Source organism: Colwellia polaris (genome assembly GCF_002104515.1).
Taxonomy (GTDB): Bacteria; Pseudomonadota; Gammaproteobacteria; order Enterobacterales; family Alteromonadaceae; genus Cognaticolwellia; species Cognaticolwellia polaris.
In genome coordinates, this window is the sequence record NZ_NBOE01000015.1 from 1 (window position 1) to 88,958 (window position 88,958).

The 88,958-nt window shown below is 37.3% G+C and carries 74 protein-coding genes, 4 tRNA genes, 1 rRNA gene and 4 pseudogenes; 58 read left to right on the forward strand and 25 right to left on the reverse strand.

From position 1 onward, the window contains the following. Nucleotides 1-103 (forward strand): 5S ribosomal RNA (gene rrf / locus B6A32_RS19670); the annotation flags it as partial. 364 nt (nt 104-467) lie between these two features. After that, entirely contained in the window at nt 468-1,334 is an 867-nt protein-coding gene (gene folD, locus B6A32_RS17455; protein ID WP_085306208.1) for a bifunctional methylenetetrahydrofolate dehydrogenase/methenyltetrahydrofolate cyclohydrolase FolD, read from the forward strand. Between the two features lie 4 nt (nt 1,335-1,338). Here the strand turns inward: folD and B6A32_RS17460 are convergent, their stop codons facing one another. Then, nucleotides 1,339-1,833, reverse strand: coding sequence for a GNAT family N-acetyltransferase (locus B6A32_RS17460; protein WP_085306209.1), 495 nt, complete (start codon nt 1,831-1,833; stop codon nt 1,339-1,341). Nucleotides 1,834-2,053: 220 nt separating this feature from the next. On the opposite strand from B6A32_RS17460, the gene B6A32_RS17465 reads away from it, so the two are divergent. Continuing rightward, nucleotides 2,054-3,403 carry a DEAD/DEAH box helicase gene (locus tag B6A32_RS17465; RefSeq protein ID WP_085306210.1) on the forward strand — a complete coding sequence of 450 codons (1,350 nt, stop codon included), beginning with the start codon at nt 2,054-2,056 and terminating at the stop codon, nt 3,401-3,403. Between the two features lie 186 nt (nt 3,404-3,589). Here the strand turns inward: B6A32_RS17465 and B6A32_RS17470 are convergent, their stop codons facing one another. The 5 genes from B6A32_RS17470 to B6A32_RS17490 form a co-directional block, all read right to left on the reverse strand. Beyond that, nucleotides 3,590-4,432 carry a 23S rRNA (adenine(2030)-N(6))-methyltransferase RlmJ gene (locus B6A32_RS17470; RefSeq protein ID WP_085306211.1) on the reverse strand — a complete coding sequence of 281 codons (843 nt, stop codon included), beginning with the start codon at nt 4,430-4,432 and terminating at the stop codon, nt 3,590-3,592. 120 nt (nt 4,433-4,552) lie between these two features. Beyond that, nucleotides 4,553-6,145: an ABC-F family ATPase gene (locus tag B6A32_RS17475; protein WP_085306212.1), complete on the reverse strand. Its 1,593-nt coding sequence runs from the start codon at nt 6,143-6,145 to the stop codon at nt 4,553-4,555. A 331-nt stretch (nt 6,146-6,476) separates the two neighbouring features. Continuing rightward, nucleotides 6,477-7,085 (reverse strand): thiamine biosynthesis protein ThiC, encoded by a 609-nt coding sequence (locus tag B6A32_RS17480; protein ID WP_085306213.1) that lies wholly within the window; start codon nt 7,083-7,085, stop codon nt 6,477-6,479. Between the two features lie 795 nt (nt 7,086-7,880). Continuing rightward, on the reverse strand, nt 7,881-8,129 hold the full coding sequence (locus B6A32_RS17485; RefSeq protein ID WP_085306214.1) for a hypothetical protein: 249 nt from the start codon (nt 8,127-8,129) through the stop codon (nt 7,881-7,883). A 305-nt stretch (nt 8,130-8,434) separates the two neighbouring features. Then, nucleotides 8,435-10,801, reverse strand: a complete 2,367-nt coding sequence (locus tag B6A32_RS17490) for a YgiQ family radical SAM protein (protein ID WP_085306215.1) — start codon at nt 10,799-10,801, stop codon at nt 8,435-8,437. Nucleotides 10,802-11,199: 398 nt separating this feature from the next. Between B6A32_RS17490 and B6A32_RS17495 the strand changes: the two genes are divergently transcribed. After that, nucleotides 11,200-13,680 (forward strand): S9 family peptidase, encoded by a 2,481-nt coding sequence (locus B6A32_RS17495; protein WP_085306216.1) that lies wholly within the window; start codon nt 11,200-11,202, stop codon nt 13,678-13,680. A 196-nt stretch (nt 13,681-13,876) separates the two neighbouring features. Then, nucleotides 13,877-15,364, forward strand: a complete 1,488-nt coding sequence (locus tag B6A32_RS17500) for an FMN-binding glutamate synthase family protein (protein WP_085306217.1) — start codon at nt 13,877-13,879, stop codon at nt 15,362-15,364. On the opposite strand, the gene rrtA is transcribed toward B6A32_RS17500, so the two are convergent. Continuing rightward, the gene (gene rrtA, locus B6A32_RS17505; RefSeq protein ID WP_085306218.1) at nt 15,354-15,953 is read right to left on the reverse strand and encodes a rhombosortase; all 600 of its coding nucleotides are present in this window, start codon (nt 15,951-15,953) and stop codon (nt 15,354-15,356) included. The genes B6A32_RS17500 and rrtA overlap by 11 nt on opposite strands. 310 nt (nt 15,954-16,263) lie before the next feature. Here rrtA and B6A32_RS17510 point away from each other — a divergent pair, with 310 nt between their 5' ends. After that, a complete protein-coding gene (locus B6A32_RS17510; RefSeq protein WP_085306219.1) occupies nt 16,264-16,905 on the forward strand; it encodes a tRNA-uridine aminocarboxypropyltransferase in 642 nt (213 codons plus the stop codon). Between the two features lie 128 nt (nt 16,906-17,033). Then, nucleotides 17,034-18,791 (forward strand): gamma-glutamyltransferase, encoded by a 1,758-nt coding sequence (ggt, locus tag B6A32_RS17515; RefSeq protein ID WP_085306220.1) that lies wholly within the window; start codon nt 17,034-17,036, stop codon nt 18,789-18,791. A 156-nt stretch (nt 18,792-18,947) separates the two neighbouring features. On the opposite strand, the gene B6A32_RS17520 is transcribed toward ggt, so the two are convergent. Both B6A32_RS17520 and cysK read right to left on the reverse strand, forming a co-directional pair. Beyond that, nucleotides 18,948-19,382 (reverse strand): hypothetical protein, encoded by a 435-nt coding sequence (locus B6A32_RS17520; RefSeq protein ID WP_233131462.1) that lies wholly within the window; start codon nt 19,380-19,382, stop codon nt 18,948-18,950. 169 nt (nt 19,383-19,551) lie between these two features. After that, complete coding sequence (gene cysK / locus B6A32_RS17525) at nt 19,552-20,529, reverse strand: cysteine synthase A (RefSeq protein ID WP_085306221.1); 978 nt, start codon at nt 20,527-20,529, stop codon at nt 19,552-19,554. Between the two features lie 330 nt (nt 20,530-20,859). Between cysK and B6A32_RS19495 the strand changes: the two genes are divergently transcribed. Then, nucleotides 20,860-22,233 carry an RDD family protein gene (locus B6A32_RS19495; protein ID WP_233131463.1) on the forward strand — a complete coding sequence of 458 codons (1,374 nt, stop codon included), beginning with the start codon at nt 20,860-20,862 and terminating at the stop codon, nt 22,231-22,233. Between the two features lie 230 nt (nt 22,234-22,463). Here B6A32_RS19495 and B6A32_RS17535 read toward each other — a convergent pair whose 3' ends face one another. Further along, a complete protein-coding gene (locus B6A32_RS17535) occupies nt 22,464-24,752 on the reverse strand; it encodes a carbohydrate binding family 9 domain-containing protein (RefSeq protein WP_158088516.1) in 2,289 nt (762 codons plus the stop codon). 196 nt (nt 24,753-24,948) lie between these two features. Further along, on the reverse strand, nt 24,949-25,185 hold the full coding sequence (locus B6A32_RS17540; RefSeq protein WP_085306223.1) for a hypothetical protein: 237 nt from the start codon (nt 25,183-25,185) through the stop codon (nt 24,949-24,951). A 262-nt stretch (nt 25,186-25,447) separates the two neighbouring features. Between B6A32_RS17540 and B6A32_RS17545 the strand changes: the two genes are divergently transcribed. From B6A32_RS17545 to B6A32_RS17580, 8 genes are all read left to right on the forward strand, one after another. Beyond that, nucleotides 25,448-26,212 carry a DUF599 domain-containing protein gene (locus tag B6A32_RS17545; protein ID WP_085306224.1) on the forward strand — a complete coding sequence of 255 codons (765 nt, stop codon included), beginning with the start codon at nt 25,448-25,450 and terminating at the stop codon, nt 26,210-26,212. A gap of 6 nt (nt 26,213-26,218) precedes the next feature. After that, complete coding sequence (locus B6A32_RS17550; protein WP_085306225.1) at nt 26,219-26,764, forward strand: DUF2919 family protein; 546 nt, start codon at nt 26,219-26,221, stop codon at nt 26,762-26,764. Then, on the forward strand, nt 26,757-27,491 hold the full coding sequence (gene dnaQ, locus B6A32_RS17555) for a DNA polymerase III subunit epsilon (protein WP_233131464.1): 735 nt from the start codon (nt 26,757-26,759) through the stop codon (nt 27,489-27,491). The genes B6A32_RS17550 and dnaQ overlap by 8 nt, the downstream gene beginning before the upstream one ends. A gap of 215 nt (nt 27,492-27,706) precedes the next feature. Then, nucleotides 27,707-28,903 (forward strand): TIGR03503 family protein, encoded by a 1,197-nt coding sequence (locus B6A32_RS17560; protein ID WP_158088517.1) that lies wholly within the window; start codon nt 27,707-27,709, stop codon nt 28,901-28,903. A gap of 170 nt (nt 28,904-29,073) precedes the next feature. Further along, nucleotides 29,074-29,150: transfer RNA gene (locus B6A32_RS17565), tRNA-Asp, on the forward strand. A gap of 65 nt (nt 29,151-29,215) precedes the next feature. After that, a tRNA-Asp gene (locus B6A32_RS17570) sits at nt 29,216-29,292 on the forward strand. Between the two features lie 65 nt (nt 29,293-29,357). Next, a tRNA-Asp gene (locus B6A32_RS17575) sits at nt 29,358-29,434 on the forward strand. 50 nt (nt 29,435-29,484) lie between these two features. Continuing rightward, a tRNA-Asp gene (locus tag B6A32_RS17580) sits at nt 29,485-29,561 on the forward strand. Between the two features lie 287 nt (nt 29,562-29,848). Here B6A32_RS17580 and B6A32_RS17585 read toward each other — a convergent pair. Beyond that, nucleotides 29,849-30,220: pseudogene (locus B6A32_RS17585) on the reverse strand (tyrosine-type recombinase/integrase); the annotation flags it as partial. A 90-nt stretch (nt 30,221-30,310) separates the two neighbouring features. Between B6A32_RS17585 and B6A32_RS17590 the strand changes: the two are divergent. The 3 genes from B6A32_RS17590 to B6A32_RS17600 all read left to right on the forward strand — a co-directional run bounded on the left by B6A32_RS17590 (nt 30,311) and on the right by B6A32_RS17600 (nt 32,902). Continuing rightward, nucleotides 30,311-31,285: a transposase gene (locus B6A32_RS17590; RefSeq protein ID WP_085306228.1), complete on the forward strand. Its 975-nt coding sequence runs from the start codon at nt 30,311-30,313 to the stop codon at nt 31,283-31,285. A gap of 542 nt (nt 31,286-31,827) precedes the next feature. After that, entirely contained in the window at nt 31,828-32,130 is a 303-nt protein-coding gene (locus B6A32_RS17595) for a hypothetical protein (protein WP_085306229.1), read from the forward strand. A gap of 136 nt (nt 32,131-32,266) precedes the next feature. Beyond that, nucleotides 32,267-32,902 (forward strand): hypothetical protein, encoded by a 636-nt coding sequence (locus B6A32_RS17600; RefSeq protein WP_085306230.1) that lies wholly within the window; start codon nt 32,267-32,269, stop codon nt 32,900-32,902. Nucleotides 32,903-32,943: 41 nt separating this feature from the next. Here the strand turns inward: B6A32_RS17600 and B6A32_RS19500 are convergent. After that, nucleotides 32,944-33,194, reverse strand: a pseudogene (locus B6A32_RS19500) (IS110 family transposase); the annotation flags it as partial. On the opposite strand from B6A32_RS19500, the gene B6A32_RS19175 reads away from it, so the two are divergent. Continuing rightward, nucleotides 33,146-33,316: a hypothetical protein gene (locus B6A32_RS19175; RefSeq protein WP_233131467.1), complete on the forward strand. Its 171-nt coding sequence runs from the start codon at nt 33,146-33,148 to the stop codon at nt 33,314-33,316. The pseudogene B6A32_RS19500 and the gene B6A32_RS19175 sit on opposite strands and share 49 nt — an antisense overlap. A 159-nt stretch (nt 33,317-33,475) precedes the next feature. On the opposite strand, the gene B6A32_RS17610 is transcribed toward B6A32_RS19175, so the two are convergent. The 6 genes from B6A32_RS17610 to B6A32_RS17635 all read right to left on the reverse strand — a co-directional run bounded on the left by B6A32_RS17610 (nt 33,476) and on the right by B6A32_RS17635 (nt 39,619). Continuing rightward, nucleotides 33,476-34,204: a substrate-binding periplasmic protein gene (locus B6A32_RS17610; protein WP_085306231.1), complete on the reverse strand. Its 729-nt coding sequence runs from the start codon at nt 34,202-34,204 to the stop codon at nt 33,476-33,478. 38 nt (nt 34,205-34,242) lie between these two features. Continuing rightward, nucleotides 34,243-34,713: a Cys-tRNA(Pro) deacylase gene (ybaK, locus tag B6A32_RS17615; protein ID WP_085306232.1), complete on the reverse strand. Its 471-nt coding sequence runs from the start codon at nt 34,711-34,713 to the stop codon at nt 34,243-34,245. A 31-nt stretch (nt 34,714-34,744) separates the two neighbouring features. Beyond that, the gene (locus tag B6A32_RS17620) at nt 34,745-35,338 is read right to left on the reverse strand and encodes a PqiC family protein (protein WP_085306233.1); all 594 of its coding nucleotides are present in this window, start codon (nt 35,336-35,338) and stop codon (nt 34,745-34,747) included. After that, a complete protein-coding gene (gene pqiB / locus B6A32_RS17625) occupies nt 35,335-36,993 on the reverse strand; it encodes an intermembrane transport protein PqiB (RefSeq protein ID WP_085306277.1) in 1,659 nt (552 codons plus the stop codon). The genes B6A32_RS17620 and pqiB overlap by 4 nt, the downstream gene beginning before the upstream one ends. Next, complete coding sequence (locus tag B6A32_RS17630; RefSeq protein ID WP_085306234.1) at nt 36,986-38,176, reverse strand: paraquat-inducible protein A; 1,191 nt, start codon at nt 38,174-38,176, stop codon at nt 36,986-36,988. Before B6A32_RS17630 ends, pqiB begins: the two co-directional genes overlap by 8 nt. Before the next feature lie 363 nt (nt 38,177-38,539). After that, entirely contained in the window at nt 38,540-39,619 is a 1,080-nt protein-coding gene (locus tag B6A32_RS17635) for an OmpA family protein (RefSeq protein WP_085306235.1), read from the reverse strand. 346 nt (nt 39,620-39,965) lie between these two features. Between B6A32_RS17635 and B6A32_RS17640 the strand changes: the two genes are divergently transcribed. Continuing rightward, nucleotides 39,966-40,883, forward strand: a complete 918-nt coding sequence (locus tag B6A32_RS17640) for a M14 family metallopeptidase (RefSeq protein ID WP_085306236.1) — start codon at nt 39,966-39,968, stop codon at nt 40,881-40,883. An 82-nt stretch (nt 40,884-40,965) separates the two neighbouring features. Further along, nucleotides 40,966-41,538, forward strand: coding sequence for an elongation factor P-like protein EfpL (gene efpL, locus B6A32_RS17645; protein ID WP_085306237.1), 573 nt, complete (start codon nt 40,966-40,968; stop codon nt 41,536-41,538). A gap of 386 nt (nt 41,539-41,924) precedes the next feature. Here efpL and B6A32_RS17650 read toward each other — a convergent pair whose 3' ends face one another. Beyond that, nucleotides 41,925-42,440 carry an NUDIX hydrolase gene (locus tag B6A32_RS17650; protein ID WP_085306238.1) on the reverse strand — a complete coding sequence of 172 codons (516 nt, stop codon included), beginning with the start codon at nt 42,438-42,440 and terminating at the stop codon, nt 41,925-41,927. A 399-nt stretch (nt 42,441-42,839) separates the two neighbouring features. Here B6A32_RS17650 and B6A32_RS19370 point away from each other — a divergent pair, with 399 nt between their 5' ends. The 9 genes from B6A32_RS19370 to B6A32_RS17690 all read left to right on the forward strand — a co-directional run bounded on the left by B6A32_RS19370 (nt 42,840) and on the right by B6A32_RS17690 (nt 55,233). Beyond that, the gene (locus tag B6A32_RS19370) at nt 42,840-42,989 is read left to right on the forward strand and encodes a hypothetical protein (RefSeq protein ID WP_198946950.1); all 150 of its coding nucleotides are present in this window, start codon (nt 42,840-42,842) and stop codon (nt 42,987-42,989) included. A 280-nt stretch (nt 42,990-43,269) separates the two neighbouring features. Then, nucleotides 43,270-45,225: an alpha-amylase family glycosyl hydrolase gene (locus B6A32_RS17655; protein ID WP_085306239.1), complete on the forward strand. Its 1,956-nt coding sequence runs from the start codon at nt 43,270-43,272 to the stop codon at nt 45,223-45,225. After that, nucleotides 45,225-47,873 (forward strand): glycoside hydrolase family 31 protein, encoded by a 2,649-nt coding sequence (locus B6A32_RS17660; protein ID WP_233131465.1) that lies wholly within the window; start codon nt 45,225-45,227, stop codon nt 47,871-47,873. The genes B6A32_RS17655 and B6A32_RS17660 overlap by 1 nt, the downstream gene beginning before the upstream one ends. A 251-nt stretch (nt 47,874-48,124) precedes the next feature. After that, on the forward strand, nt 48,125-49,564 hold the full coding sequence (locus tag B6A32_RS17665; protein WP_085306240.1) for an alanine/glycine:cation symporter family protein: 1,440 nt from the start codon (nt 48,125-48,127) through the stop codon (nt 49,562-49,564). A 187-nt stretch (nt 49,565-49,751) separates the two neighbouring features. Beyond that, nucleotides 49,752-49,982 carry a hypothetical protein gene (locus B6A32_RS17670; RefSeq protein WP_085306241.1) on the forward strand — a complete coding sequence of 77 codons (231 nt, stop codon included), beginning with the start codon at nt 49,752-49,754 and terminating at the stop codon, nt 49,980-49,982. Beyond that, on the forward strand, nt 49,979-50,650 hold the full coding sequence (locus B6A32_RS17675) for a DUF2959 domain-containing protein (protein ID WP_085306242.1): 672 nt from the start codon (nt 49,979-49,981) through the stop codon (nt 50,648-50,650). Before B6A32_RS17670 ends, B6A32_RS17675 begins: the two co-directional genes overlap by 4 nt. A gap of 144 nt (nt 50,651-50,794) precedes the next feature. Further along, on the forward strand, nt 50,795-53,401 hold the full coding sequence (locus B6A32_RS17680; protein ID WP_085306243.1) for a DUF748 domain-containing protein: 2,607 nt from the start codon (nt 50,795-50,797) through the stop codon (nt 53,399-53,401). A gap of 120 nt (nt 53,402-53,521) precedes the next feature. Further along, nucleotides 53,522-54,337 (forward strand): hypothetical protein, encoded by an 816-nt coding sequence (locus tag B6A32_RS17685; protein ID WP_085306244.1) that lies wholly within the window; start codon nt 53,522-53,524, stop codon nt 54,335-54,337. Beyond that, complete coding sequence (locus tag B6A32_RS17690; protein WP_085306245.1) at nt 54,334-55,233, forward strand: ABC transporter ATP-binding protein; 900 nt, start codon at nt 54,334-54,336, stop codon at nt 55,231-55,233. Before B6A32_RS17685 ends, B6A32_RS17690 begins: the two co-directional genes overlap by 4 nt. A 22-nt stretch (nt 55,234-55,255) precedes the next feature. On the opposite strand, the gene B6A32_RS17695 is transcribed toward B6A32_RS17690, so the two are convergent. Beyond that, nucleotides 55,256-57,865: an EAL domain-containing protein gene (locus tag B6A32_RS17695; protein ID WP_143327929.1), complete on the reverse strand. Its 2,610-nt coding sequence runs from the start codon at nt 57,863-57,865 to the stop codon at nt 55,256-55,258. A 409-nt stretch (nt 57,866-58,274) separates the two neighbouring features. On the opposite strand from B6A32_RS17695, the gene B6A32_RS17700 reads away from it, so the two are divergent. Together B6A32_RS17700 and B6A32_RS17705 are read left to right on the forward strand one after the other, a co-directional pair. Next, complete coding sequence (locus B6A32_RS17700) at nt 58,275-58,925, forward strand: cupin domain-containing protein (protein WP_085306247.1); 651 nt, start codon at nt 58,275-58,277, stop codon at nt 58,923-58,925. Between the two features lie 298 nt (nt 58,926-59,223). Beyond that, on the forward strand, nt 59,224-59,706 hold the full coding sequence (locus B6A32_RS17705; protein ID WP_408607681.1) for a low molecular weight protein-tyrosine-phosphatase: 483 nt from the start codon (nt 59,224-59,226) through the stop codon (nt 59,704-59,706). A gap of 215 nt (nt 59,707-59,921) precedes the next feature. On the opposite strand, the gene rne is transcribed toward B6A32_RS17705, so the two are convergent. Next, a complete protein-coding gene (rne, locus tag B6A32_RS17710) occupies nt 59,922-62,996 on the reverse strand; it encodes a ribonuclease E (RefSeq protein WP_085306248.1) in 3,075 nt (1,024 codons plus the stop codon). 635 nt (nt 62,997-63,631) lie between these two features. Between rne and rluC the strand changes: the two genes are divergently transcribed. Further along, the gene (gene rluC / locus B6A32_RS17715) at nt 63,632-64,600 is read left to right on the forward strand and encodes a 23S rRNA pseudouridine(955/2504/2580) synthase RluC (protein WP_085306280.1); all 969 of its coding nucleotides are present in this window, start codon (nt 63,632-63,634) and stop codon (nt 64,598-64,600) included. A 154-nt stretch (nt 64,601-64,754) separates the two neighbouring features. Here the strand turns inward: rluC and B6A32_RS17720 are convergent, their stop codons facing one another. The 3 genes from B6A32_RS17720 to B6A32_RS17730 all read right to left on the reverse strand — a co-directional run bounded on the left by B6A32_RS17720 (nt 64,755) and on the right by B6A32_RS17730 (nt 66,654). Beyond that, nucleotides 64,755-65,330, reverse strand: coding sequence for a CBS domain-containing protein (locus tag B6A32_RS17720; protein WP_085306249.1), 576 nt, complete (start codon nt 65,328-65,330; stop codon nt 64,755-64,757). Nucleotides 65,331-65,585: 255 nt separating this feature from the next. Next, nucleotides 65,586-65,867, reverse strand: a complete 282-nt coding sequence (locus tag B6A32_RS17725; RefSeq protein ID WP_085306250.1) for a hypothetical protein — start codon at nt 65,865-65,867, stop codon at nt 65,586-65,588. A 196-nt stretch (nt 65,868-66,063) separates the two neighbouring features. Beyond that, on the reverse strand, nt 66,064-66,654 hold the full coding sequence (locus tag B6A32_RS17730; protein WP_085306251.1) for a Maf family protein: 591 nt from the start codon (nt 66,652-66,654) through the stop codon (nt 66,064-66,066). Nucleotides 66,655-66,773: 119 nt separating this feature from the next. Between B6A32_RS17730 and yceD the strand changes: the two genes are divergently transcribed. From yceD to B6A32_RS19505, 24 genes and pseudogenes are all read left to right on the forward strand, one after another. Then, on the forward strand, nt 66,774-67,286 hold the full coding sequence (yceD, locus tag B6A32_RS17735; RefSeq protein WP_085306252.1) for a 23S rRNA accumulation protein YceD: 513 nt from the start codon (nt 66,774-66,776) through the stop codon (nt 67,284-67,286). Between the two features lie 36 nt (nt 67,287-67,322). Next, the gene (rpmF, locus tag B6A32_RS17740) at nt 67,323-67,493 is read left to right on the forward strand and encodes a 50S ribosomal protein L32 (protein ID WP_081153814.1); all 171 of its coding nucleotides are present in this window, start codon (nt 67,323-67,325) and stop codon (nt 67,491-67,493) included. Between the two features lie 15 nt (nt 67,494-67,508). Beyond that, nucleotides 67,509-68,534, forward strand: coding sequence for a phosphate acyltransferase PlsX (gene plsX, locus B6A32_RS17745; protein WP_408607682.1), 1,026 nt, complete (start codon nt 67,509-67,511; stop codon nt 68,532-68,534). A 123-nt stretch (nt 68,535-68,657) separates the two neighbouring features. Further along, nucleotides 68,658-69,593, forward strand: a complete 936-nt coding sequence (gene fabD, locus B6A32_RS17750; RefSeq protein WP_085306254.1) for an ACP S-malonyltransferase — start codon at nt 68,658-68,660, stop codon at nt 69,591-69,593. Between the two features lie 6 nt (nt 69,594-69,599). After that, complete coding sequence (gene fabG, locus B6A32_RS17755; RefSeq protein ID WP_085306255.1) at nt 69,600-70,334, forward strand: 3-oxoacyl-ACP reductase FabG; 735 nt, start codon at nt 69,600-69,602, stop codon at nt 70,332-70,334. A gap of 164 nt (nt 70,335-70,498) precedes the next feature. Further along, a complete protein-coding gene (gene acpP, locus B6A32_RS17760) occupies nt 70,499-70,732 on the forward strand; it encodes an acyl carrier protein (RefSeq protein WP_077286054.1) in 234 nt (77 codons plus the stop codon). A gap of 159 nt (nt 70,733-70,891) precedes the next feature. Then, nucleotides 70,892-72,124: a beta-ketoacyl-ACP synthase II gene (gene fabF, locus B6A32_RS17765; RefSeq protein WP_085306256.1), complete on the forward strand. Its 1,233-nt coding sequence runs from the start codon at nt 70,892-70,894 to the stop codon at nt 72,122-72,124. Between the two features lie 119 nt (nt 72,125-72,243). Then, the gene (gene pabC, locus B6A32_RS17770) at nt 72,244-73,059 is read left to right on the forward strand and encodes an aminodeoxychorismate lyase (protein ID WP_158088518.1); all 816 of its coding nucleotides are present in this window, start codon (nt 72,244-72,246) and stop codon (nt 73,057-73,059) included. Between the two features lie 13 nt (nt 73,060-73,072). Then, on the forward strand, nt 73,073-74,071 hold the full coding sequence (mltG, locus tag B6A32_RS17775; RefSeq protein WP_085306258.1) for an endolytic transglycosylase MltG: 999 nt from the start codon (nt 73,073-73,075) through the stop codon (nt 74,069-74,071). Between the two features lie 57 nt (nt 74,072-74,128). Continuing rightward, nucleotides 74,129-74,764, forward strand: a complete 636-nt coding sequence (gene tmk, locus B6A32_RS17780; protein ID WP_085306259.1) for a dTMP kinase — start codon at nt 74,129-74,131, stop codon at nt 74,762-74,764. A 145-nt stretch (nt 74,765-74,909) separates the two neighbouring features. Then, complete coding sequence (locus tag B6A32_RS17785) at nt 74,910-75,920, forward strand: hypothetical protein (protein ID WP_085306260.1); 1,011 nt, start codon at nt 74,910-74,912, stop codon at nt 75,918-75,920. A 2-nt stretch (nt 75,921-75,922) separates the two neighbouring features. Beyond that, on the forward strand, nt 75,923-76,249 hold the full coding sequence (locus tag B6A32_RS17790; protein ID WP_085306261.1) for a PilZ domain-containing protein: 327 nt from the start codon (nt 75,923-75,925) through the stop codon (nt 76,247-76,249). 104 nt (nt 76,250-76,353) lie between these two features. Beyond that, nucleotides 76,354-77,133 (forward strand): TatD family hydrolase, encoded by a 780-nt coding sequence (locus B6A32_RS17795; protein WP_085306262.1) that lies wholly within the window; start codon nt 76,354-76,356, stop codon nt 77,131-77,133. Nucleotides 77,134-77,525: 392 nt separating this feature from the next. Continuing rightward, complete coding sequence (locus tag B6A32_RS17800) at nt 77,526-78,755, forward strand: nucleoside recognition domain-containing protein (RefSeq protein ID WP_085306263.1); 1,230 nt, start codon at nt 77,526-77,528, stop codon at nt 78,753-78,755. A gap of 281 nt (nt 78,756-79,036) precedes the next feature. Then, nucleotides 79,037-79,717 (forward strand): GntR family transcriptional regulator, encoded by a 681-nt coding sequence (locus B6A32_RS17805; protein ID WP_085306264.1) that lies wholly within the window; start codon nt 79,037-79,039, stop codon nt 79,715-79,717. A gap of 50 nt (nt 79,718-79,767) precedes the next feature. Then, nucleotides 79,768-80,667, forward strand: coding sequence for a methylisocitrate lyase (prpB, locus tag B6A32_RS17810; RefSeq protein WP_085306265.1), 900 nt, complete (start codon nt 79,768-79,770; stop codon nt 80,665-80,667). A gap of 111 nt (nt 80,668-80,778) precedes the next feature. Then, nucleotides 80,779-81,903, forward strand: coding sequence for a bifunctional 2-methylcitrate synthase/citrate synthase (gene prpC, locus B6A32_RS17815; protein WP_085306266.1), 1,125 nt, complete (start codon nt 80,779-80,781; stop codon nt 81,901-81,903). Between the two features lie 114 nt (nt 81,904-82,017). Continuing rightward, a complete protein-coding gene (gene acnD / locus B6A32_RS17820; RefSeq protein WP_085306267.1) occupies nt 82,018-84,648 on the forward strand; it encodes a Fe/S-dependent 2-methylisocitrate dehydratase AcnD in 2,631 nt (876 codons plus the stop codon). Nucleotides 84,649-84,908: 260 nt separating this feature from the next. Beyond that, nucleotides 84,909-86,102, forward strand: a complete 1,194-nt coding sequence (gene prpF, locus B6A32_RS17825) for a 2-methylaconitate cis-trans isomerase PrpF (protein ID WP_085306268.1) — start codon at nt 84,909-84,911, stop codon at nt 86,100-86,102. A 421-nt stretch (nt 86,103-86,523) separates the two neighbouring features. Then, nucleotides 86,524-86,904, forward strand: coding sequence for a DUF2513 domain-containing protein (locus B6A32_RS17830; RefSeq protein WP_085306269.1), 381 nt, complete (start codon nt 86,524-86,526; stop codon nt 86,902-86,904). A 163-nt stretch (nt 86,905-87,067) separates the two neighbouring features. After that, nucleotides 87,068-87,355 carry a hypothetical protein gene (locus B6A32_RS17835; RefSeq protein WP_085306270.1) on the forward strand — a complete coding sequence of 96 codons (288 nt, stop codon included), beginning with the start codon at nt 87,068-87,070 and terminating at the stop codon, nt 87,353-87,355. A gap of 396 nt (nt 87,356-87,751) precedes the next feature. After that, on the forward strand, nt 87,752-87,961 hold the full coding sequence (locus tag B6A32_RS17840; protein ID WP_085306271.1) for a hypothetical protein: 210 nt from the start codon (nt 87,752-87,754) through the stop codon (nt 87,959-87,961). A gap of 459 nt (nt 87,962-88,420) precedes the next feature. Beyond that, nucleotides 88,421-88,777, forward strand: a pseudogene (locus B6A32_RS17850) (transposase); the annotation flags it as partial. Between the two features lie 80 nt (nt 88,778-88,857). Further along, nucleotides 88,858-88,958 (forward strand): annotated as a pseudogene (locus B6A32_RS19505) (Type I secretion system protein TolC); the annotation flags it as partial.

The window sequence follows — 88,958 nt, forward strand, 5'->3', positions numbered from 1 at the left end:
CATCTGATCCCATTCCGAACTTAGAAGTGAAACGTGTTAGCGCCGGTGGTAAAGAGCGTGTGGGTGTTCTTCTCTTTTATGTGAGAGTAGGACATTGCTAGGCTTCTATTGAGAAGAGCCCGTTACGAAAGTGACGGGCTTTTTGCTATCTAAAATCCGCCAAAGATAGCTATCAGTTTTGAGCTCTCAGCTGTCAGTTTAAAGACTAAAGTTACTAAAAGATTTTTACTGAAAGCTGACAGCTTAGAACTTACAGCTTTGACTAAAGTCACTAACAGATCTTTACTGACAGCTCAAAGCTTACAGCTTTTACTAAACGAACTTACAGCTCAATTCTTAAAGTTATTTCCTACATCTTTTCCTCAAAACTATTCCCTAACTCAGGTTTTTTTCATAGGATAGGATACTCCTACTGAAACCTTTCAGTGTTGTGATGTCTTTGTTTCTAATTAAGAATGTGAGTAATAATGAATATTGATGGAAAGCTAATAGCGAAAAATTTAAGAGATCATTTAGCTGTTGAAGTAGCTGAATTAAAAGTGAGCCACGGTGTACAACCGTCATTAACTGTTATTATTGTTGGTGACGATCCAGCTAGCCATGTTTATGTAAAAAATAAAATTAAACAAACTCAGGAGATAGGTATGATCTCCAATGAAATTGTTTTACCTATTGATACCACAGAAGAGCATTTACTTAATGAACTAGAAAAGCTTAATAGTGATAACAATGTTCATGGCATTCTTGTTCAGTTACCTTTGCCTAAGCACCTAAATGAAAATGCAGTTATCTCTGCTATTAATCCAGAAAAAGATGTTGATGGTTTTCATGCTGTTAATTCTGGCAAACTATTTAATGGTGAGGAAGGTGGGTTAGTTCCTTGTACGCCGCAAGGTTGTATTTTATTAGCGAAAGAACATTTAGGCACAGATCTATCCGGCTTACATGCAGTTGTTATTGGCCGCTCTAATATTGTGGGTAAACCGGTTGCTATGTTACTGCTTCAAGAGAACTGTACGATTACTATTGCACACTCTAAAACTAAAAACTTGGCGGAGGTGTGTAAGCAAGCCGATATTTTAGTCGCAGCGGTAGGCATTGCTAATTTCGTCAAAGCTGATTGGGTTAAAGACGGGGCAACTATTATTGATGTTGGTATAAATCGTATCACTAGCGAAACAGGAGTAACCAAGTTAGTGGGGGATGTTGATTACGATGAAGTAGTGAGTAAGTGTTCTGCAATTACGCCAGTGCCTGGTGGCGTAGGACCTATGACCATAGCTTGTCTATTAAGTAATACACTTATAGCGGCTAAGAAGGTAGCTTACAACTAGGTTGTTATTTGTCTAATAAAGTGGGGTTATCGTTACTGAAAAAGTAACAACACAGATTTTTGTTTTTCATTTGGTAACGTTTTAAGCGCTGTTGGAATTCATCAGGCAGAGTAGCTATCTGTTTAGTTTCATTGTATTTAATGAAATTATTTTTTATATAAAGCTGTTGGAGTTTTTCATCAGCAAAACATATTACTTTAACTAAAGCTTGGTTATGAAAACGGTTATTAATAATTGCTCGAATAAGCAAACTAGCGAGTTTATTACCGCGCATTGATTTGTCGATTACTAAAGCATGTAATAGCCAAGAATTACTATTTTCTTGGCCTGCAGATATAAGTGCACTTGCTATAATCTTATTATCAACTTTTATGATGTAACAATGATCTTGCCCGATAAATCTTGCGCTATATTGTTGTGATTTATAGAACCTAAGAACATCTTTTTTATCCGATTTTATCGCCTTTACAACGGTATATGATGATTCTAGTTTTTTCATTGAGTAAATCGTTTTTATTAAGAGTTAATTTTGCTATGAGGCGTTATTTTCAGCAGGTCAAAATTTAGTTAATTTATTTCTAACGCCGAGTTTTAAAATATTTTTATTTTTGATTAAATAGTTTGGCTTAATGTTGAAGGATACAGGGTATAATAAGCTAATAAATATTTATATATGTGTATGTAGTAAAAATACCGATTAATTAGAGTGGAGAATAAGCTTGCAGTTTAGTGATTTTGGATTAGATAGTAAAATAATGTCAACCGTGGAACATTTAGGTTTTAAAGAGCCTACAGAAATCCAACAGCAAGCGATTCCTGCTGCTATGACGGGTCATGACCTGATCGCTTCATCTAAAACTGGCTCAGGTAAAACCTTAGCGTTTATTATTCCTGCAATGCAGCGACTATTAAAAAATAGAGCATTGAGTAAGCGTGATCCTCGTGTTGTTATTTTAACGCCTACTCGTGAACTTGCTAAGCAAGTATTTACTCAGTTACGAATGTTTACTTCTGGCTCTCAGTTTAAAGCCGTACTTATTCTTGGTGGTGAAAACTTTAATGACCAAGTTAAAACATTAGAGAAAGACCCACACTTTATTGTCGCAACGCCTGGTCGTTTAGCCGATCACCTAACACAAGGGCACTTCTATTTAAGTGGTTTAGAATTACTTATTCTAGACGAAGCTGACCGTATGTTAGATCTTGGTTTTGCAGATCAATTAGCACAAATAAATAAAGCCGCTGATCACAGAAAGCGTCAAACCTTAATGTTTTCAGCAACTTTAGACCATGCACAAGTTAATGATTTTGCTTTAGCGTTATTGAAAAAACCAAAACGTATTGCTATTGGTAGTGCCCATACCGAGCATAAAGATATTACTAAGCGTTTCTACCTTTGTGATAACTTAACGCAAAAAGAGAAGCTTCTGCAGCACTTTATTGCCACTGAACAGCACCAACAAATGATTATCTTTACCGCTACGCGCGCTGATACTGATAGGCTGTCAACTTTATTAACCGAGCAGGGCTTAAGCACTGTTGCGTTAAGTGGTGAGTTAAACCAAAGCCAACGCAACCAAATTATGGACGGCTTTAGTAAAGGTCAGCAGAAAATATTGATCACGACTGACCTTGCTTCTCGTGGCTTAGATTTAATCAATGTATCGCATGTTATTAATTTTGATATGCCAAAACATACTGAAGAATTTGTTCATCGCATTGGCCGTACTGGTCGTGCTGGTAGCACAGGTGATGCTATCTCTTTTGTTGGTCCAAAAGATTGGATAAGTTTTAAAAACGTTGAAGGTTTTTTACAGCAAAAGCTAACATTTGACAAAGTAGAAGGGTTTAAAGTTAAGTTTAATGGCATAAAACCTAAGAAAGTCAAAGTAGTTACTAAAACCAAAGACAGTAATAAATCAGCACCACAGACTAAAAAGCCTAAAGCAAAGAAAATTGTTAAGAGAAGCTTTTTGGCAGCTGATGCTGGTGAGTTACCGGTATTAAAGCGTAAAAAGCCTGTGGCGCCACAAGATATAGATCAAAATGATATCGAAGAAGTTGATTAAGTATCGCTAATTAAAGCTTGTAGTTAAATACGCTAAATAAAGTAAGTGCATTGATTCTATTTGAGTCAGTGCACTTTTTTATCTTAGTTTATCTATTGTTTGAAAGCAGAGCGTCAACTAAATGAAAGTTAGTTAATCAGCAGCTTGTACCCGTATCTCGACGTTACACAGAACAAGTGAAAACGCTTATTCAGCAATTAGTTGTTTAAGCGTGTAACTTGTTTCGTTCTCGCCTAGCTTCGCTTTTAAGTAAGGTAATATTTCTTCTAGCTGTTGCGAAAGCTGCCATGGCGGGTTAACGATAAATAAGCCTGTGCCTGTCATGCCGTATTCTGTGGTATCGGCTTTTTGGCAATACTCAACTTGCACAACATTGCGTACATCGCTTTTAGTGAAAGCACTTTGCATTTGCTCAACTAACTCACGCTTTACTACTGGATACCATAAAATATACGTGCCGGTAGCAAACTTTTTATAAGCATTAACAATAGTGCGCACGGCTTTTAAGTAATCTTCTTTTAACTCATAAGGAGGATCAATTAATACCACACCTCTGCGGTTAGGCGGCGGCACTAACCCTAAAACACCTTGATAACCGTCAGATTGTTTAACGTGTGATTTGTTCCAACGTTGGCTGTATTCTTTTAAGTGCTCAATATCGGTTGGGTGTAATTCAAATAAATGCGCACTGTCTTGACGACGCGTAAACTGTCGAGCAATACCAGGGGAGCCGGGGTACAAAGACAATTCATCTTCTTCACGATTTAAGTCTTTAACTAAATCAATGTAGGGCTCAAGTGCTTCAGGCAAATCTTGTTGCTCGATTAACTTGGCAATGCCATCTTTATACTCACCAGTTTTTTGTGCGTATTCATCAGCCGGTTGATACATGCCTGCACCCGAATGGCTATCTATATAATAAAAGCCTTTCTCTTTTCGGGTCATATATTCGAGAACTAGGGTGAGCACTGAATGTTTTAAAACATCAGCAAAATTTCCGGCGTGAAAAGCATGACGATAACTGAGCACAATCGCTCCTTTTAAAAGCGTTAACTAAAAATAAAGGTATCATAATAAGATCATGATACCTTGGTAAGCGGGATTAAAGGTAAGTTACAGCTATAGTTAGCATTAAACTTAAGCCTAAAACTAAACTTGTGACGCTAAATATTCGTCGTAGTTACCCGCAAAGTCAGTATAACCACCTTCAGTTAATTCGATAATGCGTGTTGCTAAGCTTGATACAAATTCACGGTCATGGCTGACAAATAAAATGGTACCTTCAAACTGCTCCATTGCCATGTTTAACGACTCAATAGATTCCATATCCATGTGGTTAGTTGGTTCATCCATTATTAGGATATTAGGCTTTTGCATCATGATTTTACCGAACAACATACGACCTTGTTCACCACCAGAAAGCACTTTAACAGACTTTTTAATATCATCAGCTGAAAATAATAAACGACCTAAATAACCACGAACTGCTTGCTCGTCGTCGGTTGGTTGACGCCATTGACTCATCCACTCAAATAAAGTCATATCATTTTCAAATTCATGGCTGTGATCTTGCGCGTAATAACCAATGTTAACGTTTTCAGACCAAGTGTATAAACCTGATGTTGGTTGATACTCAGCTTCGCCCATTAACGTACGTAAAAATGTCGTTTTACCTATACCGTTTTGACCGATAATTGCCACACGTTCGCCAACTTCAATCATCATGTTAAGGTTATTTAATACCTTGTTATCATCAAAACTTTTACTCATGTTTTCGAGTACAAGGGCGTTACGAAATAGTTTCTTTTCTTGTTCAAAACGAATGAACGGATTCACACGGCTAGAGGCTTTAACATCAGCCAGTTGAATTTTGTCAATTTGTTTAGCACGTGAAGTTGCTTGTTTTGCTTTTGAAGCGTTAGCAGAGAATCGTGCGACGAAGGCTTGTAACTCACCGATTTGTGCTTTTTTCTTCGCGTTGTCAGCCATTAACTGTGCTCTAGCTTGTGTAGACGCTAGCATGTACTCATCGTAGTTACCTGGGAATACACGTAACTCACCGTAATCCAAATCAGCCATATGTGTACAAACACTGTTTAAGAAATGACGGTCATGCGAGATGATGATCATGGTTGAGTCTCGCTCGTTCAAGGTTTCTTCTAACCATTGAATAGTATGAATATCCAAGTTGTTGGTTGGCTCATCAAGCAGTAAAATATCTGGGTTAGAGAATAGTGCTTGGGCCAATAACACACGTAATTTCCAACCTGGAGCAACATCACTCATCAAACCGTAGTGTTGATCAACAGGAATACCTACACCCATTAACAATTCACCGGCACGACTTTCTGCACTGTAACCGTCCATTTCAGCATATTCAGCTTCTAGATCGCCGGCGCGCATGCCATCTTCTTCACTCATCTCTGGTAAAGCATAAATAGCATCACGTTCTTCTTTAATCGCCCATAACTTGGTATGACCCATAATCACGGTATCAACAACCGAAACTGTTTCAAAACCAAATTGGTCTTGACGAAGTTTACCTATACGCTCGTTTGGGTCTAAGGCAACGTTACCTGATGTTTGCTCTAAATCACCACCTAAAATTTTCATAAAGGTTGATTTACCACAGCCATTAGCGCCGATTAAACCATAGCGATTTCCGCCACCAAATTTTTGTGAAATGTTTTCAAATAACGGCTTAGCACCGAACTGTTGGGTTATATTGTTTGCAGCTAACATAAAGGTTCCGTCGCGAGTGTTTAGGTGAGTTAAGTTAAGTTAACGCGTTAACTCATCACTATAACAACTAATAAAAATGTAAAATAATGCGCGCGATTATACAGGTGTTTAAAGATTTGCGAAAGTGGAGCACTTGCTTATGTTTACTCGTTTGGCGAATTAACGCCATAATTGGAGGGAAACCATCTGACCATCGATTTAAACTTTAATGAGATAATTTATTTAAGGGGGGGCTGTAATTATGTTTAGTCAATAAAACATCGGTACATTCGCTATGCACCGATGCTTATATTTTATTTAAAAAGATTATCTCACTCGTAAAATATAAAGATTAAGCTTCAGTCTTCTTGCGATAAAGAGTTATCAAGCATATCGCTAAAAGTAATGTCGCAATTACACCTGAACCACCAGCAACACCTGATGGAAGAAAACCATCACGGCCAAAGGTAATTAAAATGCCATTGGCAAACATAGCAACCACACCCGCTAATGCTGTTAGCCCACCTATCATTTTGCCACCTTGAGCTATACTTGCCATACCAAAAACAAGTGCTGCTAATCCCAGTAATACTTTCGCTGCATAGTAAATCATAAAAGACAAAGAAACCACACCACCAATTAATGGTTGTGCCCCTTCAACGGCACCTGCAACTTTCCCAAATGACGAAAACAAGGTCAGGCCTATACTCACCTGTATAATGTTAATAGCCGCACTAAACGCTATAGCTGACCATCCTAGTTGACAGTTTTTCGCCTGCACCATAGATGCACCGGCAAAAGCAACAAGAACAGTAAATATTAATGCTTCTAGTCCCCATAAAACTTGCCTAGAAAAGCTAACTTCAGCAACATAAAGAGCAGTATAAATAATCTGTGTTATCGCCACCAACAATACTAAAGATGCTGTAATTAGCATGGTGCGTTTATTCGTAAATTCCATTGTGTACCTCTTATAATTGATATTTAACGCTTTCTCATAGCTTTCACTAGATTAGCTTTAGTTTAATCTGGTTTACTACCGATAAGTAGAAATCACCGTAATTTGTTACCCTGCCTAATACATAAAGAATCAAAGCTAATCTGCATGCGAATTATTTATATTGTAAAGGGGTTTAGACGGGCAGCTATTTTTAAACAGCATGCTCCATTTAGTACTTAAACCTACTAAATAAAAGTTATAAACAGAGCGACTTCCTTGATTTGGCAATCTAACAGGGGCAGTAGCTTTGAATAGAACAAATAGATGAAACTTTTTATAAAGTAGCTTTATTACTCGAAAGCATAAGACAGGGGAAGTTATTAAATTCTTTCATGTAAACCAAGAAAAATTATAAATATTAATGTCGTGGGTGTTTATTTAAAAAGAAGCCTGTAATTATTATCAAGTACATAAACAGGCAAGTGGCATGGAAGCGCCGGAGAATAATGATATGTATTTGCTAACAAACGTACATTTATTGATAAACGCTATAGTTGATACCATATCGCAAAATGTTAAATTAACCTGAACTCTGGATAAGCAGCACTTGCTCAATGTTCCCTTTTAATCCATTTTCTGCGTTAAAACGTCGATAAATAGCCCGCTATTCATAAACGTTTTGCCTTGGAAATGGCATAAAATGAAGCATTGATGATATCTATTCGTGATGTTCACCTAGCTATAGCATTTACTTTATTACCTAAGCTTTTGGTTCACTTGAGTTTCAAGCACTCATTATCCAGAGTTCAGGTTAAATTAACTGAAAGATAGGCGATAACTTTTTGGTAAATAATCTGCTAATTGTTGTTTTAAACGACTTTTAACTTGTTTATTCAATCCGAGTGTAAAAAGTATGCTTGATAGTATCGCTACTATAAGTACGGTTTTATATAGTTTTATGCCAGTGAATAATATTAAAAGCATTAATAAAAGTGCATAAGTTAAGCCCATCATAGCAAGGCATAAACAAAGTCCTTGTACTTCTTTATTTTGAAAAAACTTCATGTTTTTCTCTTTATTTTTCAGATTGCGATATTACTCAGCTTAGCAAAGTTATTTAATTCACTCTATAAAGAAATTTAGTCTAAATGTTACATGAGGTTTCAAAATTATCATGCGACCACATTAAGCTTTTTTAAAATAATGTTCATACAGCCGATTTAAATAGTGATTTATATGTCGCCACTGATCAACGCTTAGGACATTATCTAACATTTAAGGACGAGACAGCCCAATAAATTAATAGGCACCAACAAAAAAGCCTAGCGAAACTACTAGGCTTAGTCATTTAAATCTACTGGTTAATCACCTTAACGCGGATTATTACCACGCTTTTTCTTCACAGGGCTTTTGGGTTTTCTGTCGTTAAACTGATTATCAGAGAAACGTGTTAAACCTTGCTTCGCTTTATCTCCAGGCTTAGCTTTTTTCGCGCTTACAGGCTTTTTGCCGTAGCGTTTTTCTTGCCCTGGTGAGGTTTTATTGCCTTGGGCGTTATTTTTACCTTTACCATTTTTTTTGTAATGCACTTGCGCGGTTTCATTTCTGGTTTCATGTGGCACTAAACAGCCTGGCTGGCTACCAATAAGTTTTCTCGCTAAGCCCATTTTTGTTAATGCTTGACGAATAATCGCCCAGTTTGCCGGATCGTGGTAACGCAATATTGCTTTATGTAATCGACGCTGAATGGTGCCTTTAGGCACAGGCACAGTGGCACTGTCTTTTTTAACATTACGCAATGAATCAATTTCTGTGTGATACAAGGTAGTCGCATTGGCTAACGGCGACGGATAAAAGTTTTGTACTTGATCAAGCTTAAAGTCGTGTTCTTTTAACCAAAGTGCCAAGTTAACCATGTCTAAATCAGTAGTGCCCGGGTGCGCCGAGATGAAGTAGGGGATTAAGTACTGCTGTTTACCGGCGAGTTTAGAGTAATGATCGAACATTTCTTTAAAGCGGTCATAGCTGCCCATACCCGGCTTCATCATTTTATTTAATGGGCCTTCTTCGGTATGTTCTGGTGCTATTTTTAAGTAGCCACCTACGTGATGCGTTGCTAACTCTTTAACATATTCAGGGTCTTGTATGGCTAGGTCGTATCTTACGCCTGAGGCAATCAGTATTTTCTTAATGCCTGGGATTTTTCGGGCTCTGCGATATAAATTAATTGTCGGCGTATGGTCAGTATCTAAATGACCACAAATAGTTGGCCAAACACACGACGGTTTACGACATGTTGCTTCTGCTTTCTCACTTTTACAGTTTAATTTATACATGTTGGCCGTTGGGCCTCCAAGATCAGATATCACACCGGTAAAACCAGGTACTTTTAACTTAATATCTTCAATTTCAGCAATAATAGAGTCTTCACTTCGGCTTTGAATAATGCGACCTTCATGTTCTGTGATAGAGCAGAACGTACAACCACCAAAACAGCCACGCATAATATTGACCGAGGTTTTGATCATGTCGTAAGCAGGAATTTTGGCATCACCATAGCTAGGATGCGGTACACGTTGATACGGCAAGCCAAATACGCCATCCATTTCAGCTTCTGATAATGGCGTTGCTGGCGGGTTTAACCAAATCAAACGGCTGCCATGTTTTTGTACTAATGGTTTGGCAGATGTTGGATTTACTTCTTGATGAAAAATACGCGAAGCATGGGCATAAAGGGTTTTGTTGTCTCTGACTTGCTCAAAGGTTGGCAAGTTAATATAAGTGGTTTCCCAAGGCTTTTTCTTGTCTGCCCATGACACATTTTTATGCGCTGCAGCTCTAAACTCACTTAACTGAATAGGTTGCGCGGTTTTCGTAATGTCTTTCTCTGCCGCATTTGTAGTCATTTCTTCGGCGGCTTTAGCGGCGGCATCGGCTGATGTTGTGGCACAATCAGGCGAGGTCATATCTTGATATGGACTATAAATTGGGTCGATTTTACCTGGTTTATCAATAGTTCTAGAGTCTATGCCTTTCCAACCGGGTAATACTTGGTTCGCTAAAAATGCACTACCACGAACATCGGTAATACTTTTAACGTCGTCACCATTGGCAATACGATGGGCAATTTCAATCAGTGGGCGTTCGGCATTACCGTAAATTAATAGATCCGCTTTTGAATCAAACAATACTGATTGGCGCACTTTATCAGACCAATAATCATAATGCGCTACGCGGCGTAAACTTGCTTCGATACCACCAATAATAATAGGCACGCCTTTGTAGGCTTCTTTACATTTTTGAGTGTAAGCCGTTACCGCACGGTCTGGGCGCTTGCCACCTTCATCATTCGGTGTGTAGGCATCATCGTGGCGCATACGGCGTTCGGCGGTGTAACGATTGATCATCGAGTCCATATTGCCGGCGGTTACACCAAAAAATAAATTAGGTTTACCTAGTTGCATGAAAGCGTCTTTGGTTTTCCAATCTGGCTGCGCAATAATACCAACGCGAAAGCCTTGCGACTCCAGCATGCGGCCAATAACCGCCATACCAAAACTAGGGTGGTCAACGTATGCGTCGCCTGTTACCAGAATAATATCGCAACTGTCCCAGCCAAGCACATCCATTTCTTGTCGAGACATAGGTAAAAATGGTGCGGTGCCATAACATTCAGCCCAATACTTAGGGTAGTCGAATAGTTTGGGTGTAATTTTCTGGGTTGGCGCTAAGTTCATACATTACCTAAATTATTTTTTACTATAAAGACTCGCGTGAGTGCGTTCACGTTTAAAGCCTATCAATGCTGAGTTTCTAAATATTAATCTTATTAATATTCATCATTCACATTGCTGAGGCGCGCGATTATAACAGAGATAAAAGCTTAAGCCCAATAACCTTAACCTGGTTACTTATATTGACAGGCTTTCATCGTATAAAATTCGTTATTGGTCGTGTTAAGGCCTAGTTTTATTGAATATTTCGTCATAGCTTAGTATAACTAGGCATAATTATTTTGATGAATAAATTTATAACTTTCACCGTATTAAACTGTTTATTAATTACGCTGTTTACCATTAAATAAATATTGTTAATACAAGCCTTTATCCTTAACCAAAGATAAGTAAAAATCATTATGAAAATACAGTTAATTGCTGCCGCTATTAGTTTCTCGCTGGCCGCTTGTGCATCAACCGCGCAGAAAAAGGTTACGCTAGACAATAATAGTACGACCACCAATGACAGTGTAGCGAGTGAAGTACAATCAACACCCGCTGCAGGCGAAGCAAGTGCAACTATAATTACCCTTGAAAAAATAATGTCTGATCCTGACTGGTTCGGTCGCTCTCCAGAGTCATGGTATTGGGGTGACGACAGCGAAACTGTTTTTTATCAACAAAAGCGTGTTGGCAATCCGTTACGTGATTTAATACAAAAAAATATTACAACACAGGGCAATGGTGATTTAGTTAAATTAGCGCAAATGCATGTAGTAGCTGATAGTGATGCGGTGTTAAATAGCGAAGGAACCCAAGAAGTATATACCTTTGAAGGTAATGTTTTTGTTAAAACGCTCGCCACACAATCTGTGCAACAACTAACTTATACATCAGCCGTTGAACATTCAGCCATGTTTTTAACTAATGGTAATGTTGCTTATCGGGTGGGTAATGTTTTTTATGCTCATGACATGAATAGCCAAAAAATTATTGAATTAGCTAATTTAAAAATGTCTGACGGCGAAACACCTGCCAAAGGTACACCGAGTTATATCGCTAATGAGCAGCAAGAGCTTATAGAGTACGTAGCCTTACAGCAGCGAAATAAAAAATTATTTGCTGAGCAAAACCGTCAGTTAAGAGTAAAAAACTCTACGGTGACGCAAACCAACTTTTATTTTGGCAAAGACAATCAAATTGTTCATGCCAGCCTTTCTCCTGCCGGCGATAAACTAATTGTTAGCATTGCCTCTGATAAATCAACGCGTAAAGACAGCGATATAATGCCGAATTATATTTCTGACGATGGCAATATTAAAGCTCAATCGGCAAGACACCGAGTAGCAGACAATCGCCAATACGCTGAGCAACTTTATATTTTAGATTTAAACCAAGGCACCAAAGCCTTATTAAGTTATGAAAATTTACCTGGCTTTGATGAAGATGTACTGGCGAGTGTGCGCAAAGAAAATTATGCCCGTGAAGGTAAAAAATACAGCGCTGAAAAATCACCACGTAACATTCATGTAATGCAAGCTTGGGATCCTATTCAGTGGCAGGACAATGGTAAACAAGTCGCGGTAATGCTTGAAGCTTGGGATAATAAAGACCGCTGGATTGCCACCGTTAATTTCAATGATAAAACGCTAGTTTCTCAGCACCGTTTGCATGACGATGCATGGGTTAACTATGCCTTTAATGAAATGGGCTGGCTAAGTAATGCCGACGCAATCTATTACCTTTCTGAAGAAAGTGGATATGCACATTTATACGTTAAGCCATTAAACGGCAAAGCCAAAGCGCTAACTTCAGGTAATTTTGAAGTTGATGATTTAACTGTTTCGGCTGATGAAACAAAAATATATTTTAAAGCGAATAAGAAACATCCGGGCATTTATGAAATTTATAATGTTGATTTAGCTTCAGGTAAAGTTAACGCATTAACCGATCTTGGTGGTATGAATGATTACGCACTAAGCCCTGATGAATCTAAATTGTTAGTACAACATTCTGAAATTACCATGCCGCCTGAGCTTTATGTTAAAGAGCTAACTAATAATGTTGAAGCGATAAGATTAACGCATACGGTTACAGAAGCGTTTAGGGCCATGCCATGGTCAGCACCTAATGTGGTAGCAATTGAGTCATCGCATCAAGAAGAGCCTATTTATTCCAAAGTTTATTTACCTAAAGGCTATGACCAAACGACCACTAAAAATAAAGCAGTAATGTTTAGTCATGGCGCAGGTTACTTGCAAAATTCTCATTTAGGTTGGTCGGGTTACTTCCGTGAATACATGTTCCATAGCATGTTAGTGCAACAAGGCTATGTTGTTATCGATATGGATTACCGAGCATCGAAAGGCTATGGCCGTGACTGGCGCACCGCTATTTATCGTCATATGGGTAAGCCTGAAGTACAAGATATGCGCGATGGGGTAAATTGGTTAATCGAAAATGCTCATGTAGATGCCGAAAGAGTAGGTACATATGGTGGCTCTTATGGCGGTTTCTTAACCCTAATGTCGATGTTTACCGACCCTGACTTATTTCAATCAGGCTCGGCATTACGTTTAGTGTCTGACTGGGCATATTATAATCACGGTTATACCGCTAATATTTTAAATACCCCAGCAGACGACGCTATTGCTTATGAGCGTAGCTCACCAATTTACTTTGCAGAAGGCCTAGAGAAGCCCTTACTGATTAATGCGCCAATGGTAGACGATAATGTATTCTTTCAAGATACGGTCCGCTTAGTTCAGCGCTTAATTGAATTGGAAAAACAAGACTTTGAAACGGCAATTTACCCCGTAGAGCCGCATGGTTTTGTGCAACCAAGCTCTTGGTTAAATGAATATCGTAGAATTTATAAGTTATTTGAAAATACCCTTTAATGGGGTAATAGCTCCTTTAATATTATAGGCCTCATTTGAGGCCTTTTTATTTTGAGAAATAGCATATTAATCTGAAATTGTTCAGCTACATACAGTATTGATGTTAGCTCAGCTGCAAAACGTAACAAAATTTTAGACGTAAGTTACTTTAAGTTAATATAAACTAACAAAAACTAGTTAAAAAAAAGAGTGAAATATGGATAACATGCTTGGCTATTTAGAAACACTTTCAGCCTTTTTTATATTGTTGCTGGGCTTAGGTGTTTTCGCAATAATTTATATGTACATCGTAGATAAGTCACAAAATAAGCAGGCAATACGCCGTAATTACCCCGTTATAGGTCGCTTTAGATATTTTTTTGAAAAACAAGGCGAGTTTTTTCGCCAATACTTTTTTGCCATGGACCGAGAAGAACTACCTTTTAATCGCGCGGAAAGAAGCTGGGTTTATCGTGCAGCAAAAAATGTTGATCGCACCATAGCTTTTGGTTCAACCAGAAACCTAGAACCGACCGGCACTATTATGTTTATGAATTGTGCTTTCCCTACCTTGGAAGAAGATGCCGTTCCGCCAAGTAGCATAACCTTTGGTGCTGAATGTCGACAACCTTATATTACTGACTCAATTTTTAACATTTCAGCGATGAGCTTTGGCGCATTGTCAGCCCCGGCAGTTAAAGCATTGTCAGAGGGGGCTGCAAAAGCAGGGTGTTGGTTTAATACTGGTGAAGGCGGAGTTAGTGAATACCATTTAAGCAGTGGAGCTGATTTAATTTTTCAAATTGGTACCGCAAAATATGGTGTCAGAGATGAACATGGCCAGTTATGTGATAAAAAACTCGCTGAATTAGCTGCTAAGCCTCAAATAAAAATGTTTGAAATAAAAATGAGTCAAGGTGCTAAGCCCGGTAAAGGCGGCATATTGCCAGGTAAAAAAGTTACGCCAGAAATTGCTGCCATTAGAGGAATTAAAGTTGGCGTAGACTCAATTAGCCCAAACGCTCACCCAGATATTACATCTGTAAAAGATATTTTAACCATGGTTAATCGTATTCGCAATGTCACCGGTAAGCCTGTTGGGTTTAAAGCGGTAATTGGCGAATCATTATGGTTAAGAGCATTGCTTGAAGAAATTAATCTGCAAGGGGCTGAATTTGCTCCAGATTTTATCACTATTGATAGTGCTGACGGCGGCACAGGCGCAGCACCTCAACCGTTAATGGATTATGTCGGTTTACCTTTAAAAGAAAGCTTACCACTTGTGGTTAATTTATTAGTTGAACATGGCTTGCGTGACCGTATTAGAGTCATTTGTTCAGGCAAATTGATCACACCATCTAAAGTTGCTTGGGCTTTGGCCGTAGGTGCTGATGCGGTTAACTCTGCTAGAGGATTTATGTTGTCTTTAGGTTGTATTCAGTCAATGCAGTGTAATAAAGATACTTGCCCTACAGGTATAACTACACATAACCCTAGGCTTCAAGAAGGTTTAGACCCAATAAGTAAGGCTGAAAGGGTAGCAAATTACCATAAGTATATTCAATATGGTGTAGGTTTATTGGCGCATTCGTGTGGTGTTAAACATGCGAGAAAATTAGACCGTAATCATATTCGCGTAATACAAGAAAATGGCTTATCTGTTGCCTTAGATAAGCTACATCCTTACAGTAAACCTAAGCACTAGTTTTTTTGAATATTACATAGCCTGAAATAAAAACCACTAAGCCACCGACAGCGCCATATAAATGAGCGTCGGTGGCAACAGTTGCCCCGATAAGTCGCTCTACATCAGCACTGGCACCATAAAATTGTTCATGCAAAATTTTTGCTATCACACCTATTAACAGTAAATAGCCTGTTTTTTCATGATGTTTAATATCCATTAAGGCGCCCCAAACAAAAAAGCCATGTAATACGCCAGACAGCCCAACATAAAAAGCAATATTCTCTGCAAACCATAAAATACCTAGGCTGCAAATTAAACCGCTGACAAAAAATATAACCAGATAATTTTTAAAATAATAATACTGGCCATGTAAAGCCCAAAGCAAAGCTACAGCTGCAATATTAAGCATAAAGTGATTACCATTTGAATGGAAAAAATGGCCTGTTAATAAGCGCCAATATTCACCCGCAATAATCAACTTACGATCATAAATTAATAAATCTGAGATCTGTTGATCAAACACAAAGGCTAATAAAGCGAATATAAACACCAACAAAGGGCCTGAAAATTGTGTTGGTTTTGTTGGCAGGGATTTCAGTTGCAGCATGAATTATTATAAATGTTTAAGGCTAATAGAGTGTTACCGACTTTAACAGGTGCTTTTAGTTATATAAACACAAGAATGAAACCCCATGCATTTTGAACATATGATTTATAAGTCGAGCCTGATGAAAACAGCTTTTTTGCACAATAATTTAATGAAGCTTGTACCTAAAGTTAACCATATAGAGCCTACTATTCAATACCAGTTTCGTACAAATGAATATCTAAGTTAAAAGAAGTTTAATAAAGAACTTAAACTTGAGCATAAAGTCTCGTAAACTTAGCTATTACTTATTTTTTGTTATTTTAATTAAATGTCTAGAGCTTTGTGTCAGCACTGTCAGCGCCCTAAAAATGCGTGTATATGTGCATTTGCCGTCAATATTACCAATGATATCCCGGTTGTTGTATTACAACATCCTAATGAAGTGTCGCAAAGTAAAGGTACGGTTAGCTTATTAACACAGTCGTTAACGCAATGCGAAGTAATTGTGGGTGAAAACTTTAGTGATTGTGCTACTTTATTACATCGCTTGAAACAGTACGAAGGTAACATTGCATTGTTGTACCCAAGCGAGCATGCAACAACCCTTGAATATTCTTCACAAGCTCAGCAAGATTATGATACTGACTTTAATACTGAAATTACGAGTGAAAAAGCGAATAACCACGATATTCAGTGCATTATTATACTTGATGGTACATGGAAAAAAGCCTATCGAATATTTATGCTGAATGCTTGTTTACATAAAATAAAACATATCGTTTTACCTACGGGTATCGCTAGCCTTTATCAAATCAGAAAAACTAAAAAAGATAACGCACTTTCTTCATTGGAAGCGTGTTGTCATGCACTTGCACGTATAGAAAATAATGCCGAAAAGTATCAAGTTTTATTAAGTAGCTTTGTAAAGTTCAATCAATTTCAGCAATCATTTAATCAAAATAAGCTTTAAGATAAGAAAGGATTAAAGCAGGCGTTTAAATATTTATTTTTTGCTGATAATGTACTTATACCAACTGGCGCATTTATATCTCCATTTGGTTTCATTTAGTTTCTCACAACGCACTATTAAGGAAAATCATGTCAAATACAGCCACTAAAGGGCTTTTGTCTTTATTGTTTATTTCTACCAGTTTTTGGGCGTCAGCCACGCCAGATATAAAAAGACAAGACCGCGAGCCAGAAGCCGCAACCGGTTTAATCGCCAAAGAAACCGTAGTAACAGATCATGCTATGGTTGCTAGTGCAAATCCGTATGCGAGCAAAGCAGGGCTTAATATTCTTAAGCAAGGCGGAAGTGCTGTTGATGCGGCAATAGCTGTGCAATTAGTTTTAACCTTAGTTGAACCGCAATCTTCAGGGATTGGCGGTGGCGCTTTCATGTTGCATTGGGACAAGTCTGCACAAAAATTAACTACCTTTGACGGCCGAGAAACGGCACCTGCTGGCGCAACAACTGATATGTTTTTAGATAAAAGTGGCAAAGCAATGCCATGGATAAAGGCGGTTGTTGGTGGTCATTCTGTTGGCGTTCCAGGTGTATTAGCGGGGTTGAAAAAAGCCCATGAACAATACGGCAAGTTACCCTGGAATGTTTTATTCAAAGACGCAATTAAGTTGGCAGAAACCGGCTTTATCGTTTCTCCAAGGTTAGAAAAGCTCGTTGCAATGGAGTTTAACCCGGGTATTACCAAGTTAGACACCATAAAAAATTACTTTTTCCCTAATGGTAAGGCGGTAAAAGCAGGGCAAGTATTAAAGAACCCAGAGCTGGCCGCTGTGTATCGCAGTATTGCTAAGCAAGGTATTAAGGTGTTTTATCAAGGCTGGCTAGCAGAGAAAATTGTCGCTGCGGTTCAGCAGTCTCCCATTGCGCCGGGCCGTTTAACATTGGCCGATATGAAAAACTATCGTGCAAAAGAGTTACCAGCCGTTTGTGGTGCGTATAGACAATATCAAGTTTGTGGCATGGCACCGCCAAGCTCCGGTGGCGTAGCTATTATTCAAATGCTTGGGCAACTTGAGCATTTTGATATCGCGAAATACACAATCAATGATCCACAATTTGCTCATCTGTTTACCCAAAGCTCTCGTTTAGCTTTTGCTGATCGAAATCGATATATTGCCGATAGCAGCTTTGTTAATGTACCAACACAAGGCTTAATTGATAAACAGTATTTGGCACAACGTGCTAGCTTAATAAAAACAAACAAAGATATGGGTAATGCTACTGCTGGCGTACCTAAAGGTGCACTTGCACAAGCTGATGATAATGCCTATGAATTACCATCTACAAGCCATATTTCAATTGTTGATCAATACGGTAATGCTATTTCGATGACCACCAGTGTTGAAATGGGCTTTGGCTCTGCGGTAATGGTTGAAGGTTTTATATTAAATAATCAATTAACAGACTTTTCATTAGATCCTAAACAAAACGGACAATGGGTAGCTAACCGATTAGAGCCTGGCAAACGTCCACGCAGTTCTATGGCCCCTATGATGGTTTTTAATGAAGATGAAACCTTGAAACTTGTTGTGGGTTCGCCAGGTGGTAGTCGTATTATTAATTATGTTGCACAAACTATGATTGCTATTCTTGATTGGCAACTTGATCCACAATCAGCAATTAATCTTCCTCGTATAACTAATCGCAATAAAGTTACCACATTAGAAAAAGGCACAGAGCTAGTTAAGCTTAAACCTGCGCTAGAAGCTATTGGCCATCAGGTCGCTATACGCGATTTAAACAGTGGTATTCAAGCGATTGTGTTATCTGAGTCAAAGTTACATGGTGGGGCGGATCAAAGGCGAGAAGGTTTAGCTATTGGTTTTTAAGGGTTACTTAATCACGCTTATTAAACTGATAATACAGACCCGAAAACATAATATTGTAAAGAAGCATCTTCTTATACGTAGTTAGCGTAATGTATAAACTAAAACGGCGTCAGTCCTTATAAAGGATTGACGCCGTTTTTAATTATTTAAACAACATTAAAATGGGTCTTTCAAAATTTTATCGATAACCCACTTATCTTCCACCTGTATTAACGACAAGCGTTTAACATCTTTTAAATTATTATCTTGATAATAGCCATTAAAGTAAATCGTAATTACAGCAGAATCTTTAAATTGCTCTCTGACTTTGATGCCACTGTCGTCAGGGGTAATCTCTACCTTATCGTAAGACATATTAAACATATGACGAGCAACCGCTTTAGTCGATTTATAATGCAAGATAATACGCGCTAATTTAGGGCTACACACCGATGCCGCTTTTTTAATATTTTTTTCGTTATATAAAGCATCAAAAAATGCAATGGCAACCATTTCAGGGTTATCAACATTTTTAATGGTATCTTTGTTTGACTCACCACAACCCAAAAGTAAAAGTATTAAACCAAAGGTAATAAATTTTATATTATTCATAAAGTAACAAGTAACTGTGTAATATTACATGCATACTACCGTAATAATTGTTGCTAAACCTAATTTTTTTTAAAATAAAAAAAAGCGTGATTATTTAAAAATCACGCCTTTTATTTTACAGGTAAAAATACCTTTAGTACTTACCTAAAAAGTTTAAGTTAACTAATTATTATGCTAAATCTTCTTCACTAAATGAGTCAGTAAACAAAGCACTTGATAAATAACGTTCTGCCGAACTAGGTAATATCACCACAATATTTTTACCCGCATTTTCAGGCTTTTCTGCAAGTCGTTTTGCAGCTACAACCGCAGCACCAGACGATATACCGGCTAGAATACCTTCTTCTTTCATTAAGCGGTGTGCCATCGCCATAGAATCATCATTAGATACTTGCTCAACCATGTCGATAATAGAAAGATCTAAGTTACCAGGAATAAAACCAGCACCAATACCTTGGATTTTATGTGGGCCAGGTTTTAATTCTTCACCCGCCATAGCTTGAGTAATAACAGGCGAATCTGTTGGTTCAACAGCAACTGACGTAATTTTATGTTCAGCAACGCTTTTAAGAAAACGAGTTGTACCTGTGATAGTGCCACCTGTACCAACACCTGCAACAAAAAAGTCTACATTACCTTTTGTATCGCTCCAAATCTCTGGGCCAGTAGTTTTTTCATGTATTTCTGGGTTAGCTGGGTTATCAAATTGACCTAACAATACAACATTGTCTGGATCCGCATCTTTAATTTCTTGTGCTTTAGCTATTGCACCACCCATGCCTTTAGCGCCATCTGTAAGCACTAATTTAGCCCCTAAAGCGATAAGTAACTTTCTACGTTCCATACTCATAGTGTTAGGCATAGTAAGTGTTATGCCGTATCCACGTGCTGCAGCAACAAATGCTAACGCAATACCCGTATTACCACTGGTTGGTTCAACAATAGACTTACCTTCGCTAAGCAAACCCTTTTTCTCAGCATCCCAAATCATATTGGCACCAATACGACATTTAACACTAAAGCTTGGGTTACGCGCTTCAATTTTTGCATAAATATTGGCTGTGTTCTCGCCACTCACAATTCGGTTAAGCTTAACTAAAGGAGTATTACCAATTGACGTTGAGTTATCTTCGAATATAGTCGACATTATTTTAATCCTGTTATTACGGTATAACTGAGTATGTCATACCGATTATTTATTTCTATGTGTTAACTATCTAAAGTTATTTTAGTTTAGTCAACAATTGTAAATAGATTAACCCTTTATGGCAGAAAAAGAAGTGATATTTCGATATCTTATATGCAAAAAAAGAATAGATGCTTAACTAAGCAGGGCATATTACATTTTTTTACCGGCTAGTTGCTGGTTTTATTCACAGTTTACCCTTGATGAAATAGTTTGCTGTATATTCAGTTGATTGATATTGTTAGCTTTATTGTATGCTTAAATATCACAGCCAATATTACCGGAATAAATGTGACCGATACTGTAAATAGTCAAACTAATAATAAAGCAGAACATTTTGAACCCTTACCTAAATCGACACAAAATGAAACGAGTGTCGATGAGTTAACTAATCAAGAAACGCGAGAAATATTAACGCCACTTGCTTTTAATATTGATAAGTCGTTATTTGGTATGGCACTTGCGGTGCCTTGGCGACGCGGAGCCGCACTAACGATTGATTTGTTTCTGGTCGCTTTATTAAGTGAAGTGCCAGGAGAGCTTTTAGCACTGCTAGTGGCAGTAACGCTTTTTAATGTTGGCAGTAAAAAGCGAGCGAAGAAATCTGGAAAGACTAACACCATCAGGCGAACCACTCTACGTTTAGTCGCTGCTTGTATTGTTTTTGTGGTGCTAATCGATGTGTTACCTCAGCTATTTTCTAAACTTGAAACCTTGAACAATAACGTTGAGCAGGCAAGTAAAAGTGAAGGAGTTTCTTCAGGTAATAATAACGAAATTAACCAAAACAGTACCAGTAATGACTTTATTAAAGTCACGCTAACATTAGCCGCTAACCTTGCTGTTTCTCACAGTGAATGTGTAAAGTTTTCTTGTTGGCAAGAGCTCAGTCAAGACTTAGCTTCAGGTTATCTTGAACAGAGTACATCGAAGCAAGAAGCTGAGCAATTTAATGTGAGTTTATTAGAAAATATAGCTGAAAAAAGTACCTTAACTGAGCAAGAAATAGCGACAATAAAGGCAAAGCTACAAGCGTTAAATGATAACAGCTCAGTTGAACAAGTACTTAAAGATCAGCAGTTATTATCTACTAGCGATAACAACAGCGTTGAAATATCGGAAGTAGATCATAAAGCAAGTGTAACTAAAAATGCTTCGCAGAGATTGGTAAATAATGCGGTTCAAGAGAGCGTTAAAGAAGAGAAATCTGAACAAGATAAATCTTTACAAAAAGCTAACGATACTGAACGAGAAAGCTCTGAACCAGTAATGCCTGAGCCAGTAAACCCTAAAGTTTATAAAGGTCTTGCTTGGCTAAAAGGTTTAGTTGAAGACTTGGGGTTAGGTTTTGGTTGGGCTGCGTTCTATTTTACCATGTTTACCGCGCTTTGGTATGGCCAAACACCAGGTAAAAAACTTTTTAATATCAGGGTTATACAACTTGATGGTACTCCATTGTCTGTTTGGGATAGCTTCGGCAGATATGGCGGTTATGGTGCAGGTATTGCTACCGGATTACTAGGTTTTGCACAGATATTTTGGGATCCAAATAGGCAGGCAATACATGATAAAATTTCTTCAACTATCGTTATAAACGACAAAGACTTTGGAAGAAAAAAATATAAACAAAATATTACGGAGAAAAGCGTAAATCCAGCAGAGTAACTGACTGACTAAGTAAGTTACATAATTTTGGTGCATCTATTTTATAAAATAGGCAGTATTATTTTAGTCTACACGTTGAGGAAGCTTGAACTCAAGGAAAAATAAAATTCAAAATTCAGAATAAAGTGTCAATTAGTGTTTTGTAACTCGCCATGCAAGGAATCAATAATAGCGTTTATTATTATTCCCTTGCATGTAAATATCGTTGAACTTTAGAAGCTTAGCAACGGTTATGGTAACCAAGCATAGCTAATTTTACTGTACACAGTGCGCTGTTCACGCGTTAAGCTTTTTAGCCTATCATCTTGATAACTATTATCTGAATACCCTAAGTAAAACACCGTTTGAGGGTTTATTTTATAAGCGTATATAAGCTGTGTTGATAAATTATTATCTTTTGCAGTATACGCACTCGGGTTGTTATCTAAGTTAAAATCTATATCGGTATAAACCATGTTGAACTTTAAGTAGCTATTAACGTTAAATTGATAAGAAATACGAAGCTCAGTTAAATTTTCGGTGAATACATTAGCATTATCAGCCTTGAGATCACTATAAGTATGAGCAAGTTCAAACTGTAAATGTTTGTTCACGTTGTAATTTATACTGCCATAAACTGCTGTATAATCGCCAAGTCTATTATTTTCATAATCAATTTTATCGCCTACGGTTAACTCAATATCAGTAAAAATTTGTGCTGTAGGTTGAATAGAGGCATAGATAATTGCTTGGTTTTCTTGAAAGCGATCGGTATTTCCGTCAATGCTGTTATCTATTGGTAAATCAAAGTTTAACTCATGGCGGCGCAACCCCACTTTATCTGCTGCAACAAGCAAAATATCAAAAACTGATAACATAGGGCCATCAATATTAAAGCTAGTGGCGACAGAGCGCTCTAATAGTTCGCCGTTTTCATTGTGTAATATCTGCCATTGGCCAGCAAAGGTCATTTTTTGCCAAGCACTTTCAGGCTCGCCATACACTAGTCGATTAACTAACACTTTACTTTTTTGATAATCTGCACGGGGCATAAAACCAAGATCGGCACGAAATTTTGCCCCTATTTCTTGATGCTCTGCAGTAACTTCCCAATACTCTGAGTCATGTTTGAAGTCTAATTTAAAGGCATGGTCGGTAAAATTTTGTTCTTGCCCGCTAGCAGACAATTGAGGAGAGTCTTTAGTATCAGCCATAAGTACTTGTGCTTTCAATGAGGTAGAGTCACTAAAGCGGTATTTTGAGTCTATTCCCGAGACAAAATTATGGTAATTATCGGTTTGTCGAATTGTGCTGATAACACCTACCGAAAAATCTTCATTAACATCGTAGCGATATTTTAATGCGCCAGATTCACTCTCTTCTCTTAACGAAATTAATCTAGACCCCGTATTGCCTGGCAGAATAATATTAGTTTGAGTGTCATTCGTCATAAAAGCACCGTAAGTGTGCTTACCTTCAGTGCCGGTTAATTTAGCACCATACTCAGGATCAGCAATGTTACGGGTGTATACAAGATCGAAATTACTTGAAAAATACTCTGAGTTCTCCACAAAAAATTGTCGTTTTTCGTCATAAAAAAGCGAAAAAGTTTTATTAACACTGAGTTGACCTGAGTCTGATTCAATATTTGAAAAATCAGGATTTAGGGTAACATTTAACAAGGTATTGGCATTAATACCCCAACGTAAATCTAAACCAGCATCGATATCATTATCAGCTTCCCAGTCAGAAGTTGGTGTGAAAATATCACGGTCTTCACTTCTACTGGCGACTAATGTAGGGGTTAGCATAATATTTTTACTTGCTTTAGCGCTTTTAAAACCAGTTGCTTCTGGAGTTTGGCAAAGCCAACAAGGGTTGTTACGATCAAGTTCAATATGAGAAATTCTTAAAGACGTGTCTCGAGGATATATTCTAACTAACTCTATTGCCCAAGTTTTAATGTCATCGTTATCGTTAAAATTTAAAATATGATAAGGAATGGCTATTTCAACTTGATAACCATTTTCAGTTATTTTCCCCGCTGAATGCCAAATACCATCCCATGCTGCGTCTTTATTGATGGTCATTTCATTAAAAATAGCGTCATGTTGCACGCCATAAGGGTTAACAAAAAACTCATAATTTAAACGACGATTATTATAAGTGTCTAACTTAAAGCCGACTAAATCATCAAACCAGCGAGTATCGCGATCACCTAAAAAACCTTGAATTAATTCAGGGTTAGGGTCTTGTGCAATAAAAGCAATGTAAAGAAATTCGCCATTTTCAACAATTTTAGCGGTTGTTGAAACTGGACTAGGTTTATTGTTCCATGGGCTGTTAACAATATTCATTGGCACATCAAGCGCTTGTTGCCAAACAAGATCGTCTAACTCACCGTCAATGGTCAATTTAAGGTCAACATGAGGGATATTTAATTGTGCCAACTGTATAGTGTTTTCTTGTGCATGCGTTGGTTTTATAAATAGTATACAAGCAGTGGCAACTGCAAATAGGCCACGAATACTAAACTTCAATTTTACCACTCCAATATTATTATTATTTTTATATTCTTAACATATCTAACATTACGTTAACGTTAATTCCTTTTTTCAAATTGTTACAAATTTGCTAACAGATGGCAATATATAGTTCAAATTTGGTATGAAAATTAAACGGATACACCAGATGGATAGATTTTCAGTATATAAAAGTAGGGTATTTGTATGCTTACTATGCTGTTAGCTTGATGTAAATTAAGCCATGCATAGCTAATTTTAGAAATACACTGCGTTGTTCTTGTCTTAAATCTTGTATCGTCTCATCGCTGTAATGTTGCTCTGAATAACCTAAATAAAATACTGTTTGCGGATTAATTTTATCTGCAGACTCTTGAACAATTAATCTTCTTAAGGGCAGGGCTATTTCAACAATAAATCCGTATTTAACAAACTTACTTTCACTTTCCATTAAGCGTGCTTCAGTGTGAATTAATCAAGGGCGAGGTATTAAAACATATTCGACAGTTTAACTATTTAGCTGGTTAAAAGACCTAACTCATCGTTTATTTTTGATATTTTAAGTATTGCTAGCGAGGAATAACTCAACCCGTTTAATTACTTATTTCACTGTACTTTGTTTGCAATATAAAAGAATAATCCCTCGAATATTAAAAATTTCTAAAGCATAATAACATTATCTTCAGAATCAACGTTTAGACTTAATAAATACTATGCCTATTTATCTACTTGATGTGATCGCTCTCAGCTGTTTTATTATATGCTGGGCAGGGTACACTGGCTTTGCACGAAAAAAAGCAAAAACAACAAACTGTATTGCTCGTTGCTTACATCAGCATAGAGTGCATTGGATGTATGAAGTTATAGGCCGCGACATTAGGGTCGGAGAAGCCGCATTACTAGCTAACTTAGAACGCAATATTTCTTTTTTTGCTTCTTCAGCCTTGTTAATTTTAGCGGGTGTTCTCACCTTGTTTGCTCAGGTTGAGCAACTCGAATCTGTTATTGGCTCAATTCCGTTTACCGATGCGCCTAACCACGCCATGGTGCAATTAAAACTAAGCTTGCTGGCGTTAATTTTTGTTATGGCATTTTTACATTTTACTTGGTCTTTAAGGCAATACGGTTTTGTTAATATCATGATTGGCGCATGTCCATTTGACGATAGCGGTGAAAATGAAAATTTAAACAAGTACGCCGAACAAATGGCTACTGTGCAAGACCAAGCTGCACATGCTTTTAATTACGGATTACGAGCATTTTACTTTTCTATTGCCGCGTTATGTTGGTTTTTCCATCCATTAATTTTTATTTTTGCTAGCTTATTTGTTGTTTATACTTTGTTCAACAGAGAATTTCGCTCAAAAGCGGTAAAAGCGATCACCATTGGGCAACAATGTCTTGAGCAAGAGTTTGCCCTTAAACACTCAAAAAATACAAACAATGCAAAAGCTGATATCAGCGTAACTAATAAATAAAGCCTTATGTCAGCGAATAATTACGCAAAAAATTACGCAAAATTTTTACCAAAGCATTTTGATAGTTTTGACTGTTTAAAATTAGCACCCGGTATATATGTCATTTTATTGTTAGTTTTACGTGCTTATATTATTTGGATTATGTCGGTAACTAACATGCGTGACAATGTTGGGTTTATTCAATGGGTATACCCGCAAACAGCATTGTTTTACTTAAATTTAGCTTCAGGTGTTATCGGTTTATTTGTTGTACTTATATTAAGCTTAAGGCGACCTAACGCACCAATATGGGTGAAAACCTGTTGGAAAAAATGTAAAACCTTACTTATTTTAGCCTTAGTATTTGATTTAGCGATTGGTGTACTAGGTTATATGGTATGGCAATTACAGTCGTCGCTTTGGCTTCTAATGCATTGTTTATTGGTAATATCAGCTATTGTCTATATTATAAAAAGCAAAAGATTTTCAATAAATATTGCAGAATTTCCCGAAGTACTCCCTGAACATAACACACGTAAACACAGAAAAACTAAAGGCCTAGAAATTGATTGAAGAAAACACACAAGACGAGCGGTTAATAATACTTGATACAGAAACCACCGGTATTAACCCGCGCGAAGGGCATCGTATAGTTGAAATTGGTTGTGTAGAAATGATTAACCGTCAGCTAACAGGTAGAAACTACCATGTTTATGTCAAGCCTATGGCGCACGGCATGCAAATGGTCATGGACCAAGAAGTTATTAACATTCATGGTTTAACCGACGACTTTTTAAGCGACAAACCTAGATTTGAACAAATAGGACACGAGTTTATAGAATTTATTAAAGGGGCACGTTTAGTTATACATAACGCCAAGTTCGATGTTGGTTTTATGGATCACGAGTTTTCAATGATCTCGGGTTTACCTAAAACAGCAGATGTTTGTACCATTACTGATACACTGAAAGTTTCAAAAGATGAATTTGGCTCGCCTAAAACCTTAGATTATTTAGCCAGATTTTATAAAGTCGATAAATTAGTTGACCGTACCTATCACGGCGCGTTAATTGATGCCCAACTGTTAGCGTTTGTTTATATAGAAATGACACGTAAACAGGCTACTTTCAACTTAAATCAAGGCGAAGGTGAGGGTAGCGATGCCAATGCCATTAGAAGATTAACGAGCGACCGTCCCAAATTAAAGGTTTTAGCTGCTACTGCCGATGAAGTAGCTGAGCACGAAAACCGTTTAGCAATTGTCAAAGACAAAGGGGCTGCGCCACTATGGCTAGAGTAAATAGGAAGAGAGTAAACCAAGCAAAAGCAACCAAGGCGCTCAGCAGTAGCATTAACATCACAAATCTTGTAACTAAAAACGCTGTATGGCGTTTTTTTTACTGTAAATCATTTCTTAACAAAATTTCATCTACGATATGCATTACCCTATTATTTTGCTTACATGCCAATGCCCAGGAAATACCGTCAGAAATTGAGTATTACGAAGACGATAATGTGACCAATCAAATTCCTTATTTTGATAACCGTTTTCGTATAGACGCGCAACTTGACGAAGTTACCTTGCTGTTTTATCACCGAAATGGCGCACAACCCGTAATATTAGTTCGACCAGACGGCTCCAAATTAAATATTAATAACTACCCGGTTGATAAAGTGCAATGGTTTGATGATAGTACTTTCGACATGATAAAAATAAAATCTCCTATGATAGGCCCTTGGCAAGTTATAGGAGAAGTACAGCCTAACAGTAAAATAATGGTTGTGTCAGAAATAAACTTAGTAGTAACCCCATTGCCAGAAATTATTTTGCAAGGCGAAACATTAAAAATGTCAGGGCGACTCTTTAACGGTGATATGGCCATTGATAATCCTTCATTTAAAGACGTACTTATGCTTGATGTTGACTTTTTCAGTACAAATAATTCAGCATTCGACAATTTTGGTGCTGCACCCGTTAAGTTATCGTCATTTCGTGATGACGGCAGAGATCTTGATGAACATGCCAATGATTCAAAATTTACCGGCGAATTTGAATTAGATTTTGCCCCAGGTGAATGGCAGCCTATTTATATTGTAAAAATGCCAATGGCCACAAGAGAGCTGAGACAAAAGCCCGTTGTAGTACATAAAAACCCTGTAACTGTATCTGTAACAACATCACAGAATATAAATGGCGCACATGTTGTCACATTTACCATCGACGACACACTCGTTAAAGCCGACAGTATTTTAATTCAAGGCAACGTAACTTTTCCTGATCGTCAAGTGCAACCTTTTACAGTAAAACATGAAAAAGGCTTAAAGCGTAGTCACGAAATTGCATACACAGAACCAGGTGTGCACCGCATAGAAACAGGAATATATGGCGATACTATTAATGGCAGAGAGTTTCGAGCTAAGCTGTCTGAATTTACATTTAACGTCGAAAGAACAGCAAACGAAGATATTTCTGCATTAAATATCGATAATAGCAACTTAACTTTAGCGGAACAAAAAGCACAAGCGATTGCCTTTGCAGCACAAGAAGCAGAAAAACGTGTCCAAGAATTAGCTAAAGCAAAAGCAGAGCAAGCAGCTAAAATAGCCCAAAAAGAAAAAGAAACACTCATCTATATTGTTGGCGGAAATACTTTAGTCATAGTAATAGCTGCTGTAATGTTTGTTTTTATTCGACGTAAAAAGAAAAAATAAAGGCAAGATATCGAATTATTTCGCCAGTTTTGCTGTTAAAAACGCCTGATTGGTCATCAATTAGACATATGAACAAATGAATGAAAAAAACTGGTTGACTGCATCGAATCTTAACCGTATTATTCCCGCCGCATTCAACGAGTTGTTGTTGAAAGCAGAGATTAAAGTGTGGAGTGGTAGTTCAGTTGGTTAGAATACCGGCCTGTCACGCCGGGGGTCGCGGGTTCGAGTCCCGTCCACTCCGCCAATTAATCAAAAGGTTGTAAATCCTTTTAAAATTTACAGAAGCGATTAGTTACGAAAGTAATATGCGGAGTGGTAGTTCAGTTGGTTAGAATACCGGCCTGTCACGCCGGGGGTCGCGGGTTCGAGTCCCGTCCACTCCGCCAATTGTTTCAAAGGTTGTAAGTCCTTTCAAAATTTACAGAAGCGATTAGTTACGAAAGTAATATGCGGAGTGGTAGTTCAGTTGGTTAGAATACCGGCCTGTCACGCCGGGGGTCGCGGGTTCGAGTCCCGTCCACTCCGCCAATTGTTTCAAAGGTTGTAAATCCTTTCAAAATTTACAGAAATAAATACGCGGAGTGGTAGTTCAGTTGGTTAGAATACCGGCCTGTCACGCCGGGGGTCGCGGGTTCGAGTCCCGTCCACTCCGCCAATTTATTTAAATTATTAGTTAGACCCCACTAATTAATAAAAGTCTCAGATAAAATCTAAAAATATATTCATATAAAAATTTAATATACTCAGCGTATAGTTACATCTGATAGTTTAGTTGGTTACCTCTTTGTTATATAAGCGATCTGTCATGCAAAAGATGTGAGATAGAGTTTAGCCCGTCCACTTTGCTAATTTACTACACTATTAACCTTGCTTTATATCTATTTTAAAACTTCATCGTTTAACCAGTACAAAATAATATCTTCTCCCAGATTAGCTCTTTATTTAAATTAAGGCTGATAATGGACTGGTAACACCGTTTGCACCGCGCTCTATAACATGAGTATATATTTGTGTTGTTCTAATATCGCTATGACCTAACTGCTCTTGTACTGTTCTAATATCAGCACCTCGCTGTAATAAGTGTGTAGCGAAAGAGTGGCGCAATGTATGACAAGTAACGTTTTTAGTTATATTTGACTTTCTCGACGCGGTTTTTACAGTCTTTTGAATCACGGTTTCATTTATATGGTGACGCCTTAATTTATTTACTTCAGGGTCTAAAGATAATCGATTTGATGGAAATAAATAATGCCAATTAAGCGTTGTCGCCGCACTGGGATACTTGCGCGCTAAAGCGAACGGTAAGTATACGCCTGTGGAATTAATAGGACACCCATCCTAAATTGAAATTACAGAACACTGAACTAAACTAAGAAAACCCCACAACATTATCTCAGGTGAGTTATGGCTACGCCAAGGAAGCAGCAAATCAGTTTAGTAAACACCCCGTATTATCATTGTGTGGCGCGTTGTGTTCGACGCGCTTTTTTATGCGGTGAAGATACCTTGTCAGGACAAAGCTTTGAACATCGCCGGGAATTGATAGAAGAGAAGTTACACTTTCTCAGCCAAGTGTTTGCCATTGACGTTTGTGCTTATGCGGTAATGAGTAACCACTATCATGTGGTGTTATTTATTGATGAAGAAAAAGCCAAGCAATGGAGTATGAAAGAGGTGCTTGAGCGTTGGCACCGCTTATACAAAGGCACAATACTCACACAACAATACTGCCGTGGTGATGTACTGCCAAAACACTTAATGACTATCGTTGAAGCCACCGCTGAAGTGTATCGCAAACGTCTGATGAAAATCAGCTGGTTTATGGGCTATATCAACGAACACATTGCACGAGCCGCCAACCAAGAAGATAACTGCACTGGCCGATTCTGGGAAGGACGGTTTAAATCTCAAGCTTTACTTGATGAAGCCGCACTCGCCGCTTGTATGGCTTATGTGGACTTAAACCCCATTCGCGCCAATATCGGCAACACCCCAGAAGACTCAACACACACCAGCGTTAAACTGCGCTGCGAGCAAGCCACACAAAGCCAACAACCCAAAACCCTCATACCCTTTGTTGGTAACCCCAGAGAAAACATGCCCAAAGGCCTACCGTTTGAATTGACTGACTATTTACAATTAATCGAACTCACCGGTCGTTGTATCAGGGAAGATAAACCAGGCTACATCGACGAAAACCTACCAAGCATACTGAGCCGATTAAACATATCAGCTGAAAACTGGCTAATCATCACCACTGAATTTAAAACACAGTTTCACGGTGCAATAGGGCGCGAAGATGTACTCAGTGATTATTGTGAGCACCAACAACTAAAACGACGACAAAACTTAAGCCACTGCAAAAAGCTCTTTGCTTAAACACGATTTACCGATTTTAAACACCATAAAGTCAACAAGTCATTACTTGAGGATGAGACTTGCCAGAAAATAGATGTATTAGTAGAGATTGGGTCTAAAGTGGTAGTTTCGTTTCTATTCTTTGTTAAAAACTGTCATTTAGTCATGGCAAAGAGCAAGATATTATAATATCGCTGGTATGTGATTAGAGTTTATTTAGAATGAGTGTCACTTTAATTTTCTTTTAGAATGAGTGTCACTTTAATTTTCTATTCCAAATACGAAGACATTTATATTCAAAATCAATATCTTGAACCCGTAATTTCACTGCTTCCATTAGGCGTAACCAGTTTATTTAGAATGAGTGTCACTTTAATTATTATTTCGTCTATTAGCGAAATTTTTGTTTTCATCTTTAGATTAGTAGTGGTATTGGCTGCAAAGATTTATTATTAATATGTAAAATAAATAAGGTGGAAACTTTTTTGCTGTAAAAGAGGCAAGTTGCCTCCTATTAAATTGTTAGGTACACTCCAAAATCAAGGACTGAGTAGGCTGTAAAAATGAAAAAAGTTTGCCCTAGTTGTAAAAATAAATCTGATTTAACTTTACTAAAAAAAGCTAAGTCAATTATTGTAGGTAATCAATATCAATGCAGTAATTGCCAAGTTATTCTGTCATGGGATCGTTTGTCTCATTATTTAAGCCTAGCACTTCCCGTTTTGCTAATTGTGCCAACACTGGTCATAAATGTTGTAGAGCTATCACGTCAACAAACTATAAACTTATATGTTGGGTTTGCTTTAGTTTCATTAGTTTTATTAATTTTCGGTTTTTGTCGTAGGTACCTTGTCGTTAACCTGTAACCATGTGTACCTAACAAACGCATCAAACCTGACTCCGCAAGCAGGCCGGTTTTTTGCAAAACCCACGGCGCAAAAAAGCGTCCAACTTGCTCCGCTGTTTATGCGAAGCGTTAGGCGAATCGAGGAGTCTTCAAGTTTGGCATACTTATTTGATGATAAAGAAGCAGATGCGTTTTTCCATAGGCATTATTCTTTATTAGTTAATGAATCTGATATGGGGTGTGTCCTAATTGGGGCTTCTGCGATAGATCAAGAACTTACGACTCTATTCGAGACTATTACTCCAAATGATGCCAACAGTAAAATTAAAAAACGTATTTTTGATGGTCGTGGAGTTCTCGGTGAATTGTCATCTAAACTAGATATCGCTTATTTGTGTCACTTGATTCCAAAAGATCTCTATCTGGCAGTACATGCACTAAGAAAACTAAGAAATCTGATTGCACACGAAGTTATGGCTTTCAAACTTGAAAACCATATTGATGAAATTTACACCATTTTTTCACAAATGAATGGCAATCTTATCGGTGTAATGATGAACACTAGCGAAACTGTTTTAACAGAACAAGCTGTATCAAAAATGCTAGATTTAGACCATCCAATTAATATTACAGAAAAGAGTTTTCCCAATAGAAATGAAGCTATAAATTACCTTTTAGAAAACCCTGATTTAATAGAAAAATTAAATTCACATAAACTAAGAATAGCTTTTGTTATCGGTATCTCATTATTAGGTGCTAGTGTTGTGTTTCGAAAAAAAACTAGCATCTGAAAAATTCGCCTAATAACACGCCCTGAGGTGGACCGCAAGCATTAAAACTTGTTTTCCACCGCATATTTTAATAGCGGCGAGCCTTTGCTTTTTAAGGCCGCTAAGTACGTTGATTCATCATACGCCGTCTTTGTTTTCCAGCACCGAAATAATATTCTTATCCACTTAAAAGCCAGTGCCTTATGATAGTGTTATGTGGCTTTCCTTTACTTTTTTGTTGTTCATAATACGCATCGGCCCAAAATGAATACCGCACCGTTTGACCTACCCATTCAACAAATGTCTGCCGTAATGAGTAATCATTATCATGTGGTGTTATTTATTGATGAAAAAAAAGCCAAGCAATGGAGCATGAATGAAGTGCTTGAGCGCTGGCACCGCTTACACAAAGGCACGTTACTAACACAGCAATAATTTAACATGACACTAACCTTATATTTACTCCCTAAACCCTACATTTAACCAAGAAATCCCCACAATGTTTTCTCAGATTAATCATGTTTATGCATTAGTTGACTGTCATACCAAACTTTTTAATTGAATTATTGAGTCTGAAATCTGCAAATTAAAGCGTTAAAAGTTATATTTTTTAAGAAGAGTTTGGTATTCACTCGTCGATTTAAAGGCTTTTAACGTTTGGTTAAAAGCCTCTACATCAGTTTTATTTTTAAAGGCTACGCTGTAGGGGCTTAATGGAAAAAGGGCATGAATATCTATTTCATTGAGTTGAATGTTTTCCTTCTGCTTTGCTAAGTAATGTAAAAATATTTTAATATCCATTATCAGCACTTGCACTCGCCCTAGCTGAAGTAATTCTAATTGCTTTTCTTGATCGGCAACCTGCAAGTACAATGGGCTTTTAGCAACGGCTAAAGCAAATTTATTACCTAATAATTTATGGGCTGATTGAAATGAGGCGACAGAATAATTTCCTATATCTGTAATGTTATTTAGTTGTATTTTTTGTGCTTTTAACGATATTGCCACATTTTGATAGTTTATGTAGGTATCGCTGATAAATGAACTATTTTTGAAGGTATTTTTATTTATTGTCATTACCGCATCAATATCCGGGAGGGCGAGCATTTTTTCAGATCGACCATATGGAATAAAAATAAATTCAGGCTCTTTGTTTATGGTAGTTAACAACTGCTGAATTAATTCAAGCTCAAAACCAGTGTTGTTTTTTTGAATGACATAAGGGGGCTTAGATAGGCCGACAACAACTTTAAACGGTTGCTTAGCTGTACTTTCTGCTGAAAATATAAAGATAATGATACATAAAATAATATGTGTTTTCATAGCCACCTAAAAACTCGTTTATAGAAATTTATTCGTATTTATTCACTCATAATATCAGCATAGCTAGCTTGCAAAGATAGTATTAAGTACTGTGGCGCTAATTCTATCTCTAAACCACGCTTTCCACCGCTAACAAATATGGTCTTTAGCGTTTCTGCACTGTTATCTAAAACCGTGGTTAAAGATTTTTTTTGACCTAATGGACTTACACCGCCAAGTAAATAACCTGTTGAATTTTGTACTTTGCTAACTTCAGCCATTTTAATTTTTTTTGCTTTTAATGTTTTGGCGAGTTTTTTTAAGTTGAGCTGTTTTGTAACGGGTATTACTGCTACAGCTAAATAATTGTTATCCACTTCAACCACTAGAGTTTTAAAAACAAACTCTGCATCTACATTAAGTTTCTCTGCTGCTTCAAGGCCATAAGACTTTGCACTAGTCTCGTGGGTATATTGATGTACCTTATAAGCTAAATTTAGCTTTTTTAGTTGGTTAATTGCCGGTGTCATGTAATTAACTCGCGGTTAGTCATTTAAAAATCTATTTTGTTTTTTGATTAATGATTTGTTCAGCTAGTTGCTTAATGCTACTACGCATTTGTTCTACAGCGTGTTCATAGCCATTTTTATTAAGCGGTAATGTAATCGCGAAGTTACTGATACGGTTTTTTTCGGTTATGGTTATATTGTTATCTTGTATCGAAAAAGTACCTTTTAGTATAGCTTGTGATTGATGGGTTGCGTGAAATGCGGTTATGTCGACGGTAATCTTATTTTCTAGCGCTTTTGGACTGACGTTTGTGTTAGCTACATAATGAAAACGACTATCTTGTTGGTTCAACTCTTGTAATAAGGCTTGTGCAATACTATTTTGTAAAGGCTCAGCCCACATATGAAAATGAGAGTAGTGCAATTGATGACTTGAAAGTTGTAAAACCAAACTTGGTTGTTTTAAGTACTCAGGTAACTCTAGTAACTCAACAACTATATTTTGTTGATCTTCATTGTTGTGATCTAAAGTGTTTGTGTTTGTTGGGCTATTGAGCAAATAATACTGCGTTTTTTGTTGTGGATGCGAACTACAAGCCGTTAACAGTATTATTATAAAAATAGTGACTATGGATGCTTGTTTCATTGTTGCGCTCCGTTAAATTTGGTTGGTGTTGGCTCTGTAGTTTCACCGTTATTAAAAATTAAACTATTAGGTTTATGTTTGAGTTGATTCAACAGAGGTTTTAACTCGTTCATAGTAGCGGTTAATGTATGTAAAGTCGTTCGTAAATCTTCGTAACCTGTTGAACCTGATGATAAGTCTTTAGTTAATGCGGTAATGCCTTGTAATGTTCTACTGAGTTCGGCACTTACTTGTGCATGTTCAGCCTGACTTAATATATTATCGAGACTTTGGCTTACTTCTTGTAATTCTTGGGCGGTTTGGGTTACTTCTACCATAAGTGTGTTGGCATTAGCACTCATACTTTTAAGTGGAATATTGTTGAGATTATCAATAAATTGTTCAGCTTTAGCCGTAAGTTGCGAAAACTCATCTCCGTTATTTGGAATAATAGGGTATTCACCATACATTTCAATAGCGGTTACTTTTTGCTCTTTTTTGTGTTGTAAATCTACGAAGAGGCTTCCGGTTAGAATATTACCTGTACGTAAAACAGCTTTTAAACCATGTTTAATCCAGTGAATATTTTGTGCTTTCATTAGATTCTCACCTTTTTGATTATCGGGCATGCCAACTCTGCCTGGTTGCAAACTAATGAGAACAGGAATTTTAAAGTCTTCTTCTATTATTTTTTCTTGTGGTAATGAATGAATTAAATTGGTAGAGCGTACCTTACCAATTTGAACACCTTTATATTCTACTGGTGCGCCAACCGAAAGGCCTCTTATTGAGTCGTTAACCAGAACAACAAATTCTATTGAACGGCGATAACGTTCGTCGTCAGCTTCTTCATAGTTCGCGTAAATGTCGTAATATGAACGTTCACCTATTTTTTCCCCTAAACTCATGCCGTCAGGAATGCCGAATGTTACACCGTTAGTTAACATAGTTTCAAAATTGCCTGTTTTAACGGTTATACCATCAGAGTTTAAATCTAACTGTAAACCACTAACGTCCCAAAATTTGGTATTACTGGTGATGAGTTGATGATAGGGAGATTTAATAAAAACATTATAATAAACAATACGTTCTTCAAAATTAAAGTAGATGTCTTCAAACTGGCCTACGGTTAAGCCTTTATAAATAATAGGATCGCCTTTTTTGTAGGCAAATTGGTCGTTACTGTTAAGAGTTATGTGCAAGCCCGGTGTGCCTGCTGGTGTAAGCGGGGGAGAATTTAGCGCGTCAAATAGATAACGCTCGTTCTGACTTTTTCCTGGTGATATTTCAATGTATACGCCTGAAATTAATGTACTAAGGCCCGATATTCCTGCATGCGATATTTGCGGTGAAACTACCCAAAACATGCTGTCGCTGACTAAAAAATGTTCCGCTGATTTTTTTATTCTCGCGGTAACAACAACACCATTACCATTTTTATTTAATTCAATTTGGCTAACTTCTCCAATATCAACATTGCGGGATTTAATTTTAGTTTTGCCTGCTTCCATGCCTTCAGCAGTTGCAAAGTTAATGGTGATTTCTGGGCCAGCATTGCTCCATTGATAGTAAATCATCCAACAACCAATAAAAATGGCAATTAATGGAATAAACCAAATGGTAGAGACGGTCTTTATCGGTTTAATTGTCGCGTCTGATGTTTGTGAATCATTCATATTTTTTTCTATCATTCCAAATTAATTGCGGCTCAAAACTCATGGCGGCCAACATAGTTACAATAACCAAGCCCGAAAATGCTAATGTTGCTGTGCCAGGGGTAATGCTCATGGTTGGCCCAAGCTGAATTAAACTGGCAAGAATAATCACCACAAAAACATCGATCATTGACCAACGACCTACAAACTCAGCCATACGATATAGTTTAACCCTTTGTAAGCTTAATCTATCACTTTGTTTTTGAACACTATAATTTAACCAAGCTAACACTATAATTTTTGCTACAGGAATAATAACACTGGCAACAAATACAATAACGGCAATAGGGTACGAACCACTTTTCCACAACAATATAACGCCGCCAATAATGGTACTAGGCTGATCTTGGCCAAAAAAGTGTGTTGTCATTATCGGGAACATATTTGCAGGAATATATAAAATAACTGCGGTTAACAGTAGCGCCCAAGTTTTTTGTACACTTAATGCATGCGAAATAGGATCATCTTTGTTGGTATTTATTGGGCTTTTAATCGTTTTAATTTCATGAGCCTGCTCAACTTGATCTAACAGTTGATATAGTTCCCGTTTATCAATATGTAAAATGACAATTGTCATTGATAAAGCAAATAATATAAACGCATAAAATGATAAACCTAGTTCAATTTCAGCCATTGAAATAATTTTAATTAAACTGACCAATGCACCAATAAGAAAAATTTCAACCATGCTCCAAGGAATTAATGCAAATACCATGGATAAAATTTTGCGTGCGTACTTGGGGTGCTGTCCTTTATTCATTGGAATAAGTAAATAAATTAAAGACAATAGCACCACGGTAGGGATGGCAAAAATAGTTATAAACTCAATCAGTGCAAGTAGCTGATAATCATTTTCGATTAAGACAAAGAAGCTTGTAATAGCGTCAAAATGATTTTCTAAGCCATTAGCGCTAAAAGACAGAAACTTAAAAGGTAAAGAAGCGATTAAAAAAATTAGGGCAGTTATGGAAAACGCAATAATTCTTTGGTTAGCATTGCGATGAATAGCACTCAGGGTATATCCGCAGCGAGGGCACTGTGCTTTTTGTTTTTCTTTTAAAATAGGCATATTTACAGTTAGTGCACATTCGTAACACTGGACCTGCGTTTGATATATTTCAGTGATTTGTAAATTTTCTGGCATTGTTAATGCCACCCTTATTTTTTAATAAGTTGTTATAGCTTAAATTAGCATAAAAGTTAGGGTAGGAACTAAATTATTTAATTAAAAATAATGATTTACTGCTAAAACGATAAATGAAAAAAGTGTAGCTTCTATGCGAAGTTTAAAGCCAGACAAGCGAGAACTTTTGCCCTGTAATCTACACTAAGCGTTAAAAGCGTAGAGTAAATTAAATGCTTGAAGGTTTTGATAAACGTGTTCATTAAATGATGTAGTGTTAGCCCAGTGTTAACTTTAAATGTAATTAGGTGATAAAATGAAAAAGCGCTGTATTCAATTAATGAATACAGCGCTTTATATTTTTAAAGTAAGTTAATTAGCTTATTAGCGTTTAACAGGTACTTTTTTATTAACAACCACTTTCGCTTCTATACGTCTGTTTTCTTTATGTGCTTGCGCGTTATTTGCTGGGTTAATTAGTTCTTCTTCACCCATGCCAGTAGCGGTTAACCTTGAAGCTTTAATACCAAACTCATCAGTTAATACTGCAGTAATGGCATCAGCACGCTGTTGTGATAGTTTTTTATTAAAAGCAGCAGGACCAGTAGTAGAAGTATGACCTTTGATTTCTAAGTTTACATGTGGATATGTTTTTAGAAAGTCAGCAGCAGCTTTAATGTTGTCATAATATTCAGGCTTAACAACTGCTTTAGAGTTATCAAACTTAACGTGTAAGTGCATTGCATCATTTTCTTCAGTAAAAATGGTACAACCGTTGCTATCTACTTTATTGTCAGCAGGTGTTGCTTTACATTGATCTTTGCTATCAATAACACCGTCATTATCAGAATCTAGTGGCTTAGCCATAACGGGTGCTGCTTTTGCTGGTGCAACTTTAGGCTCAGAGCGGACAATTTTCTGTTGTGTGTCGCCAAAAAAGTAAATAAAACCAATTTGAGCGCTTAAATCTGTATAGGCTTCATCTAATTGGTAATGGCCATTACCTTCAAAATAAATAGCACTACGGTCACTAATATAATGACGGTAACCTGCACCAACGTTTACAGATAGTTTAGTTTCAAGTACTTCTAAAGCACTTGCACCTGCCATTAAGTAAAAGTTCTCTTCGTTAGGAAACAAAAGGTAATTTAATGCGATATTTGAACCAGAAGGGGTACTTGGTGCCCAACCTACTCGTGTTAGGTTTAGGTGCGTATAAGAAAGTCTATATTCAGATCTTTCACTGTAACGATAACCTATTTCAGCACCCATACCATTAGCGTGTTTAATAAAATCAACACCATTTGAAGTAAGTCTATCATCGTCAGTGTTCATTCTTGTGCCGTGAATACCGACATAAGTTTTACCAACAAGATCTTCAGCTTTTGGTTGCTCTTGAGCATTAACTCCCAGGGCTAAAGCTATACTTGTTATGAGTAGTGCTGTTTTTTTTTGTAGGTGCACAATAAAGTTCCTTTTGAGTTATTTGTTAATAAATTGTTTCATAACGAGCATTTTAGGGTAAATCAATTGTAATTGCAGCATTTATATGCAATTTGATGATTATTTAATGCTATAAATTGAATTGTTTATAAAATATTAACCCTTTTTTAAGATTGTATTTACGGATGAAAGAAAGTGTAACTATTTAGCTAAGTTTTCAAAAACGATGTCTTATTTATTTTTAACAGCGTTATTCATTTATTAAGCATGTATATATTTATCTTATTAGATCTATTTGATTGTTATACTTCAGCGCTATAATAGAATTTATAATTGTACAAAACGAAATACTTATTTAGGTAGTTATATGAATACAGAAGCGGCATATCCGATTGGTGAGTTAGGAAAAAAGTGGACAGAAGGCGATAAAGAAATATGGTTTCAGCAGCAGAAGAAAAAACGCAGTTACTTTGAACTTGTTGTTACACAGTTAGATAGCTTAAATGAGGATTATGTTATTGAGCAATATGGTAGTTTGCTGTATGACGCTGAAAATTATCCTTTATATGCGCTTAAATCACTAGAATGGAAAGACGATAAACCCACTATTTTGATAACCGGCGGTGTTCATGGTTACGAAACCAGTGGTGTTTTAGGCACTATTCGTTTCCTTCAAACCGCTGCTAAGCCATTTCAAGCTGACTTTAATTTTGTCGTATTGCCTTGTATTAGCCCATGGGGATTTGAAACCATAAATCGTTGGAACCCGTTAACAGTAGATCCTAATCGCTCTTTTTATGAAAACAGCCCTGCACAAGAGTCTTCTGCGGTTTTTCAATATATTAAAACTTTAGATATTGATTTTTTATCGCACATTGATTTACATGAAACGACAGATACTGATAACAGTGAGTTTAGGCCAGCACTAGCGGCTAGAGATGCGATAGAGCAAAAAAACTGGAATATTCCAGACGGTTTTTATTTAGTGGGTGATAGCACTAAGCCGCAAAATGATTTTCAAAAAGCTATTATTAATTCAGTTGAAAAAGTAACTCATATTGCACCTGCAGACGATGACGGTAAATTGATTGGTGTACCTTTATCGCAAGTGGGCGTAATAAATTATGCTGCGCGTGAATTAGGGTTATGTATGGGCTTAACTAATGCGCCTTACGTAACAACAACAGAAGTTTATCCAGACAGCCCAAGTGCAAATGATGAAATATGTATACTTGCTCAAGTTGCGGTTATTACTGGTGCATTAAATTACTTAATGGCCCTATAAACTGTGAAATTAGCCGATATTATCTTGCATAATAAGTTATTCATGTTATTTTTCCTGCATAAATTAAATGAGGATGGTTTTAATGCCAAAAGCTAGTGATATAAAAAAGAATGCCGCGATCGAGTATAACGGTAAAGTAATGATTGTTAGAGATATTGAGCGTTCAGTACCGCAAGGTCGCGCAGGTGGTAGCTTATACAGAATGCGCATGTACGATGTTGTTACTGGCGGCAAAGTTGATGAAACATTTAAAGCTGAAGATATGCTTAGCTTTGCTGATTTAACTCGTCGTGCGGCAATGTTTTCTTATGTTGATGGCGAAGAGTATGTTTTCATGGATACCGAAGACTATACACCTTACAACTTAAATCAATCGACAATTGCTGAAGAAGTTTTATTCATTAATGAAGAAACTCAAGGTTTACAAGTAATTATTGTTGATGGTGTACCGGTAGCAATTGATTTACCTTCAAGTGTTGAGTTGGTTATTAGCGAAACAGACCCGTCAATTAAGGGTGGTTCAGCTACAGCTAGAACTAAGCCTGCTATTTTATCTACTGGTTTAACAGTACAAGTACCTGAGCACATTTCTACAGGTGATAAGATTAAAGTGAATACCGAAGAACGCAAGTTTATGGGCCGCGCTGATAAATAAGCTTTTAGTTTGGTAAATTATTTTTTAGGTCATACGAGATTTTAAATGTTTTAGCTTAAGTATTTTTGCTCACTCTGGCTAAGCTCACCTTCCTAAAATAAGTGGCTTTGTAGAATATAAAACCAGTTAATTCGTTAACTGGTTTTTTTAGGTCTATATAAAACAAAGTAGGGCAATTTAAAGCTTTAGTGGTAGATTTTTAAATTTGCTTCAGGGTTTGAACATAAAGAGAATGCATAGTCATTAACGCTTTAATAGAGACTTAATATTGCCTACATAACTCGTTAGCTAGCAGGGGGGTTAATGTATTTTCAAATTTAAACATTTTAATACTGTGTAAACTAGTTTTAACTTAACTTAGCTTAGATAGTTTACATAGTTTTGAATTAAAGTAACTCTGCAACAATACGTTTTAATAAATAAGTTTCTCGCTCAATTGACAAGCCTTTTTTGTCACTACTTTTTATCACCAACTCATTATGCTCAATAGCTTTATGAATATTCATCCATAACGGTTGCATACCATTTTGTAATTCATGAGCTTCAAATTCGGGTGTCAAAAGCTCTTGATCTATGTCGCAGGTATAACAATAAGAAAGCATGTGCATAACGTCATAATCTGCTTTATACCAATTGCGGTACTCCTCATAACAGCCAAATGCTTTTATATTGGTAACATTTTGCGCGCCGGTTTCTTCACGTAGTTCACGAATTAATCCCGTAATATTGTCTTCGCCTTCATCAATACCTCCGCCGGGTAAACTGTAGTCGTGATATCGCTGAGTATAAAGTAATAGGATACTTTCACCATTTAGCACAATTGCACGCGTTGCTTTGCGAGTGAAGCTATTAGCAATATTGGAGTGTAAATTTGTAACTTTAGTTGATTTTAATAAGCGCATAAGAATTTGTACTGAAAATTGTTTTACTTTTATGGGGACTGTTGATGCTTAAATCAATTGTTGCTTAGTTCAGAGCATAAAATAGTTACCAGGGATATTACAAAAATTAATTTTAAACGCGAATATAAAAGTTTCATAAACGTTATATAAAAAGTTGTTGTGAAAGTCATTGTGAAAGTCAATGTGAAAGTTATCGTAGGGTTCGTCATATCGGCTTATAAGTAACCGACACCTATAAACCTCATCAAACATTTGTTTCATTTGGGTTATTTAACCTTTCGTTTTGTCGTTTATTTATTTGCACTTCTTTCGTTATGAAATTTATTTTGAAATAATACAAGCAAAATGAAACTTCTTATGTAATAATACAGGTGTTGCAACGTAATCGAGGAGAGCATTATGGCTCATGAAGAAACAGTAAATGTAATAGAGCCTAGCGAGACTGCTAATGGCATGTCAAAAACTATTGATCAACAGTTAATAGCCGCCAACGCTGAAATTGACGATCTAAAAATGCAAATTGCTTGGTTAGAGCGCTCTTACGAATAAATATATTATTTTGAAAAAGCCAGTGTGATAAACATCACACTGGCTTTTTTTTTGTCTGGAATTTTATGCAATGCATCTAAAACTTTATTTTATAAGCTTAATATCAGCACTTAACATTGATCAAATAATGATACGAGCAAGAAAAAAATAATTACTTTATGAATTCGTATGCAGTTGGTCAGCAGGCAATTTAATGTGTACTCTCGAAATATTGTCTATGTTGCTGCCAACACTTTAATGTTGAATTTAAACCGGCAGCTTTAATGTTTGGGATTTTGAAATGGCTCATTGGTTATATAAATTGTTACCGGCATCAACTTTAAAGATAACAACTTCAAGTGTAATACTTACTAGCCTGCTCGCGGCTTGCTCTTTTGATAGCGAAGAATCGAACAGGGCAAATAAAGTCAATGTTAATACACCAAGTACGACAGTGATTACACCTGTTTCAAAAGGAAAGCCTGTTGTTTATCAAGTATTCACTCGGTTGTTTGGTAATACAAATACTACAAATAAGCCTTGGGGGACTATTGCTGAGAATGGTGTAGGTAAATTTAGTGATTTTACTGATACAGCACTATTGGGAATAAAAGAGTTAGGTGTTAGCCATATTTGGTACACCGGCGTGCCGCACCATGCCTTGATTGGTGACTATACTGCTTTTGGTATTAAAAATGATGATCCCGATGTAGTGAAAGGTCGTGCGGGATCACCTTATTCTGTAAAAGATTATTATAGTGTGAATCCTGATTTGGCCGATAATCCGGCTCAACGCATGCAAGAATTTGAAGCGTTAATTGCTAGAACTCATCAACACGGCATGAAAGTGATTATTGATATTGTGCCAAACCATATTGCTCGTGACTATCAATCTTTAGGTAAACCTGCTGGCGTTCGAGATTTTGGTCAAGATGATGATAAAACACTTGAGTATTCTGCAAGTAATGACTTCTATTATGTGGTTGGCCAAGACTTTAAGGTACCAACCTCTGCTAACGGATACGCGCCACTTGGCGGTGAAAATCATCCTTTGGCTGATGGCAAGTTTGAAGAGTCACCCGCAAAATGGACCGGTAATGGTTCAAGAGCTGCCCAACCTAATATTAATGATTGGTATGAAACGGTTAAAGTTAATTATGGTGTTAAGCCTGACGGTAGTTATAGCTTTGCAAAATTACCAGAATCGTACCGATTTAAAAGCGTGCAAGCGCATAGTGAATTTTGGCAAAATAAAAAAGTGCCTAATTCATGGGTAAAATTTCGAGATATTACACAATTTTGGTTAGCAAAAGGGGTTGATGGTTTTCGCTATGATATGGCTGAAATGGTGCCGGTAGAGTTTTGGAGTTATTTAAATTCTGCGATAAAAATGACTAATCAAGATGCATTTATATTAGCTGAAGTTTATAACCCCAAACAATATAGAGACTATATTCAGCTCGGAAAAATGGATTATCTATACGATAAAGTAGATTTTTATGATCGCTTAAAAGACATAATGCAAGGTCATGGCAATACTGACGATTTAGCGAATATTCAGCAAAGATACCGTGATATAGAGCAACATTTATTGCACTTTTTAGAAAATCATGACGAACAAAGAATTGCCAGCTCAGGCTTTGCCGGTAGTGCTGAAAAAGCTAAACCTGCCATGGTGGCTTCTGCGTTAATCAGTCGTTCACCAACCATGATATATTTTGGTCAAGAAGTTGGTGAAGACGGCAGTGAAGAAACAGGTTTTGGCGACCCAAGTCGCACGAGTATTTTTGATTATGCTGCTGTACCTGCACATCAACGTTGGATGAATGGCGGGCTTTTTGATGGCGGAAAATTAACTGAAAGTGAGCTGAGTTTAAGGGATTTTTATCAGCGATTAATGACCATTTCAGCACAAAACAGTGCCATGCTAGGCAGTTACCAAAGCATACATGCTCATAACCGACAGCTGTTAACTCACTACAATCATAAGCAATTTTCTTTTGTACGATGGCAAGGCCAAGAGCGGTTGATTATTGTTAGTAATTTTGATGAAAGAAATAAGTATCAATATACGCTGCATTTACCCGCCGATATAGTAAAACAGTGGCAATTACCTCAAGGTGAATACCCATTAGTTGATTTACTTTATGACAATAAAAATACATTAAAAGTCAACCTTGATAATAGCGCTGAAATTAACATTAATATTGCACCACTTGGCTCGTTTGTTTTTCAACTACAGGCGGGTAACCCATAATGAAAAACTATATTTTCGTATGTAAACCAACACAAGCGTCTAAGGTTGCTTATTGTTTAGTTTTACTCATGATTTTTTGCAGCTGGCAGAGTTTAGCGCGCAATTATGTTGATCATCAGTTAGTTGGAAATACTTTAAAAATAACAACTGATGACGTTACGCTTGAAATTAATGCGCTTAAGTCGTCTGTTTTTGAGGTGGTTTATCAGCCAATGGGTGTTAAACAATTACCGTCTTTTGCTATTGATAAATCTAGCGTAGCAAATACAGAACACAAGATAAATTTAACGGTGGTTGAATCGGCTAAACAGTTAGCGCTAAGCAGCCAGTCGTTAGTGGCAATTATCAATAAATCTCCTTTTAACATTCACTATACAAAAGCTAATGGTGATTATATTGCTGCTGAAGAAATTGGCTTTTTTAATAAGCAGCAACAGGTGATAGCTTCTAATGTAAAAGTAGAGCCCGTTGCTGATTCTACTTCTAGCTCAACACTTGCTTCAGCGCTCGAATCAATTTCTAAAGTAAAGACTGAGGTTACCTCAGATGTAAATATGAGTGCTAGTGTAGAAGACGAAGATAAAAATGATGAGCTCGCAGCAGGTTTTACACTTGGTTTTCGTTTTAAGTTACAGCCACAGGAAAAAATATTAGGTGGTGGTCAGCGAGTGTTGGGTATGGATCGTCGCGGACAAAAAATGCCTTTATATAACCGTGCACATTATGGTTATGAAACCGAGTCGAACCAAATGTATTATGGTTTGCCAGCAATTATGTCGAGTAATAAATATATTATTGTTTTTGATAACTCAACAAAGGGTGAGCTTGATATAGCACATGACGAAGCAGATATATTGCAATTTAGCGCCATTGGTGGTCGCACGTCATATTTAATTATTGCTGGTGACAGCTATCCTAACTTGATCGAAAATTTAGTTGATATTAGCGGCAAACAACCCTTACCACCGCGTTGGAGCTTAGGAAATATTGCTAGCCGGTTTGGTTATCATACTGAAAAAGAAGCTCGTGGCGTTGTACAAAAGTATCATGATGAAGATTTTCCGCTTGATGCTATCGTGTTTGATTTATATTGGTTCGGCCCTGATATTAAAGGCCACATGGGTAATTTAACTTGGGACAAAAAGGCATTTCCAACGCCAATTGACATGATCAAAGATTTTAAAGCCGAAGGTGTTAATACCATTATGATCACCGAGCCTTTTATTTTAACTACCTCAAGCCAATGGCAAAGTGCGGTAGAAAATAATGCTTTAATGAAAAATAACGAAGGACAGCCTGAGAAATTTGATTTTTATTTCGGTAATACAGGTTTAGTTGATGTGTTTGACGAGAAAAGTCAAAACTGGTTTTGGCAATATTACCAAAAACTTGCGGAACAAGGTGTTGCTGGTTGGTGGGGCGACTTAGGCGAGCCAGAAGTTCATCCAGCTAAGGGCTTACATCGTTTAGATGGTGAAAACGTTACCGGTGATGAAGTGCATAATGTTTATGGTCATCAATGGGCTGAAATGGTTTTTAAACGCTTACAAAAATTTCAACCTGATACACGACCATTTATTTTAATGCGCTCAGGTTTTATTGGCTCACAACGTTATGGCATGGTGCCGTGGACAGGTGATGTAAATAGAAGTTGGGGCGGCTTTAAACCGCAAGTAGAATTAGCCCTACAAATGAGCCTGTTTGGCTTAAGCTATATTCATTCAGATTTAGGTGGTTTTGCTGGCGATGGTGCTATAGATAAAGAGCTTTATATTCGCTGGCTACAGTATGGGGTTTTTCAACCTATTTATCGTCCTCATGCCCAAGAAAATGCCAAACCAGAGCCTGTTTTTCATGATACTGAGACGAAAGATATTTTACGTGAATACGTTAAGTTACGTTATCAGCTATTGCCTTATATATACTCCCTTAGCATTGAAAACAGCTTAACAGGCATGCCAATGATGCGACCTATGTTTTTTGAAGATGAAGATAACCTAAGTTTAATCGATGAAAAAAATAGTTATTTTTATGGTGATGCTTTACTGGTAACGCCGGTTACTAATAAAGGTACACGTAAACTTGATATAAACTTACCCGCAGGTGTGTGGTTTAACTTTTGGAACGATAAGCGCTATCAAGGGAGTACAAAGGTATCGATAGCGACACCTTTAGAGCAAACAGCGGTATTAGTGCGAGGAGGAGCATTTATTCCTATGGTCGATGCTGTGCAATCGACTAAAGATTACAACACTAAAAACTTAACCTTGCATTATTACGCAGATACTTCAATTAAAGCATCAACAGCGGTTATGTATAACGACGATGGTAAAGATCCGAATTCTTTGAGTAATGGTAGTATTGAAACATTGACTTTCAAAGCGACGCAAAGCAATAAAGCAATGTTATTTAACTTGCAACAAGAGGGTAGTTTCTCTGGAATGCCCGAAACTCGAGAGTTGCATATGGTGGTTCACTATTTCGTAAATGCTTTGACAAAGATCAGTGCTAATGGCAACACGGTAAAATTAGTGGCAACTCATCAAGAATTAGCTGATCAAGTGAATGTAGCTTGGTTTGACAAGACTACACAACAACTACAAATTAAAACTACTTGGGATAAAGCTTTAACAATAAGTATTAATTAATAAATAAACTCTGGGTGTTCGCCTTGTTGAATGCCCAACTTTTCTTTTATCGTACTTTGCGTGCGTCTTTCTTCTATACCGTGTCACTATTGTTTTTCGATTATTTAAAATGTGATAATTTGAAAAATAACTGTATTTAGTGTGCTGTTAATTATACTGTTTATAGCTTAATAAAATATTCCCCTTTTTATATAAAAATTAACCAATAAATTTCTTTTGTACTGTGGCAAAAGTAATGAGGATCGGTATTTATGAATTTCGAACAAATTGTATCGAGTATTAACAATGTTTTATGGGGTGAAGGGCAAGTACTTATTTATGTATTGTTATTCGCTGGCTTTTGGTTTTCTTATAAGCTGAAGTTAATCCAGATCCTCAACTTTCGTCATATGTTTTCTGTCATAACAAAAAGTGGAAAGAAAGACGACAATTCCAACGGTAATTCGGGTATTAGTTCGCTACAAGCATTGTTTATAGGTTTGTCGGCCCGAGTAGGTACTGGTAATTTGGCCGGAGTTGCCGTTGCTATATCACTGGGTGGTAGTGGCGCTATATTTTGGATGTGGGTAATTGCCTTATTGGGCATGGCAACTGGCTTTGCTGAAAGTGTTTTAGGGCAACTTTATAAAGTAAGTGACGATCATAAAGAATACCGAGGAGGGCCAGCTTATTATATTCAAAAGGGCCTAAATCAACGTTGGTTAGCCATCCTGTTTTCATTGTGTTTATTTTTGGGCTATGGCTTTAGTTTCAGTGCGATGCAGGCTAATACAATTGCAGACTCTTTAAATCATGCGTTTGATATTCCGAGCTTATATTCAGGAATGGTTATTACCATACTGGCCGGCGCTATTGTTTTAGGTGGGCTTAAACGTATTGCGCGTTTTGCCGAGTTAATTGTTCCTTTTATGGGGATTGCTTTTATTTTAATCGCCATAGTTATTACTTTAATGAATATTAGTGCTGTGCCTGCGATGCTTTTCGACATTATTACCTCAGCTTTTGGTTTACAAGAAGCGGGTGCGGGCATGCTAGGTGCTGCCATTAAAAATGGTATTCAGCGCGGTTTATATTCTAATGAAGCGGGTGCAGGTAGTGTGCCGCATGCTGCCGCAAGTGCTAGACCAGTACCTAACCATCCTGTTACACAGGGTTATGTGCAAATGCTGGGGGTGTTTTTAGATACTATGGTGCTTTGTACTTGTACTGCGTTTATTATTTTACTGGCAGATATAAACTTTACCGGCGAAATGGAGGGTATTCGCGTCACACAAAGTGCGATTACTCATCACTTAGGTGAGAATGGCGTGTATTTTGTTTCAGCGGCGATTAGTTTGTTCGCATTTACATCGGTTGTGGCAAATTATGCCTATGCAGAAAGTAACCTACACTTTTTCAAGCTTGATAACAAAATTGGCCGCACTTTATATACCACCATGTATTTAGCCATGGTGCTTTGGGGCTCAAGTGCTAGCTTGAAGCAAGTATGGAGTATGGCTGATGTCGCTTTAGGGCTAATGACTTTAGTTAATGTTATTGCAATTGTGCAATTAACACCGACGATAGTCGCATTAACCAAAGACTATAATAACAAAAGAAAAATTGTTAATGTAACTGACGAAGACATGGCATTTAAAGCTGAGGATATTCAACTACAGGGTAAAGTTGAACCCGGTATTTGGCAAAAATAATTTGCTTAGTTTTAACCTTAAATATACGAAAGCGATTTATAAAGATATTAGAAAGTAAATAGCGACTTAATAAAAAGAATGTCTTATTTTTTTACAATATTAAGACCTAATAACAGCAGCTTACAATTTAATCTAATGCTATACTTTTCGTTAAATTGAACAGTATTTTTACAAATAGGAGATTTTTATGGCACAGCAAGGTTCTGGCGGTAACGTATTAGCCGCGATTTGCAGTCTTTTTATTCCCGGCTTAGGACAATTAGTGCAAGGGCGTATATTGCCAGCATTATTGTTTTTTGTTTTTGCGAGTATTTTTTGGGGTCTTTCGTGGTTAATTTTCCCGATTGCCTTCGCTGCAATTACACATTTATGGGCAATAATTGATGCCGCAAGATTTAGCAGTGGAAATAATTTATGAGTATCTTAACAAGACAAAACAGTGTGTTTTCAAAGTTCTCATTTCTTGTTGTTTCACTTGTGCTATTAGCGGGTTGTCAGTCAGCTTATTATTCTGCCATGGAAAAAGTTGGCGTACATAAGCGAGACATTATGCTCGACAGAGTTGAAGATGCACAAACATCACAAGAAGATGCACAAGTGCAATTTAAATCTGCCTTAGAGCAATTAACACAACTGATAAGTTACGATGGTGGCGATTTAGCAACGCAGTACGAAATGGTTAACGATCAGTACTTAGCAAGTCAAGCTTCAGCTGACGAAGTAACTTCTCGTATAGACGCAATAGAAAGTGTTGCGGATGCTTTATTTGATGAATGGAATGATGAAATTCAACAATACTCAAGCAATAGCTTGAAACAACAAAGCCAACAAAAATTACGTGAAACTGAGCGTACATACCAAAGATTAATTAAGTCTATGCACCGAGCTAAAGACAGAATGTCTCCTGTTTTATCGGCATTAAAAGATAACAGTTTATATCTTAAGCATAATTTAAATGCCCAAGCAATTGGAGCATTGCAAGGCGAATATAAAACCATAAAACGTGATGTTGAATCTTTAGTTGCTGAAATGAGTCAGGCTATAGAGCAATCACAACAGTTTATAGATTTGTTAAAAACCGAATAAGTTGTTCGGGTACATTAATATAGACTATCGTACTAATATTACGATAGTCTTTTTTTGTTTTTGAACCATGTAAACATTGTGATATTAAGGTTAAACGCAACATTTTTTTACTACGATATTATTTGTTAAATATAGGAATTTAGTATGGGTCGTTATATCAAACGCCTAGTTCAAGTTTTAGTGATCAGCCTTATTGTTATTTATGCGCTGATTTGGTTGTTGTCACCAACGATAATAAGGTATGCGATTAATGCTTATGGTTTGCCTAAGCCTTTGTATCTAACCGATACCTCAAGTATTCGCTATAACCCCTTTACTGCACATTTAACTATTAATGATTTAGCCGTAAAAGCTGATGAAAATAACACGAGGTTAAAGCTACAAAGTCTCAACGCTGAGGTACATTTATATCAACTACTGTTTGATAAAATTTATATCGCAGAATTTTCGCTTAATGGCATATTTATTCCGGTGACAATGAACGAGTCGTCGCTCAATATTGCTGGATTTGAATTAATGGGCGAAGAAACTGCACCAGATCAAGCTGAGCCTAAAGAAGAGTCGAGCACGGCTAACTTTCCTTATCAAATTATTGTCCCGAACTTTGACTTGTCTGATGCGAATATAGAATTATTGTATTTTTCCCACAAGCATAATATTGCACTCGACTCATTTTCATTACAGAACATTTTATTGTCACAAAATGAGCAAGATATTAAATTAAATTTGCTTAGCCATTTAAATGGTTCACCCATTAAGCTAGATATTGATGGAAGTTTGTTGCAACAACAAGGTGTTATCAGTGTTGAACTTGACGCAAAAGATATTGAATTAAATACCCTTAAAGCATTTCTACCGCCTGAAATTTTAGCGCTAACAGGCAAGGCGAGTCATAGCAGTAAGTTTAAAGTTTTACTTAAAGATGCAGAAACATTGATTAACGTTGAACAACTGTTAATAGCGGTAGACGAATTACATTTAGAACAAGAAAACTTAGCCGTTGCAATTAAACAGCAAACCTTAGCGCTTCAAACCTTACCTAAAGCATTAAATGTGAGCGCTGATAGTAAAGTAGAGCTTAGCCCGCCACTGGCTATCGCGATGAGTAAAGAGCAAACAGCCGTTAATATGCAAGATGCGCTGATAACTATAGAACAGCTTAATATTAATCAAAACAATATTACCATGTCGATTGAAAGCCAAAAGGTTCAAACGCATAACTTAGCGTTTATAATGCCAGCCAATAAGGCAATAAGCATTGATGCCTTGATTAATGTAGTAATCGACGATATTAAGGCCAATACTATTGAAAATGAAGCCTTATTAGCTGATATAAACCAGGTATCAATTAATAATATTGCTTTGAACTTTCAAGAAAACAAAGCAAAAGTAAAAGTTGAAAGCGTAGATGTTGCCGCAAGTGAATTTTCGAAAAAACATCAACAGAATATGCCATCTTTAGCATCATTTAATGGTCTATCAATCAATAATATTGACTATAGCCCGGAGCTTATCGCTATTAACGATGTAAGTTTGTCTGGACTAGCGGCTAATGTTCTACTCGATAAAGACAAACAAATAGCGACGCTTGTTGCGCTAGCTAGTCCAAGTAGCAATGAAAAAACAGATAATAAATCTATTGATAATAGCGTTGTAGACGATAGTGTCGAAGTAGCTAATAAAGAAACTTCTGTAGTAAAGCCGGAAGCTACAAACGTTAAACAAGTATTTAAGTTAGGCAAATTTACTTTAGCTGATGATGCTCAAATAGATTTTAAAGACACTAGCGTTACGCCAAATTACGAACGCAATGTCAATATTACTCATTTATTACTGTCAGATGTTGATACCGGCAAGCCAGAGCAAGAAGTAGTGCTAGATATTAAAGGTAAAAGTGATACTTATGCTAGCTTTGATATAAAAGGCCGCGGTATGCCTTTTGCTGAAGAGCAAAAATTTAATTTAAACGCAAAAGTTAAAGAGCTGAGCCTACCAGGTATTTCTACTTATATTAAACAAGCATTAAAATACGAAATTGACAGTGGTCAACTCGATCTTACTATCGACGCTGGTTTAACGGGAAATAAAATTAATGGCGATGTTGATGTTTTACTGCGAGGTGTAGAGTTTACAGCTGCTGATGATAATGAAAGAGGTGCAATAACTGATGGCTTAAGTGTGCCATTTAATGTTGCTTTAGGGATGTTAAAAGATTCAGATGGTAATGTTGAACTGTCTTTACCACTTAAAGGTGATACGAGCTCACCATCTTTTGGTTTGTCAGGCTTATTAACCTTATTGGTTAAGCAAGCAACGATGTCGGCCGCCAAAGACTACCTAATTACCACCTTTGTGCCTTATGCCAGTGTTATGAAAGTGGCCATGGCTGCTGGCGAGTTTGCGCTTAAACTCAGAATTAATGATTTAATTTATCCTGCAACCGCCATTGAATTAAATGAAGAGCAACTTGATTTTAGCCGACAAATGTCAGTGATGTTGGCTGATAGAGATAACATCAATGTTAAGCTTTGTGCGGTAGCAACGGCGAGTGATTTATCGTTAACAGATGCATCACAAGCCCATTTACCTGAAAACATTGCGCTATTAAGTAAAATATCACAACAACGTGTTAATTTGTTTAAGGCTCATTTAGTGGAGAAGCTTAATGTGCCATCAGCGAGGCTTTTATTTTGTAAACCACAAATAGATACCTCAAAAGGGGCAAAACCACGTATTAAGTTTGTTATTTAACTTACTCGCTATATTGTTATTTTGTAAAGCGCATAGGGTTGGTACTTTCACTAACCCTTTACTGCGCTTAATTGCTTAAGACATTATTAACTTACTAAACCTATAAAATAGTGGTGCCGATTGAACTTTAACCTTTCTAGACTCTTTAATATTATTACCTTTGAAATAGTTCGTTTATTTAAAACTAAACGCGGCTTACTGGCGTTATTAGCTTTTTCAGCTATCTGGTTTATTATTCTTTACTATTTTGTGGGTTCAGCTTCATCGATTGTTACCTCGCATTCATTTGAAAGTATGGCAAAGCAATTATTTGGTGCGCTAGGGCTGTCTGCTTTATTAGCATGGCCGGTTGCTGAATACACCATTTATTGGTTAGTGGCGATATACTTTTTTCCAAGTTTTGCCTTGTTGGTCTGCAGCGACCAATTTTGTTCAGACAAACATCGCGGCACATTAAGATTTATTACATTGCGTACCACACGTGCTGAGCTGATTATTGGCCGATTTTTTGGGCAACTATTAATTATGTCGATATTAATATTGTTAACGGCTGCTGCCACAACGTTATTAGCAAGTTTACGAGATATTACGCTGCTGAGTGAAAGCGTTGTGCTTGGTATTAAGTTATCAATACAATTAATTATTGTAGTATTACCCTTTATTGCACTCATGACTTTACTCAACACTTTAGTATCATCAGCACGACTTGCCATTGTTTTTGCTACTTTATTTTTTGCTTTAGGACCATTGTTGATTGTGCTCATTGAGTATCAATTCGGTCAAACATTTTACTTGAATTTAATATTTCCAGGTGGCCAAATAAGTCATGTTTTGGCGCAAAGTAGTGACTTTGCCAATCAGTACATATTACCCTTAGTACAAACAGTTGTGTTACTCATTAGTAGCCATTTAATTATGAAACGAGCTTCATTATGAGTTTAATTATCGATGTTCAGCAAGTAACAAAAAAATATGGCAATAATACGGCACTTAATAATGTTGAATTTTCGCTAGAAAGCGGCGCACCTGTTGCTTTAGTAGGGCCAAATGGCGCAGGAAAAACCACCTTGTTTAGTCTGTTGTGTGGTTACATTCAGCCGACATCAGGCAACATTAATATTTTAGGGCATTCACCAGGTAACTCTGCTTTATTTGGACGTTTATCAGCGCTGCCTCAAGATGCTCAGTTAGATCCTAGGTTTTCTATTGCGATGCAATTGAATTTCTATGCGCGTTTACAGGGTATGAGCTCAAAGCAAGCTAAAATTGATACATTACGCGTTTTAGATATGGTGGGATTACAAGATGCGACTAAAAGTTTGCCAGCTGAGTTATCGCATGGCATGCGTAAACGAGCAACAATAGCACAAGCTTTATTAGGTAGCCCCGAAATTGTTATGCTAGATGAAGCCACTGCAGGCCTAGATCCTGCAAATGCGAAAGAAATTCGGGCCATTGTAGCTGAACATGCAGATAACGTTAACTTTATCTTAAGCTCGCATGATCTTAATGAGCTGGAACGTTTGTGTGATCGGGTATTATATTTAGAAAGTGGGCATTTAAAGCAGCACCAAACCCAGGATAACAATGTTAACACGCGCTACATTACCTTAAGAGTTAAACAAGCATATCAAGATCTGATACCAAAGCTTTCAATAATACCGAGTGTCGAAAAGATAGAAATGACTCAAGATAAAGAATATTTATTAACAATTAACAGTGCATTAAGTGCCAATAATGTAGAAATTGATCTGTTGAAAATTCTCATCAAAAACAATTGGCTCTATAGCCATATTATTAATGGTAAAACCCTAGAGAACCAATTGTTTTAAGCTTCATAAATTCGCCTTATAGCTATTTTTCTGCAGGAATATATTCACCTTCTAAACTGGCTGGTATTTGTCCGTTTGTAAGCTTGCTTAGCCAGTCAAGGTACTGCTCATGAGGCATAGGTTTAGCGTAATAATAGCCTTGACCAATATCGCAGCCAAAACCTCTCAGTGCTTCTTCATCTTGGGCACTGTTTATGCCTTCTGCAACTACCTCTAACCCCAAACCTTTTGCCATTTTTACTGCGGTTTCTGCAATAACTTTACGTTTTATATCGCTGCAAACGTCTTCAACAAACTCTCGGTCTATTTTAAGCTCTTGAAAGGGGAGTTGATTAATTTGGGATAGCGATGAATAACCTGTACCAAAATCATCAATACTAATGGTAATGCCGAGTTCAATAAGTTTTTCTATTGTATTGATGGCAATACTATTTTGTGCAAATGATATCGACTCAGTTAATTCGAAAATAATTTTTTCAGCTTTTATATCACACCGTTCGATTATATTTGTAATATCATCAATAAAGTTAATTTGAATAAGATCTTTACCACTGATATTAATTGATACCATATGGTTTAACCCCGTATGTTCTGTTAACTCAGCTTGTTGAGTTAGTGCGGTTTCGACGACCCATAATGTTAACGAAGGCATTAAACCAAAATCTTCAGCAATAGCAATAAAGGTATCAGGGAGAATAGCCCCTAATACGGGGTGATTCCATCGTATTAAACATTCACTGCTACAAACTTTATTGGTTTTTAAGTCGATCTGCGGCTGATGAAATAATTCAAAACCTTTATTAGCAATAGCGCGTTCTAAATCAATGGCAAGCTCTATTGAAGACGGGCTATTTTTACTGTCTTTTTCAGCATAATATGCCCATTTGCTTTGGCTAATTTCTGCATTACTAGCAGCAATTGAGGCATTACTGATTAAACTAGCACTTGTACTACCATGTTTAGAAAACGTAGCTAAACCAACGGATGCTGACAAAGGAAGCTTAAGGTTTTTTATTAAGTAAACATCTTGAACTGCTTGTTGTATAGATCGTATGAAGAGGTTTATATGTTGATCGTTTTCTTTATTGTTAACCACCATGGCTAAACTACAGTTTTCTAAGTAACACAGCTTTTCAAACTGGTCGGTAACATGCAGTACAGCGTCATTGAAACGAAACAAAGAGGAGAGCTTTTGATTTAAGTGTTGAATAAACTTAACTTTAGTTTGGTCATCTATATAAAGTTCAATACGTTGAAATTGTTCAGGCTTTATCACAATAACAGTAAAGTCTTGAACGTTTTCTGTTAAAAGTTGATTAATTTTATGCTCTAGGTTTGTTTGTCTGGGTAAATGATTACTTTGATGATAAGCAATGATGGTTAATTTTTCTTGCTCGCTGCGACGAATACGTTCTGCTAATGCAAAAGCCATAAAAGTAACTTCAATCATAATAGCAAAAAGAAATGCATGGCCAGTTAAAAAACTATATTCAAGCTGGTTTAGCAACACCATGGGTTGAATAACCGCGCCAACTAATAAAGGTAACCAAGACAAAAAGTAAAAACGCGCCCAAGAAAAATCTTCTTTTAAACGATTAAAAATCAAAAAAAGCGCCACAATGTAGAAAAGCGGCTGTAATGAAAAAAACAGTTTAGTTTGTGTTAATTCATCAAGTGATAATGAATATAAACCAATTACGCTAACAATAGCGGCAAAGCCAATCGATGCTTTAAAGGTCCAGTGATTTAATTTGTCGTACCGTAAAAAATAAAGCGTAAAGAGTAGGAGAAATATAATTAATATAAAGTCGTTAAAGATCAGGTATTGATTAAGGAAATGCATTATCTGCTTTGAAAACAGAAAGTAACCGAAGCCAGTTAAGGATGAAAGTACGGCAAAAGCTGATATTAAATAACCGATATACAATAAATAAACTTTATCTTTGCCAGCAAAAAATAACACTAAATTATAAATAGCAATAATGAGCAATATGCCAATAAATGCACCATAAACTAGCTGAGATAAAAGCAGTCTTTGCTCAAAATCATCGGGTTTAAATAATTGTAAGGGTATATTAGGTGGCCCCGAGCTTTTTAGTTTTATTAAGTATTCGCTATATCCAAAGTGATTAAGCTGCAGATTTACAGAAGGGTATACATATTGGCTAGTTCTTTGATCACTTGATGATTTGAAATAGAGCTCTTTCGGCGCATTAAGTGGGCCTAACTCATAAACAACAAAAGTTTCTAACATGCTATGTTCAGCCATTAATACAAGTTGTTCATGCTCTCGTTCTTGATGTTTTTCTGTTTGCTGCTTTGCGGTTAACGTTGGCGTACCAATAGGATAATGAAGGGAAATTTTAATCCAGTATGTTTGTTGTGCAAGCTCATAAGGAATACTGCTCAAGTTACTTTCGATAAATTCTGTATTGCTTATTACTGAATTAATGTCAGCATTATTACTTTTATCAATGTAGTAACTGGTGTTGATAGTAAAAGGACTATTGAGGCCATTAATATTTTTTTTATCAATATCGTGAATTAAACTTGCAAAGCTAAAGGTCATTACCAGTAAAACTAGGGCAATTACCGCAGTAGAAATTCTTTTACTTAATTGGGAAAATATCAAAAATTAAATACTCTTATAAGTGAATAATAGTCAGGGGTATCTCTACAGTTTTAGGCATTTTTCGAGTTCAGCGTATAAAAGTGTCTTAAATCGTTTAGGCAATTATATATAGCTTCTTCTTTAGTTTATACTGAGTAAATAATTAAATAGCTATAATACTTAAGTAATCACTAAAATAAAAACTTTAAAAGTTACTGAAAGTTTGCCGACCTTTTAATTTTTATCAAGATATATACATCAATAATAATGTAGCAGAAATAGCCGATTCGGATCATAATTTTAATATCATCACGTATTAACTTGAAACTAAATCATGTTTTATGTTTTCACAATATTATTGTTCATTTAGCTTTAAGCTCTATCGGCTTTATATCAGCAAGTACTTAAATACTAAGCGAGAATAATTACTATGTTTAATATGGATTTCAAACAACGTGTTGTTATCGATACATCAAAAAAATTATGGGAGAAAAGCCCATCGGCAGGCGTGTTAAGAAAACCCCTTGCGCGTGAAAATCGAGAAAGTGGCCATGCAACCAGTATTGTTAAGTATGAGGCGGGCGCAAAATTTAATTCACATGGTCACCCTTTAGGCGAAGAAATTTTCGTGCTTTCAGGCGTATTTTCTGATGAAACAGGGGATTACCCAGCAGGCAGTTATTTTCGTAACCCGAAAGGATTTGAACACGCGCCATTTAGCATCAATGGTTGTGAACTGTTGGTTAAGTTACATCAAATGTCACCTAAAGAGAGTCAGCGCATTTGTATTGATACAACCCAGCAAGCATGGTTGCCAGGCTGCGGTAATTTAAAGATTAAACCTTTGCATACGTTTGAAAACGAAAAAGTTGCTTTAATTTTTTTGCCGGCCGGAGAAAAATATGTTTCACATGATGATTATATTGGCGAGGAAATTTATATCATTAGTGGCGAGCTTATTGATGAATTAGGGCATTACCCTGCGGGTACTTGGATCAGAAGTCCACATTCAAGTATTCATCAAGCCTATGTAAAGCAAGATACCTTGCTCTGGATTAAAACAGGGCACTTGGGCAATTAATTAAGATTAATTATTACCTGAATAACGGTTACGACATCTGAAAGAGAGTGTTAACGATATTATTAAAGACAGTTATTGCGTGTACGTTTTTGCCGTTATATATTTGAATTTAACACTTGCTAGTTTTATGATTAAATTATGTTACAGCAGTGTTCGAGATGGAGTCCTGATTAATAAATTAGGATGAGTTGTATTACTTCTCTAGGTCAGTTAATTATAATTTAACTAATACAATAAGTTTCATGTGTTATGACTCTTTTATAAACCGAAACTTTAAAATAAAAATAGGTGTTTTTCTGTGATCAATCAAGCTGATTTAAAAAGCGTTAAATCTGTTCTCTTCGTCTGCATGGGTAATATTTGTAGGTCGCCCAGTGCAGAGGCGGTATTTCGTCAAAAAGCTCAAGACCTTTCACTTGTTATTGATTCTGCCGGTACTGTTGGTTCGCATGCGCGTGAAAAGCCAGATCATCGCGCTCAAAAGGCCGGAATTGCTCGAGGGTATTCTTTTGATAAAATTAAAGCACGTAAAGTCACGAGCGAAGACTTTGCAAAGTTCGATTTGATCTTGGCTATGGATGAGAAAAATATTCAAGATTTAATGAAGGTAGCACCGCAAGATCTGCAATATAAAATGCAGTTGTTTTTGGACTATGCTGAAAACTTTGATGATACAGAAGTGCCTGATCCCTATTATGGCGGCGCAAAAGGTTTTCAATATGTATTAGATTTAGTAGAAGATGCTAGTGAAGGTTTAGTTAAGCGTCTTAAAACAGCATAAATTTTTGATATTTGGTAGTTTGTAAATAATTTACAGTACAGCCTACTTAATATTATATTTAATGCGTTAAGTTTAGTTTAAGTTTTAATAACTAACCTATTTTATTCAAGAGAAAAATATGTAAAAAAAAAGCCAATTGCGTTATGCAATTGGCTTTTTATATTTTAACTCTTCAAGGGATTCCTTAAAGAGTTAAGGTTTGAATAACTAAGCGATTAAACGAGTGTTGGCTTAGTTGGGCCAGCTGAGTTTCTGCTAGAAACATTAGCAACAAGCGCCGTTTTACCTGATGTTACATGGCTTGTTCTATTTTCTGCAGCAACAAAGTCACGCGGAATAACGCCACTAGAAGTTACGGTTTCAGGCTTTGTCATAGGTGCTGAAGCCTTACCGGCAGGTTTATTTGCTGAAGCCTTAACTTGGCGTTTAATATTTTTAACTTTAGCACGTATTTTTTTCGGCTTCTCATCAACAGTCGCAGGTTTCTCAACAACAACCTCAGGTTCTACTTTTGCTGAATCTTCAACTTTAGTTTCATCAGAGCTTACTTCTACAGTCGTTGGTTGTTCAGCTACCGCTTCGGTTGTAGTGTCTACTGTATTATTATCTGTAACAGTTGCTTGAGCTTTAGTTTCACTAGTAACTGATAGATTTTCTTCAGAAATAACTGTTTCTGCTGAAGTAGTAACTTCTTCTGCAGGTGTTACTGCTTTTACTGTAGCTGCTTCAGCTTTAGTCTCTTCAGCTTTAGTCTCTTCAGCTTTCGCTTCCTCGACTTTAGCTTCTGCAATATTAGGTTCGTCAAAAGGTAAGTTTTGTTGAACTTCATTTTTAGGGTCATTAATAACGTCAGTTAGTGCATCAGCTTGAACTTTTTGGACTTGTTCAACTGTTGGTGCAGATTCAGTAACATCTTGATTACTGTTAACGTCAGCTTTACTAGTTGCAGAATTGTTAGCTGATGCGACTTCTTGCTCAGGGTAACGTGCAGTAACTGGATCTTCAGAAATCTCACTGCCATCTTTAGCTTCGGCGTTTTGTCTGCGACGTTGTCCGTGAGCACGCATATGGCGAGGTGAGCGTCTGCTTCTAGGGCGTTGCTCATCTTTAGTGTTCGTTGCTGCTTCTACTGCGTTTTTATTAACAGTTGCTGATGTTTCAGTAGCTGTTGAATTAACAGTGTTTTCTGCAAGTTTAGTATTTTCATTTACCTTAGTTTCGGCTGTATTGGTTTTAACCATTTTAGCTTCAACTTTTGCACTCTCAGTAGTTGCACTGACTTTATCATTGCTAGCAACACGAACCTTTTTGCGGTTGTTACGACGTTGACGACGTTCTGCAACTTTTTCCTCTTTAGGCTTTTGAACACGTTCTTTTTGAGGCTTAGCAGGTGCAGTGTTTACATTACTATTTTTCTTTGCTGTATTCTCAGTAGTTGCAGGTTGATTTTTACGTTTGTCGTTGCGATTGTCATTACGATTGTTTCTACGTTGACCTTGGCGGCTACGTTGCGGACGACGTTCATTATTTCTTTTATTGTTGCTTTTTTCTGGTGCTTTTGGCGCTGGTTTAACTTCTTCTTCACTAGCGAAAAGAGATTTAACCCATTCAACAGCAGCGCTAAGCAAACTTTTCTCAGGAGCTTTTTGTTCAACAACAGGTGTTGGCTCTGGCTTTTGAGGCGCTTGCTTTGGCGATGACATACCTTGTAATAAAGGTTCGTCGCGTTTACTGACTTCTTTATTGAATTTAGGCATAACGGCTTCTTCAGGTACGGCTTGTTTAATTGCCATATCGTAGCTAGCTTCTTCAATACCTTCGTCTTTTCTTACCCGGATAACTTCATATTGCGGTGTTACCATATTTGGGTTAGGAATGATCAAGATTTTCACATTATGATGTTTCTCAACATGAAATACCGAGCGACGTTTTTCATTTAATAAATACGTAGCAACAGGTACAGGAACTTGCGCTTGTACTTGTTGTGTATTGTCTTTAATGGCTTCTTCTTCCATTAAACGTAACACGGATAATGCTAAAGACTCTACACCACGAACATGACCTGTACCGTTACAGCGAGGACATACACCTTGGCTAGTTTCACCAATAGAAGGACGAAGGCGTTGGCGTGACATTTCAAGTAAACCAAAGCGAGAAATACGACCCAATTGGATACGTGCTCTGTCTTGTTTAACCGCATCACGCATTCTATTTTCAACTTCACGTTGATGACGAACTGGTGTCATATCGATAAAATCGATAACCACTAAACCACCTAAATCGCGCAAGCGTAATTGGCGAGCAATTTCTTCTGCGGCTTCTAAGTTGGTATTAAATGCTGTTTCTTCTATATCTCCACCTTTCGTTGCACGGGCAGAGTTAATATCAATAGAGGTTAACGCTTCTGTAGGGTCAATAACAATTGAACCACCAGAAGGTAGGCGCACTTCACGTTGAAAGGCTGTTTCTATTTGTGTTTCTATTTGGTAATGAGTAAATAGCGGTACGTCATTGTTATACAGTTTAACTTTACTTAAAAAGTCAGGACGAACAATTTCAATATGCTTTTTAACGCTTTCAAAGATTTTCGGGCGATCAATCAAGACTTCACCAATATCACGACGTAAATAATCGCGAATAGCACGTAAAATAACGTTAGTTTCTTGATGAATTAAAAATGGCGCAGGGCGACTAGCAGCTGCTTCTGAAATTGCATTCCAATGATGAGTTAAAACGTTTAAATCCCATTCAAGCTCTTCATATTCTTTGCCCACACCAGCGGTACGAACAATTAAGCCCATGCCTTTAGGAAGTGTAAGTTTGCTTAATGATGCTTTAAGGTCGGTACGTTCATCACCTTCGATACGGCGAGAAATACCACCAGCACGAGGGTTATTTGGCATAAGTACCAAATAGCTACCGGCAAGGCTGATAAAGGTCGTTAACGCTGCGCCTTTTTGGCCACGCTCTTCTTTATCAATTTGTACAATAACTTCTTGGCCTTCACGTAGTACTTCTTTGATATTAGGACGGCCTTGAAAGCTGTATCCTTTAGGGAAGTATTCACGAGCGATTTCTTTCATTGGTAAGAAACCGTGGCGGTCTGCACCGTAATCAACAAACGCAGCTTCTAAAGAAGGTTCTATACGGGTGATTTTAGCTTTATAAATATTTGATTTTTTTTGTTCGTGACCAGGACTTTCGATATCTAAATCGTAAAGTTGTTGACCATCGACAAGTGCTACACGCAATTCTTCAGATTGTGTAGCATTAATTAACATACGTTTCATAGTTTGTGTGACTCATTTTTAGTCACAACACACCATTGCTTAGAACACAAAGTCATCTATCGCTATGGTAACAGCAACTTGTCAGCCTCACGGGTGTCAATCTTACTACGCCATATTACGCAGCAAGCTGTTAAAAATTCTGATTGTTTTAATAACTGAGATGATAAACACCACAGTAAAATTGATTCTTTATGTGCCCAGCCTGTGTGCTGTGCGCAACAGAAAAAAGTGCCTCGTTAATGTTAGTTCGATATTTTTATCGTGTTTTCTAATGTTTAACGATTGGAAATGTGACTTATTTTTCTGTTTAATTACATAATTGCTTTATTGCGCGGGACAATATGTTTATGTGTTGTTATTGACAAGTTACACGCGTCAAATTCACAATAGGCCTTACTTTTAGTATCTCGACAATGAAGTTTTATAACATTATCTAACACTAATGTGGCCGCATATTTGCCTCTTACGTCTCGCTTAAAGCATCCTTTTTACTTGTTACGGCTTAAATATAGCGGTAACCATCCTATTATCACACTTTATTTATAGATAAGGCAATAAAATCCTCGTTTAAATTGCCTGTAATTAGAAAAAAACATGTTAAACTGCGTAGCATTATGGTTCTTAGTAAAACAGATATGACAGACAGCCCAAAACCCCAAGTTAGATTTATTACTGTAGACAGCGAAGATGCCGGTCAACGCATTGACAACTTTTTAGTAAAAACCCTCAAAGGTGTGCCAAAGAGCATGCTTTATCGTTTATTGCGTAAAGGCGAAATACGGGTGAACAAAAAGCGCACTAAGCCTGAATATAAGCTTGTTGATGAAGATATTATTCGTGTTGCACCCATTCGTGTTTCTGAAAATACCAATACAGTATCTACGCAACTAAATGTTGTGGCTAATTTAGAAAAACAGATATTGTTTGAAGATGAACGTTTAATTGTAATTAACAAACCTTCAGGTATGGCAGTTCATGGTGGCAGTGGTTTAAGTTTTGGTTTAATTGAAGCTTTAAGAGCATTACGACCTGATGCGCGTATGCTTGAACTTGTACATCGACTGGATAGAGATACTTCTGGTTGTTTAGTTGTAGCAAAGAAGCGTTCAGCATTACGACATTTACATGAACAATTGAGAAATAAAACGGTACAAAAGTTCTATCACGCCTTAGTTAAAGGTCGCTGGTCAACTAAATTAACCCGTGTTACTGAAAGCTTAAAGAAAAATGACTTAAAATCAGGCGAACGAGTTGTTGTTGTAGACAACATCAACGGTAAAGAGTCTGAAACCCGCTTTAAAGTTCTTCAGCATTACAAAAATGCCACGCTTGTAAGAGCTTTCCCTGTAACAGGGCGTACACATCAAATTCGTGTTCATTGTCAAACTAAAGGGCATTCTATTGCCTGTGATGCAAAGTATGGTCATGAGGATTTTGATGTAGAAATGAAAAGCCTTGGTTTAAAACGTTTATTCTTACATGCGGCTAGTATTGAATTTACTCATCCATTGAGTAATGAACGAATAAAAGTGGAAGCGCCTTTAGAGCCATCATTGGAAAAATTATTAAAAAAATTAACTAAAGCAGATGTCCACTCAACGTAAGCGTGTTTAATTTATAAAATTTAACATGCGGCATAACTTATTTATACCGCGTGAAAACAAAAAAAAGCTCAGTCATTGGATTTTTATATTATCCATTGACTGAGCTTTTTTTCTAATATACAACTCAAATGTTGAGAGCGGATATTTTTCTTAGTTACATTGAACTTGCTTTTTGATGTACAACGTCATAAATCGAACCAAATGATTGTGCAATATTTAAATCTAAGCTCATATGCAGTTTTCTGGCTATATCACTTGAAGAAATAACCCCTCGAATATGATGACTTTCTTGGTCTAACACTAAACAATGTCTTAACTGATAGTTTTCTAATGTTGAAACAACATCACTTACCGAAGCACTTAACAGTTCACTGTAATCAAAAGCGTGAAAATCAGATTTTGGGATCATTAAATCTTTTACTAAAATATCTTCACGCTTGATGCCTTTAGATAACTTGGCAACAATGTGCTGCTCTGATAATTCATTAGTACTAATGATGCCAATAAAGTCGTTATCCTGAGATACTACAATATTCATTCTAACGTGTGTTTTTAACATTAACTCTAACGCGGTTACTGCTTGAGTATCTCCCTCGATCATCAATGCCTTGTGATCTTTAAAATCTGTAAATATTTTTACTGCAGGTGATGCTAAATTAATTTCCTCAAACTGTTCGGGGGTAATAATATTGTCAGTTGCTGCTAGGTTAACTAAGTGTAATTTTTTCATAACGACCTCAAAACTTCTAAAAGCATATGTTGTTAAAGAGAATAGAAATATGCTTTTTAAAAACTAAATTTTATTTACTCATCAAATAATGATTTATATTTTTCATCACTTGGACTTTTACTCATCAATAACTTATTAAGCGCCATCGCTGCTTTTATTTACGCACAAGGCTAGTTACTGAGATATGTTATTACCTAAAATTAAACTTGTTTTGCTATTAGATAGCGTAAACAACGTTATGTTATTGGGTAATTTTTATGAGCAAGTAAATTTTGGTGGAGCTCTAGATTGAAAGTTTTGAAAGGTGGGGCGTTTAATATCAGGATTTGAGTACTGTAAGCTGGCTTGACTATATAAAAAGGGCTGAACGATAATTTCGATGAATAAAGCTGAGTTATCAAAATCATCATTAATGATATTTTCAGATTCTACTATAGTAGGTACATTAAAACTTGCATCACTTAACGATACTGTCTCTATCGCATTTGCTGACGCAGATGCAATGACTATCGATAAAATGAAAAACAGTTTAAACATGTTGAATACTCTAAAAAGGATTAATTAATTGTCTTCAATGATTGTTATGGAGCGAAATATTAGTAATTCAAGTGAAAAGTAATAAATATAAAAATGAATTTTAAATTTATTACTTTTCGAAAATAAATTATTTTAATGATTAAACGCTAAATTAGCTGTAAAGACAAATTAGAGTAGGAAACCTGTCTTATATTATTTATGCTTGTTCAGCGAGTACATCAACGCCATGTTGTTTTAGTAATTCGACAAGTTTGATTAAAGGTAAGCCAATCAAGCTATTTGGATCGTCACCCTCGAGCTTTTTAAATAAACAAATACCTAAACCTTCACTTTTAAAGCTACCGGCACAATTATAGGGTTTTTCAGCGTGTAAATAATTTTCAATGTCGCTAAGTGATAATTCATTAAAGTGAACTAAGAAAGGTTCTATTAATGCTGTTGTAAAGTCTAAACCGCTATCATAAACACATAAGCCTGTATAAAAGGCCACAGTTTTGTTGCTGAACTTTTGTAATTGTTTAACGCCATTTTCAAATGTGTGGGGTTTTCCTAAAATTTCGCCATCGCACATCGCTACTTGATCAGAGCCTATAATTAATGCATCTGGGTATTCGTTTGCCACGGCTTTTGCTTTTTCAATAGCTAAACGCTGAACTAACGCAACTGGCGTTTCATTTTCTAATGCTGTTTCGTCTACATTGGGTTTTGCACAGGTAAAGGGAATGTTGAGTTTAGCTAAAATTTCTTTACGAAAAGGGGATGTGGAGCCTAAAACAAGTTTTTTCATTAATATCACTCAAAATATAATCAGATTATTGTTAATATATGGACTATCTTGAGTTTTTAAACAAATTTAGCTATTTTTCTTTTGACACAGGCCGATAGGCACTTTATTATGCGCGCCTTATGAAGAATCTTAAACTCCCGATAACGATAGACCCATCTAGAAGCGCACAGCGAAAGTTAGTGTGTGAAGGATACTTTGAAGTATCTGGGATGAATAGATTGCTTGCTGTGTGTGATGCACAAAGTGAGCAAGTACAAGTGAGTGCTAATTTTAGTGTGGATGAAGTGGGTTTGGTAGTAATATCAGGCAGCTCATCGGCAACGGTTGCATTAACTTGTCAGCGATGTACTGAAGAGTTTGATTTGGTATTAGAAGTAGATTTTACTTTTAGTCCAGTGAAAAACGCTGAAGCCGCAGCGGAGTTGCCGTCATATTATGACGCAATTGAATTAGATGAAAATGGTGAAGTTAACTTGCGAGAGTTAGTAGAAGATGAGTTTTTACTCGAGATTCCACTAATTCCAAGGCATCCAATTAAAGATTGTCAAGCTCCATCTGATAGTGTTTGGGGGGAATTGCCTGAAGAGCTAGAAAAACCAAATCCATTTGATATATTAAAGAACATTAAATAGTTAAACTTAGCTAATAACCGATTTTAGGAGTAGGCAATGGCAGTTCAAAAGAGCAAAAAGTCTCGTTCAAGACGTGGCATGCGCCGTTCACATGACGCAATAACGACAACGCATTTATCAACAGATCCAGTATCTGGTGAAACTCACCGTCGTCACCATGTAACAGCTGATGGCTTTTACAAAGGTGTTAAAGTAATCAATAAGTAATCTGTAACGATTACCTTGATTAATCTAACCATAGCGTTAGATGTTATGGGGGGCGACCAAGGCCCCCACGTAACACTTCCTGCGGCAATGCTCGCAATAGAAAACCACCCCAATCTGCACTTATTATTATGCGGTGACGAATCTGTCATTGTTGAAACTCTTTCAAAAAAAAATTATTACCCTCATCCTAGAATAACCGTTGTTCCTACTACTCAAGTTGTTGAGATGGATGACAAACCTATTTTTGCCTTACGCAACAAAAAGCAATCTTCTATGCGTAAAACACTCGATCTTGTAAATGAAGATCAAGCGCAAGCTTGTGTAAGCGCCGGTAACACGGGGGCACTTTTTTCAATGGCCCACTTTGTCTTAAAAACCTTACCGGGCGTTGAAAGGCCGGCATTAATCTCTGCATTACCGAGTAATAAATCTGATCAACATGTATTTATGCTGGATTTGGGCGCAAATGTTTTTTGTGATTCAAGTGTTCTATATCAATTTGCGATTATGGGGTCGGTAATGGCAAAAGAAGTCGATGGTATTGAAAACCCAAAAGTAGCGTTATTGAATATGGGCGAGGAAGACAATAAAGGTAGTGATCATATTAAACAAACTGCCAGTTACTTAATGGCAAATGATGATATTAACTATATTGGCTTTATTGAAGGGAATGATATTTTCACCAATAAAGCGGATGTAATTGTTTGTGATGGCTTTGTGGGTAATGTTGCATTGAAAACGTGTGAAGGTGTGGCAAGAATGGTCTACACACAATTACAAGAAATCATCAAAAAGCACTTTTTAGCTCAAATAATGGGCAAAATATTGTCTGGCCCCTTAAAAAAACTCTTTAAACCCATGAACCCCGACCAGTATAACGGTGCAAGTTTGATAGGATTGCGCGGTATTGTGGTGAAAAGTCATGGTAATGCAAATATAACGGCTTTTTATACTGCTATTGTTGAAGCCATTACTGAGATTGAACGACAAGTACCAACTAAAATTAAAGACAAGCTTGAAAAAAGCTTATGTCATAAATAAGTTGCAAGCTCAGTATTATCTAAGTCAATTATAGGTAAATACAGCTTAAAAAATTACATCGGCATAGATCGGATCATGGTTTATGTTGTTAAAGTGGTAAATCAAATTTAATTAGGTCAAAAAATGCAAAATAATTTAGCGTTTGTCTTTCCAGGTCAAGGGTCACAATCTTTAGCTATGTTAGCTGATTTTGCGGATCATGAAGTAGTACAAAGTACTTTTTCTGAAGCATCTGAAGCTTTAGGGTACAACTTATGGCAATTGGTGCAAGATGGTCCGGTTGAAAAGTTAAATCAAACTAACTTTACACAACCCGCGTTATTAACGGCAAGTGTTGCAATATGGCGTTTATGGCATGCATCTTCTTCTGCTTCGCCTAAAGTGCTAGCAGGTCATAGTTTAGGTGAATATTCTGCATTAGTTTGTGCAGGTGTTCTATCACTTGCAGATGCCGTGAAGTTGGTAGAAAAACGAGGCGAATTTATGCAAGCTTCAGTACCAGAAGGTGTGGGAGCAATGGCGGCTGTTATTGGTTTAGATGATGACATTATTATTAGTGCTTGTGAACAAGCCGCGGATAACGATGTAGTTTCAGCAGTTAACTTTAATTCTCCAGGCCAAGTTGTTATTGCTGGTCATAAAGATGCAGTAGCTCGTGCAGGTGTTTTATGTAAAGAAGCTGGCGCAAAGCGTGTTCTTCCTTTACCGGTAAGTGTTCCGTCACATTGTGCTTTAATGAAAGATGCAGCCGACAAGTTAGCAGAAGAGTTTAACAATGTTACTTTTAATGTGCCTAACATACCTGTGATCAATAATGTTGACGTTAAAGCCGAGTCTTCAGTTGATGCAATTAAAGCAGCACTTATTAAACAATTATACAGTCCAGTGCGTTGGACTGAAACTATTCAGTATTTAGCGCAACAAGGTATTGATACAGCGATTGAAGCAGGGCCAGGTAAAGTATTACAAGGCTTGCTTAAACGCATTGATAAAACCATTAGTTGTCAATCTGTTAACGACAAGATATCGTTAACTAAAGCATTAGAATCAGTAGAGTAAAATTATATGTTTTCATTAGAAGGTAAAGTTATTTTAGTAACAGGTGCCAGTCGTGGTATTGGTAAAGCTATTGCTTCACAGCTTAAAGCACTTGGTGGTACTGTTATTGGTACGGCAACATCAGAGCATGGTGCGGCTAATATCAGCGATTACTTGGGCGAAGGGCAAGGTTTAGTGTTAAATGTTACTGACGACGCTTCAATTAGCGCTATGTTTGACTTAATCAAAGAGAAGCATGGCTCGGTTGATGTTTTAGTTAATAATGCCGGTATTACGCGTGATAATTTAATGATGCGCATGAAAGATGATGAATGGGATGATATTATTGATACCAACCTAACATCAGTATTCAAAATCAGTAAAGCTGTATTACGTGCGATGATGAAAAAACGCAACGGTCGTATTATTAATATTGGCTCAGTCGTTGGTACTATGGGCAACGCTGGCCAAGTAAACTATGCTACAGCTAAAGCTGGATTAATTGGTTTTACTAAGTCATTGGCTCGTGAGGTTGCTTCTCGAGGCATTACCGTTAATACTGTTTCACCAGGTTTTATTGATACAGACATGACACAAACATTGACTGATGAGCAAAAAGAAGGCATTTTTGCTCAAGTCCCGGCAAACCGTTTAGGTAAGCCCGAAGAAATTGCTAACGCTGTTGCTTTCTTAGCATCTGATTCTGCAGCGTACATTACGGGCGAAACATTGCACGTAAATGGCGGCATGTACATGGTTTAACACAGGTTTGCTTATCGGCTACTCTTTGTTAAATTTGAATGAATTATAAACAGTTAACAGGTTTGACCAGCAAAAAAGTAAAATTAGAAGCTTGCATGGTTGGCTTTTGACGAATAAACTACACACAATATTGAAATATTGTATTTTCTAGTAAAGGAAAAAAAATGAGTACTATTGAAGAACGCGTTAAAAAAATTACTATTGAGCAACTTGGTGTAAGCGAAGACGAAGTTAAAGTTGAAGCTTCTTTTGTTGATGACTTAGGTGCAGACTCTTTAGACACTGTTGAATTAGTAATGGCGTTAGAAGAAGAATTTGATACTGAAATTCCAGATGAAGAAGCTGAGAAAATTACAACAGTTCAAGCTGCAATCGATTACGTTACTGCTAACCAGTAATATTAAACGAGTGTAATGATTTCAGGCGGTTTAATTACCGCCTGAATTGTTTTTACCGTTTGAAAAATATTTATACCCAATTCAGAATCAACCACTTTGATTTTGAGCAATAAGATATACACCCATTCATATTCTACTCTTTCGGAGGCAGCACATCTCATGAGACGCGTTGTAGTTACCGGTCTTGGCATGCTTAGCCCATTAGGCAATAGCCCTGAATCAACTTGGCAAAACTTACTACTTGGTAAAAGTGGTATTTCTGACATTACGCATTTTGATACTTCAGAGTATCCAACGCGTTTTGCGGGTTTAGTTAAAGATTTTGACGCACAAGACTACATGGCTCGTAAAGAAGCCAAAAAAATGGACTTATTTATTCAATATGGCGTTGCAGCAGGTGTGCAAGCTATCAAGGACTCTGGTTTAGAGGTTAATGAAGCTAATGCTCAGCGAGTTGGTGTTGCAATAGGCTCTGGTATCGGTGGATTGGGTTTAATTGAAGAAAATCATGCAAAACTTTTAAAGAATGGCCCGCGTAAATTATCGCCGTTCTTTGTGCCTTCTACCATCATTAATATGATCTCTGGCCACTTGTCTATCATGTTTGGTATGAAAGGCCCAAATATTTCAATCGTTACCGCTTGTACTAGTGGTGTTCACAATATCGGCCATGCAGCACGTATGATTGCTTATGGTGACGCTGATGCTATGGTTGCCGGTGGTGCTGAAAAGGCTTCTACTACTATGGGTATGGGCGGTTTTGGTGCTGCACGTGCAATGTCAACACGTAACGATGCTCCTCAACAAGCGTCTCGCCCTTGGGATAAAGATCGCGACGGTTTCGTTTTAGGTGACGGTGCTGGAGTACTTGTTTTAGAAGAGTATGAACATGCAAAAGCACGTGGTGCCAAAATTTATGCAGAACTTGCAGGTTTTGGTATGAGCGGCGATGCATACCACATGACTTCTCCACCTGCTGATGGCGCTGGTGCTGCACTAGCGATGAAAAATGCTATTAATGATGCCAAAGTCGATCTTACTAAAATTGGTTATATCAATGCTCATGGTACGTCTACACCTGCCGGGGATATAGCAGAAAGCAATGCAGTTAAATCAGTATTTGGCTCTTCAGCTTATGATGTATTAGTCGGTTCAACTAAATCTATGACAGGCCACTTATTAGGTGCTGCAGGTGCTGTTGAAGCAATATTTAGTATTCAAGCATTAGTGAACAATATGGTGCCACCAACAATTAATTTAGATAACCCTGGTGAAGGGTGTGATCTTGATTATATTGCTCATACAGCGCGAGATGTTAATTTAGACTACGTTTTGTGTAACTCGTTTGGTTTTGGCGGCACAAACGGATCGTTAATATTTAAGAAACTTTAGTTAATTTAAATGCCATAGTCGCTTTAATTTGACTATATGCCGACTATTCGTTAAAACTACTTGAATTCAATTGCTTAAGCCTGAATACTTAGTGTTCAGGCTTTTTTATGGCGACTATTATGACAACAATGGCAAGCGTAGCATTAAGTTTTGTAGATGGACAACTTGCTGATACGATCTCAATTAGCGACCGTGGTTTAGCTTATGGTGATGGTTGCTTTACTACTGCTCTAGTTATCAATGGTGCAGTAGCTATGTTGCCCCAACACCTTAATCGTTTACTAGAGCAAAGTAGGCAACTTGGGTTACCTAGTTTCGATCTAGCCACATTAAAAGTTACTATAACTAACTTAAGTGCTGGGATTTCAATTGGCGTTATAAAAGTTATTGTTACCTGTGGCAGTGGTGGCCGCGGCTATTCACGCTTGGGTGTTGAACAAGCTAAAGTGATTGTTTCTTTTCACGATTACCCAAAGTACTATGCCCAATGGCAAAAAGAAGGAATAACTGTTGGTATAAGCGAGCAAAAGCTAGGTATTAATCCAATGCTTGCCGGTTTAAAACATTTAAATCGCTTAGAACAAGTTATGTTAAGAGCTGAGCTAGATAAACGCCCTGAAGATGATTTACTTGCCTGTGATATCAATAACAATATTATTGAGTGTTGCAGTGCTAATGTTTTTTGGTTAAAAGCAGGCCAATGGCAAACGCCGTCTTTATCAACCGCTGGCGTTGTAGGTTTAATGCGCGATAAAATTTTATTAAATTATCCCGAAATTATGCCTGCTAATTACGATTTAGAAACATTGAATAATATTGAAGCCATGTTTATAAGCAACGCTATTTTAGGTATAGTGCCGGTAAAGGTTTTTAATGACCGTCAATTAGATACATCATTGGTTAGAAACATACAAACCCAGTGCATGAATTATTAAAAGTTTACAAAATATGTTTAAAAAAACACTTCTGACTTTAGCAGTTTCAGTATTACTTAGCATTATTGCTGTGATAGTTGTTATGCTGATAGCTGAAAAAAAAGTACAGCAGCCTTTAAACTTAGTACAGAGTGAGTTTATCACCGTTAAATCGGGCACTTCTTTTAATGCTTTTTCAAAGCAATTGGTTAATAAACAATGGCTAGACAATGATTTTTGGTTACGTATCTATGCCAAATTTAATCCTACGCAAAGCAAAATTAAGTCAGGTACTTATCAAGTAACAACTGAAACCAATATTTTATCTTTATTAAACTTAGTTGTCTCAGGCAAAGAACATCAGTTTTCTATTACTTTTATTGAGGGAAGTACTTTCAAACAAGTTTTAACTCTGTTGGCGCAACACCCAAATATTAGTCACCAACTCGTCGGTTTGTCACCTAGCGCCATCGCTAAAAAATTGGCTATTGTTCAAGATAACCCAGAAGGTTGGTTATTCCCTGAAACGTATGCTTTTACGCAGGGTGCCTCAGATATTAGTATTATTAAAAGAGCTCATAAAAAAATGCAAAGTGCATTGGCAGAACATTGGGAAAATAGAGCAGATAACTTACCTTATAAGTCAGCATATCAAGCGCTGATCATGGCATCAATTATCGAAAAAGAAAGTGGTAAATATGCTGAACATCCACGTATTTCATCGGTATTTGTTAATCGCTTGAACAAACATATGCGTCTACAGACCGATCCCACAGTTATTTATGGTTTAGGTGAAAGGTACCAAGGTGATATAACATACGCTCATTTGCGAGAAAAAACCGCTTATAATACCTATAAAATAAAAGGGTTACCGCCAACACCAATTGCTTTACCTGGGGCTCAAGCTTTAGAAGCTGCATTACACCCTGAGTTGAGCGATTACTTATATTTTGTTAGCAATGGCGCCGGAGAACATATATTTTCCACTAATCTTGCTGATCATAACCGCGCAGTGAATAAATATCAGCGCTAGTAGAGTTAACTTTAATTACACAGTAGATATACAAAAGTAATAGCAATAGAGAATGATATGAATAAAGGTTTTATGGTTGTTTTCGATGGTAGTAATGGCGCTGGTAAAACAACCGTTATTAATGAAGTTGAAAAATATATCGCACAAAAAGGTTTAGATGTAGTTTTAACAAGAGAGCCTGGTGGTACAAACATTGGGGAAAAAATCAGAAATATTATTCTTGATCCCACCACACCAGAAATGTGTGACACAACAGAGCTTATGTTATTTGGTGCCGGTCGAGCACAGCATATACAAGAAAAAATAAAGCCTGCCTTACAAGCAGGGAAAATCGTTATTTCAGATCGTTTTGACGCGGCAACCTTTAGTTTTCAACATTATGCTCGTGGTATTGATTTAACTAACATTATGCAAATTAATGATTTAGCATTAGCAGGCTTTAAACCTGATATGAATGTTATTTTAGACTTAGACCCTGTTGAAGGCTTGAACAGAGTGATGAGTCGTGGTGAAGGGCTTGACCGTTTAGAAGATGAAAAATTAGATTTCTTAGTTAAGGCTAGAAATGGCTACTTAACACAAGCGAAAGAGCAACCAGAGCGTTTTGAAGTGATCGATGCTTCACAATCTAAAGCTGCAGTGTTGAGTGACGTAATTAAAGTTATTGACGCTTTAATTTTAAAACATAGTTAACAATGACTTATTTACACTCAGTTGTTATTGCCTAGTTGAATAAAGTTCGCAGGTGTCAAAATAAAGCTCAAAGCATTCAATAGAAAGTTTTATGGCATATTGAAAGCCATTTATAGATAGTGCAAAGGTTATTTTAAGGTAATAAATGAAAACTTGGTTAGTGACTATTCAACAACAATTATCACGTCAACTTCGCGATAATAAACTTCCGCATGCGTTATTGTTTTCGGGTGTTGAAGGAGCAGGTCAAGAAGAAATAGCCCAGTGGCTTATAAATGTGTTGTTATGTCAAAATGTTAAGTTAAACCATGTAAGTGGTGAAGGTAATAGCAACGAAGTTGAGCATAATAATTCAAGTGATTTAAAACAAGCGCCTTTTATTTTAGAGCCTTGTGGCCAATGTAAAACATGTAAATTATTTGCAAAAAACAGCTACCCTGATCACCTTACTATTATTTCAGATAAGAAAAATATTGGTGTAGAGTTAATTCGTGACCTCAGTTATTTCTTTGAAAAAACAGCCCATATTGGCTTTATGAAAACAGCGTTGGTGAATCAAGCTGACACTATGACTATATCAGCTGCGAATGCGCTGTTAAAAACACTTGAAGAGCCAACAACCAATAGCTTTATCATCTTAACTACGCATAACAGTGATTTATTATTGCCGACAATTATCAGTCGCTGTCATGAGTTTGAAATTCGGCCTCCGGTTGGCAAGGCGCTTTTGGCTGAATTTGGTCAGCAGGGGGATGATCCCTTTGTAAACCTCAGTCATTTAACTGAATTATCAAACGAAGAGACCGCCGTTGCATTTGTAGCATTTCGTGATAAGGTCAATCAATATTTAACTAGTTTTGAATATCGTGAAGATATACTCAAGACATTGACTGAATATCAATATGGTTATCGATGGTTAGAAAAAGTAATTGTTAACTTGATGCGTAATCAATATACATGGCCAACTGTTGTAGGTGAAAATAAACATGTTGCTGCAATTAACAAGCAACAATTATGGGATATATATAATTTACTACTACAAGCAAATGCTAAACTAAAAACAGTAGTGCAAGTTAATAAACAGTTTCTGAGTGAAAAGCTACTTGCAGATATTAGCCTTGTTGTACAAAATAATGCGCAAACAGTAGAGGAATAATTTTGGAAAATATCACGCTTGAATTTATTTCAGATCGGGATTTATACCAGTCATATATGCCATTTATGAAAAATGGTGGTTTATTCGTTAGAACGACTGAACAATTTGAGTTAGGTACAGATATTCAGCTATCAGTTACATTGCCTGATTCGTTAGAGTCTTCTGAACTTAAAGGTAAAGTCTCTTGGATAACACCTATAGGTGCACAAAATGGCACACCAGCAGGTATTGGCGTCAGTTTTGTTGAAGACCCAGACAATATACGTAATCAAATCGATAAGTCGATTGGTCGATTACTTAATTCAGCTGAACCGACATTATCTATGTAGGTTTTCATTGCTGAACTCACATATTAATTTTATTCTCATATTACTCATTTTATTATGAGTAACTATTCCCATATTAACAAAAGCACAATCGTGCGGAGTATCTCGTGTTTATAGATTCCCATTGTCATTTAGATCGATTAAAGCTCGAAGAGTTTGACAATAATTTAGATAATGTTATTGAAGCTGCACTTGCAGAAAAAGTAAATACCTTATTATGCGTTAGTGTTACCTTGCAAGACTTTCCTGCTATGGCTGAGCAAACGGCCAAATACGATAATGTTTGGTTAACCTGTGGTGCGCATCCACTGAATCAGGAAGATGAAATAAATCCTGAACAATTAAGCACGCTTGCTGATCATCCGCGCGTTATTGCTATTGGCGAAACTGGGCTCGATTATTTTTACGCGCCTGAAACTAAACCCGTACAGTTAGACTCATTTAAAAAGCACGTGCGTGTTGCAAATCAATTAAATAAGCCTTTAATTATTCATACTCGCGATGCTCAAGAAGATACTTTAGCTATATTAAGAGCCGAAAATGCGGAGAAGGTTGGTGGTATTTTACATTGCTTTACTGAAAGCTGGGAGATGGCAGAGCAAGCAATAGCAATGGGTTTTTATATTTCGTTTTCTGGAATTGTTACCTTTAAAAATGCAGCCGCGCTGAGAGAAGTTGCTAAAAAAGTGCCTGCAGACAGATTTTTAATTGAAACAGATTCCCCTTATTTAGCACCTGTGCCACACCGCGGTAAACAAAATCAACCTGCTTACGTTGTTGAAGTTGCTAAACACCTAGCAAGTATTCGTGGTACATCTGTTGCTGAAATAGCTAAGCAATCAAGTGAAAATTTCCATCGTTTATTTCCACAAACACTTTTAGATTAATTTAGATAAAAAAATGCCCAAAACTACTGCTAGTTTTGGGCCCAGGGGGTGGCTCACTTAGTTGAGCCTGCGCTAATAAAACATTGTAAGTTTCTTCGTTCTTAACCATTGTATAAAGAAAAATAAAACAAGAACATCGCGAGCATTGAAGTTAAATTCTATCTGTAAATTAAAGTGTAGTGCAGAGAACTATAAAAGCAAAAATTAATTTTTATAATTAGTTTACAATAAGTTATGGTGTAGCGCTTCAGTGCGCATACCGCTTGATTTTAAAAGGCTGGCACTGCATTTCTATGAACTTATTACTGATTATTGTTTAAAGCGAAACTAGCAGGTATAGAACTTGTGTGTCATGATATTTTTATTAAACCTAAAACTATAAGAGCTAAAAATTGTTAAGTCGTATTTGGAGCGGGTTTTTCATTGTCGCCTTTATTTCTGCAATGGTGCAATGGCTAGTATTCGATCACGTGTTAATTTTTGAAGAAATTGTTAACGCTATTTTTAGTATGTCGAAAGTCACCGTTGAAATTGCCATTGGTTTGATTGGTATTTTAAGTTTTTGGCTAGGCATGATGAAAATCGCAGAGCATGCGGGCATTATCGACAAGCTAGCAAATTTTATTTCACCTTTATTTACGCGTCTTATGCCAAATGTTCCAAAAGGTCACCCAGCAATTGGGTCGATGACGATGAATTTGTCGGCAAATTTTTTAGGTTTAGATAATGCTGCAACGCCGCTTGGATTAAAGGCAATGCAAGACTTACAATCACTTAACCCTGACAAAGAAACCGCGAGTGATGCACAAATTCTTTTCTTGGTATTAAACACTTCAGCAGTAACTTTATTCCCAGTAACGGTATTTATTTATCGCGCTCAACAAGGTGCGCTCAACCCTACCGATGTTTTTATACCTATTTTATTGGCCACTTTTGCTTCAACACTCGCAGGTTTATTTGCTGTGGCATTTGTTCAGAAAATAAAATTATATCAACAAGTTATTTTACTTTACCTAGCTGTGGGTATTGCGATCATTGCCGCCATTGTGGTTTATTTTAGCACCTTAAGTGCGCAGTTATTGGCACAGCAGTCGTCTCTTATGGGCAATTTGTTAATTTTTAGTACACTGATCAGCTTCTTATTATTAGCTTTAAAACGAAAAGTGAATGTTTATGACAGCTTTATAGAGGGCGCGAAGCAGGGCTTTGAAACAAGTATCAAAATAATTCCTTATCTACTCGCTATGCTATGTGCAATAGGCGTATTTAGAGCCAGCGGCAGCTTAGACTTTTTAGTAGATGCAATTCGCCAAGTCGTTCTATTTTTTAATGGTGATACGCGCTTTGTTGATGCTTTGCCCACAGCATTTATGAAACCCCTTAGTGGCTCTGGTGCGCGAGCAATGATGGTAGAAACTATGAACACTTATGGCGCCGACTCTTTCGCTGGTCGACTCGCCTCTATAGTGCAAGGCTCAACAGAAACTACTTTTTATGTATTAGCGGTATATTTTGGCTCTGTGGGTATTAGATATAGCCGCCATGCATTAGCTTGTGGCTTAATTGCCGATTTCGCCGGTATAACCGCAGCCATTGGCGTGTGTTATTGGTTTTTTGGCTAAACTATCAAGATGATAAATTGTCGACAGTACATTGTTTTGCTGTAATGTGCTTTGAGATAAATAGCTTGGTATTCGTTGTTTAAATGTTTTTTACTACAGCCCTTTCTTAATAACTCCTCTGCGTAATTATATAGGTCAAAAAGGCCGAATAAGGATAAGCCTATATTGTACCTGTAACTTTTCATTAATTCATTTATTGTCGACAATTAGTGGTTTTTAGCATTGACTAATCGATTTAACACGTTATTATTAGCTCATTACTCTTCAATGTGTCGACAATAATGGCTTTAGATAATCCAACTTCACAAGCAGCGGTTACCACAGCAGATAAAGTTTTCGAACAAATGTTGCATGATATTGTGGAAGGTAATATTCAAGCTGGCAGTAAAATTAGTGAGCCAGAGTTAGCCAAAAAATTTCAAATCAGTCGTTCAACCCTTCGTGAAGCCTTAAATCGTTTAGAAAAGTGTCACCTTATCGAGCGTAAAGCTAACGTGGGCTCTCGCGTAGTCGAATGTTCAATCTCAGGTCTTTTAGAAATATATATTGTGCGTGAAGCCTTAGAAGGTATGGCTTGCCGTCAAGCAGCACAAAATATGACTGATATTGAGATCTCTGAGATGAGAGCCATGCTTAAGCAACATGCAACGGCAAAGGCTTTACGTGATGGTATTGCATACTATCAAGAAGAGGGTGATTTAGACTTTCACTATAAAGTTATTCTTGGTAGCCATAATCAACAGTTAATCAACATATTGTGTGGCCAGCTATATCACCTAGTTCGTATGTATCGCTGCCAATTTGGTATGAACAGCCCACGCGCTACTAAAGCATTTGATGAACACTCTCGAATAATTGAAGCGATTGCCGACCGAGATGGCGAATTAGCCGAAATGCTAATGAGGCGTCATATTGCCGCTTCACGTAAAAATATTGAAAACAAAATTGCACAACAGCAATAGCGGTTCTACGCTATTTTACATTACATAACTTGATAATAAAGGACCCAATAATGTCTACATCCGCAAATACATTATCTCCTGGCGCTAAGTTTCGCCAAGCTTTAGCAAACAATAAACCCTTGCAAGTTGTCGGTACCATTAATGCCTATTGCGCAATGATGGCAGAAGAGCTTGGTCATCAAGCTATTTACTTGTCGGGTGGCGGTGTTGCAAACGCATCTTACGGTTTACCTGATTTAGGCATGACATCATTAAATGATGTTATTGCTGATGTGCAGCGAATTACTAGCGCATCAACTTTACCGTTATTGGTTGATATAGATACCGGCTGGGGCGGGGCATTTAATATTGCAAAAACTATCCGAGACATGGAAAAAGCTGGCGCAGCTGCTGTTCATATTGAAGACCAAGTAGCACAAAAACGCTGCGGCCATCGTCCAAACAAAGAAATTGTTTCTACCGAAGAAATGGTAGATAGAATTAAAGCTGCTGTCGATGCTCGAACAGATAAAGATTTTTTCATCATGGCAAGAACCGATGCCTTTGCACAAGAAGGTTTAGAATCGGCACTCGAACGCGCAAAAGCCTATGTAGCTGCTGGTGCTGATGGCATTTTCGCTGAAGCAGTAAAAACTGAAGAACATTACCGTGCTTTCACCGAAGCGCTTGATGTTCCAGTTTTAGCTAATATTACTGAATTTGGTCAAACTGAGCTTTGGAATAAAGAGCAGTTAGGTGAGTGGGGTTGTGCCATGGTGCTTTACCCATTATCGGCATTTAGAGCAATGAACAAGGCTGCTGAGTCAGTATATAAAACCTTGCTAAATGACGGTGACCAAAAAGCAGAAATTGATAACATGCAAACTCGTATGGATTTGTATGATTACTTGGGTTACCACGATTATGAGCAAAAACTTGATGCCTTGTTTACTGAAGGTAAAAACAAGTAATTCATGCTTATAGCTCGAACGTAAATGCAAAAATTAATATACAAAATAAGAAACTAAATTTTAACCATTAACGGCAACTTAACTGCGGTTAACGGACAAGAGGAAAGAATGATGACAGAGAAAAAATTAACAGGTGCAGGCTTACGTGGTCAAAGTGCAGGCGAAACAGCATTATGTACTGTAGGTAAATCAGGCTCAGGCTTAACGTATTGTGGTTACGATGTTGCAGACTTAGCTGAAAATGCCACGTTTGAAGAAGTAGCATATTTACTTTTCAATGGCGAACTGCCTAATGAAAAAGAGTTAGCAGCATACAAAACTGAATTATTTGCTATGCGTGATTTACCGCAAGCGTTAAAAGAAGTGCTTAAGCTTATTCCAAAAGAAGCTCATCCTATGGATGTAATGCGCACAGGTTGTTCATTTTTAGGTAACTTAGAACCAGAAAATGATTTTAGCGAACAAAACCGTGCCGCTAACCGTTTGTTATCAGCATTTCCTGCCATCATGTGTTACTGGTATAAGTTTTCTCATGACGGCGTAGAAATTGACTGTACGTCAGATGAAGCCTCTTTAGGTGGCCACTTTTTACGTTTACTAAATGGTACAAGCCCGTCAGCACAGCACGAACGTGTTATGGATGTATCATTAATTTTATATGCCGAGCATGAATTTAACGCTTCTACCTTTACAGCACGTGTTTGTGCGTCAACGCTATCTGATATGTTCTCATGTGTTACTGGTGCTATTGGCACCTTGCGTGGTCCATTACACGGTGGCGCAAATGAAGCGGCAATGGATATGATTGAAACCTTTACTTCACCTGCTGATGCCAAAGAAAAAATGGCTGGTATGCTTGAGCGCAAAGAAAAAATTATGGGCTTTGGTCATGCGGTTTACAGCACATCAGACCCTCGAAACGTTATTATCAAAGCGTGGTCTGAAAAACTTGCCGCTGAAAATGGTGATACTTCGTTGTACGATATTTCAGTGGCTTGTGAAGAGTTTATGTGGGATACCAAAAAATTATTTTGTAATGCCGATTTCTTCCATGCTTCTACCTATAATTACATGGGTATTCCAACGAAACTATTTACCCCTATTTTCGTTTGTTCGCGTTTAACAGGTTGGGCAGCTCATGTGATGGAGCAACGTACAAATAACCGTATTATTCGACCTTCTGCAGATTACATTGGTGCAGAGCCACGCAAAGTTCAGCCCATAGCACAAAGGTAATTTGCACTTAGCATTTACCGACACAAAGCCTTATCAACAAAGATAGGGCTTTGTAATTTATTAAATTACTGAAAAAGTATCGCTTTTATACTTTTCAACTCTGTGGACTAAATTATGAATTATGATTACCGCAAACCTTTACCAGGTTATAAAAATAATGGTCTAACGATAGATTTCTTTGACACCAAAGAAGCTATCGAAACTATCAAGCCCGATGCTTATAAAACATTACCTTACACGTCACGTGTACTCGCAGAGCAATTAGTTCGACGCTGTGACCCAGCGATGCTAACGGATGCGTTAAAGCAAATTATCGAAGGTAAACAAGACCTTGATTTTCCTTGGTATCCAGCACGTGTTGTTTGTCATGATATTTTAGGTCAAACAGCATTAGTTGATTTAGCGGGTCTTCGAGATGCCATTGCAGAACAAGGCGGTGATCCTTCTAAAGTGAACCCAGTTGTGCCAACACAATTAATTGTTGATCATTCACTGGCGGTAGAAGCCCCAGGTTTTGACAGTGAAGCATTTGAAAAAAACCGAGCCATTGAAGATCGCCGTAATGAACAACGTTTTCATTTTATCGAATGGACGAAAACGGCTTTTAAAAACGTTGATGTAATTCCTGCGGGTAACGGCATTATGCATCAAATTAATTTAGAAAAAATGTCGCCTGTTATTCAAGCGCGCGATGGCGTCGCCTTTCCTGATACTTGTGTTGGCACCGACTCACATACTCCGCACATTGATGCCTTAGGTGTAATTGCCATTGGTGTGGGTGGTTTAGAAGCTGAAACGGTAATGCTAGGTCGCCCATCGATGATGCGTCTGCCTGATATTATTGGTGTAAAGCTTACCGGTAAACGCCAACCGGGCATTACAGCAACCGATATTGTGTTAGCAATAACTGAGTTTTTGCGTAATCAAAAAGTGGTTTCGGCATATTTAGAGTTCTTCGGAGAAGGCACTAAAAGTTTAACCATTGGTGACCGTGCAACTATCTCAAACATGACCCCAGAATATGGTGCGTCTGCCGGTATGTTCTACATTGATGAACAAACTATTGATTATTTAAAAATTACCGGTCGCGAGCCAGAGCAAGTAGCACTTGTCGAAACGTACGCAAAACATACCGGTTTATGGGCCGACGACTTAGTTGAAGCGCAATATCCGCGTGTAATCGAATTTGATCTATCAACAGTAGGGCGTAATTTAGCGGGTCCTTCTAATCCGCATCGTCGTTTAGCGACCGCTGATTTAGCTTCAAAAGATATCGCGAAAGACTTAGCTGCTTGTAAAGTACAAGAAGCCAACGGTGAAATGCCTGATGGCGCCGTTATTATTGCCGCGATTACGTCTTGTACCAATACCTCTAATCCTCGTAATGTGGTTGCGGCGGGCTTAATAGCTAAAAGAGCCAATGAACTTGGTTTAGTGCGTAAGCCTTGGGTTAAATCATCGTTTGCGCCAGGTTCAAAAGTTGCCAAACTTTATTTAGAAGAAGCTGGTTTGCTGTCTGAAATGGAAAAATTAGGTTTTGGTATTGTTGGTTATGCTTGTACAACTTGTAATGGCATGTCGGGCGCGTTAGACCCTAAAATTCAACAAGAAGTGATAGACCGCGATTTATACGCAACTGCAGTATTGTCAGGTAACCGTAACTTCGATGGCCGAATTCACCCTTATGCTAAACAAGCGTTTTTAGCGTCACCACCCTTAGTTGTCGCTTATGCTATCGCCGGTACTATTCGTTTTGACATCGAAAAAGATAGTTTAGGCCAAGATCAAAACGGTAACGATATCACTTTAAAAGATATCTGGCCGAGCGATGAAGAAATTGATGCAATCGTTGCATCAAGTGTTAAACCCGCGCAGTTCAAAAAAATCTACACACCTATGTTTGATTTAGGTGCGTTTGAGCCAGCTGAAAGTCCATTATATGCATGGGACGAAACCAGCACTTATATTCGTCGTCCGCCATATTGGAATAAAGAGGGGGAAGGTGCATTAGCCGGTGAGCGAACCATGAAAGGTATGCGCCCATTAGCGGTGTTAGGCGATAACATTACTACCGATCATTTATCGCCTTCAAATGCTATTCAGTTAAACAGTGCTGCTGGTGCATACTTACATAAAATGGGTTTACCAGAAGCTGATTTTAACTCTTACGCAACGCATCGTGGCGATCACTTAACCGCACAACGCGCTACCTTTGCTAATCCGAAATTATTTAACGAAATGTGTCGTGATGCGCAAGGGGAAGTTAAACAAGGTTCGCTGGCACGTATAGAGCCTGAAGGCACTGAATCACGTATGTGGGAAGCGATTGAAACCTACATGCAACGTAAACAGCCATTGATTATTATTGCCGGTGCAGATTATGGGCAAGGCTCTTCGCGCGATTGGGCAGCAAAAGGGGTTCGTCTAGCGGGTGTTGAAGTTATTGTATCTGAAGGATTTGAACGTATACATCGTACTAACCTTGTCGGTATGGGCGTGCTTCCGCTTGAGTTTGTCAACGGCGAAACACGTCACACCTATAACATTGACGGCACAGAAACTTTTGACGTTGAAGGCACAACAGCGCCTGGCGCGAGTATGACAGTGGTAATGACACGTAAGAATGGTGACATTGTTAATATTCCGGTTAAGTGTCGATTAGATACCGGCGAAGAAGTATCTGTATACGCAGCAGGCGGCGTATTACAAAAATTTGCTAACGACTTTCTTGAATCAAGCTTGTAGCAAGTTATTTGAATAATCACTTTGGCTGCACACGCATTTAAAACAATGAATGAGTGTGCAGCATTTTATTCAAATCAACGCTTAAGTTACTGCTAATATTCAAGCAATTTTTTAATGGCTCGTTACTTAAAGATTGATTGCTTAGCATTGATCATTTAAAAACACATTGCTTAAAAACACATTGCTTCAAGGCTAATAGCTTAAAAGGCCCATTGTTGTAAACGTAATGCGCCATTGTTCAAAAAGAAAAGGAGAGAGCCGTGTCTCACGCCCCTCAAATCAAAATCCCCGCAACTTATATGCGCGGCGGTACATCAAAAGGTGTATTTTTTAATTTAACCGATTTACCAGAGCGCTGCCAAGTACCTGGAGAAGCGCGCGATAATATGTTGCTGCGTGTTATTGGCAGCCCAGATCCTTACGCTAAGCAAACCGATGGTATGGGCGGTGCAACATCAAGCACCAGTAAAACGGTTATTTTAGCCAAAAGTGAAGTGGCCGATCACGACGTTGATTACTTATTTGGCCAAGTCGCTATTGATAAAGCATTTGTTGATTGGTCAGGCAACTGCGGCAACTTAACGGCCGCCGTTGGCTCATTTGCTATCAATGCTGGTTTAGTTGACCCGTCACGCATCCCTGAAAATGGTGTTTGTATTGTTCGTATTTGGCAAAAAAATATTGCCAAAACGATTATCGCACGTGTTCCTATTACCAACGGAGAAGTACAAGAAACCGGTGATTTTGAACTTGATGGCGTTACCTTTCCTGCCGCTGAAGTGCCGGTAGAGTTTGTTGCACCCGTTGACCCTTCTGAGGCGATGTTTCCAACCGGTAATGTCGTTGATGAACTTGAGGTACCTGCTATTGGAGCCTTCAAAGCAGCAAAATATCAAGTGACCATGATCAACGCGGGTATTCCCACCATTTTCTTAAATGCAGAAGATCTTGGTTATACCGGCACAGAGCTGCAAGACGCCATAAACAATGACGAGGCAGCATTAGCACGCTTCGAAACTATTCGAGCTGTCGGCGCCGTTAAAATGGCGTTGATTAGAGATGTTTCAGAAGCCGCTGCACGCCAACATACCCCGAAAGTGGCTTTTGTTAGCGGCGCTAAAGATTATATAACATCAAGCGGTAAAGCAGTTCTAAGTACAGATATCGACTTGCATGTACGGGCATTATCTATGGGTAAATTACACCATGCCATGATGGGCACAGCCGCCGTAGCTATTGGCGCAGCCGCAGCAATACCCGGCACATTAGTGAATGAAGCCGCTGGCGGTGGTGAACGCGATGCCGTGGTATTTGGTCATCCATCGGGCACACTAAAAGTAGGCGCTCAAGCATCACAAGTTAATGCGCAGTGGACGGTCGATAAAGCGATTATGAGTCGAAGCGCGCGTGTTTTAATGGAAGGTTGGGTGCGTATTCCAGTAGATTCGTTTTAATCGGTGATTTTGGTTTAAAAAAGTGGAAAGTGTGCGGTTGTAGTTGGTGTGATCACTTTGGTGGTTATTTAACAGTCACTATATATTAGCTTTGTATTTATTTTAATGTTTACGTGTTTTTATACTGCTCTCGTTGATTTCCCGCTTTATTGTAGAAAGGTAGATTTAATCTGCCTTTCTACATCGGTGTATTCATGGTTGATAATAAGTAATTGAATGTAAAAGTTAAACTATGTATATTGATTTTAATAAATATTCATTTGCAAGGTGGTCTTGCTTGTTGAAAAGGTGGGTTTTTCCATACAAGAAAATTAAGTCATTCACTTCGTTCGCTGGGACGCATACACGCAGGGCGGTTTCGCTATTATTCCCTACGTACCAGCTTCCCTTATTTAAAAGTTAGCTACCCAAGGAGAGTTTGGTGAAACGTGATATGGATCTAGTTCGTAAAATATTACTTTTTATTGAGTCAAAAGAAGATGACCATCCAATAATTGAACCTCCATTTGAGGGATACGAAAAAATTACTTTCCTTGAACACTATCACCTTCTTTATGAGGCGGGTTTAATCCGCGCTGAAACTGTATGTTCAGACTCTACACCTGAGAGAGTCATAAAAGTTATTCCATTTGGCTTAACGTGGGCAGGCCATGATTTCGCGGACACTATTAAAAATGATGGAATTTGGAATAAAGCAAAAGAAAGTGTTTCATCTAAATTAAGTGGTTTACCATTTGATGTTTTAAAAGCTGTTCTTATCGGCTTGTGCAAAGAAGCCATCAAGGATGCCGTAAAAGGTTAACTATAGTTTAGGAAGGGTCTCCTGCTAATGTTCTACTTAATAATCACCATTAATAAACGTTTTTGATTGTTAAAATAAAGTAATCTAGTTAGAGTATTTTGGTTAAAAAAATTATATAAAAAACTAGTAATTATATAGGCTCGTTCATTTTAAAGGAGAATTAGTGCAAGCTAGGTCTAAAAATCCCATGATCAGTTTTGGTGATTGGCTTCTAATTGGAATTCCCTTAATTGGTTATTTGTATACCTCAATTCCTCTTATGTTATTACCTTTACCTATTGCGATTGCATACTCAATTTTTGGTGCGTTAAAAAGACATCACTTAAACCAACCATTAGTTGAGCCTGAGAAAATCAGACTTTACTCAAGCTTGCATATAAAGTTTAAAATTGGTTTATTAATTAGCTATTGGTCATTAGAGCTTATTGCTTTGTACCTTTCAGAAATTTAAACCTTACTTTATTATTTTTTATCTAGCCATCCATATATTTTTTATCTAACCACCCATAAATTCTGCTCATATTTCAATCGAAAATTAACAGTCCATTCATCCTAATTTGTATATCCCATAGTAAATTATCTTAAATTTTATTTATTTTGTTATGCACTAAATTTAACTGTGTTTTTGTACAGCTGGGTGCGATTTCCTGCTTTCATCCAATAAAAAGGAAATATTCTCGTTTATGTCTTTAGCATAACGAGATGTTTTATTAGTAACTTATTGTAGATAGTGAATAAATCAGGTATGTTTTGATTATTATAAAATATGAAAGAAGGATTTTTTCCTTGTTTAAACAAGGAATTTTTCCTCATAATAAGCTGTTATGTGTACAAGGAAGGTTGAGCATTGGAAAATATACCTGAATATCCAATAAGCATTGTTTATGCAGATAACACTGAAAGTGTTGTACTAGCTAATGACATGGAGGTTATGACCCACCTCGAATGGTTTGATTCTGAAGATTCCGAATATTGTGTACAAGTAATAGATGCAAAAAATAAAGCTGTTTGTCTTAAGGTTGAGGCACTAGAAATTATAGTGCTAAAGTACACATAACAAGCTGTTCAAGCGGGACTGCTAAAGTTTGGCTCGGTTCCGCTTCGCTACACATTTTAGCCAAACATTATCAGCCCCTTAACAGGGCGTTATGTTTCTTTGAGGGTTCTGTGAAAATTTATACTTTAGTGGCATTAGCTGTATTTGGATCTATTTGCTTTACTAGTGGTTTCTTTCTTGGTCAGCATACTTATTACGACGATAAATCTTTGGATCTATTAAAACAAGGTTACATGGATTACTTGGATAATGCTTCCGAGTCTCAGAAACTTGGTAGTGATTTAATGTTAATTGATTTACTGAGAAAGTGTGAGAACGAGGATTGCTCTGGAGTCATAGACGAAGTATTAAAGCCACAACTTAGAGAAGTTGTAGAGAGAATTAACAGGACACCCATCTTAAATTGAAATTACAGAACACTGAACTAAACTAAGAAAACCCCATTATCTCAGGTGAGTTATGGCTACGCCAAGGAAGCAGCAAATCAGTTTAGTAAACACCCCGTATTATCATTGTGTGGCGCGTTGTGTTCGACGCGCTTTTTTATGCGGTGAAGATACCTTATCAGGACAAAGCTTTGAGCACCGCCGAGAATGGATAGAAGAGAAGTTACACTTTCTCAGCCAATTGTTTGCCATTGACGTTTGTGCTTATGCGGTAATGAGTAATCATTATCATGTGGTGTTATTTATTGATGAAGAAAAAGCCCAACAATGGAGCATGAAAGAGGTGCTTGAGCGCTGGCACCGCTTATACAAAGGCACATTACTCACACAACAACACTGTCGGGGTGATGTACTGCCAAAGCAAGAATTAACAGGACACCCACCTTAAATTGAAATTACTGAACACTGAACTAAACTAAGAAAACCCCACAACATTATCTCAGGTGAGTTATGGCTACGCCAAGGAAGCAGCAAATCAGTTTAGTAAACACCCCGTATTATCATTGTGTGGCGCGTTGTGTTCGACGCGCTTTTTTATGCGGTGAAGATAC

Bases quoted from the DNA above. Each gene is read 5' to 3' on its own strand.
- folD (WP_085306208.1), top strand. From the start codon at position 468: ATGAATATTGATGGAAAGCTAATAGCGAAAAATTTAAGAGATCATTTA.
- B6A32_RS17460 (WP_085306209.1), bottom strand. From the start codon at position 1,833: ATGAAAAAACTAGAATCATCATATACCGTTGTAAAGGCGATAAAATCG.
- B6A32_RS17475 (WP_085306212.1), bottom strand. From the start codon at position 6,145: ATGTTAGCTGCAAACAATATAACCCAACAGTTCGGTGCTAAGCCGTTA.
- B6A32_RS17480 (WP_085306213.1), bottom strand. From the start codon at position 7,085: ATGGAATTTACGAATAAACGCACCATGCTAATTACAGCATCTTTAGTA.
- B6A32_RS17485 (WP_085306214.1), bottom strand. From the start codon at position 8,129: ATGAAGTTTTTTCAAAATAAAGAAGTACAAGGACTTTGTTTATGCCTT.
- B6A32_RS17490 (WP_085306215.1), bottom strand. From the start codon at position 10,801: ATGAACTTAGCGCCAACCCAGAAAATTACACCCAAACTATTCGACTAC.
- B6A32_RS17495 (WP_085306216.1), top strand. From the start codon at position 11,200: ATGAAAATACAGTTAATTGCTGCCGCTATTAGTTTCTCGCTGGCCGCT.
- B6A32_RS17500 (WP_085306217.1), top strand. From the start codon at position 13,877: ATGGATAACATGCTTGGCTATTTAGAAACACTTTCAGCCTTTTTTATA.
- rrtA (WP_085306218.1), bottom strand. From the start codon at position 15,953: ATGCTGCAACTGAAATCCCTGCCAACAAAACCAACACAATTTTCAGGC.
- B6A32_RS17510 (WP_085306219.1), top strand. From the start codon at position 16,264: ATGTCTAGAGCTTTGTGTCAGCACTGTCAGCGCCCTAAAAATGCGTGT.
- ggt (WP_085306220.1), top strand. From the start codon at position 17,034: ATGTCAAATACAGCCACTAAAGGGCTTTTGTCTTTATTGTTTATTTCT.
- B6A32_RS17520 (WP_233131462.1), bottom strand. From the start codon at position 19,382: ATGAATAATATAAAATTTATTACCTTTGGTTTAATACTTTTACTTTTG.
- cysK (WP_085306221.1), bottom strand. From the start codon at position 20,529: ATGTCGACTATATTCGAAGATAACTCAACGTCAATTGGTAATACTCCT.
- B6A32_RS17540 (WP_085306223.1), bottom strand. From the start codon at position 25,185: ATGGAAAGTGAAAGTAAGTTTGTTAAATACGGATTTATTGTTGAAATA.
- B6A32_RS17545 (WP_085306224.1), top strand. From the start codon at position 25,448: ATGCCTATTTATCTACTTGATGTGATCGCTCTCAGCTGTTTTATTATA.
- B6A32_RS17550 (WP_085306225.1), top strand. From the start codon at position 26,219: ATGTCAGCGAATAATTACGCAAAAAATTACGCAAAATTTTTACCAAAG.
- B6A32_RS17590 (WP_085306228.1), top strand. From the start codon at position 30,311: ATGGCTACGCCAAGGAAGCAGCAAATCAGTTTAGTAAACACCCCGTAT.
- B6A32_RS17595 (WP_085306229.1), top strand. From the start codon at position 31,828: ATGAAAAAAGTTTGCCCTAGTTGTAAAAATAAATCTGATTTAACTTTA.
- B6A32_RS19175 (WP_233131467.1), top strand. From the start codon at position 33,146: ATGAATACCGCACCGTTTGACCTACCCATTCAACAAATGTCTGCCGTA.
- B6A32_RS17610 (WP_085306231.1), bottom strand. From the start codon at position 34,204: ATGAAAACACATATTATTTTATGTATCATTATCTTTATATTTTCAGCA.
- ybaK (WP_085306232.1), bottom strand. From the start codon at position 34,713: ATGACACCGGCAATTAACCAACTAAAAAAGCTAAATTTAGCTTATAAG.
- B6A32_RS17620 (WP_085306233.1), bottom strand. From the start codon at position 35,338: ATGAAACAAGCATCCATAGTCACTATTTTTATAATAATACTGTTAACG.
- pqiB (WP_085306277.1), bottom strand. From the start codon at position 36,993: ATGAATGATTCACAAACATCAGACGCGACAATTAAACCGATAAAGACC.
- B6A32_RS17630 (WP_085306234.1), bottom strand. From the start codon at position 38,176: ATGCCAGAAAATTTACAAATCACTGAAATATATCAAACGCAGGTCCAG.
- B6A32_RS17640 (WP_085306236.1), top strand. From the start codon at position 39,966: ATGAATACAGAAGCGGCATATCCGATTGGTGAGTTAGGAAAAAAGTGG.
- efpL (WP_085306237.1), top strand. From the start codon at position 40,966: ATGCCAAAAGCTAGTGATATAAAAAAGAATGCCGCGATCGAGTATAAC.
- B6A32_RS17650 (WP_085306238.1), bottom strand. From the start codon at position 42,440: ATGCGCTTATTAAAATCAACTAAAGTTACAAATTTACACTCCAATATT.
- B6A32_RS19370 (WP_198946950.1), top strand. From the start codon at position 42,840: ATGGCTCATGAAGAAACAGTAAATGTAATAGAGCCTAGCGAGACTGCT.
- B6A32_RS17655 (WP_085306239.1), top strand. From the start codon at position 43,270: ATGGCTCATTGGTTATATAAATTGTTACCGGCATCAACTTTAAAGATA.
- B6A32_RS17660 (WP_233131465.1), top strand. From the start codon at position 45,225: ATGAAAAACTATATTTTCGTATGTAAACCAACACAAGCGTCTAAGGTT.
- B6A32_RS17665 (WP_085306240.1), top strand. From the start codon at position 48,125: ATGAATTTCGAACAAATTGTATCGAGTATTAACAATGTTTTATGGGGT.
- B6A32_RS17670 (WP_085306241.1), top strand. From the start codon at position 49,752: ATGGCACAGCAAGGTTCTGGCGGTAACGTATTAGCCGCGATTTGCAGT.
- B6A32_RS17675 (WP_085306242.1), top strand. From the start codon at position 49,979: ATGAGTATCTTAACAAGACAAAACAGTGTGTTTTCAAAGTTCTCATTT.
- B6A32_RS17680 (WP_085306243.1), top strand. From the start codon at position 50,795: ATGGGTCGTTATATCAAACGCCTAGTTCAAGTTTTAGTGATCAGCCTT.
- B6A32_RS17690 (WP_085306245.1), top strand. From the start codon at position 54,334: ATGAGTTTAATTATCGATGTTCAGCAAGTAACAAAAAAATATGGCAAT.
- B6A32_RS17700 (WP_085306247.1), top strand. From the start codon at position 58,275: ATGTTTAATATGGATTTCAAACAACGTGTTGTTATCGATACATCAAAA.
- rne (WP_085306248.1), bottom strand. From the start codon at position 62,996: ATGAAACGTATGTTAATTAATGCTACACAATCTGAAGAATTGCGTGTA.
- rluC (WP_085306280.1), top strand. From the start codon at position 63,632: ATGACAGACAGCCCAAAACCCCAAGTTAGATTTATTACTGTAGACAGC.
- B6A32_RS17720 (WP_085306249.1), bottom strand. From the start codon at position 65,330: ATGAAAAAATTACACTTAGTTAACCTAGCAGCAACTGACAATATTATT.
- B6A32_RS17725 (WP_085306250.1), bottom strand. From the start codon at position 65,867: ATGTTTAAACTGTTTTTCATTTTATCGATAGTCATTGCATCTGCGTCA.
- B6A32_RS17730 (WP_085306251.1), bottom strand. From the start codon at position 66,654: ATGAAAAAACTTGTTTTAGGCTCCACATCCCCTTTTCGTAAAGAAATT.
- yceD (WP_085306252.1), top strand. From the start codon at position 66,774: ATGAAGAATCTTAAACTCCCGATAACGATAGACCCATCTAGAAGCGCA.
- rpmF (WP_081153814.1), top strand. From the start codon at position 67,323: ATGGCAGTTCAAAAGAGCAAAAAGTCTCGTTCAAGACGTGGCATGCGC.
- fabD (WP_085306254.1), top strand. From the start codon at position 68,658: ATGCAAAATAATTTAGCGTTTGTCTTTCCAGGTCAAGGGTCACAATCT.
- fabG (WP_085306255.1), top strand. From the start codon at position 69,600: ATGTTTTCATTAGAAGGTAAAGTTATTTTAGTAACAGGTGCCAGTCGT.
- acpP (WP_077286054.1), top strand. From the start codon at position 70,499: ATGAGTACTATTGAAGAACGCGTTAAAAAAATTACTATTGAGCAACTT.
- fabF (WP_085306256.1), top strand. From the start codon at position 70,892: ATGAGACGCGTTGTAGTTACCGGTCTTGGCATGCTTAGCCCATTAGGC.
- pabC (WP_158088518.1), top strand. From the start codon at position 72,244: ATGACAACAATGGCAAGCGTAGCATTAAGTTTTGTAGATGGACAACTT.
- mltG (WP_085306258.1), top strand. From the start codon at position 73,073: ATGTTTAAAAAAACACTTCTGACTTTAGCAGTTTCAGTATTACTTAGC.
- tmk (WP_085306259.1), top strand. From the start codon at position 74,129: ATGAATAAAGGTTTTATGGTTGTTTTCGATGGTAGTAATGGCGCTGGT.
- B6A32_RS17785 (WP_085306260.1), top strand. From the start codon at position 74,910: ATGAAAACTTGGTTAGTGACTATTCAACAACAATTATCACGTCAACTT.
- B6A32_RS17805 (WP_085306264.1), top strand. From the start codon at position 79,037: ATGGCTTTAGATAATCCAACTTCACAAGCAGCGGTTACCACAGCAGAT.
- prpB (WP_085306265.1), top strand. From the start codon at position 79,768: ATGTCTACATCCGCAAATACATTATCTCCTGGCGCTAAGTTTCGCCAA.
- prpC (WP_085306266.1), top strand. From the start codon at position 80,779: ATGACAGAGAAAAAATTAACAGGTGCAGGCTTACGTGGTCAAAGTGCA.
- acnD (WP_085306267.1), top strand. From the start codon at position 82,018: ATGAATTATGATTACCGCAAACCTTTACCAGGTTATAAAAATAATGGT.